At 40.6% G+C, this 107,468-nt stretch carries 94 protein-coding genes, 1 tRNA gene and 4 pseudogenes (1 of these 99 only partly in view); 44 read left to right on the top strand and 55 right to left on the bottom strand.

Annotated elements, in window-relative coordinates:
- Positions 1–1,014: 1,014 nt before the first annotated feature.
- Entirely contained in the window at positions 1,015–2,232 is a 1,218-nt protein-coding gene (locus RMY31_RS10665; protein WP_322661168.1) for a glycosyltransferase, read from the top strand.
- A 28-nt stretch (positions 2,233–2,260) separates the two neighbouring features.
- Entirely contained in the window at positions 2,261–3,520 is a 1,260-nt protein-coding gene (locus tag RMY31_RS10660; protein WP_322661170.1) for a glycosyltransferase family 4 protein, read from the top strand.
- A 15-nt stretch (positions 3,521–3,535) separates the two neighbouring features.
- Here the strand turns inward: RMY31_RS10660 and RMY31_RS10655 are convergent, their stop codons facing one another.
- Entirely contained in the window at positions 3,536–3,844 is a 309-nt protein-coding gene (locus tag RMY31_RS10655; RefSeq protein WP_409877830.1) for a hypothetical protein, read from the bottom strand.
- Positions 3,845–3,905: 61 nt separating this feature from the next.
- On the opposite strand from RMY31_RS10655, the gene RMY31_RS10650 reads away from it, so the two are divergent.
- From RMY31_RS10650 to RMY31_RS10570, 17 genes are all read left to right on the top strand, one after another.
- The gene (locus RMY31_RS10650) at positions 3,906–5,903 is read left to right on the top strand and encodes a GumC family protein (protein ID WP_409877829.1); all 1,998 of its coding nucleotides are present in this window, start codon (positions 3,906–3,908) and stop codon (positions 5,901–5,903) included.
- A gap of 2 nt (positions 5,904–5,905) precedes the next feature.
- The gene (locus RMY31_RS10645; protein WP_322661174.1) at positions 5,906–7,291 is read left to right on the top strand and encodes an O-antigen ligase family protein; all 1,386 of its coding nucleotides are present in this window, start codon (positions 5,906–5,908) and stop codon (positions 7,289–7,291) included.
- A 73-nt stretch (positions 7,292–7,364) separates the two neighbouring features.
- Positions 7,365–7,946: a serine O-acetyltransferase gene (locus RMY31_RS10640; protein ID WP_322661176.1), complete on the top strand. Its 582-nt coding sequence runs from the start codon at positions 7,365–7,367 to the stop codon at positions 7,944–7,946.
- Between the two features lie 123 nt (positions 7,947–8,069).
- Positions 8,070–8,837 (top strand): hypothetical protein, encoded by a 768-nt coding sequence (locus RMY31_RS10635; protein ID WP_322661179.1) that lies wholly within the window; start codon positions 8,070–8,072, stop codon positions 8,835–8,837.
- Entirely contained in the window at positions 8,788–9,042 is a 255-nt protein-coding gene (locus RMY31_RS10630; protein WP_409877828.1) for a hypothetical protein, read from the top strand. The genes RMY31_RS10635 and RMY31_RS10630 overlap by 50 nt, the downstream gene beginning before the upstream one ends.
- 298 nt (positions 9,043–9,340) lie before the next feature.
- Positions 9,341–10,150, top strand: a complete 810-nt coding sequence (locus RMY31_RS10625; protein WP_322661287.1) for an ABC transporter permease — start codon at positions 9,341–9,343, stop codon at positions 10,148–10,150.
- A gap of 2 nt (positions 10,151–10,152) precedes the next feature.
- The gene (locus RMY31_RS10620; protein WP_322661181.1) at positions 10,153–11,439 is read left to right on the top strand and encodes a polysaccharide ABC transporter ATP-binding protein; all 1,287 of its coding nucleotides are present in this window, start codon (positions 10,153–10,155) and stop codon (positions 11,437–11,439) included.
- 21 nt (positions 11,440–11,460) lie between these two features.
- Entirely contained in the window at positions 11,461–12,690 is a 1,230-nt protein-coding gene (locus RMY31_RS10615) for a polysaccharide pyruvyl transferase family protein (RefSeq protein ID WP_322661183.1), read from the top strand.
- A gap of 51 nt (positions 12,691–12,741) precedes the next feature.
- Complete coding sequence (locus tag RMY31_RS10610; RefSeq protein WP_322661185.1) at positions 12,742–14,097, top strand: glycosyltransferase family 4 protein; 1,356 nt, start codon at positions 12,742–12,744, stop codon at positions 14,095–14,097.
- Between the two features lie 234 nt (positions 14,098–14,331).
- Positions 14,332–15,534, top strand: a complete 1,203-nt coding sequence (locus tag RMY31_RS10605) for a glycosyltransferase family 4 protein (protein WP_322661187.1) — start codon at positions 14,332–14,334, stop codon at positions 15,532–15,534.
- Positions 15,535–15,554: 20 nt separating this feature from the next.
- Positions 15,555–16,676, top strand: coding sequence for a glycosyltransferase family 2 protein (locus RMY31_RS10600; protein WP_322661189.1), 1,122 nt, complete (start codon positions 15,555–15,557; stop codon positions 16,674–16,676).
- 14 nt (positions 16,677–16,690) lie between these two features.
- Complete coding sequence (locus RMY31_RS10595; protein ID WP_322661192.1) at positions 16,691–17,551, top strand: beta-1,6-N-acetylglucosaminyltransferase; 861 nt, start codon at positions 16,691–16,693, stop codon at positions 17,549–17,551.
- A 7-nt stretch (positions 17,552–17,558) separates the two neighbouring features.
- Complete coding sequence (locus RMY31_RS10590; protein WP_322661194.1) at positions 17,559–19,241, top strand: glycosyltransferase; 1,683 nt, start codon at positions 17,559–17,561, stop codon at positions 19,239–19,241.
- On the top strand, positions 19,238–19,966 hold the full coding sequence (locus tag RMY31_RS10585) for a methyltransferase domain-containing protein (RefSeq protein WP_322661196.1): 729 nt from the start codon (positions 19,238–19,240) through the stop codon (positions 19,964–19,966). The genes RMY31_RS10590 and RMY31_RS10585 overlap by 4 nt, the downstream gene beginning before the upstream one ends.
- 4 nt (positions 19,967–19,970) lie before the next feature.
- The gene (locus RMY31_RS10580; RefSeq protein ID WP_322661198.1) at positions 19,971–20,966 is read left to right on the top strand and encodes a class I SAM-dependent methyltransferase; all 996 of its coding nucleotides are present in this window, start codon (positions 19,971–19,973) and stop codon (positions 20,964–20,966) included.
- Between the two features lie 49 nt (positions 20,967–21,015).
- Positions 21,016–22,056 carry a polysaccharide deacetylase family protein gene (locus RMY31_RS10575; protein WP_322661200.1) on the top strand — a complete coding sequence of 347 codons (1,041 nt, stop codon included), beginning with the start codon at positions 21,016–21,018 and terminating at the stop codon, positions 22,054–22,056.
- Positions 22,057–22,058: 2 nt separating this feature from the next.
- On the top strand, positions 22,059–23,060 hold the full coding sequence (locus RMY31_RS10570; protein ID WP_322661202.1) for a glycosyltransferase family 2 protein: 1,002 nt from the start codon (positions 22,059–22,061) through the stop codon (positions 23,058–23,060).
- A gap of 311 nt (positions 23,061–23,371) precedes the next feature.
- Here RMY31_RS10570 and RMY31_RS10565 read toward each other — a convergent pair.
- A pseudogene (locus RMY31_RS10565) lies at positions 23,372–23,510 on the bottom strand (IS1 family transposase); the annotation flags it as partial.
- 91 nt (positions 23,511–23,601) lie between these two features.
- Between RMY31_RS10565 and RMY31_RS10560 the strand changes: the two are divergent.
- On the top strand, positions 23,602–24,561 hold the full coding sequence (locus tag RMY31_RS10560; RefSeq protein ID WP_322661204.1) for an NAD-dependent epimerase/dehydratase family protein: 960 nt from the start codon (positions 23,602–23,604) through the stop codon (positions 24,559–24,561).
- 434 nt (positions 24,562–24,995) lie between these two features.
- Here RMY31_RS10560 and RMY31_RS10555 read toward each other — a convergent pair whose 3' ends face one another.
- Complete coding sequence (locus RMY31_RS10555; RefSeq protein WP_322661206.1) at positions 24,996–26,078, bottom strand: IS701 family transposase; 1,083 nt, start codon at positions 26,076–26,078, stop codon at positions 24,996–24,998.
- A gap of 7 nt (positions 26,079–26,085) precedes the next feature.
- On the opposite strand from RMY31_RS10555, the pseudogene RMY31_RS10550 reads away from it, so the two are divergent.
- Positions 26,086–26,313, top strand: a pseudogene (locus RMY31_RS10550) (IS701 family transposase); the annotation flags it as partial.
- Here RMY31_RS10550 and RMY31_RS10545 read toward each other — a convergent pair.
- The 21 genes and pseudogenes from RMY31_RS10545 to RMY31_RS10445 form a co-directional block, all read right to left on the bottom strand.
- On the bottom strand, positions 26,206–26,775 hold the full coding sequence (locus tag RMY31_RS10545) for a hypothetical protein (RefSeq protein ID WP_322661289.1): 570 nt from the start codon (positions 26,773–26,775) through the stop codon (positions 26,206–26,208). The pseudogene RMY31_RS10550 and the gene RMY31_RS10545 overlap by 108 nt on opposite strands.
- On the bottom strand, positions 26,747–27,160 hold the full coding sequence (locus RMY31_RS10540) for a hypothetical protein (RefSeq protein WP_322661208.1): 414 nt from the start codon (positions 27,158–27,160) through the stop codon (positions 26,747–26,749). The genes RMY31_RS10545 and RMY31_RS10540 overlap by 29 nt, the downstream gene beginning before the upstream one ends.
- 328 nt (positions 27,161–27,488) lie before the next feature.
- On the bottom strand, positions 27,489–28,370 hold the full coding sequence (locus tag RMY31_RS10535) for an IS1634 family transposase (protein ID WP_409877832.1): 882 nt from the start codon (positions 28,368–28,370) through the stop codon (positions 27,489–27,491).
- A gap of 269 nt (positions 28,371–28,639) precedes the next feature.
- Positions 28,640–29,734 (bottom strand): annotated as a pseudogene (gene tnpC / locus RMY31_RS10530) (IS66 family transposase); the annotation flags it as partial.
- A 164-nt stretch (positions 29,735–29,898) separates the two neighbouring features.
- Positions 29,899–30,927, bottom strand: a complete 1,029-nt coding sequence (locus RMY31_RS10525; protein WP_322661210.1) for a DUF2817 domain-containing protein — start codon at positions 30,925–30,927, stop codon at positions 29,899–29,901.
- A complete protein-coding gene (locus RMY31_RS10520) occupies positions 30,928–32,028 on the bottom strand; it encodes a hypothetical protein (protein ID WP_322661212.1) in 1,101 nt (366 codons plus the stop codon).
- A gap of 1 nt (position 32,029) precedes the next feature.
- Complete coding sequence (locus RMY31_RS10515) at positions 32,030–33,067, bottom strand: aspartate-semialdehyde dehydrogenase (protein ID WP_322661214.1); 1,038 nt, start codon at positions 33,065–33,067, stop codon at positions 32,030–32,032.
- 68 nt (positions 33,068–33,135) lie between these two features.
- On the bottom strand, positions 33,136–34,035 hold the full coding sequence (locus RMY31_RS10510; protein WP_322661216.1) for a DMT family transporter: 900 nt from the start codon (positions 34,033–34,035) through the stop codon (positions 33,136–33,138).
- Positions 34,036–34,059: 24 nt separating this feature from the next.
- Complete coding sequence (locus RMY31_RS10505) at positions 34,060–34,854, bottom strand: methyltransferase domain-containing protein (RefSeq protein ID WP_322661218.1); 795 nt, start codon at positions 34,852–34,854, stop codon at positions 34,060–34,062.
- Between the two features lie 51 nt (positions 34,855–34,905).
- Positions 34,906–35,394, bottom strand: coding sequence for a GNAT family N-acetyltransferase (locus tag RMY31_RS10500; RefSeq protein WP_322661220.1), 489 nt, complete (start codon positions 35,392–35,394; stop codon positions 34,906–34,908).
- Positions 35,395–35,534: 140 nt separating this feature from the next.
- Positions 35,535–36,977 carry an NAD-dependent succinate-semialdehyde dehydrogenase gene (locus RMY31_RS10495; protein WP_322661221.1) on the bottom strand — a complete coding sequence of 481 codons (1,443 nt, stop codon included), beginning with the start codon at positions 36,975–36,977 and terminating at the stop codon, positions 35,535–35,537.
- A gap of 143 nt (positions 36,978–37,120) precedes the next feature.
- Entirely contained in the window at positions 37,121–38,173 is a 1,053-nt protein-coding gene (locus RMY31_RS10490) for a hypothetical protein (RefSeq protein WP_322661223.1), read from the bottom strand.
- Between the two features lie 1,081 nt (positions 38,174–39,254).
- Positions 39,255–39,692, bottom strand: a complete 438-nt coding sequence (locus tag RMY31_RS10485; protein ID WP_322661225.1) for a hypothetical protein — start codon at positions 39,690–39,692, stop codon at positions 39,255–39,257.
- 42 nt (positions 39,693–39,734) lie between these two features.
- On the bottom strand, positions 39,735–40,490 hold the full coding sequence (locus tag RMY31_RS10480) for an SDR family oxidoreductase (RefSeq protein ID WP_322661227.1): 756 nt from the start codon (positions 40,488–40,490) through the stop codon (positions 39,735–39,737).
- 193 nt (positions 40,491–40,683) lie between these two features.
- Positions 40,684–41,742 (bottom strand): hypothetical protein, encoded by a 1,059-nt coding sequence (locus tag RMY31_RS10475; RefSeq protein ID WP_322661229.1) that lies wholly within the window; start codon positions 41,740–41,742, stop codon positions 40,684–40,686.
- A 26-nt stretch (positions 41,743–41,768) separates the two neighbouring features.
- Positions 41,769–42,527 (bottom strand): hypothetical protein, encoded by a 759-nt coding sequence (locus RMY31_RS10470; protein ID WP_322661234.1) that lies wholly within the window; start codon positions 42,525–42,527, stop codon positions 41,769–41,771.
- A gap of 168 nt (positions 42,528–42,695) precedes the next feature.
- On the bottom strand, positions 42,696–43,463 hold the full coding sequence (locus RMY31_RS10465) for a hypothetical protein (RefSeq protein WP_409877827.1): 768 nt from the start codon (positions 43,461–43,463) through the stop codon (positions 42,696–42,698).
- A gap of 304 nt (positions 43,464–43,767) precedes the next feature.
- The gene (gene modA, locus RMY31_RS10460) at positions 43,768–44,715 is read right to left on the bottom strand and encodes a molybdate ABC transporter substrate-binding protein (protein ID WP_322661240.1); all 948 of its coding nucleotides are present in this window, start codon (positions 44,713–44,715) and stop codon (positions 43,768–43,770) included.
- Between the two features lie 458 nt (positions 44,716–45,173).
- The gene (locus tag RMY31_RS10455) at positions 45,174–45,383 is read right to left on the bottom strand and encodes a molybdopterin-binding protein (RefSeq protein WP_322661242.1); all 210 of its coding nucleotides are present in this window, start codon (positions 45,381–45,383) and stop codon (positions 45,174–45,176) included.
- Between the two features lie 4 nt (positions 45,384–45,387).
- On the bottom strand, positions 45,388–46,146 hold the full coding sequence (locus tag RMY31_RS10450; RefSeq protein ID WP_322661244.1) for a HesA/MoeB/ThiF family protein: 759 nt from the start codon (positions 46,144–46,146) through the stop codon (positions 45,388–45,390).
- Positions 46,147–46,440: 294 nt separating this feature from the next.
- The gene (locus RMY31_RS10445; protein WP_322663666.1) at positions 46,441–47,106 is read right to left on the bottom strand and encodes a hypothetical protein; all 666 of its coding nucleotides are present in this window, start codon (positions 47,104–47,106) and stop codon (positions 46,441–46,443) included.
- Between the two features lie 291 nt (positions 47,107–47,397).
- Here RMY31_RS10445 and RMY31_RS10440 point away from each other — a divergent pair, with 291 nt between their 5' ends.
- Positions 47,398–47,793 (top strand): sensor histidine kinase, encoded by a 396-nt coding sequence (locus RMY31_RS10440; RefSeq protein WP_322663711.1) that lies wholly within the window; start codon positions 47,398–47,400, stop codon positions 47,791–47,793.
- A gap of 174 nt (positions 47,794–47,967) precedes the next feature.
- Here RMY31_RS10440 and RMY31_RS10435 read toward each other — a convergent pair whose 3' ends face one another.
- Positions 47,968–49,023: a hemerythrin domain-containing protein gene (locus RMY31_RS10435; protein WP_322663664.1), complete on the bottom strand. Its 1,056-nt coding sequence runs from the start codon at positions 49,021–49,023 to the stop codon at positions 47,968–47,970.
- Between the two features lie 257 nt (positions 49,024–49,280).
- Between RMY31_RS10435 and RMY31_RS10430 the strand changes: the two genes are divergently transcribed.
- From RMY31_RS10430 to RMY31_RS10415, 4 genes are all read left to right on the top strand, one after another.
- Complete coding sequence (locus tag RMY31_RS10430; RefSeq protein ID WP_322663662.1) at positions 49,281–50,027, top strand: DUF2993 domain-containing protein; 747 nt, start codon at positions 49,281–49,283, stop codon at positions 50,025–50,027.
- A 10-nt stretch (positions 50,028–50,037) separates the two neighbouring features.
- The gene (locus tag RMY31_RS10425; RefSeq protein ID WP_322663660.1) at positions 50,038–50,592 is read left to right on the top strand and encodes a DUF2231 domain-containing protein; all 555 of its coding nucleotides are present in this window, start codon (positions 50,038–50,040) and stop codon (positions 50,590–50,592) included.
- A 239-nt stretch (positions 50,593–50,831) separates the two neighbouring features.
- A complete protein-coding gene (locus tag RMY31_RS10420; RefSeq protein ID WP_322663658.1) occupies positions 50,832–51,242 on the top strand; it encodes a DUF2809 domain-containing protein in 411 nt (136 codons plus the stop codon).
- Positions 51,226–51,447, top strand: a complete 222-nt coding sequence (locus RMY31_RS10415; RefSeq protein WP_322663656.1) for a DUF167 domain-containing protein — start codon at positions 51,226–51,228, stop codon at positions 51,445–51,447. Before RMY31_RS10420 ends, RMY31_RS10415 begins: the two co-directional genes overlap by 17 nt.
- A 138-nt stretch (positions 51,448–51,585) precedes the next feature.
- Here RMY31_RS10415 and RMY31_RS10410 read toward each other — a convergent pair whose 3' ends face one another.
- Positions 51,586–52,227, bottom strand: a complete 642-nt coding sequence (locus RMY31_RS10410) for a glutathione S-transferase family protein (protein WP_322663654.1) — start codon at positions 52,225–52,227, stop codon at positions 51,586–51,588.
- A gap of 207 nt (positions 52,228–52,434) precedes the next feature.
- Here RMY31_RS10410 and RMY31_RS10405 point away from each other — a divergent pair, with 207 nt between their 5' ends.
- From RMY31_RS10405 to RMY31_RS10385, 5 genes are all read left to right on the top strand, one after another.
- On the top strand, positions 52,435–53,112 hold the full coding sequence (locus RMY31_RS10405; RefSeq protein WP_322663652.1) for an SOS response-associated peptidase: 678 nt from the start codon (positions 52,435–52,437) through the stop codon (positions 53,110–53,112).
- Between the two features lie 171 nt (positions 53,113–53,283).
- Positions 53,284–53,805: a photosystem I assembly protein Ycf3 gene (locus RMY31_RS10400; RefSeq protein ID WP_322663650.1), complete on the top strand. Its 522-nt coding sequence runs from the start codon at positions 53,284–53,286 to the stop codon at positions 53,803–53,805.
- Between the two features lie 133 nt (positions 53,806–53,938).
- Positions 53,939–54,229, top strand: a complete 291-nt coding sequence (gene gatC, locus RMY31_RS10395; RefSeq protein WP_322663648.1) for an Asp-tRNA(Asn)/Glu-tRNA(Gln) amidotransferase subunit GatC — start codon at positions 53,939–53,941, stop codon at positions 54,227–54,229.
- Positions 54,230–54,313: 84 nt separating this feature from the next.
- Complete coding sequence (locus tag RMY31_RS10390) at positions 54,314–55,276, top strand: glutathione S-transferase family protein (RefSeq protein ID WP_322663709.1); 963 nt, start codon at positions 54,314–54,316, stop codon at positions 55,274–55,276.
- A gap of 807 nt (positions 55,277–56,083) precedes the next feature.
- On the top strand, positions 56,084–58,036 hold the full coding sequence (locus RMY31_RS10385; RefSeq protein WP_322663646.1) for a N,N-dimethylformamidase beta subunit family domain-containing protein: 1,953 nt from the start codon (positions 56,084–56,086) through the stop codon (positions 58,034–58,036).
- A gap of 148 nt (positions 58,037–58,184) precedes the next feature.
- Here RMY31_RS10385 and aroA read toward each other — a convergent pair whose 3' ends face one another.
- A complete protein-coding gene (gene aroA / locus RMY31_RS10380; RefSeq protein ID WP_322663644.1) occupies positions 58,185–59,534 on the bottom strand; it encodes a 3-phosphoshikimate 1-carboxyvinyltransferase in 1,350 nt (449 codons plus the stop codon).
- A gap of 470 nt (positions 59,535–60,004) precedes the next feature.
- Here aroA and RMY31_RS10375 point away from each other — a divergent pair, with 470 nt between their 5' ends.
- Together RMY31_RS10375 and RMY31_RS10370 are read left to right on the top strand one after the other, a co-directional pair.
- Positions 60,005–60,523: a hypothetical protein gene (locus RMY31_RS10375; protein ID WP_322663642.1), complete on the top strand. Its 519-nt coding sequence runs from the start codon at positions 60,005–60,007 to the stop codon at positions 60,521–60,523.
- Positions 60,524–60,819: 296 nt separating this feature from the next.
- Positions 60,820–61,605: an FHA domain-containing protein gene (locus RMY31_RS10370; RefSeq protein ID WP_322658843.1), complete on the top strand. Its 786-nt coding sequence runs from the start codon at positions 60,820–60,822 to the stop codon at positions 61,603–61,605.
- A gap of 455 nt (positions 61,606–62,060) precedes the next feature.
- Here the strand turns inward: RMY31_RS10370 and egtD are convergent, their stop codons facing one another.
- From egtD to egtC, 3 genes are all read right to left on the bottom strand, one after another.
- A complete protein-coding gene (gene egtD, locus RMY31_RS10365) occupies positions 62,061–63,095 on the bottom strand; it encodes an L-histidine N(alpha)-methyltransferase (protein ID WP_322658842.1) in 1,035 nt (344 codons plus the stop codon).
- Between the two features lie 256 nt (positions 63,096–63,351).
- Positions 63,352–64,695: an ergothioneine biosynthesis protein EgtB gene (locus RMY31_RS10360; protein WP_322658841.1), complete on the bottom strand. Its 1,344-nt coding sequence runs from the start codon at positions 64,693–64,695 to the stop codon at positions 63,352–63,354.
- Positions 64,670–65,458: an ergothioneine biosynthesis protein EgtC gene (gene egtC / locus RMY31_RS10355; RefSeq protein ID WP_322658840.1), complete on the bottom strand. Its 789-nt coding sequence runs from the start codon at positions 65,456–65,458 to the stop codon at positions 64,670–64,672. The genes RMY31_RS10360 and egtC overlap by 26 nt, the downstream gene beginning before the upstream one ends.
- A gap of 224 nt (positions 65,459–65,682) precedes the next feature.
- Between egtC and RMY31_RS10350 the strand changes: the two genes are divergently transcribed.
- Entirely contained in the window at positions 65,683–66,030 is a 348-nt protein-coding gene (locus RMY31_RS10350) for a DUF6717 family protein (RefSeq protein WP_322658839.1), read from the top strand.
- 43 nt (positions 66,031–66,073) lie between these two features.
- Positions 66,074–66,829 (top strand): DNA polymerase beta superfamily protein, encoded by a 756-nt coding sequence (locus tag RMY31_RS10345; RefSeq protein ID WP_322658838.1) that lies wholly within the window; start codon positions 66,074–66,076, stop codon positions 66,827–66,829.
- Positions 66,830–66,912: 83 nt separating this feature from the next.
- Here RMY31_RS10345 and RMY31_RS10340 read toward each other — a convergent pair whose 3' ends face one another.
- Both RMY31_RS10340 and RMY31_RS10335 read right to left on the bottom strand, forming a co-directional pair.
- Positions 66,913–67,293: a DUF423 domain-containing protein gene (locus tag RMY31_RS10340; protein WP_322658846.1), complete on the bottom strand. Its 381-nt coding sequence runs from the start codon at positions 67,291–67,293 to the stop codon at positions 66,913–66,915.
- A 22-nt stretch (positions 67,294–67,315) separates the two neighbouring features.
- Complete coding sequence (locus tag RMY31_RS10335) at positions 67,316–67,444, bottom strand: hypothetical protein (RefSeq protein ID WP_409877826.1); 129 nt, start codon at positions 67,442–67,444, stop codon at positions 67,316–67,318.
- 155 nt (positions 67,445–67,599) lie between these two features.
- Here RMY31_RS10335 and RMY31_RS10330 point away from each other — a divergent pair.
- Positions 67,600–68,421: pseudogene (locus RMY31_RS10330) on the top strand (ATPase); the annotation flags it as partial.
- Positions 68,422–68,444: 23 nt separating this feature from the next.
- Here the strand turns inward: RMY31_RS10330 and RMY31_RS10325 are convergent.
- The 10 genes from RMY31_RS10325 to RMY31_RS10280 all read right to left on the bottom strand — a co-directional run bounded on the left by RMY31_RS10325 (position 68,445) and on the right by RMY31_RS10280 (position 85,300).
- Positions 68,445–69,569 carry an ABC transporter permease gene (locus RMY31_RS10325; RefSeq protein ID WP_322658835.1) on the bottom strand — a complete coding sequence of 375 codons (1,125 nt, stop codon included), beginning with the start codon at positions 69,567–69,569 and terminating at the stop codon, positions 68,445–68,447.
- Between the two features lie 34 nt (positions 69,570–69,603).
- The gene (locus RMY31_RS10320) at positions 69,604–70,731 is read right to left on the bottom strand and encodes an ABC transporter permease (protein WP_322658834.1); all 1,128 of its coding nucleotides are present in this window, start codon (positions 70,729–70,731) and stop codon (positions 69,604–69,606) included.
- Complete coding sequence (locus tag RMY31_RS10315) at positions 70,728–72,746, bottom strand: ATP-binding cassette domain-containing protein (RefSeq protein WP_322658833.1); 2,019 nt, start codon at positions 72,744–72,746, stop codon at positions 70,728–70,730. The genes RMY31_RS10320 and RMY31_RS10315 overlap by 4 nt, the downstream gene beginning before the upstream one ends.
- 48 nt (positions 72,747–72,794) lie before the next feature.
- Positions 72,795–74,111, bottom strand: coding sequence for an HlyD family secretion protein (locus RMY31_RS10310; protein ID WP_322658832.1), 1,317 nt, complete (start codon positions 74,109–74,111; stop codon positions 72,795–72,797).
- A 46-nt stretch (positions 74,112–74,157) separates the two neighbouring features.
- Entirely contained in the window at positions 74,158–74,670 is a 513-nt protein-coding gene (locus RMY31_RS10305) for a thioesterase family protein (protein WP_322658831.1), read from the bottom strand.
- Between the two features lie 124 nt (positions 74,671–74,794).
- Positions 74,795–75,640: a hypothetical protein gene (locus RMY31_RS10300; RefSeq protein WP_322658830.1), complete on the bottom strand. Its 846-nt coding sequence runs from the start codon at positions 75,638–75,640 to the stop codon at positions 74,795–74,797.
- 135 nt (positions 75,641–75,775) lie between these two features.
- Positions 75,776–76,795, bottom strand: a complete 1,020-nt coding sequence (locus tag RMY31_RS10295) for a Rieske 2Fe-2S domain-containing protein (protein ID WP_322658829.1) — start codon at positions 76,793–76,795, stop codon at positions 75,776–75,778.
- A 212-nt stretch (positions 76,796–77,007) separates the two neighbouring features.
- A complete protein-coding gene (locus RMY31_RS10290) occupies positions 77,008–82,944 on the bottom strand; it encodes an aminotransferase class III-fold pyridoxal phosphate-dependent enzyme (protein WP_322658828.1) in 5,937 nt (1,978 codons plus the stop codon).
- A 141-nt stretch (positions 82,945–83,085) separates the two neighbouring features.
- Entirely contained in the window at positions 83,086–83,412 is a 327-nt protein-coding gene (locus tag RMY31_RS10285) for an acyl carrier protein (protein WP_322658827.1), read from the bottom strand.
- Between the two features lie 67 nt (positions 83,413–83,479).
- Positions 83,480–85,300: a fatty acyl-AMP ligase gene (locus RMY31_RS10280; protein ID WP_322658826.1), complete on the bottom strand. Its 1,821-nt coding sequence runs from the start codon at positions 85,298–85,300 to the stop codon at positions 83,480–83,482.
- A 774-nt stretch (positions 85,301–86,074) separates the two neighbouring features.
- Here RMY31_RS10280 and RMY31_RS10275 point away from each other — a divergent pair.
- Positions 86,075–87,055, top strand: coding sequence for an aldo/keto reductase (locus RMY31_RS10275; RefSeq protein ID WP_322658825.1), 981 nt, complete (start codon positions 86,075–86,077; stop codon positions 87,053–87,055).
- Between the two features lie 186 nt (positions 87,056–87,241).
- On the opposite strand, the gene RMY31_RS10270 is transcribed toward RMY31_RS10275, so the two are convergent.
- Positions 87,242–87,406, bottom strand: a complete 165-nt coding sequence (locus RMY31_RS10270) for a hypothetical protein (RefSeq protein WP_409877825.1) — start codon at positions 87,404–87,406, stop codon at positions 87,242–87,244.
- A gap of 924 nt (positions 87,407–88,330) precedes the next feature.
- On the bottom strand, positions 88,331–89,176 hold the full coding sequence (locus RMY31_RS10265; protein WP_322658824.1) for a fasciclin domain-containing protein: 846 nt from the start codon (positions 89,174–89,176) through the stop codon (positions 88,331–88,333).
- A gap of 737 nt (positions 89,177–89,913) precedes the next feature.
- Between RMY31_RS10265 and RMY31_RS10260 the strand changes: the two genes are divergently transcribed.
- The 3 genes from RMY31_RS10260 (at position 89,914) to RMY31_RS10250 (ending at position 94,023) form a co-directional block, all read left to right on the top strand.
- Complete coding sequence (locus tag RMY31_RS10260) at positions 89,914–90,702, top strand: glutathione S-transferase family protein (RefSeq protein ID WP_322658823.1); 789 nt, start codon at positions 89,914–89,916, stop codon at positions 90,700–90,702.
- A 100-nt stretch (positions 90,703–90,802) separates the two neighbouring features.
- Positions 90,803–92,536, top strand: coding sequence for a helicase HerA domain-containing protein (locus RMY31_RS10255; RefSeq protein ID WP_322658822.1), 1,734 nt, complete (start codon positions 90,803–90,805; stop codon positions 92,534–92,536).
- A 503-nt stretch (positions 92,537–93,039) separates the two neighbouring features.
- The gene (locus RMY31_RS10250; protein ID WP_322658821.1) at positions 93,040–94,023 is read left to right on the top strand and encodes an RNA polymerase sigma factor, RpoD/SigA family; all 984 of its coding nucleotides are present in this window, start codon (positions 93,040–93,042) and stop codon (positions 94,021–94,023) included.
- Positions 94,024–94,165: 142 nt separating this feature from the next.
- On the opposite strand, the gene RMY31_RS10245 is transcribed toward RMY31_RS10250, so the two are convergent.
- Positions 94,166–94,238 (bottom strand) — tRNA-Ala (locus RMY31_RS10245).
- A 69-nt stretch (positions 94,239–94,307) separates the two neighbouring features.
- Between RMY31_RS10245 and RMY31_RS10240 the strand changes: the two genes are divergently transcribed.
- Complete coding sequence (locus RMY31_RS10240) at positions 94,308–95,207, top strand: rhodanese-related sulfurtransferase (protein WP_322658820.1); 900 nt, start codon at positions 94,308–94,310, stop codon at positions 95,205–95,207.
- Between the two features lie 19 nt (positions 95,208–95,226).
- Here RMY31_RS10240 and RMY31_RS10235 read toward each other — a convergent pair whose 3' ends face one another.
- Together RMY31_RS10235 and RMY31_RS10230 are read right to left on the bottom strand one after the other, a co-directional pair.
- On the bottom strand, positions 95,227–95,889 hold the full coding sequence (locus RMY31_RS10235) for a class I SAM-dependent methyltransferase (RefSeq protein WP_322658819.1): 663 nt from the start codon (positions 95,887–95,889) through the stop codon (positions 95,227–95,229).
- A gap of 135 nt (positions 95,890–96,024) precedes the next feature.
- On the bottom strand, positions 96,025–99,705 hold the full coding sequence (locus RMY31_RS10230) for a response regulator (RefSeq protein ID WP_322658818.1): 3,681 nt from the start codon (positions 99,703–99,705) through the stop codon (positions 96,025–96,027).
- 599 nt (positions 99,706–100,304) lie between these two features.
- On the opposite strand from RMY31_RS10230, the gene RMY31_RS10225 reads away from it, so the two are divergent.
- Positions 100,305–101,009, top strand: coding sequence for a CAP domain-containing protein (locus tag RMY31_RS10225; protein ID WP_322658817.1), 705 nt, complete (start codon positions 100,305–100,307; stop codon positions 101,007–101,009).
- Positions 101,010–101,021: 12 nt separating this feature from the next.
- Here the strand turns inward: RMY31_RS10225 and RMY31_RS10220 are convergent, their stop codons facing one another.
- The 3 genes from RMY31_RS10220 to RMY31_RS10210 all read right to left on the bottom strand — a co-directional run bounded on the left by RMY31_RS10220 (position 101,022) and on the right by RMY31_RS10210 (position 103,551).
- Positions 101,022–102,467: an ATP-binding protein gene (locus RMY31_RS10220; protein WP_322658816.1), complete on the bottom strand. Its 1,446-nt coding sequence runs from the start codon at positions 102,465–102,467 to the stop codon at positions 101,022–101,024.
- Between the two features lie 16 nt (positions 102,468–102,483).
- Positions 102,484–102,753 carry a hypothetical protein gene (locus tag RMY31_RS10215; protein ID WP_409877824.1) on the bottom strand — a complete coding sequence of 90 codons (270 nt, stop codon included), beginning with the start codon at positions 102,751–102,753 and terminating at the stop codon, positions 102,484–102,486.
- A 120-nt stretch (positions 102,754–102,873) separates the two neighbouring features.
- Entirely contained in the window at positions 102,874–103,551 is a 678-nt protein-coding gene (locus RMY31_RS10210) for a response regulator transcription factor (protein ID WP_322658815.1), read from the bottom strand.
- Positions 103,552–103,708: 157 nt separating this feature from the next.
- Between RMY31_RS10210 and RMY31_RS10205 the strand changes: the two genes are divergently transcribed.
- Positions 103,709–104,332 carry a hypothetical protein gene (locus tag RMY31_RS10205; RefSeq protein WP_322658814.1) on the top strand — a complete coding sequence of 208 codons (624 nt, stop codon included), beginning with the start codon at positions 103,709–103,711 and terminating at the stop codon, positions 104,330–104,332.
- A gap of 433 nt (positions 104,333–104,765) precedes the next feature.
- Here RMY31_RS10205 and RMY31_RS10200 read toward each other — a convergent pair whose 3' ends face one another.
- The 4 genes from RMY31_RS10200 to RMY31_RS10185 all read right to left on the bottom strand — a co-directional run bounded on the left by RMY31_RS10200 (position 104,766) and on the right by RMY31_RS10185 (position 106,750).
- Complete coding sequence (locus RMY31_RS10200; protein WP_322658813.1) at positions 104,766–105,236, bottom strand: hypothetical protein; 471 nt, start codon at positions 105,234–105,236, stop codon at positions 104,766–104,768.
- Positions 105,237–105,626: 390 nt separating this feature from the next.
- The gene (locus RMY31_RS10195) at positions 105,627–105,977 is read right to left on the bottom strand and encodes a 4a-hydroxytetrahydrobiopterin dehydratase (RefSeq protein WP_409877831.1); all 351 of its coding nucleotides are present in this window, start codon (positions 105,975–105,977) and stop codon (positions 105,627–105,629) included.
- A gap of 161 nt (positions 105,978–106,138) precedes the next feature.
- Positions 106,139–106,300, bottom strand: coding sequence for a hypothetical protein (locus RMY31_RS10190; RefSeq protein ID WP_322658811.1), 162 nt, complete (start codon positions 106,298–106,300; stop codon positions 106,139–106,141).
- 282 nt (positions 106,301–106,582) lie between these two features.
- Positions 106,583–106,750 (bottom strand): metallothionein, encoded by a 168-nt coding sequence (locus tag RMY31_RS10185; RefSeq protein ID WP_322658810.1) that lies wholly within the window; start codon positions 106,748–106,750, stop codon positions 106,583–106,585.
- 318 nt (positions 106,751–107,068) lie between these two features.
- Between RMY31_RS10185 and RMY31_RS10180 the strand changes: the two genes are divergently transcribed.
- Complete coding sequence (locus tag RMY31_RS10180) at positions 107,069–107,203, top strand: hypothetical protein (protein WP_409877823.1); 135 nt, start codon at positions 107,069–107,071, stop codon at positions 107,201–107,203.
- Here the strand turns inward: RMY31_RS10180 and RMY31_RS10175 are convergent.
- Positions 107,200–107,468, bottom strand: the final stretch of a protein-coding gene (locus tag RMY31_RS10175) for a trehalase family glycosidase (RefSeq protein ID WP_322658809.1). 1,264 nt of this gene lie beyond the right edge of the window; 269 of the gene's 1,533 nt are visible here — the last part of the coding sequence; the start codon falls outside the window, past its right edge; it ends in the stop codon at positions 107,200–107,202. The two genes, RMY31_RS10180 and RMY31_RS10175, sit on opposite strands and share 4 nt — an antisense overlap.

The following is a 107,468-nucleotide window of genomic DNA, read 5'->3' as shown; positions in this document are numbered from 1 at the left end:
TAGATATTTTGAGTCTCGGCGTTTTTTTGTACCTTTTTTGCCGATTTTCAATTCATCTTAGCGAGCCCAATACCTACCTAGTTTCTCATGGTTCATATCTAGCAAGGTTTTTGGCTTTTTTTAACCGTCGAACTCACGTTACATTTAGAGCGAAAAGTCGAACGGGCATTCTTTGAGGCGGGGAAGGCATTGGCAGAATTACGTGATCGCAGGCTGTACCGTTCCACACATCGTACATTTGAGGAGTATTGCCGGGATAGATTTGGTCACAGTCGCCGCTAGTCTTATCTTTTAAAAAGCTGAAGTGCTTGTGTTTTAAGCGCTCTGTAATTGTTTGCGTAATTCGTGCCGGGGTTTAGTCATAAAGGGGTAAGCTTTGGGGCGACGTTTAGTGACTCGTGGTTCGCTGCGTGCGGGACGGTGACTTTTCACGAAAAGTCCTCAAGACCCGAAAAAGTGTGGCTTTTTCCACAGGCTAATTTTCAATAATTCTGAATTAATGAAAATAGCCAATGAAGAAATCAGAGCTTAGGAAACCATCAAAATGAGCTTTTCCACATACCGTGAAAAGTCAGGTTATATTCCTATCTAATGCATTTGGGTAATAATTCTCAGAGCATCTGTTTTTTCTTTAACCAAAATTTATTAAGTGCGATCGCAGTTTCTTTTTTGGAGTATTACCTATAAAAATCCAGCGTAACTCGTTGGTTAGAAAGCACTGTAAGTTATCAAACAAATCTTTGCCAAAATGGCGTGACTTTATAAATCAAAAATTGGTATAAAACTAAGAGACAAATTACTGACAACTATAAAACACTAATTCACTAATCCCCAAAAATGTATGTATTGTCATTAATGGGCATTAGATAATTTGTTATAACTCCTACCTCGTAACTTTCACGAGTAATATAACTCAAGCTTTAACTGTGAAGTAAAACATACAGCTAACAGATGAGAATCAAGGGAACTATCGAGGAATATTTAGCTTTGTCATATTTAGTTAGGATTCACTAGATGCATAAACCTGTGCTAACTATTTTTTACCAATTCAATCCTTGGCATACTACTATCGGAGGAATTCAAACCCTAGTTAGCCTGTTTATCAAGTATGCGCCTAGTGAATTCGCTCTGCGCTTTGTAGGAACGGGAAATGATAAATATCAGCCAAATCTGAAGTGGCAAAAAGCAGAATTTGCAGCTAGAGAAATTGATTTTCTGCCTCTATTTACTTTAGAAAATGATAATGTCCGGAGTTTAATACCAACTACGGTGAAGTATACAAATGCTCTTTTGGGGTGTTGTTTTGCTTCAGATTTTATGCATTTTCATAGGTTGGAACCAACTTTAGCTGCCTTGAATTGGCAGGGAGAAAAAACCCTGTTTATTCACAACGATATTCATACACAGATGCAAAGTGCAGGTGATAAAAAAGCGATTCTGTGGCGTAGGTTTCCGGCGGCATATTTTGCCTTAGAAAGTTTGTTAGTTCGTCAGTTTAGCCAAATTTTATCGTGCAATAGTGATTCGGTTGAATTGTATCGCCAGCGTTATCCCAGTATGGGCGATCGCATTGCCTATATTAAAAATTCATTTGACGACGAAATTTTCTATCCGTTGAGTCAGCAAGAACGGGAAACAAAAAGGCGCGAACTGGCTTTAATATTGGGTTTGGTTCCAGAAACGCGTTTTATTTTGTTTGCTGGTCGGCTGCATCCCCAGAAAGATCCGCTTTTGTTAGTACGTGCATTTGCAGCTTTAAATGAATCTTATACTCATCTACTCATCGCTGGAAATGGAGAATTAGCAACAAATATTCGTGCTGAAATTAATCGCCTTAGTTTAACTCAACGAGTAACAATGCTAGGAGCTATTAACCAAATAGAACTATCAAAGTTGCATCGTATCTGCAATGTCTTTGTCCTCAGTAGCGCCTACGAAGGTTTGCCTTTAGTCGTTCTAGAGGCACTTGCTAGCGGGACTCCGGTAGTCACAACTCGAACCGGTGAAACCCCAAAATTACTAACAGATGATAGTGGAGTAGTGTGTTCTCAACGTACTCCAGAATCGATCGCAGATAGTATACGCCGCGTGCTACTACATCCAGAAAATTATCCGAGTGTTTCTTGTGTGCGAACCGCACGTCCTTATGCTGCCCGCACTGTAATCGGCGATATCTACACAGAAATGCTCAATCGTTGGGAATTGCGAACCTTCTCAGTTGTGAGTTCTTAGTAGAACTAATTGTTTTTGGAAGGAATTTATGAAGATTGCTGTAATTGGTGTCAAAGGTCTACCGCCCAAACAGGGAGGCATTGAACATTACTGTGCAGAAGTCTATCCCCGAGTAGTAGCGCAGGGTCATAGTGTTGATTTATTCGCTCGCTCTTCCTACACTGACTGTCGTTGGTTTGAGAATTATGACTTTGGGGGTGTCCGAGTTATTTCCTTACCGACTTTCGATTTTAGAGGCATAGACGCTTTTATTAGCTCTGCTTTCGGAGCGATCGCTTGTTCTGCAAATCAGTACGATATCATTCATTTTCATGCCCTTGGCCCATCTCTATTTACTTGGTTGCCGAGACTAACACTCAAGCAGGCAAAAATTGTCGTTACCTGTCAGGGTTTAGACTGGCAACGTGCCAAGTGGGGGAATTTTTCGAGTCGTCTGATTCTCGCGGGAGAGAAAGCGGCAGTGCGCTTTGCCCATGGGCTAATTGTCGTCTCAAAAGATTTGCAATCCTATTTTTTGCAAACCTACGGTAGACAGACAGTCTATATTCCTAACGCTGCTGCTCACTATCCTGAGTCAGACCCTAATTTTTCCTATGGTACTTCTCTAAATTTAATGCAGGGACGCTATATGTTATTTTTGGGCAGACTTGTACCAGAAAAGCGTCCCGACTTACTCATTGAAGCTTTTTGTAAACTCAAACCACCAGGATGGAAACTTGTTCTGGCTGGTGGCATCAGCGATACAAAATCCTATGTATCCCAGTTATTAAATAGTATTGCCAATAATCGAGAAATCGTATTTGCAGGCGAACTGCGAGGAGAACGCCTAGCAGAAATTGTCAGAGGAGCAGGGTTATTTGTCTTACCTTCTGATGTGGAAGGACTACCTTTGGCGATGCTAGAGGCAATGCGTGAAGGTATTTCGGTAATGGGGAGTGACATTCCACCCCATCAGCAATTGTTAAGTGAGGGACGTGGCATACTCTTTCAAGCAGGAAATCTAGACTCGTGTATTAGTTGCCTTGATTGGGCTGTGAATCATCCGCAGGAATTAGCAACCATGGCTAGCAATGCTCAAAGGTATGTAGAACTCAACTATAGTTGGGAGCATATTACTGCTGAGAATTTGAAATTATATAGAACGCTGTTGAATTCCTCTGCAATTATCAAGACACCTGAACCTCATTCCATGAGAATGGCTGAATTGAGCAAACTCCAGCCAACTTCAAATACAATCGTTGTGCAGAAAACAGTAATTTCCGAACGCGCCACAGTATCAGAAAAATAAATCCCGTGCTTATTTTCAAGCAAGTCCCCACAGGTAATTGCATACAACGAGAATATGCAGATATCTGTTTCTAGTCCCCAGTCCCCCATCCCCAGTCCCCAGTCCCCAGTCCCTCATCCCCAATTCCCAGTCCCCAGTCCCCAATCCCCAGTCCCCAGTCCCCAGTCCCTCATCCCCAATTCCCAGTCCCCAGTCCCCAGTCCCCAGTCCCAATCCCCAACAGTAATTGAAGTGGAGAAAGCTAATGGGAAAAGAGATTTCATCTTTACTAGAGGTTTTTAAACGGCGTAGTCTACCTGCCATAGTTACATTTACTTCAGTCATTGCTGGTTCAGTTATATATTTGGCTGTCACCCCACGATTGTATAAAACATCAGGGCGGCTAATGCTAAACGAAAAACAAGTGAGTGTTTCTCAATTGGGCCGCGAACTCAGCCAAGTACCTTTAACTGCGCCAGGAGGTTCTAACCCACTGGCTACTCAAGCAGAATTAGTAAAGTCACAACAGGTTTTGCAAAAAGCGATCGCTCGGCTTTCTCCCCCAGAAAAAATCACAACCGGCAAAATCAATCAGTATTTGAAAGTAAAAGTTATTCCAGCTACAAACATTCTAGAACTGAGCTATGAATCGCCGAATCCTATTTTGGCTGCTAAGGTTCTGAATGCTGTGTCAGAAACAATGGTGCAGGAAAGTGCGGATGCAATTAGTTCAGAAGCTCGTTCTGTGAGGAAATTTTTAGAAGTTGAAGTTCCCAAACAGCGATCGCGGTTGAAAAAAGCTGAAGCAGCGGAAAGCATTTACAGACGAAACAGTGGCATAGTCGCAATTGAAGATCAAACCAGAACTCTAGTAGACAGTTTAGCAACATTGGAAAGTCAAGAGCGGACTCTTTTAAGCCAACTGCAAGAAATTCAGTCTCGCACTAATTACTTAGAGCAAATTACTAGAGCTGGCAATCTCAACAGTGCTTATTCAGCAGTGCGTGGTGGTGAGGATGATGAACTCAAAAAACTACGGGCTAAATTTGTGGACTTAGAGGCACAAATAGTTGAAGCTCGCGTGCGTTTTACAGATGATAATCCGACTTTGCTTAACTTGATAGAACGACGGAACGTTCTGCTTCAGTTGTATACACAAAAACTCGCTTTAGTGTCACCTCACAACAGTGCGATCGCTCCGGAAACAGTCGCCAACGATGAGCTTTCCCAGAATTTGACATCTCAACTGATTACTCAAAAAATCGAGCGATCGGCAGTGGAAAATAAGCTCAAGACTGTCCAAGCCCAACGCACTAAACTCCAAGCTAGTCTGGTAGAACTACCAATTAAACAAGAAATTCTCAACGCTCTGGTTCGCCAACGCATAGAAGCAGCAGATTCTCTCAAATTCCTACAAAGCAAATTTGAAGAAGCACGAATCGCAGAGGCTCAAATAGTCAGCAATATCCGCATTATTGCTAAAGCGACAGTACCCGATGAACCCGCATCGCCCAAGCAGTTAGTAGTCCTAGTAATTGCAAGTTTCTTCGGTGTGATTTTTGCCGTTGGGGTTGTGCTGTTACTGGAGGTGTTGGACAACACCTTGAGAGATGCGTCAGAGGCAGAGAAATTGCTCAAGTTGCCATTGCTAGGAACTTTACCACGTCTCACAGCTACAACTCTGAAGCTAGATTCAGCAGAAGATTTTCTAGATGATTTGGGTTTGGTTGAACCGTATCGAATGCTTCTCAAGACCCTAGAATTTCGCAGTCGTGGGAACTTGCAGTTGATTGTTGTCAGTAGCGCTCTCTCTGGTGAAGGTAAATCAATTGTAGTTTCACATCTAGCTACTGTCTGTGCCATGTTGTCGCGTCGGACATTGATTATTGATGCAGACTTGCATAGACCCGTACAACATCAATTGTTTAATTTAGCTGCAACGCCAGGAATTAGCGAGGTGCTGGAAAAAAATCAATCTCTAATGGACGCGATCCGCCCAACAGCAATTGAAAATCTTTCAGTCTTAACTTGTGGCGAACTACACCAACGTCCTTCTCAGGTACTAGAGTCTACAACGCTGAAATCTCTGATGACAGAAGCAGCAGCAAATTTTGATTTAGTAATTATAGATACTCCACCTCTGTGCGCGAGTATTGATGCTGCTACATTAACTCAACAAAGTCATGGAGTTGTGTTAGTTACTCGTCCCGGCTGGACTCACAAGGAGGTTTTGCAAAAGACAGTATCAGAATTAACTGAAAATGGCATACCTATACTGGGGGGTGTGGTGAATGATATGGCTACTGACTTGGAAAAGTATTACCGCAATTCTGTAAATGGATACAAATCAAACAGGCGTTTGACTGCTCAAGGATTGTCTAACACTTCTAGCGGTGAGGTCTGAAGATGTTAACCAATCAACGCTCAAGTCGCTCCTTAGCTTTGACAATTTTGCTTGGGTTGGCAGGTGTGGGAGCTGGTATAGTTGCAGGATTCTTGGCAGGGGCTAGCCCCAAGTTACTGGGTTTAGCTGTAGTTGCAGTAGGAATAGTTTGCTACTTCTTTACCAATTTTGAGCAATCAGTATTGGGGTTATTGATATTGCGTAGTTCTTTGGATATCTTCTCAGACCTACAGATACCAGCGGCCTTTGCTGTTGGGCTAGATGCTCTGGCTTTGCTGTATGTAATAGTCTCGTTGTTGACAGGTCACATTGTCCGCACCGATAGATTTTGGTGGTTTTTAGCTAGCTGGGTTTTGCTACAAGGCTTATGGCTCATCCTTCTACATTTAGGAGCATTAGGGGTAGACGCTTCATATTTGCCAGCTAGTATACGTGAGTGGGTACGTCTATTTTCTTGGGTCATGGTCTATTTACTAGTAATGCAGCTCAAGGATCGACTTCCTCCCCAAAAAGTAATTTCTTGGCTATTTTTAGCTCTCCCCTTACCGATCGCGATCGGGTTATTGCAAATACCTCAAGGAAGCGATCGCATCGTAGGCACTTTCGGTACAGCAAACACTTTTGCGACTTTTTTATTACTGTTTATCAGTCTCGTGTTGTGGAAGTTGAACTGGACACAGCAACACTGGTTTTGGTTGATGTTGTTGGGGTTACTGTGTTTTTTCTTTGTTAGTACCAAGAGCCTGTTTAGCTTAATGATGATTGCGGTTTTTGTTCTAGTTTTAATTACTCCTAGATTGAATATAGCCAAGCTAATTAGTGGAGTGTTGTTGTTGGGGTTAGTCATCGCCCTCTTTGCTAGTACGGAGTTTGGGCAACAACGTCTAGCCTCCATAGCTCAAACACCACTACTTAATCCAGACATCGATATATCACGAGCAATTCTGTTGTCACAAGGAGACTCTAATAGCTTTAATTGGCGGCTTTCTCAATGGCATTTACTACTTAATGCTTGGAAAAATAGTCCAATTTTTGGTTATGGTTTGGGGCTGAGTATGCCAGCGGCAGGCAATGACTTTCTTCCTCACAATGATTACATCCGAGCTTTAGTAGAAGGAGGAATCATTGGTTTAGTAACTTTTTTGGCGTTATTTGCTGCTCAGTTCACACATCTTTTGCGATTAATTCAGCAGACACCATACTGGAGTAAACAACGCAACTTGTGTTTTATTTTGCTAGCTATGCTGACATCCATACCTGTGGGAATGATTACCGAGAATATTTGGAGTCATACTACTTTCTTCTTTTATTGGTGGACTTTACTAGCAGTTGCTGGCTGGAATTGGAATGAACAGCAAATTAGAGAAGATATGACATCAAATAAATAGAATATCATTTCTTTAAATCAATCTTTCTAGTCTATTCAAGAGAAGTTTGGGTGACATTTATTTGGTCAAATAAATGAATAATACAATTAATTACCTACTCCAAGATTGGCGAATTAATCAGGATACAAGCTTCAAGTCTCGGTTGGTTTTATTAATGTTTCGCTTAAATGGAGCATTCATACATTTACCAATTTTCTGCAAATTTTTCTCTAGAATATATTGTATTATTTATCAAATAATAGTAGAGTATATATTAGGTATTGAATTACCTTGGAATACAAAAATTGGCTCTAATTTTAAGCTTCAACACGGTTATGGTTTGGTTGTTAATCATGAAACTGTAATCGGTACAAATTGTACTTTGAGACATTCGACAACTATTGGTAATAAAAAATTACCAGATGGTTCGATTAGTGCTTCACCGCAAATAGGTAACAATGTAGATATCGGCTCGAATGTTGTAATTATTGGCCCAATCAAACTTGGTGATAATGCTGTTATTGGAGCAGGTTCTGTAGTTGTAAAAGATGTTCCTCAAAGTGCTGTAGTCGCAGGCAACCCAGCAAAGATTATTCGTATGATAAACAGTACTTCGACTGACTTATATATACGCAATTTAGAAAACGCTTCAGAACTGCCTACTACTTTAAATTAATCTGGAACCTAATTATTGTCAGGTTGTCTATCAAATAAATGGTCGAACAATATCTTAATATTTCTGTAATTTTAAAATAGTAATTTTGAATTGCCTACTTTTTCGTATTTGGAGGCTGGCGAAATGAAAACAAGTTATTACCAGGCTATTAATTTTTTAGTACTCGATAAAAACCTTCGAGAAATGAGAGCGAGATTACAGACACATTATCATCATACAATCACAAATCCTATATGGACTGTGATATCTATACTGAGTCGATTTGTATTTTTTAGGAATTCAATAAAATCCTTATCTAGAGTTCCTGAATTAAATCACTATGATGTACAAAAATCTTTTTTTCCAAAAATTAATGTAGATCGGGTTGTTAATTCATTAAATAAATATGGTTGCTATTTAGGTATTAAACTACCAGATATTATTTACCAAGAAATAATGATGTTTGCTATGTCTACAGATTGTTATGGCAATTTAGATAGTAAATGCGGCTTTCTTTATTCTCAGAAAAAACAAGCAGAAGAAAAAAATAAAGCTCCTTTTTCTACCGCCACATATTTCAATGTAGATATTCTTTGTCCAGCAATTGAGAGACTAAGTAACGATCCAGCTATCAGAATGATTGCGGCCAAATATATGAAAACAGAGCCAATTTTCACAGATGCCAGGCTTTGGTGGACATTTGCTGTTAACGAAAAAAATTATGATTTTACTAAGACAGCTAGTTTCTTTCATTATGACCCAGATGACTATAGTTGTCTTAGATTTTTCTTTTACTTAACTGATGTAGATCTACAGAGTGGCCCCCACATTTGTATAAGTGGTAGCCATATTAAAAAAAAAGATGACCCAAATTATTTCTCTGACTCAACGAACAGATCGAGAAGTTCTTAACTCTTACAGCCATGAAGATGTTTTAACTATCTGTGGAGAAGCAGGTTCTGGTTTTATTGAAGACCCCTATTGTTTTCATAAAGCAACTCGCCCACTACTTAAGGATCGTTTGATATTGCAATTGAGATTTACGACCAGAGATTACGGCGTTCTCAAGAGTTCCATAAATCCATCTTTACTGAAAAATATTTTTGAATATAATTAATAGTGTTTTGATATACAAATTTACATTTATATGATTACGAATTTTGCAGATAAATATTCCACAACATGATAAAAGAACATCTAAATTTTAGGTTAAATTTTCTATTGATTTAATAAATGCAAAAACTTTCTTACATCTACAAAGCTAGTTATGAAATACAGGAAATTTGGTAATTCAGATTGGAGGTATGTGTCTTAAGATTATGAGTAGATTGAGAACTAAACTACATCAGCAAATACAGCAAGAAGAATTAGGATTAACTAAATCTATTGACATATCTTACACATCTGAGAGTCGGATGCGCCATCCCTTGAAGTTGTTCAAGGAAATGGGACGAGATTTATTAGCCTCCCGAGAATTAGCTTGGAGACTTTTAGTACGAGATATTAGCGCTCAATACCGTCAATCATTTCTAGGAATTTTTTGGGCATTTATTCCACCGATAATTACGGCAGCTGGTTTTACTTTTGCTAAAAGTAATGGCGTTATCAATATTGGTAATACAGAGTTACCATATCCTGCCTATGTCATGTTCAGTATGACACTCTGGCAAACCTTCACAGAGGCACTGAATGGCCCAATCCAAGCAGTAAACGATGCCAAGTCAATGCTGGCAAGAATTAACTTTCCCCATGAAGCACTAATTCTTGCCAAACTAGGAGAAGTATTTTTTAACTTTGGCATCAAGCTCATTTTAATTGTGGGTTTATTTATCTGGTTTCAAATCCCAGCTACTTGGAGCCTAATTTTAGCCCCAGTCGCATTAATTCATTTAGTATTGTTAGGAATATTTATTGGTTTATTGTTAGCACCGATAGGTGCTTTATACCAAGATTTTTCTAGGATATTAACTTTGATTATTGGATTTTGGTTGTTTCTTACGCCAGTAGTTTATCCAGTTCCTAGTAATGGAGTATTTGGCAGTATTTTGAAACTAAATCCGGTTACACCTTTATTAGTAACAACGCGAGAATTAGCAACAACAGGCGTTATATCAGACCCGGAGGGATTTTGGGTAGCAAGTTTAATTGCAATTTTAGGATTGCTGTTAGCTTGGATTATCTATCGTCTAGCAATGCCTTTTGTAATTGAGAGGATTAGTTCATAATTATGACGATTATCGATGAGCAAGAAATAGCAGCAAAGCCGCAGGATAGTAAAAGTGATATTATCCTTTCAGTTAAAGGAGTTTCTAAAAAGTTTTGTCGAGATTTGAAACAGTCTTTGATGTATGGTGTTCAGGATATAACCTCCGAATTATTAGGACTGCGGCAAAAGAGTAATAAACTACGAGAAAAAGAATTTTGGGCGCTAAATAATATCAGTTTTGAATTGCGCCGAGGAGAAGCATTAGGCTTAGTTGGTAAAAATGGTAGTGGAAAATCAACACTACTGCGAATTATTGCTGGTTTGATTAAGCCAGATAGTGGTTGTGTAGAAATTAAGGGTCGAGTAGCACCATTAATTGCCTTGGGAGCAGGATTTAATCCTATTTTGACAGGGCGAGAAAATATTTATGCCAATATGGCAATTTTGGGATTGTCCAAAAAGGAAATTGATGAGAGATTTGATGAAGTTATAGAATTTGCAGAAATTGGGGATGCAATTGATGCACCTGTGCAAACTTATAGTTCGGGAATGGCAGCTAGGTTAGGTTTTGCCAGTGCAATTCATACCGATCCAGATATTCTCTTAATTGATGAAGTATTAGCTGTGGGAGACGCTAAATTTCGAGCCAAATGCCATCGGAGATTAGCTAAACTTCGAGATAAAGGAACATCATTTATACTTGTTTCTCATAATTCTTTATCAATCATAGCTGTTTGTGAGACGGCAATTTATTTGTCAAAAGGTCAAATGCTTCTGAGTGAAAAATCGAGTTTTGTGATTGACAAATACGAAGAAGACTTATTTATAAATGGTAATAATAAAGATAAATTGGTGGCAGAAATTCTGCTGCCAGACCGTGCAGAATCGACAGGTTTACAAATAAAATCTTTATCATTCAGAGATAATGATGGCAACATTCTCGAACATCTTGTCAGTGGTAAACCTGCTTATCTCAACGTTCATGGTTATACATTTGAAAATCTATCTGATGTAAATTTAAGTGTTATTGTCAATTATTTGTCAGAATTAAATGAGGAAGTATTAGTTTTAAAATCTAGTTATGATGGGCAAGCATTCAATTTATCTCCAGGAAAATTTACTATACAACTTTATATGCCTTATTGTGGCTTAAAAGCAGGTGTATATTCAGCAAAAATTAATTTGAGTAATAGCCCATACTTTAATATTCTTGATTTTGTAGAATCATACAAATTTATAGTTAAAAATGATAAAAATATGAACAAATGTTTATATTATCAGCCAAGAAAGTGGAAGCTGATAAATTAATTTATTTTATGAGGAGAAAATATGAAATCACAAAAAATAGTAATTTGTGGAGAAGTATTTAGCAACAATATAGGAGACGCAATTATTGCTGAAACTTTCTCGTATCTAATTAAAACTTCAATGCCATCTATAAAGGTTGACTTTCTAGATTTATCACTTAGAGAAGAGTTAGATAAATATATTCTTCTTGAAGAAGAAATGCCCAGTATTGATGCTTCAAAAACATCGTTAAAACTTTTTATGTGGAAATTAATCATAAAAGTTTTTTCACATAGAGGTGCAACTACTTTATGGTGGTTTTTTAAATGGAGACCGCAGAGATATAGGCTTTATAAGCACAAATTAAAGGGAGCCTCAATGCTAATTATCGGAGGAGGGCAATTACTCGCTGATAACAACTTTGATTTTCCTTTAAAAATATATGGTGTTTCTCAATGTGCTAAAAAATTAGGTTTGCCTTTTTATTTCTATGGTTGTGGTGTTAGCTATCATTGGTCAAGGTTAGCCACCTTTTTATTTAGTCAAGCTTTGAATCATGCCACAAGTATTACTGTTAGAGATATTGAATCTCTGAACAGGTTATCTAAACGTATACCAGGAATCCTAACAAAATTAAATGCTTCTCATGATATAGCAACTTGCTGTGCAGAAGCTTATGGAATTCACAGAAAAGAAAATTCCCAGTACATAGGGTTAGGAGTTGCTGAGCCTGATGTCTTAAAAAGACATTCAAAGGAAGTAGTAAAAGACTTTTTTTCTGAAAATAAGTTATTAACTTTTTGGAGTGGTATTGTTCATGAACTTATTACCAGGAAATTACAATTTAAGTTTTTTACGAATGGTTCTGCTACTGACCAATTATTCGCAGAAGCAATAGTCAATTCCTTAGTTGAATCACGCGATCGCTCTGATGTTCTTCTGCCAAGACCTACAAGTGGTAAGGCACTTGTCGAAACAATCAGTGATTTTCGAGGAATTGTAGCTTTTAGATTACATGCTTGTATAGTAGCCTATTCTTTAGGTATCCCAGTTATTGGTATCAAATGGGATGATAAATTAGAAAGCTTTTTTAAGGAAAGCAAGCAAGAAAATTATTGTTTTGAAGCAAGCAGTATTACTTCTGCAAAATTGGTTGATAGTTTAGTCAGTACTATTTCCCAAGGAGTTGATACAAATACATTGAATTCCATGAAAATGAAAACTATTCAGGAGGTGGAAAAACAGTTATTAGTAGCAACACAATCATCTTAATTGTAGAAATCAAATAATCATAAAAATCGTTTAAATATCTAGCTAATTTTTATGGACTCACATCCAACTCTTCAAGTACTGCTAGTTCCAGATTCAATACATTGGGTTACAGGCACGATTGCTACTGAAATTTCTAATAAAGTTCCAGGAATTGAAGCATATATCTGTTCTGAACCTGTTTTACATGAGTTACTCTCACTCTGTAATGGACGCTTTCCACTGCCATTAGATATTGTCCATTTTCTTACTCCCCATATAGCCACTGCTTTATTTCCTACCTTTTCAGAAACTACAGCTTGTGTTGCAACCATACACCATTTTGAAAATGTATGGAGTATTGAACCTGCACCTTATGTAGACAGTATTATGACTGTTTGCTCCCAATGGCATGATTTTTTAATTGAAAAAGGTATTGCTGAAGATCGGCTAGTGATGGTTCGTAATGGCGTGAACATAAAACTTTTCCATCCTGCTGATGAAGAAGAACGTAAGAATTTGCGTCGTCGGTACGGAATTCCAGACGATGTTTTTGTTATTGGGTTTTCTGCAAAAAGGTCAAGTGATTCGTGTAATCGAAAAGGTATCAATATTCTGGAAAAGCTTATTGATGAAAGTAGTACAAACTTTGCATCTGCTTGGTGGGTTATACGAGGTCCAGGTTGGCAATCGCTCGTTCAACAAAAGAGACAAAATGGAGCCAGAATAACACATTTACCCTTTTTATTAGAAAAAGATGATGTTGCTGAAAGCTATCGGTTAATGGATGCATACATTGTAACGGCACGTATTGAGGGTGGGCCAGTACCGTTAATTGAAGCAATGAGTTCGGGGCTTTGCTGTGTAACTACTGAGGTTGGTTTAGCTCCAGAGTTAATCCAGGATGGCACTAATGGTTTTCTTGCTGGATTTGATGATACTGCAATGTTTTTAAAAAGGCTTACAGCCCTAGAGAAGGATCGAGAAATGCGCCAACGCATTGGCATGGCTGCACGGCAAACTATAGTAGACAATCTCAAATGGGAACAAACATTGAGCAGTGTTCCCGAGCTTTATCAGACAGCTATTTCTGCATTCAGGAGAAGAACATTATCATCTCCCAATTTTAAGGATAATTCTCGATTTCAAACTGTCACAGAATGGTCAAAAAGATGTTTGAAAAACTGGATTACTGATAGAGAGTTGTTAGTCCTTATTGACCTACTACAAGACGAGGGAGAATCCGAAATTACCCGTCAGTTAGCTAATTCAGTACTACTGAAGAAACCTCTTAATCAAGAAGCATTATCTCTATATGGTTCTCACTCTAGTATCTCTAGCCTACTAAAGCTAGCCAAAAAAACAAAAATAGCAATGAGAAGAGTAATATCGAAAGCAATTACTGTTACAAAACCTTCAAGAATATCTTAACTTCCAATTTCCTAAGGCGAATTCAAGCGATCGCCTGGTCTTTATAACTAGAACCTATGGTCTCCGTTAAAGAAAAAGTAGGCAAGCAACTAAAAAGGAGATATATGCATGAAGTTGAGAGAAATTTTTACTTAAAATTCAAAATTTATTTAAAGCATAGCAGTTAAAAAAACTTTTATATAACTATATACTTTCAACAAATAAAATTTATTTAGTGAGGTTGACGATAAAAGTATGCGTATTGGATTTGCGACAACAGAATATGTAACTGAAAAATATTTTAGTGGTGGTTTGGCTAACTATCTACATCGAGTCGCCAAGGCATTGTTGTTTTTAGGGCATGAGGTTCATATTGTAGTTCTCTCAGAAATCGATAGGGCTGAATTTAAATATGAAGGTATTCAAGTTCATCGCCTAACCTTAGGAAAAATACAGCGAATACTAAATAAACTAAGTCAATACAGTATATGCCAAACTTTACAATGTCTGGACTTTAGCTTTCAGGTTTATTGCAAACTTTTAGAGTTACACAAGCAGCAGCCTTTCGATATTGTTCAGTTCCCAGATTGGGATGCGTGTGGTGTTGTTTCAAGCCTTCTTTTACCTATTCCACAGGTAACACGTATTTCTGCATATCGTCCAGCTTGGTATGAAAGCTCTGGGGAACAGCGCGATCGCGATGAGCAAATTATAGAGTGGTTAGAATGGCTACAAATGCGCCTGAGCAAACATATCTATGCGCCAAGTTATACTCTCAAGCGACTACTAGCTGAGGAAGCAAAAATAACTCATGTTCGGGTTATTCGCACACCTTTTTATTTAGAAACATCGGATTGGGATTTATCTGTCTTCAATGAATACTTACAAGGCAAAAAATATTTACTATTCTTCGGTCGTTTTCAAGTCCATAAAGGATTTCATATATTAGCTCAAGCGCTACCTCAAGTCTTTGAGAAGCATCTAGACTGTCATGCTGTCTTTGTAGGACAGGATGTACCATCTTCTCTTGCACCTTCCATGAAGGAATATGCCCTTTCTTTGTGTAGTCAGTATATAGAACGACTCATCTTTATCGATCGGATACGCCATACCCAGCTCTATCCTGTTATCGCAGGGGCTAAACTTGTTGTCTTACCCTCTCTAATTGATAACTTACCAAATGCTTGTTTAGAAGCTATGGCATTGGGTAAACCTATCATTGGGACAGTTGATGCTAGTTTTGAGGAACTGCTGACCGAGGGAGAAACAGGCTTTCTTGTACCTGTGGGTGAAGTAAACGCACTAGCTATCAAAATAAATGAAGTATGGATGCACCCTAATTTAAATGAAATTGGTCAAGCAGCAAAGTTGAAAGTTCAAGAATTTGCCATTGAAAACACAGTAAAAGAACTTCTTCACTACTATGAAAAGGTAATTAAAACTATTAAATATGCTTAAATTTTATAAGGTAATAATAAATGCCTAAAGTTACAGTTTTAATGCCAGTTTATAACGGAGAACGCTATCTTCGAGAAGCGATAGATAGCATTCTTGCTCAGACATTCCCAGATTTTGAGTTCTTAATTATTAATGACGGCTCTACAGATAACACGCGAGAAATCATCTGTTCCTATGACGAACCACGTATCCGGTTAATAGATAACGATTACAACCTCGGCTTAACGCGAAGCCTAAATAAGGGACTGAAATTAGCTGAAGGGGAATTTATTGCTCGTCAAGATGCGGATGACGTTTCAGAACCCGAAAGGTTAGCTAAACAAGTTACTTTTTTGAAAACCCACCCCGAAGTAACACTAGTAGGTACATGGTACAAATATATCGATCCACAAGGAAGCTTAATAGGAGAATGCAATTTACCATGTAAAAGCACACAAATTCGTTGGGAAATTTTGTTTTATTGCCCTTTTGTACATAGTGCTGTGATGTTTCGTAAATACACCATTGTGGAACAGATTGGATTTTACAATGAAGCTTTGTCTTATGCTCAAGATTATGATTTATGGTGGAGAATTGTCCGTCAACTACAAGTTGCAAACCTAAATGAATATCTCATTAAGCTGCGGAGCAATCCTGACTCTATGACAGCTACTTATGGAAATATAGTTGATGATGAGCCACTGCAAATCAACTGTACTAACATAGGATATTTACTGGGGTGGGAAAAAACCAAGACGTGGAATGATGGCGTATTTTTGAGAGCAATGACCTTGTTTTGGATAGGAACTTCAGATGAGCTAAAAGATTTAACTCTTGTAGATTTAAATCAAATCATAGAAGAAATATTCAGAATACACCAAGATTTTTGCAAATACTATAATCTCGATGGTAAAGAATGTAAAAAACATCGTAACCAAGTTTATGCTCAGATTATTGATCGGTTATTTGAGCTAATTTACTACTACTGGAAAAAAGATAAATTCACTGCTTTGCAGCTTTTGAATAGAGCTTGCCGTCTGAATTTTAGTATTTTGTTGACTAAAAAAATTATGAATTTATTTCTTAAGTTTATTATAGGAGCGCAGTTAGTCAGAGAGATTCGACAGGTGACTCAAGAGAATCTGAAACTAGAACAAAACTGAGAATGAGAAATGCCATGGAAATAGCTTATATTATATCAGCATATAAATATCCACAGCAATTAATACGTCTTGTCAATAGATTAAATGTAGACAAAACATCTTTCTTGATTCATGTGGATAAAAAAACAAATAACGAAATATATCAAGAAATGGTTCAAGGATTATCCAAGTATTCAAATGTTTACTTTCTTGAGAGACACAAATGCTATTGGGGTGATTTTGGTCATGTTTTAGCTTCTATCAAAGGAATCAAAAAAATATTTGATAGTCAAATATCTTGCGACTACATTAAGCTTTTAACAGGACAATGTTATCCAATCAAATCTAGTCAACAAATTCGAGATTTTTTAAAACAGATTAATTATTATTCTCTTGTAAATTTTTTTCCTTTACCAAGCGATGTATGGATAAAGGGGGGAGAACACAGAGGGGGAATAGATAGAATTGAATATTTTTATTTCAATCTGTTTAATAAACGCTTCCAAGCATCATTGTTTCAATACCAATTGAAACGCAAATTTCCAAAAGACTTTAAACCATTTGGAGGTTCTTCATATTGGTGTTTTTCACGAGAACTTGCAGAATATGTCAACAATTTCGTTAGTCAAAATCTATGTTTTACCAATTTTTTTAAAAATGTAGCGGTTCCTGATGAAATTTTCTTTCAAACCATTATTATGAATTCACCCTTCAAAGAAAAAATAATAAATAACTGTATGACCTATACACAATGGTTAGATTCTTCGGATAGTCCAGAAATATTGGGTATTAACGATTTCAATAAATTGTCTCAGTCATCTTGTTTGTATGCCCGAAAATTTGATGCCAGTCAAGATTCACAAATATTAGACTTAATCGACAAATATCTTTTGTAATAATGAAATGAACAGCAATTCACTAGTGTCTGTAATTACCATTTTTTTCAATGCCGAGAAATTTATTCAAGAAGCAATAGAAAGCGTATTTGCCCAAACCTACAAGAATTGGGAACTATTATTGGTCGATGATGGTTCTATGGATGGCAGTACTGTAATTGCTCGTGAGTACGCAAACAAATATCCTGAAAAAGTGCGTTATCTAGAACATGAAGACCACCAGAATCGAGGTATGAGCGCAGCGCGCAATCTAGGTATCCGTAATGCTAGAGGTGAGTACATTGCTTTTTTAGATGCTGATGATGTTTGGTTAGCGCAAAACCTGGAACAACAAGTAGCAATACTTCATACTCACCCTGAAGCCGGTATGGTTTATGGTAATACTCAATATTGGTATAGCTGGACAAAAAATCCAGAGGATACTCAAAAAGAATTTTGTGACAAGGTGGCAGAAGTAACTAAAAAACCTAATACTTTGTTCAAACCTCCAACACTACTAACCATCTTTTTACAAAAGAGCGGCGCTGTACCTTGTACCTGTAGCCTCATGGTCAAACGTGAAATACTAGAAGCGATCGCCGGATTTGAAGAGAGCTTTCGCGGACTCTATGAGGATCAAGTTTTTTATGCCAAAGTCTGTCTGAAAGCGCCTGTATTTGTAACGAATGAATGTTGGGCAAAATATCGACAGCATTCAAACTCCTGCTGTTCTAGTACCCATAACACAGAGAAGGAATATGAAGGACGGTTGTTTTTTTTGAAATGGTTAGAGAAGTATTTGACTGAACAGGGAGCCAAAGATACAGAGGTCTGGCAAGCTCTTCAAAAACACTTATGGGCTTATCGCCATCCAATGTTATCAAAACTAACAAAGCCTACTCAACATTTTGTAGAAAAGATGACTTTTAACTTTACAAACCTAATTCTCATGAATAAAAAACAATTGAAGGAAATCGCACAGCAAAAATTACCATCACCTCTCTACCATTTGTTACGTTCTCAAGTACTCGGTGAGAAATATAGTCCACCAACAGGAATGGTGAATTTCGGTTCCTTGCGACGGTTAACTCCCATAAGTCGGGATTTTGGCTACAATCGAGGTCTTCCCATCGATCGCTACTATATAGAAAATTTTCTTGAGCGTCAGGCTAATGATGTCCAAGGACGAGTATTAGAGATTGGCGACGCATCATATACACGCAGATTTGGTGGCGATCGCGTTACTCAAAGTGATGTACTACATGTAATAGAAGGGAACCCAGAGGCGACTATTGTCGGCGATCTGACTAAGGCAGATAATATCCCATCAGACGCTTTTGACTGTGTGATTTTAACGCAGACATTGCACCTTCTCTACAATATGCAAGTGGCTCTAGCAAACCTCTACCGCATCCTAAAGCCCGGTGGTATCTTACTAGTAACCGTTCCTGGTATTAGTCAAGTAGTCAAATGCGAATGGGGTGATGATTGGTGTTGGGCGCTAACGACTCAATCAGCACGGTTGTTATTTGAAGAGAAATTTCCCAAAACCAACGTTCGAGTTGAAACTTATGGGAATGTTTTAGCAGCGATCGCCTTTTTGCAAGGACTTGCTGTCAAAGATTTACGCCAGAAAGAACTCGATTACCAAGATGATGAATACCAAGTATTAATTACTGTTAGGGCAGTAAAACCAGAGGTGGCATCATGAATATCAGCTTGGTTAAGAAATTGCCAACTCCTGTATACCATTGGCTGCGAGATATCCGGTATGGTCGCTTACCAATGGGAAGCATAAATCTTGGTAGCTTAGGACGAATCAAGCCAATTAGACCTAACTTCGGTTTAGATCGGGGTTTAGCGATTGACCGCTACTATATTGAAAATTTTCTAGCTCGTTACTCTGAAGATATTCAAGGAAATGTACTAGAGATTAAGGAACCCCTCTACACAGATAAATTTGGTGGCGATCGCATTACAAAAAGCGACGTACTTCACGTGGAAGCAGGTAATCCCAGAGCAACTATCGTGGCAGATTTAACCAACGCAAATCATCTCCCATCCGACACCTTTGACTGCATCATCCTGACTCAAACACTGCCATTTATCTACGATGTCCGAGCCGCAATTAAAACTCTTCACCGCATTCTCAAGCCAGGAGGTGTTTTACTCGCCACTGTACCAGGTATTACTCAAATCAGTCATGATGATATGACTCGTTGGGGTCAATACTGGAGTTTCACCACTCTCTCCACACAGCAACTATTAGAGGAAGCTTTTGACCGAGACAAAATACAAGTTACAGCCTGTGGAAACGTGTTGAGTGCGATCGCTTTTTTGCACGGCATTGTAACTGAAGAACTAGAGCAATCAAAGCTAGACTATCACGACCCTGAATACCAGGTTTTAATTACAGCTAGAGCTGTAAAGGAATAAGTCAATGGAGTTAAGTACAGAAATAGAACGCCTAGAGCTTAACGATATAAAGAACGCATCCCAATTTTATAACAATCGCTATGAAGGCGATTACATGGATGAATGGCCTACCCGAAAAAAGAGACGCGTGTACGAACTGCTTTTGGAACTAGGCCTTCCTGAAGAAGGAATAGCTCTCGACTTTGGTTGTGGAACAGGTGTTTTTACTTCTGTCATCAAGCAGGCTTTCCCGCGATGGCAAGTATGCGGTACGGATTTAAGTTCTGTCGCATTAGAAAAGGCTAAAGCCAAGAATCCAAATTGTGATTTTTTCAGACTTGATGACCCTACTTTAATTTACTGTAAGTTTGACTTCATTTTCAGTCATCACGTTCTCGAACATGTATCAGACATTGATGAAACCTGGATACTATTATCGCAACTAAGCAAACCGGGAACTAGAATGCTTCACATCTGTCCGTGTGGAAATGAAGGCAGCTTTGAACACAATCTTTGTCGGCTTAAAAAGAATGGATTGAGGCAGCACCCTAAAAATACTTTTTTTTATGAAGATCGAGGGCATCTTAGAAGACTCGATACTCAGCAAATGCGATCGCTTGCTGCCAAATATGGTTTTGATGTCTGCCTAGAGTATTATGCATGGCATCACTATGAAGCAATCGAAGGAATCATAGAGGAAGGGCTTGACTACGTTCGCTATCTAACCGATCCAATTCAGGCAGCCAATGATGCAGCCCAGAATAAATTACACCGTTTAAGAAAACAGTTGCAAACAATCGCCATGCTCCGCACGCTAACAGACATTGTTAATCGGCGACAGCAAAAACCGGAAAAGTCCTGGAAAGACTACGCTGTAATTGCGATCTTAAAACCTTTAACAGCGATTCCATGGCTGACAAGCCGCATCCTAAAATGGTTAGCAGATAATGAGTGGCATCAGAGACGCAAAGATCCTAAAGGTGCGGAGATGTATTTCCTTTTCAAACTCTCTGAATGCTAATCCAATGCTACACCAACAGGTAGTTTTAGAGGCATGAAAGAACGAAACAATGATTCTAGGCACACTCAGCAACAAAGCTCAACACACTGTTGGGCAACTGAAAAATAAAATTTTCCCTGGCGCGCTCATCTTAATGTACCACCGGGTAACTGAGACAGATTCAGACCCTTGGTCATTATGTGTGACACCAAAACACTTCGCCGAACACTTAGAAGTTTTACGACAATATGGCTATCCTCTGCATTTACAGCAATTGACAAAAAGGCTTAGCGATCGCCAATACATAAATCGGTCAATTATAGTTACATTTGATGATGGTTATGCAGATAACTTCTATCATGCCAAACCGTTATTGGAAAAGTACGATATCCCAGCAACAGTTTTTGTTACCACTGGCGGTATTGACCAAAAGCGTGAATTTTGGTGGGACGAACTAGAGCAACTGCTATTGCAACCCGGTACATTACCAGACTTACTCCAATTAAATATTAATGGCAGAACCTACCAATGGAAATTAAGAGAAACAACACATTACAGTGAAGCCGATCTTCAGCGCGATCGCCATTGGCAAAGCGACAGAAAACCAAAACAAGCTCCTACCCTACGCTATAATCTCTATCGCTCACTGTATCTAATCTTGCAGTTTTTATCTGTCAACGAGCGAAGTAAGTTACTAGATGAACTAATTATCTGGGCAAACGCTGAACTTGTAGGGCGATCGACCCATCGCTCTCTTTCCAAAGAGGAGATGCTTGGATTAGAGTCAGGGGGACTGATCGAAATTGGTGCCCACACTGTAACACACCCCTTTCTTTCTCAACTTTCCATAGTCTCGCAACAGGATGAAATTCAGCAAAGTAAAGACTACCTGGAGAAAATCTTAGGGCATGCGATCGCGAGTTTTTCATATCCTCATGGTAGCTACACAACGGAGACTACTTCCATTATCCAAGAAGCTGGATTTACCTGCGCCTGTTCTAGCATCGTTGGTAAAGTTCGGCAGCATAGCAACTTTTTCCTGTTACCTCGTGTTGTGGTTAAAGATTGGGACGGAGAAACCTTTGCTCATTGGTTGTCAAGGTTTTTTTAATTATGATTAACAAACCTCTGATTTCTTGCATCATCATCTTCTTTAATGCTGGTGAGAAGTTTTTTGTGGAAGCAATAGAAAGCGTATTTGCCCAGACTTATGAAAACTGGGAACTATTACTAGTAGATGATGGCTCTACCGATGTTAGTACAAACATTGCTCTAAGCTACACACAAAAATCTCCTGAAAAAGTTCGTTACTTAGAACACAAAGGACATCAAAATCGCGGCATGAGTGCAACTCGCAACTTAGGTATCCGCCACGCCAAAGGCGAATATATTACCTTTTTAGATGCCGATGATATCTGGATACCGCAAACTTTAGAGGAACAAGCCGCTATTTTAGATTCCCATCCTGAAGCTGCTATGGTTTATGGGCCAATTCAGTGGTGGTATAGCTGGACTGGAAATCCTCAAGATATGAAACGTGACTTTTTAGACATCCCTATTGTGACTATGAAGGACTTTAGAGTACAAATTGATACTAAAATCCAGCCACCAATGCTGTTCCTGCTCTCATTAAAAATGAAAATTTGCATATCAGGAATGTTAGTACGCCGTCAGGTAATAGAAAAAGTCGGTGGCTTTGAAGAGACATTCCGGGGTCTATATGAAGATCAAGTTTTTTCCACCAAGGTTTGTCTGCAATTCCCTGTATTCGTAGCCAGTAAGTTTTGGTATAAATATAGACAGCATCCTAATAGTTGTTGCCACACAGCAGCAGAGCAAAAAGGTAAAGAATACGCTGCGCGTCTCAATTTCTTAAACTGGTTAGAACAGTATTTAATTGTACAGGGTATCAAAGACGGCAAACTATGGGGGGCATTCAGAAAGGAAAAACTATTAGTTGTTCATCCAATTTTGTACTTTTTATTTCATAAGACTAGGTATCTCAAGTGGAAAATTAAAAAACTTAGTGAGTTACAAACACTTCTGACAAAGAGAGCCATTAAATTTGTCTATTCCTACAAATTACTCAGTTTGAATAGAAATGAGACGAAATGAGTTCGTTGATTTCCGATAATGTCACCTTCATTAATATTCAAAGAATGTGGAGATTCAAATCCATCACGAAGAATGTTCTGCAATAGTTCTGTAAATACATAGGCTAGGGTAGACCACCAAATTATAGATTTGGTGTGGCATTTCACCATATAGATAAACTTTGCCCGCTCCCATAAGAAACAAGGTAATGCAGAGATGGGCTTACGTTCATCGGCGTTACATAAATACAGGATGAATTAACTAAATATAGGTATTTGTCTATACTTCAAACAATGAAGTAGTAAACGAACTGAGTGTTTAAGCATATCTACGACTTCATCTGGATACCCTTTTGGTGGATTGTAGGCATCTATAAATTGGCGACTACAATCAACACAAATGTGATGAGTGTTTACCTCGACGCTTACCATTCTTTCTAATCCTGCTGGACTCGCAGTATGGACAATGCACAGTAGATGACCTCAATTCATCCCTCTATTATGCAATGCCCGTTCATCTCCAAACCTGATAAAAATATTTGTTTTTAAGGAACTTCAAAATTATGCATTTTATTGTCACTGGTGGAGCCGGCTTTATCGGCTCACATCTGACAGAACAGCTTTTGTCAGATGGTCATCATGTCACTGTAGTTGATAACCTATCGACAGGTAAATTACAAAACTTACTTAATCATCCTCATCTCAAACTACTGATAAAAGATATCTCCAGATGTCAACCCCAGGATTTTACCGAGCAAATTGATGGACTTGCCCATTTGGCAGCTACCCCATCAGTTACTCAATCTTGGCTGCAACCACTAAAGGCTCATCATAATAATCTTTCTGCAATGATCGCTGTAATTCAACTTTGCCAGGCCTTAAATATTCCTAGACTAGTTTTTGCCAGTTCGGCAGCTGTGTATGGCAATCCGACGCAACTACCAATTTCAGAAAATCAACAGACTTACCCCATTTCTCCCTATGGTTTACAAAAACTGGTGTGCGAACAATACGCTAAATTATTCGCCAAACAATTAGGTTTCTCATTTGTAGGATTGCGCTTATTTAATGTATTTGGCCCTAGACAACAACCTAATTCCCAATACTCTGGTGTAATTTCTATTTTTGTGAATGCCATGCAGCAAGGTTTACCTATAACTATTTATGGAGATGGTACTCAAACACGAGATTTTATATATGTTAAAGATGTGGCAAATGGATTTACCAAAGCTTTAACTACTCCCCTCAAATCTGGAGCTTCTATAATTTGTAACTTAGGTAATGGGAAAAATACTTCTTTGATTAAACTAGTTGATATTCTCAAAACTTGTTTTTCTAAGCACCAATCAGCAATTAATTTTATGCCTGCTCGTCCAGGAGATATCCAGCATTCACAAGCTGATATCTCAAACGCATGTTCAATATTAAACTTTAAACCTCAGTGGTCGCTCAAATCAGGTCTAGAATTTTTCATTGAAGTACCTAATATAGCTGCTGTAGTGGGTCATTTGCCACGCTTATAGCCATTGCTAAAAACAGGAAATTCTTATCCAGCAAATCTTTTGTCGATTTTCAAATAGTCTTATTCATGACATTTGACCCAGTAATAGTCCAGGGCAAACGCATCTAAATCAGGACTTACGCAACTGTCACAAGCAATGGCGCGGTGTAACCGCGGCGTGCGCCTAAACAACTACGCGATAAACATGGGAACAGCCGGACGTTTTAGTTGCTGAACTAAATAATTTGATAACAATCCATGCTAATTTGATAGATTGTTTGGCCAGTTTTATAAGCTAAATCTTTGAGTCTAAGCCAGATTAAAATAGCACAGGCAATGTGATTTCTTTGAATACGACCCTTACGGCATTGGCATGATTCAATGCCAGTCAATTGTTTTAATTCAAAGGTGTTATCCCTCTTTTGTTACTTTAGGGAAAGAAAAATAGAGAGAAGATTAACTAGCAATAGAGAAAGGAATCGGAGAAGCTCGAAAACCATTCATCAATTCAATTAACTTAAGGAAACAGCGTCTCATCCCAGGAATGTTGAATACATCTAACCAAGGTAACAGCAAATGGTAGAAGATATAAGGCTGAACAATTAGTCTCAAGTTATTCAGGGAACTTTTCCATGTCATGCCCGCTTCCCACTCCCGATGTTGACTAAATTCAGTAGTTGATGCATTGATGAATGAAGAGGAATCAGTGCTAGAATTTGGAAGATTTTCAGCTACCAGTTTCTCAGCTTCTAATTGGAAATAAGTCGCCGGAATGCTAACTAAAAGATAAGCACTAAAAATTATCTCCCACCAGCGCTCAATGCTTTCATAGTCTGTTAGGCGAAAATCAGCCCAGCCCAGTTCATTCTTGACTTGTTTGAAGCCATATTCAATCCAGTTTCTCAAACTATAAAGTTGAGCAACATTAAGTTGAATATCAACAGATAAATTAGTCATAACGTACCAGCTTTCATCCCCTGTAGGGTCAGGAACATGACTTTTACTGATTTGGTAATATCTCAAGCGACGACGTTGACCAAAGATGATTTCTCTGAGATAGCGAGTTTCTGTTTGACGATGTGAAAGCTTTTGCTCATAGGCTTTCGATCTGTTATAACGCTTCCGACTTCCGGCTGGCATCAACACACCATGATTAGAACGAATTGCCACGATAAATTCTAGGTTTAATTTTTCTAATACTCTGATAACATCTCCACTCTCTCCATAAAGGCTATCTGCCAATACCAACTTGATTTTAAAACCCATCTCTTGTATCTCTTGAATTATTTCCACCGCTATTTGTGGTTTCGTTTTATATTTATCTCCTGATTGCAGTCGATTTTTCGGTTTAAAAATTTGAAAAATTAATGGATAAGTAATCCCATCCACTACACCATAAGCATTAACTGACACTATTCCATTCTCGGTTTTGCCTAAATTCCCTATATACTGACGAGTTACATAGTCTGTAGATTTTCCCTTTTTCTTATCTCCTGTTTCGTCAATACACAAAATTATTTCTCTTTCTCCAATAAACATTTTTGTTAGCCAAATGCGACATTTTATCTTAGTTTTCTGTGCCTACACTTTTATTCTTTGGCATCAGATGACTGGAGGTTTAAGACGAAGGTGGGACTCGAAACCTTTGAACAGTTTTACTGAAGCTTTAGAAGCCTTCCGAACAGCTATGTCTTTCCGCTTTTTTGATTGGCTTACTCTTAATCGTGACGTATTTGCTGCTTACAAAGCCAGTTTGGGCTACATTTGGACCTAATTTTTGTCTAAGTCCCGATAAGAAAAAAAGCGGTTGATCTGAACGAGAATTGGCAATTAATTCGGCTGCAAAGCCAGAGATGATGTTAAAGCCGAGTTTTGCTATGCCTACAGAAAAATATCCCGTTAGCCAAGCTAGCAATGGTTTTGCTCCATAAGGTAGTAACGATCCTCCAACAGCCAATGGGCCAAGATAAGCCGACAGCAGCATTGTCAACTCTATTCCCCATTGATATGCCCCAGAAAGACCCACCAAAATATTGGTGATGTTCTCAGCTACCACCGAACCCACAAATGCGCTGAAGGGCGACAACAGTACCTGAATCGGGTTCGCCCCTGATTGAATTGCTTGTTGTGGAGCGCTGATTATCCTGTCTATCCTGTCTATTAGCCAAGCAAACGGCCCCTTCGCTCCAAAATAAGATGGGTATTGACTAGATAATGTTTGCTTCGCCTGCTCCAAACACTCTACTGTTTCTTGCGGACTTTAAAGAAGATGTGCGACAAGCTTCAATTTCCCTGCCGATCACCGCACGGACTGCTGCTACTCCGATTGCTTTTGAGTATGCTGCTCTTAAATCTACCCCGCCAGCTGTCCTTGTCAGTACGTAGGTATTAACGTTATTTATATAATCTTTGATTGCAACTGTATTTTTTCCTAACAGTTGACCATCGTTAAACAATAAAGCAGAAATCAGTAATGGCCAGATAAACGAACTAAAAGCTCTTTGCTCTTCATTATTCAATACTTGTTTTGTCCACTCTAGGATATAAAACCCCAGAGTTGCGATCGCAAATAGCGTACCGACATCACAAAGAGAGCCGTAAAGTTGCCCTCCAAGCTTCACTACGTAAGAAGAGCTTTATTGGTTCAATATTGCAATTGTTCTCAATTTCTTTTAATTCTCTTTGTCTTAAATAATCATTGCTAAACGAACCAAAATGAATTGTTAAGAACCCACATTCCGCACCAGAACTGTCACAAAAGAAATGAGGCGTAAATTTTGGGGCTAGTTTTTGACTCAAGACCAAACTGTGAAGGATGAAAAGTTAAAAATTAAGCCGGAGTGAGGAGTAAAATAAATCAGGATAAAAAATCGGGCAGAAAAAAGTAGAGGTACTATCACTGAGTAACTCAAAAAAATTGATAAAAATTATGCTCGATTAAAATGAAAATCAAATTAACAAATAGTAGCGACGACAAGCATTAGGAAAGAATTGTAATATCGATAATCTTTCATTAGAGAGGTTTGAGATTTGTGACACCCCATTAATAATTAATAAATGAATACCTTGAAAACATTGAAATATCCATCTGAGAGTGGGGTGGTGTGTGAGTTTACCTAATTGGTTTTTTATTTTTTGATTTTGAGCTAATAAATTTTCACGAAAATACACGAGAGTTTTAGCAAAAGTTTTTGTATCTGATTGATTTCCTGATGCTGCTTTCAAAAATATGGGTATATCCCCATCACTGCTACAAATTAACTCTATAATAAATTGTTTTAAATCTGGTCTATGATCTCGTGAATAACCATAGGTGATGTTTATTGGTTGTGGTGCTACCTCTAAAAGTACAGTTTCATTCTCTGTTGTTGCAATTTTCTCAAACGCTACTTCGGGTAATCCAGTTTTATATTCTCCATGTAGGTGCAGTGAAGAAGAATCTAAGTGTAGCGATGATAAATCCACTCCATATTTTTTTACTGCTGCTAACGCTATCAAAGTGAAGATTCCAGTTAATCCTTTTAAATATAATTGGTCTAATACTCTTCCTAATCTATCGTCATTTAAATATTCTGGTAATACTCCTTCACCTACTAATTGTTCACAGGCATAACTTTCCATATATTTAGGAAACATATATAATGTTCCTGATACAAAACCTAACCCATTTAGTATCATTGCTTTGACCGCCTGACCCGCACTCACCTTTGATTGTGGGTGCTGTCCGAGTATTTTATTTATTTGGTCTACCAGCCCTATTTCATCGATAATTCCTGCTACTATCCCCAGGTGATCTAGATTTTTTACTTCAATCGCAGAGGGCGAATTCATTTTCACACTATATTCCATCAACTATTTTTAGCTTTTCATGATGGAAGCTTATGGAGTGCTAATTTTATTTATTTTTTGACTTCTACCCTGATTCTGGCTACTAACTTTGCTCTTGAAGGTTAATTGTCTCAATTGTTACCAATATTCTGGATTTACTTACTGCTTTCTCTGTGTACCACTTTTGGGTGCGGAATGTGGGATAAATCATAGAGCCAAGCAAGGTCAGTATCCAGTTGAGCGTTTTATGTTTAATTAAGTTGACTTACTTAACTGGCACAGTCAAGAGTCTCAAACCATTGGGCATAATTTCTAAAAGCTTCATCAATTAAATCAACAAATGCTTCACCAATAGCTTGGTTATGAAGGCCTGGAAGTTGAATTAGTTTTTTGAAGTGACGGCGTAGATGAGCCAAACATTTCTGCTGGTCAGCCACCGCATAGCCATTGTAAACACTAAAATCATCACTGCTGATTACCCCTGTATATTCAGCCCCTAAAATGGCTTCCAGTTCGGCTCTGGAACGAGTGTCAGCCGCAATAAACAGGCAAAACTCAGAATTGGCAACTACCCACAACCATTCTTTAACTCCCTTGACAGACCAAGGTGTTTCATCCACATGAATGTTAGGTTGTGTCTGTTTTACCCAATTACTTAACTCACTAATGCTTGGTTGAATCGCTTTTTGAATTCGTTCATTGGTGGTGACTAAAGTTCCCAGTCCAATTTCAATTTGACCCAACTCCCACAACATTTCTTGCTGTTTTTCATAGGGCATATGTGCATAATTATTTGCCCATCCTAAAAATGCCTGTAAACAGATTCCTAAATCTTGTCCTGGGATGATATCTTGTGGCCAAGAGGCTGTTTGTATATTGCCGCAGTACTCACACTGGCACGTCTGGCGTTGATACTCAACTACTTCTATTGGACGTTCCACTAATTGCGCTACACAGTGCTTTTCTACTTTTACTGCTAGGGGTGCAAATGCTTTTTGACCACAACAGACACAATTAAGAGGACGTAAAATTTTATAGCGATCTACTCTGCCAAAGCCCTTACGGGTTTTCCCCTGATGTCCTGGTTGCCCACCTGGTTTGTTTTTTGGCTGATTTGATTCCTCTTGGGGAGGAGCTTTTTGGTTTTCACTTTTTTTGTGAATGTCTCCAGATGGTGGCTTTGATGAAGTTTTACTATCTAAATCTCTACTGACTTTTAGACGCTCTATTTCTTGCTGTAGTTCTAATATTGTTTTCTGTAATTCACGTATTACCTTGCTCTGCTCAATAATTATCTCTACCAGTTTTTCTTTCGGTAACTGGTTCAAGCTTTCCGGGTCTAAATCTTGAGGCAGGGTTTGGTTCATATTTGTGATACTGCCCCTCTAGTGTTCCCTTTGTCAATACTCTGCTACCTGAATCCTTACAAAAAAAACTAGAAAGTTTGACACTTTATAACCAGGAGGTGCAAAGTTATGTCTGAAGAAACTACGATCGCAAAGTATTTAATGGTCTAAGAACCAACATAGTTTCAATCGTTTAACATTACACAGGCTTGTTTATAAACTGTTGTTGCATGTAATAAAACCTGACTACGCCATCTTAGATCGGAGGGCGAAAACACCTCTAGCAATCGCTGCTTGGAGGGAGCAAACAAGTTTCTCTGTCCATAGTGATGCTGTCGATTTTCGTTGCGTAACGCAGCTAAAACACGGAGCATATTATAAGTGCCAAACTCGCACGTAATCCCATCGTAGCGGACACCCCCAAGGCGTTGAGTCAGAGCGCTGGTAAAGCCACCACGAACAAGGTAGCCACCGCGATCGTAACGGCTTTTTAAATTAGAGCCAAACGCACGCTGCGCTCGTGCAACTTGCTCTGGATTAGACTCTCCTTCAAGTAATAAAGATATCTCGCCAAACTTACCGAGACCGCTGTGCAGGTCAATGTGTACAATTCTCTCGCGGTGACTCAGCGTCTTGTCGAGAAATAATAATAGTCGAGACATCGCAGGCTGTAACGATTTACCACCAAAGAATAAACCTTGGGGATATTCATATTGCCCAGTCACCACAGCATTTTTCACGTTTTCGTAGCCATGTTGAAGCACTGCTCCTATGACTTGCAATAAAAAGAAATCCCTTTTCGGTGGCGAAGGTGAATTCAGCAGAGGGTCAAGAATATTATAAGTGGGATGTGCGCCTTGATACTCTTTTTCTTCTGCGAGAAAGTTACGATTCAGGTCTATGTTTGCGCTATCCACGCGTCGTAGATTTGCCATTCCCCAAGGGTTGAGTACATGCAGCCAAAGCGTAGAGATTTCAGGGTTAAGAGACAACAAATAAAGTTGAGCAGCGCTACCAGAAAATCCCTCAATCCCATGGAGTCCGCTGCTAAAGACAAGGACGTGAGGAGACTGGGGATTTCCCGACCAAGCCCAGTCGATAGTCAGACCATCACTGACTTCTATAGCTCCGCGTTCTAATAAATGCGTTGTTTTTTGGAAACGTTCTTGAGCTTGGGCGTAGTCTTGAGAAAACCAAGAGTCTATATCATTCATTTAACTCACATTTGCTTGTGATAGTTTTGCACTTTCACTATGTTTATACAAGCGATCGTGAATTGTTTGGCATAATGCGATCGCCCCACTTGTACTGACAATATGCCTTAGTACTGGGCGATCGCCATTAAATTCACTAATTAGCAAACAATTGCGGCGATGTGCATCAATACCAGACCCAGCTAAGAACTTGACAGCATCAAAAAAACCGCAAGTAACTACAAGCATTGGCACTTTTTGGTCTTCGATTAAAATAACAGGAATATTTGCTAGTTGTAGCTTAAGTTTTGCAATCTCGAAATCTCGTTTTGACGCAAACTCTAAGACAATTGACCGAGGATCGAGTATAGCTGCCTTTGATATCTGACCATTACCGATTACTGTTCCCATGCGATAATCATCCCGATTATGCCGACACACGATTTGCACTCCTTTATCTTTGGCAAGTTGTACTGATTTATAGTGCAAGACTTTTGCCCCGCTGAGTGAAAAGTTAATCGCGGTGTCAAAAGATACAGCTTCAAGAAGTCTGGCGTTTTGGATGAGATTCGGATCGGCGCTGTAAATGCCATTGACATCAGAAAAAATCTCGCAACTTTCAAGTTCAAGTGTTGCCGTTAGAATTACAGCAGTAAAGTCAGAACTGTTTCTACCAAGGAAAGTGGGACGGTTGTGTTCATCGACTGCTTGACCACCAGGAACTACTACAATATCAACTTCTCTAAGTGCTTGTTTTAAAACTGCTCCATCAATTTTTTGGATCGAAGCATGAGAGAAGTTGGAGTCTGTAACAATACCTAGTTGATAGCCAGACAGTACTTTCACAGAAATACCTGTCGCCTCAACTGCTAAACACAGCAGATTTGCCCCGATGGTGTCAGCAAGTGGCAGAAGTGAGTCAAGGGCTTCTGGTGATGGATTTGTGTTGACTTCCAAAGCAAGTTTATGAAACTCATCTGTCAAACCAGCCATCGCACTAACTACTACTACAAGCTTCTGGCTATCTTGTTCAAGTCGAGATTTGAGGAATGCTGCAATGGTATTGAAATCAGCACTACGTTGAAAGGTTGATCCACCGAACTTGAGGACGCGGATTTGCATTTCAAATCACCTGCCTTTGGATCATCTCTTCAGCGATTTGGATGGCGTTCAAAGCTGCACCGATGCGAAGATTGTCGGAAACTAGCCAAAACCATCCAGCTTTGAGATTATTGGGGTCAATTCTGATTCGACCAACATGGATATGGTCGGGATTATCAATAGTTCGCGGTGTTGGATAACCTTGCGTAGCTTCATCGTCGTAAACTGTCACTTCTGGAGCATGACGGAGCAATTCAACGATATGATTGCGATCTAAGTCGCGATCGCATTCAAAATAAACTGCTTCTGAGTGGCAATTAATAACTGGCACTCTGACACAAGTTGCAGAAACGTCTAAGTCAGGACGGTTGAGTATCTTCCGCGACTCCTGAAGCATTTTTTGCTCCTCCAAAGTGAAGTGATTATCAAGAAGCACATCAATGCTAGGAATGAGATTGAAAGCCAAAGCCACAGGAAAGCGCTTTGCTTCTGGTGGTTCCAATGGAGTTTTGATAATTTGTAAAGAACCATTTTTGAGTTCTTCAATACCCGTGACACCTCGACCAGAAGCAGATTGATATGTACTAACAATTACCCGCCTCACGCGATAGCTTTGTTCAATTGGCTCCAAAAGCCGTACTAACGGAATTGTCGAGCAATTTGGATTAGCAATAATCCCGCTCTTAGGTCGCTCTCCTAATAGATGACGATTTACCTGCGGTACAACAAGTGGTGTATCGGGATGCATCCGAAACGCATTGGTGTTGTCAATCACAAGTGCGCCTTGCTCTACTGCCTTGCTGACCCACTCACGACTAATAGGCGTTCCAGCGGCAAAAAAGGCAATATCAACACCTGTAAAGTTAAAGTCCGCCAAATCGCAAACTTCATAATCGCGTCCGTTTACAGTTAAGCAACGACCGACTGAGTGCGATGACGCAACTAAATGTAAATTGGAATACTCAAAAGAGCGCTCCTCAAACAGCGATAAGAAAGTCGTGCCGACGATACCTGTCGCTCCGACAATTGCGACGGTAGGTTTTTTCTGAATAATTGGCATGAGTTTTCTCCACAAAAAATTTGCAGTACATAAGATTTTAGGTTCGGCATCTACAGTTTTTGATTAGTTCACATCTTTGAAATCAAGTTACTTGGAAATAATGACCAGTTTAAATTTACTGCAAGGCTCGCAAGTACGATGAGTGCAACGCCGACTCCTTGTATTGGCTCTAGGATATGCCTATAGATGACATAATCGCTAAACATTGCACTAGCTGGATTTGCAAAGGTGAGAACTGCGATCGCTGGTGTCGCGAGCTTTTGGTAGGATGAATACATCAAAATGTATACAATACCAGTGTGAATTACACCTAACCTCAGTAAGTAGTACCAGTGGTTACCAAAGAGAGGAACTTTTTCAAGAGATGTGAAAGGTAGAAGCAAAAATACTCCCAGGGTCAAATGAATTAGGACGATGAGGTGAGGACGCACGCCCTCAAGACACTTGACAAGGAGTGTAGTTAGAGCATAAAAGATAGCTGCGAGTAGGGCAAATAATATACCGAGAATATAAAAACTGTCGATTGAAACCATCGTCAACCGAAGTTTAGTAACCAGCACTAATCCTAGAAATGCGATCGCAATCCAGCCGATTTTGTTTTTAGAAATAGTAGTTTTAAATATTAAGCTACTTAATATGACCACAAAAAAAGGTTGGGTATGATAAACTGTTGTCCCTAATGCGATTGAGATTAGTGAGAAAGATTTGAAAATCAATGCCCAATTTAAAATCAGTGATATACCACTGAGTAGAGCCAGTGTTAGTAGTCGTAAATTTAAATTGTGTTGCTGAAAATATCCTTTAAAATAGCAGAATAAACTTAAGAAAATCGCTCCGAATATACAGCGGTAAAATACAACATTAAAAACTGTTTGATGCGACTCTTTAAAAAACACACCAACTGTTCCCGACACCAGCATAGCAACGGTCAGTTCAACAGTCCCAGTATAAAAACTTTCCTTGTTCATATTTAAAGAAAGAATATTTTTATTTTACTTGTACCCCCAAACCTGAAATAATCTAGCAAAGACTATAATACTTTGTTGGCTTTCAACAAATTGACTTAGCTCTGCCAACAGAGAATCTATTTCTTTTTGTGAAGCCAGTTTCTCTGAAACAATTGCTTCTTTAATATTAAGTAGTGTTAGTTGAGGAATTATTTTTTCTGAGAGTTTTGTAAATATTGGTTGTACTAAATTAACTCGAACATTTTTAAACCCTGAATCTTTAAGAATTTTAGGAACCTTAGCTCCTAAATCGACGTTTCCACCTCTACGGTCAATCACTTGGCGGTGTAGTTCCAAGTATCTTGTAAAAGCCTGAGATTCTGGATAACAGTAATATCCAGAAAAATCTGTTTCTTCAACTATAGCTACTCCTCCAGGTTTCAAAGCATGATACATTTTTGTAGTTACTATTCCGGGATTCGTTAAATGCGCTAGTAAGAAGCGAGAATAAATCAAATCGTATTGCGAAACTTCATCAATATCAAAAGCATTTAATGCCCTAAATTCAATATTGGGAAACTGCTCTTGAAATTCTTCTTGAACCAACTGGATAATACTACTATCCATATCGATGCCAATGACTTTACCTTTTTCACCTATTAATTTAGCTATCTCTATAGTTACGTCACCACCTCCACATCCCACGTCAAGACAGTGCATTCCTTCGCTGATTCCAATGTCTTTTAAAAGGTTGAGTGTAGTTTTTTGAACAATTTCTGCTAGGATTTTAAGGCGGTCTTTACCCTTTTTCCCTCCAGAAATCACATAATTACTTTTCATGGTATTGTCCTCTATTCTCTGCGTAAAAAAATATCAGATGAATATTAATTTTTAACTTGAAAATGCAAAACCATACATTTGAGTTTTATTAACATCATTCATTTGGCGTGTGTCTAGTTGAGTAAAACCAAACTTCTTATAAAGACTATGACCTTGGGTAAATTGAGTAAAAGACCATAGCTCTATATGATTTTTCCCTTGTTTTTGTGCCCAGTTAACCGCAGTTTTAAGCAATTGGTAGCCGAAACCAAGACCTCGAAAATTACGTTTAAGATAAAGCCTGACAATTTCTGCTTCTGAAGATTCGATTATTTTGACACCTACAGTCCCAATAATTTCTTCTTTAACTAATAAAACAAAGAAAGTAGCAGATTTTTGATTGTATATTCTCTCAAAATCTAAAATATCTGGTATTTCTTGAGAAACTTCAAATATCAGACCATGCTCAATGTAAACCTCGCGCATAATATTGATTATGCTAGGAACATCATTATGAGTGGCTAAACGGATTTGGGAATTAAAAGTTGTTTTTGCTGACATAGGTAGCTATGCTCGTCTTCATTTTTTTGGGGAAACAAGTTTATTAAAGTTAAAATCAGACCTTTTGACTGACAACAGAGCAAGCAGATTTATCCGTAGAATCAATCCAAGTTGCGCTGAAAGCGCACCAAAGGTGCGACCTAAAATCCAAAATCTAAAATTGGATGACTGAGCAACTTGAGGTTAAGAAAAGCTTCGAGTCCTTCAGTTCCACCTTCATATCCATACCCACTATCCTTAACACCTCCCACTGGTGCATTAGGAGGCACTCCACTTAGTTGATTGATACCAACACTACCTACCTCTAAAGCTTTAGCGGCGGCTTCTGCTACTGTAGGCGAACTGCTAAACACATAAGCTGCAAGTCCATAAGGATTACTATTTGCTTGATGAATTACTTCATCAAAGTCAGCAAAAGGTGCGATGGGGATGACTGGGCCGAATGGTTCCTCATTCATAATGGCTGCATCGTCTGGAACTTCAGTAAGTACTGTAGGCAAAAAGAAATATCCTAGTCTTGGCAGCCTTTTTCCTCCAGTCACTACACGTCCGCCTTTAGCTACTACATCAGCAACTAAGCGTTCCATTGCTGCTATCCGACGGGGGTTTGCCAATGGCCCCATGTCAGTATTCTCGTCCATGCCATCACCAACGCGAATATTTCGTACAAGTTCTGTGAACCGTTTGAGGAATGGTTCATAGAGGGTTTCATGCACATAAATTCGGCTAGGTGCATTGCAACTTTGACCGGAGCCTTTAAACTTGTAAGCAGCGATCGCATCGGCGGCAGCATCAACATCTGCATCTGCAAAAATAATCGCTGGTGCATGACCGCCAAGTTCAAGAGTGCAGCGTACTAAATTGTCTGTGGCTAGCTTTGCCAGTTGTTTGCCGACTGCTGTCGAACCAGTAAAAGAAAGCTTCCTGATAATTGGCGAAGCAAGAAGGTGTTGAGAAATCGCTGGCGGATCGCCAAAAACCAAATTGATTACGCCAGGCGGCAACCCGGCATCAATTAATGCCGTTGCGATCGCTACAGCCGAACTTGGTGTTTCTTCCGCAGCTTTGAGAATTATTGTACAACCAGCAGCAAGTGCTGGTGCTATTTTTCGAGCAGAAACAACCGCTGGATAGTTCCACGGTGTAAAGGCAGCCACAACACCAATGGGTTCGGGTACGATAAACCTGCGATAGTCGCTCTCAGGAATACTACGGGACTCTAAAATTCGTTCTGCTTCCTTCGCATTCCATGCAATGGTTTCAGCTGCTCGGATCAATTCTTGGCGAGATTCCCTGAGTGGTTTACCTTGTTCGCAGGTAAGCAAGAGTGCGGCAGCATCAACACGTTCGTAGAGTAATGTTGCTGCTCGCTCTAGTATCTTTACACGAGTACTTACTGGTGTATCACGCCAAGTTAGAAAGCTTTTTTTGGCAGCGGCGAGAGCTAGATCGAGATCGGTTTGACTTGCATAAGCTACCCGTCCTATTACTTGTTCGTTAGCTGGATCGATTAATTCGCCAAAGCAATTATCGCTGCCATTACACCAGTTGCCGTCAATTAATAAACTAAATTCTTGATTCATAGCTGAATTCTATATTCTGAATTCTGCATTCTTCAAATTACGATGTATAGCTATGGTCACATAGATTAGGACATCGTTGATTGCTCAAAGCCTTAAAGTAACTGGGTTTATACTCAGGACTCAGGACTCAGCACTTTGCTATATTACCTTGCTGCTGAAAGTGTTGCTGGCTTACCAACAAGTGCCTCTCCATTGCGACCCAGTACTTGGGTATCTGGGCAAAGCAGGATCAGAGCGTACTGAGTGTAAGGTGTCAAACCGATTCCTAAATGGAACACTCCGTTACTGCTACCATAGGTTTCGTTCATACCAAAATTCCCAGGTAGGAGTTCGTGAGCGGTATTAATGCCAAACCCCATTTCCCAAATAATCCGGTAACGCGAATCTAAGACGAACATATTATTGAGCATATCAACTGCTGGTTGAGCTTCTGGATGAGATGCCCGTAATTCTGTAATCAGACCGTCCTTAACGGTAGCAATGACTGCGCGATCGCGCATACACTCAAGCGCTTTGTAAATTCGCGTTTGGTCTTCAGGTAAAAAGGAAACTGCTCCTGAGTGGACTGTAGGTTGACCTTGCAATGCTATCTCGCCGTTTACTGCTAATCTGAGGTTGGCGTTAAATCGCATGATGTCATCGGGTAATGCGCTGAGTTCTCCTCCTGGGGCAATTTGCTGCTCTCCCCATTCGATAAATCCTGCCTGTTGGTTCCACTCATAGCTCTCATCTAGGTGTTCAAAGATTGCTCTAGTACCTTGAGTTTTATTTACAATTTCCAGGTACTCGCTATTCCTTCCCAAATCGAAGAAGCGATCGGCAAAGGCTTCTAGTTTTTCGGGATCGGTGCGCTCCATGATTCTCAAAAAATGCTGAATCGCTAATAATGGCGTTGGTGTGGAATTGCAAGGCATGACGACTAGCTTGCGCTGTGCCAGCTTTTCGGGTGCAGGAGATTCAAAGAAGTATTGGGGAGAAATGACAAGAATATGGGCTGGCTCAGGAATACTCTCGTCTAATAACTGTTCAAAAGCTCGCTCTGCATCATAATGCACAATCTTTGTAGAAGTATAGTCACTATCTTCTGCAATTTGGAACTGGTTTACTAAAGAAGAGTTGGTAACAAGGCAGAAATGAACATCTTTGCTAGACCCAAATTGACGAAGGCGTTGTGGACGAATGAGTATAGTTTCCATCTTGATAATAACCGTAAAGAGAAAATGTTGATTCTTGACAAAATTTACTCAAAAACAACCTGAAATACTATGTTTCGCAATCGGTATTATATCTGCATTCAAATTGACAAATGTATATAGTCAATTAATTATAATAATTTAATATTAAATCAATATAAATTCCTGACTACAAAAATAATATTTCCTGAATTAATAGGAGGGGTAAATCCCCCCTATTAATTTACTATTGCATTTAAACCGCATACTCTAAATAGAACTCGGATTTACAAAAATCCTGAATTCTTGAGGTTGATTGAAAACCTCTTGTAAATGCAATTAAAATGCTAATTGGCTAATCGAAAATATTAGCCTAACAATGTGCCGAGGTAACGACCATTCTTGTTTACTTTCTTCATGGTTATTTCTCCATTTTGGTTAACGTTTGCTATTGAGGGCTATTTCAAAACCCTAAGATACAACTTGAGCAGTAGTTAGCTAATCGAAAAATATTAGCCTAACAATGTGCCGAGGTAACGACCATTCTTGTTTACTTTCTTCATGGTTATTTCTCCATTTTGGTTAACGTTTGCTATTGAGGGCTATTTCAAAACCCTAAGATTTAACTTGAGCATTAGTTAGCTAATCGAAAAACATTAGCCTAACAATGTGCCAAGATAACGACCATTCTTGTTTACTTTCTTCATGGTTATTTACCAATTTCGGTTAACGTTCATCTGCTTGTACAAGCTAAATAGAACATACAACTATTTTCTTTAAAAAACAAGTGATAAATAAGATATTTTTTAATATTTTAAAATACATAAAAATCTAATTTTTAGACAACAAAAATAGAGCAACTTATCAATAGCAACAACAATGATTAATACGCTATATTGCATTGCCCAAGCAACAAAGAAAATATTTTTTATGTTTTTCAGCAATTAGTTGAAAAGTTCATTGATATCTCCAATTATTTGACAAGCAAAAACAATCTTTCAGCAATTATTTGTTGCTGAAATTTTTGTTTCTTTGAGAATTGAGAAAGTTTTATTGAGTTAATGCAGATATAGAGGAATTAAAATCCGCTAAAGCGTTTGCGAGCCTATCTTAATATCGACACTACTGGTGTCCAAGCTCGTAAACGTCGTTCTTGTCGCGATTGTATAGTCTCATCATCATAGTCCACAGTTACTGAATCTTGAGAGACTAAATGAGCGCACTCTAGGGCGTTGACATTGATAGTGGCAGACTGCTGCGTTTCATGCTGCATAAGAGCAGCAACATAAACGCCGCAGCAACCGCAAATTAGGAAGTCAGCTGTATGCATACCAAAGCGATAACGAATGACTTGCTCGGAATTCATCATTTGAATCTGCAAGTTTCCATTGGGGTCTGAGGTACTACGCGTGCCGTGTTTCCGACAGAAAGAACAAGCGCACGTCCGAACAGCTAATTGGTTTGGAGTTTTTGTGCTGTTAAATATAAGTTTGAGGTTGCCACAGTGACATCCACCTAGAAGTGGAAAGTGTTGACTATCCATCTAACTTTCATCCCTATACTTGCTCTCAGGAGCCTGCAATTCTCAACGAACGTAACTCGCCCCGTTGACATCAATAGTAGCGCCTGTTACATGACGTGCCAAATCTGAGGCCAGAAAAATCACGACGTTAGCAACATCTTCCGGCATTGCCATCTCCCCTAGTGGTGTCTGGGAGATAGCAGCTGACTCACCGTAGCTATCAAAGTACTCGGCGTTGAGTTCTGTACGAACAAATCCGGGAGCGATCGCATAGACTAGGATATTCTTATCGGCAAATCCACGCGCAATTGTCCGAGACAGAGCCAGCATTCCTCCTTTTGATGCCGCATAGTGCGTATAGTCAGGCAAATCACCCCGAAATCCTGCTCTGCTGGCAATATTAATAATCTTTCCACCACCTTGCTGTTTAAAGTGATGGATAGCCTCACGGCACAGGTACGCTGGAGCAACTAAATTAATATTGAGTGTACGTATCCACGAGGTATGCCAGTTCTCAAAATCACCTTCTATGGTGGCTTTTTCATACACTCCTGCATTGTTCACGAGTACGTCAATACCGTCTCGCCAGTCAGTTGCACGCTCCCAAAGATATGGGACAGCCTTAACATCAGCGAGATCGCCAACGACTATATGACAGTGGCCTGAGCCTAAATCAGCTTGTAGAGCAGTAAGTTGTTCTGCAAGTACATCATTAGCTACTACATAACCACCCGCAGCCACAACAGCGCGTGCAGATGCTTCGCCGATACCACGAGCTGCACCTGTAATTAGTACTACTTTTCCTTTGAGGTCAATCATAATTACCTTCCCAAAGTCTAGACAACATAGCTTGCAAAATAATTCATAATTCGTAGCGAATTCTCTGCGTGCCTTTGTGTTTACCCACCGAAGTTTGCTTGGAGGGAAACCCTCCTGGCAACTTCTCTCTGCATCCTCTGCGTTTAAACTTCAACCCTCAATTCGCCACGATTTTACGAATCAATAACTTGACTCATCTAGTAGCAGCAGTAGTGAGTTCAGGAGTACCAAGAAGCAGCTTTTTATCCTGTCCATATACCCGAATACCCGGACAAATCAAATCGAGATGGTACTGTGTGTAAGGTGTAAGACCAAGCCCAAAGTGCAACGCTCCTCTAGTACCACCGTAGACTTCGTTCATCGCATAATTACCCCACAATAAGTCGAGTGAGGTATTGATAGCAAAACCTAACTCCCAAATAGTCAAATACCGGGAATCAATAGCACCCATCACTTTGAGCATCTCTGCTGCTGGTTCTACATCCGGGTGAGTGGGATGCAAATCTGTTACAACGCCTTGTTCTACCTTGGCAATCAGCGCGTGATGCTTCATATGTCGTAACTGACTGAAAATGCGTGCTTGATCCTCGCGTAAAAAAGACGGCTCACCACTATGTAGAATCGGTAGTCCTCGAAATGCAATATCGCCATTGATTGCTAGGTAAAGATTGGGATTAAATTCCCAAATATCGGCAGGTAAAACACTGATTTCTCCTGATGGTGCAATCTGTTGTTCGCCCCACTCTAGAGGCCCAGCTTGCAAATTCCATTCGTATTTTTCATCAAGATGGTCAAAGATGGCGCGAGTGCCGTACTCTTCATCTACAATTTCCAAGCGATCGCTTTTTTGTCCTAACTCAAAAAAACGCTCGGCAAACTCTGCTTGAGCATAGGGATCGGTTCGCTCGATGACACCAAGAAAGTGTTTGATAGCTTCTAGTGATATTGGTGTGGAATTGCAAGCCATCGCCATCAACTTGCGCTTATCCCCCAATACCTCTGGATTTGGAGAACGGAAGAAACGATTTGGTGAAACTACAAAAACATGGGAGTTTTCCGGGATTTCATTTTGTAGTATTGTTTCAAATGACCCTTCCTGGTCATAGGTGACAGTTAGATAATCTGTATAAGAACCACTTTTCTCAATGGTGAAGCGATCGATAATATCTGTGTTAGTCACCAAGCAAAAAGTACAACCTTCTGACGGGCCAAACTGACGGTAAGAACCAGGTCTAATGCTAATAGGCTCCATAAATTACCTCTGTTTTTAAACAATGGCTATAGTTTCTTGCACAACGCTTGTAGTATGCGATGTTTTGCTAAATCTGTTGATATGTTAAGAATGCAAAGTAGCCGATCTGCTGGAGTCAGATTGTTTTGGAAATAGTGTCCTACGTCAGCTTTCTTTGTTGTCGGTAGGGAAGGGTAAAAATCTGTCGGTACGCTAGCATTTTTGATCGCGCCAGTATGCAAACAAAATTCCAGACTGGGACAGATACTCTCTGCAATCAGACAAGCTATCTCGTTCATTTTTGAGTCTGGCATTTCACCATCAATCCGAGGATACATTTGAACGCCGTCAAAACGTGAGAACACCCGCATTGCTGAGAAAACAGCAGGATGACAGGTCTTTAGAGCAACGACTGATGGGAATCCCAAATTTCCTTGACTCACCTTGTAAAGGTGAAATCCCCACATATGTTTGAGCAGATGTGTTTTCTGGTAACGGTCTGCAATCATCTGGATTTTGATGTGCAGAAAGGGCAATGAGTCTGTTTGTACCCAACTAGATGCCAAGAAGGCAATTAAGTCATTCGATACAGCCTCGACTGCAACAATTAAGTAATCGCATTCTTCAAACCAGTTTGGCTTCGCCTCAAAATACTGTGCAATCTTCAAGGTTGGCATTGCTTGGATCAATCCCTGCACAATCCATTCCTTGATTGCTGGTTGAATGAGTTGTTTGGGAGTGGCGTAGTGAAGAATATAGCGATCGAATAACCACGAATCAAGCCAGTTTTTTTGCAAAAGTTGCATATTTGCAAGATAATTGAATGAGCTTTGTCTGTGCCTCCCCCATCCCTGCGTCAGTCCGAATGATAAGTATTCAATCAGACTTGATAATTAGAGGTAGAGGGAGCAGATATTTGCCCCACACTACACAAGAATTATTCTTAAATCTTGTGCAACACTTTGTTGCATAGCTCATGACACCTGTGCCAGCAGACTCATATCAAGAGATTTACCCAAGGTTAAATCCTCAGTTTGACCTACGATCAACTCCTGATGGAGTTCCATAAAGTATGCAACGTAAAGCCGACCGACATTATGTATATGTTCGAGGATTTTCTCATCATCTTCAGGAGTCTTGATTAGAGATACAAGGACATCCCACACAAAATCGTCATGGTCATCTTTGAGATCGAGGTTCACATGTCCTCTAGCTCCAATAATTTTGTCTTTGCCCAGAATCTTCGCTAAATTGTCCAACCATTGCGGTTGGGTCTTTACAGTTGTGTATTCTACGAAGTAAACGCTTGAAATCAGAGCTAGTGGACTATCTTTGTATTCAATGTCAAAGAGCAAATATCCCATAAGCAGCTTTGTTGAGAGCATTGGCTCTTGCGAGTAAATCGCATCCTTCGATACACCTACGGCTTCAAGATCCCTGACGAAGAACTCAGTGTCATGAAGCATCTCTTCCTCGGTGTATTTCGCCCATGCTTTGGCTTGAACTGGGTCATGCTTAGTGAAGTATCGGATAGCTAGTGCATCTACTGTACGTTTTAGCCGCAACCGAAGAATAGTTTCAATGTTGTGCCGCTTGTAGTAATCCATATTGATTTGCGATCCGTTCAACATATGTTGAGAAAACGGAACTTCGTTATAGAACCTCGCAATCATTGAGTCTAGGAGTGCGTCTACACGCGATCTGAGTTCCGGTCTTTTAGGCTGACCAATAGGCTTTTTCATTTTTGGCAGAATTGTTTATTTTCAATGGTTTGAGAACTTCGGGAAGAGGCGGAATTAGAAGCTAGCAATCGAGAATACTGGTTCAGAATAGTTTTTCTCGCTGCATCTAAGATTACCTATTCTTCTAATCCCTCACTATCTATGAATTGGTCTTAAGTTAGTGCATTTAGCTCTCACTTAAGTTGCGTTAAGTAGAATATCTCGTTGTTGATGTTATACCAACTTATCTGGTATTAAATCCTATACTAATCTCATGGGGTAAAAAGTAATGCAAGATACACTTTTGATTGATGTTCTGGAATTCCTATTGAATTGATGGGTTTTTTGAGTCTAATCGCTGTTTTTTAGTGGATGCTAATTTTTTCTGTATAGCAAAAGCTACACCTATTGCCAGAACAATTCCAACTACACCTTGACTTTCTGGTATTGAGGTAGTTCTGGCGGCGGTAAAACCGTAGTTTGTTAGTATCTTTTGTCCAATTGGTGAAAGGATATAGTCAGCTAATTTTGTTCCTTCTGGACTAGCATCTTTAAGCACAGTCAGTCCATAATCAACTTTCACTGCTAGGTTTTCAGGTAGTTCTACAACTTGCAGATTAGACGACTGTTTGAGGGCTGAAAGAGCAATAGTGTAGTAGGACAGATAAATATCTACCTGTTGCGTGTCTTCAAGAAAGTAAACTAAGTTAACTCTTCCAGCTGGAACCAACGGAGAATTAGCACCGCCGGACAAACGTAGGGCTTTCTGATTCAGCTGTTGAAAGCTACCTGGGTTGATTTGGTCGGCTTTGCGAAATACCTGTTGTGTGTAATCTCCTAAAGGATCTGCTAAAGGTGTTGAAGTACCTACTCTAATCTGTGGGTCTAGCAGTTTGCTCAATAGGTTATCCGATCTTAGTGACAAACGCGATCGCGCAACGACGACCAAACGATTGCTGGCAAATGTTTCTACTGGTTCACTTAAACCTTGTTGAAATAGTGTGAGTGGGTTGTTTATATCCGCACTAGCAAAAACATCTGCGGATTTTCCTGTCTGTGATAACTCTTGTTCTATGAGTTCTCGTGTTAAACCAGATGGCCCAAATCGCGTTGTTACTGAGATTTTATACTCTTGGGTAAAAGAGTTAGCGACTTCTGTCAGACTATTGCGCAAACTACCGGCACCGTAAAGGGTAACAGCGAAGGCTGGATGAGACAAAATGAGACTGAAAGTACTAGTAGTCAGCAATATAGCAATTAAATACTTTTTCATGCTTGTTGACTCAGTAATATTTGAGGACTTAAGTCTACGAGAAAACAATGTTCGCCACTGGTTCACTCAAGCCTTGCTGATACACTTCGAGTAGTTTAGGGTTTTCCAAGAAATAAATTATCCAATATTTTTTTATTTGGAAGTCCCTTATCAATATCAGACGAAGATATGTGGTCTTTTCTCTGGGATGCGATCGCGCTTGGTTTTGTATGTGATTTTTCAGTTAAAAGTATATTACCAATAAAGTTGGAAAAATCGATTTAAATACTTCTGGTTTGAAATTTCCGATAATATTTTATGCAATAAGAGCTTTCCTAGAACAATTCACACGTAACAGTTTCAAAGACAAAAATGCTGTTTCCATACTCGGAATTTAGTTATTCACAGTGTCAGAAAAATTTGACAATTTTTTAGCTAAATAGGCGTGCAGCCCCGCATCATTCTGAAAATAAAAATTTTTAATCAATCGCAACTATGACATCTGATGCCTTAACTACAGCATAAGCTTCCTTACCAACTGCAAGTTGAAGTTTTTGGGCTGATGACTTTGTAATAATCGCAGTCACTTCTACCCCAGGCACAATTTCTAGTATTACTTCAGTATTAACCGAACCAGGTAAAATGTTTTTAACAATACCTTTGAGACAGTTACGAGCGCTAATGTCCATAGACTCAACTTCCTATCCTAGTAGGAATACTAGCACATACAGGACACGAGGAATCATGATATGAACGGCGCTTGGCAAATTCCATTCGGCTCAGGTCGATTGTCAACAGTTGTGACAACAGGGGCTGACTAAAACCAGTAATTAGCTTTATAGCCTCTAATGCTGTCAGACAAGCTAGTGTTCCAGAAACAGCACCCAGAACAGCAAAGCCACGTTTATCCCAATCCGGCTTTTCTGGAAACAAGCATGATAAACAAGGAGTTACACCAGGAATAATCGTTGTTAGATAAGCCTCCATTCCATTCATTGCTGCTTCCACCATTGGTTTTTGCCAACGCACGCAAGCTTCATTCAATAAGTCACGTTCGACAAAATTGTGGGCGCAGTCAAGAGCTATATCGACTCTTTGCACTAAAGAATCTACATTTTCTCTTGTAATATAATTATCAATTGCTTCTATCTGAATATTAGGATTGATAGCTTGCAAAGTTTCTCTAGCTTTGAATACTCTTGGTTTACCTACCCAATCATCTGTCATCAGAACTTGACGGTTGAGATCGTCCAACCGCAGATTCCCACCCCTAACCAGAAGTAGCCGTCCAACACCTGCTATTGCAAGGTAAAGTGCTGCTGTACCGCCTAACCCTCCTACACCTGTAACCAGAACTGTTGCTGACTTCAGGCGTTTTTGAGCTAGTTCACCAAAATCAGGGAGCATCATTTGGCGGTGATAGCGTTCTAACTCGGTAGGCGTTAAGTCCATTGTTTTTTACTTCTTCATCAGTAGTAAAAGCTATCACCTATTAGATGACGACAATTGTAACCGCATACACATTTTGTCATTTTTTGCCAATTTAGTAGGTAAAAATAGAACACAGGTTGGTATTATCAATAGTATTTATTAATCAATCATCAAGCCCCGTTGGGGCGGGTGTAGGGGTGTAGGGGTGTAGGGGTGTAGAGTAATCACGCGCTATATAGTGGTACTAAGTAGGTGAATGCACCTCTGTCCTTACGCGTCTGCTTTAGGATAAGGATTCTCCTTCCCCTTACACCCTTACCCCCCTAGTTTTTGTAGTTTTTTGATTTCTGCTTGCACATCAAGGGCAATTTGCAAAGATTGATTTAAAAGTTGACTATATTCACTGGCTTGACTGCTAACTTGTAAAGCTTGCAGATTGGCTAAATTATTGACAAATAACTCTTGGTTATTAGCAAGTAGTTTTTTATTATCTCGCAAAATTCGTTCGCTTTTCAGAGCCAGTACTAAATTTTCTCTAATAAGTTGTAGGGCAGCAATTACTTGCTCTCGGTCATTTATACTGCTTTGATTTGCAGATGTTGCCAATTGATCGTTAACATCTATTGCTTGAACAACGCCATGATATTTATCGACCTCATCTAAAAGCATTGTCAGTGCTTTGGGACAGGTCATACGTCGCCATAGCGATCGCCCAATTAGGACTGCGATCGGAACTAGAATCAGTAAGAGAATTCCCAGTTTAATTGAAGAACCGATTATTGGCAGAATCAGAAATGCATAAACAAACCCAACAATTATTGGGGTTAGCGCCAAAGCTACTAGCATTTCATCGATCAAAAACCCTAGTCGCTTCTCGCGGTCTTTCATAATAGAAGGTCGAAATACATCGTCTGGATCGAACCCAGTCAAACGTCTCAATTCCCCTTTGCTAATTTCCAAGCCTATTAAGTCCGGCTGCACGGCTGGATACTCCTATGGAAGTGCGAGTTGCTTATTTATGATGGCATTTTAATTAGGATCTGAAGCAGGGTAGTAGGACGTTTCCAAAGCCAGTTACCTCGCCGAAATTTGATTGGAGTGAAACCAACCCGCTAACCTGTGGGTTCTGCTTTAAGCTTTATCGAATATTTTGCTGTCCTTAACATGAAATTAATAATAAATCCTACATATTAAGGACTTTAGGGAATTTTAAGTACAGGGAGACTTGGAAGTAAATACTCCCATACTAATTAATATCACGGTCAACTACCTCTGGTCGAGTGTTACGCTGGACAGTTAAATCAAGTTTTTATGAATATTATTAACAATGCGATCGATGCTTTAGATGAATTCAATCAACAGCGCTCAAGTGAAGAAATTCAGGCAAATCCCAGCACAATCGGAATTCGTACTGAGTTTATTCATGCAGAATGGGTAGCGATCGCAATTGCAGACAATGGGACAGGAATCACTGAGAAAATAAGCTCTAAGCTGTTTGACCCTTTCTTTAAAACAAAACCTATAGGCAAAGGTACAGGGTTAGGATTATCGATTAGTTATCAAATTGTCACAGACAAACACTATGGAAAAATCTGGTGTAATTCTGCGCCAGGGAAGGGTACTGAATTTATAGTTAAGATTCCAATTCAGCAACATATTTACCGCTGAATTTCAGAGTTCATCTAATGTTATTAATGATTCCGTAGAGTAGGATTATTGCAGCATCAATATGTTTCATTATGGAATGGGCAATCGCCCATTTTTTTGATTTGGCGATCGCCCACAAACAATTAGTTATTTTTGATGCTAACTCTAACAGCTTTTCTCAAGCCAGGTCTAAATCTATCTGGCAGAACCTTGGGTTTCCTTAGCCAATCTCTCTTGAATTCTGAGCTTAGCTGCTTTAAATTCTGTAGCGAGTTGCTCGCTTTGTTCAGTACTCAAGTTATTGCGAATAGCAGCAAACATTGTGCTTTCTTCTTGACGAACGTGATCGGTGACGATGTCTGCTAGATTTTTGACTCTTTCTTTAAATTGGGGTGAAGAGGGGTCAATACGCTTAATTTCGTCTAACAGCCGCTTCATTTCGGCTTGTTCGTTGTACAGTTCTTGAGTATCTGTTTCACCGTAGAAAGCACGTACTCTTGGATAGACTACTTCCTCTTCGGCTTCAGCATGGGCAGTCAGATCCTTGTAGAGTTGACCAAAGTACTCTTGAATCTTTTGTGGATCGTTGCTTTGCGCTATTTCGGCGAACAGGACATTTACTTTGTTGTGATCCAAGCGGATGACATCTTGGATATTCATATCCCGTTTGTCAGTGCCTTGGGTAACAGCACTACCTACTACACCGCTAAATGCTGCGATCGCATCTTGGACTCGTGCCCAAATGCCTTGATCTGCATCTTGTCCGGTGAGTTCGCGAACACCCAAGACTTCCACAATACCTTTGAGTTGCTCTTGGTGAGCGCGGTTCTCAAAGTTAACAGTATTTAAAGGCCCAATTGCCGCTATCACGTCAGCACCAACTTTTTGTGCAGCCTTGTGAACTAACAAGCCACTCATTACTTGTTGATGCTTTAGCAATTCGTGCTTAAATACTTTTTCAAAGAAACTTAATTCAGAACCCTGCATGAGTTCGCCAACCTTGTTAACTTCTTCTTGTACTGTTCTTTTTGGTTCTGCGGGGTTGCCGTACTGAACAATTACAGTTTCTATAATACCTAGGTTTTTTTGATCGTCTTCGAGCATCTTCCGGAAGCGATCTGAAATTTCGCTATCGGTAGATTCTCTCAAAAATAGTTGCTCATTTTCAACTAGCAACTGTTGGAGTAATTTAATATCTGCTAATTTTGTAGCAATAGCTTTACGCTTTGTATCATCTAAAGTGGATACCATCTTTAGTTCTCCTCGGAAAAGTGTTCTTAATTAATACTTGTTTTAGATTGACATAGTCTTTATAATTCTTTCCTCCTTCTTTTGAGCGATTACTTCACTACTAGGGATAGAAAACTCACAATTTTGAGCGCAAGCTTTGATAACTATTCTGTTTGACAGATAAGTTTTGAAAATTTACTCCACCGCCAGATAGATATATTTTTTATCCTATTTTTCTAAATTGGCTCAAGGATACTTAAATAGGAGATTGGGTGATAATGCCAGATAATCCTGGAATAGGAGAGCAAGCGCTGAATAAAGCTGCAGAAATAGGTTTATCTAGCCAGTTAGATGAAGTAGAAAGTTTAGAAGTAAATGTCAAAACTGACCCGCTCAAAGTTGTTCAAGGACAAGTGGATGCAGTCACTATTGATGGCGAAGGTTTGGTGATGCAAAAAGACCTCCGGATGGAGGAAATAGAAATGCAAATTGATAATGTTGCGCTCGATCCTCTGAGTGTAGCTTTTGGTAAAATCGAACTCACCAAACCTGCTGCTGGCCGAGCGCAAGTAGTTTTAAGTGAAACTGATATTAATCGTGCTTTTAACTCTGAATTTGTCCGCTCAAAACTCCAAAGTCAAAAAATAAATTTCAATGGGCAACCAAGGACAATATCACCTCAACATATAGACTTCTCTCTACCTGGTGAAGAAAAAATTGTGCTAAATGCCGAGATCCTATTACGAGAAACTGATGAAAACAAGCAAGTTGCTTTTTCAGCAGTACCTCGTGTTAGTGCTAACGGACAAAGTGTCTCTCTAGAAAATGTTGAGTATAGTGAACGAGAAGAAATATCGCCAGAATTGACAAAAGCTTTGATAGAGCAAACCAGCGAAATTTTGAATTTGAATAACTTCGATTTAGAAGGAATGAGCCTGCGAGTTAAGCAACTAGTAGTAGAAACAGGCAAACTAACGCTGCAAGCTGAAGCTTACGTTGAGCAAATTCCCTCCACTGAAAAATAGGATACTAAAAATGGAAACTACAGAAACTACACAACAAACAACTTCTACACCTTACCCAAATATTCCACCAATTATTGAAAGTGACGACAAAGAATATCGCGATTCTGGCGTACCCAGCACAGTGGCGATCGCCGGACATCCCCTACACCCTCTGAGTGTGATTTTTCCCATAGCCTTTTTAGCAGCCGCCTTAGGAAGCGACTTCGGCTATTGGTTAACCCGCGATCCCTTCTGGGCTAGGGCTTCGCTATGGTTAATCGGACTGGGATTAGGTGGAGGTTTATTAGCAGCTGCGATCGGCTTGAGTGACTTTTTGAAAATTGAACGAGTCCGTAAGCGTAGTGCTGGCTGGGCACATCTGATTCTCAATGTTTCTCTACTAGTCTTGACACTCGTTAACTTTCTGCTGCGGTTGGGCGACGCAGAAGCACGCATATTACCTTGGGGACTATTACTCTCACTCATTGTAGGTACGCTAACTAGCGCTTCTGGCTGGTTTGGTGCAGAACTCTCCTATCGCCACAAAATTGGCGTAGTAGGCGCTGGTAGCAGAAGGTATCCGTAGAAGCTAGGAGGCAGAGGGGCTGGGGAAGTAAATTCTTCCTTGTCCCTCCGTTCGCGTAGCGTCTGCGATAGGAGAAGTTAGCCCGGAGGGAAACCACGCCACTTGCTACCCTGCGGGAAGCCCTTTGGGTGAAGTTCCTAACGTCGCTACCGCTGTGCTAACACCAATGCAGTGGCTCCTCCTCACTCCCATTTCCTTTTTCAAGGCTAAAATTTTGCTTAGTCTTTAGCCTTGAGAACATGCTCAAAAACCGTAATCAAGCAATATTTATCATCCTGTCTCTGCTAATCGTGGTAGTGATGGGCTTTTTCTTTAAGTACTACATTGGGCCCGGCCATCAATGGTTTAATAACTACGGAGCGGCTGTATTTTACGAAATATTTTGGTGTCTACTTGCATTTTGGTTTTTAAGGAGTCAACTAGCCGTGAAGCAAATTCCTGTATGGGTTTTGATCGTTACCTGTATATTGGAGTTTTTGCAACTTTGGCATCCACCACTATTACAAGAGGTACGCGCTACATTGATAGGTAAATGGTTGCTTGGTTCTACCTTTAGTTGGTGGGATTTTCCTCACTATGTATTGGGTTGTGTTTTAGGTTGGTTGTGGCTGCGACAGTTACAGAGAATAAGTTATGCAAAAAAAAGTTAAAGTTAAACCCAATTCAAAACTTCAAAAGATTGAAGAACAAACGGATGGTAGCCTGACTGTACATTTGAAATCTCCACCAGTAGATGGTAAAGCCAATGAAGAGTTACTTAAAATACTAGCTGAAAAATTTGATGTGCCGAAATCACATATCAGAATTAAATCAGGTTTATCCTCTCGACAAAAGCTGATTGAAATTGATACATAAATTTAGTGCAAAAAGGAATTAGGTACTGGAAATTGGGGAATGAGGACTATTATTTTTACTCAGCGAGAAGTTGTAAAGAGGTTTCCCTCCGGCTAAACTTCTCCCAAGGGGAGACACCAAGGACGAAAGGTGACTCAGCTATCCCAAGTTGTAATGGTAGTTCATGGATGTTTCTTGGGTAATGCTTATATATCTGGGCTGAGATTGGACTCGTTCTAACCAAGCTTGAATAGCCGGAAATTTCGTTAAATCAAAGCCGCCTTCATCGGCGACATGAGTATAAGCAAATAAGGCAATATCAGCGATAGTGTAACGCTCACCCACAAAAAATGTGTGATAACTCAAATGGTTCTCCATGACTGTTAATGCTGCGTAACCCGGTTCACGTTTTTGCTCTATCGCTACGCGATATTCCTCCGCTTTACCTAAAATAGAAATCCAAAATCTTGATGTAGCAATATAAGGTTCATGACTGTATTGTTCAAAAAACAACCATTGCAAAACTTGCGCTCTTAAAAAGCGATCGTATGGTAAAAATTCTGTGTATTCACTCAAATATACCAATATGGCATTTGATTCTGCCAAATATTTTCTAGGTTCAATTTCCAAAACTGGTATCTTACCGTTGGGATTTTTACTTAAAAATTCCGGTGTTCGGCTCTCTCCTTTTAAGATGTTAATCTCTACTCTTTCAAAAGGCATACCCATTTGTGTCAATAAAAGCCGTATCTTATAACCATTGCCAGAGGGTAAAAAATCGTACAATTTTAGCGTTTCCATGCTCAAAAATATGAGGTTGAATGTGTTTAGATATGAGGGTCTAAAATACAATATCTTACAAAATGATTATCGTAAAACAGGATATTTTTACTATTTTCTGTATCTATGTTCAAAACATAATTAATTATTTGAGAGAATAAAAAACCAAAGTATTATTTATTCCTAGTATTCAAGGGTTTATTGTATTCAGTATTTACTAATAAAATTATGTGTGGAAGATTCACTTTAAACCAGTCAGCAGCAGCGTTAGCCGAAATTTTTGAGGTGCAGTCAGTTCCAGATTTAGCGGCTCAATATAACATTGCACCTACGCAAATGGTGGGCACAGTGCTACATAACCCGCAAAGCGATAAGCGTGAATTTCAATATTTACGTTGGGGATTAATTCCCTCATGGGCGAAAGATCCAGAAATGGGGGCAAAGCTAATCAACGCTAGGGCAGAAACTGTAGCTGAAAAACCTGCCTTCCGTTCAGCTTTCAAGCACCGACGCTGTTTAGTGGTGGCTGATGGCTTCTATGAATGGCAACGACAGCAGGGTAAGAAGCAGCCATTTTATTTTCGTCTCCAAGATGGACAACCTTTCGGTTTTGCGGGATTGTGGGAAAGATGGCGATCGCCACAAGGAGAAGAAATAGTCTCTTGTACAATTTTGACAACGGCAGCTAACGAATTACTGCAACCAATCCACGATCGCATGCCAGTCATCATTGCTCCACAAGATTACAATTTGTGGTTGGATACCCAAGTGCAAACGCCTGAAGCATTACAGCAGCTATTGTCTCCCTATGCTGCCGAAGCAATGACTGCTTACCCAGTTAGTACCTTAGTAAATAAATCTCAACATAACAGTCCAGAATGTATCATCCCCCTTAGTGAGGGTTAGAGACTGGGAAAGAGGACACGGAGATGCAAAGATTGGAGACTGGGGACTAGGGAATAAGGAATAGAGATTGGGCACTAGGGACTATAAGACTGTGTACTATGGACTAGAGAAGAGTTTTCCCAATACCTAATCCCCAATACCCAATCCCCAATCCCTAACGTAGAGGCAAATATGCCAAGAACACAAAAAAACGATAACTTTATTGACAAATCCTTTACAGTGATGGCAGATATCATCCTGAAGATATTGCCAGCTAACAGAAAAGCTAAAGAAGCATTTGTTTATTACCGAGATGGGATGTCAGCCCAGGCAGAAGGGGAATATGCCGAAGCACTAGAGTACTACGAAGAAGCCCTAACACTAGAAGAAGATTCCAACGATCGCGGTTATATTCTCTACAATATGGGGCTAATCTACGCCAGCAATGGCGACCACAGCAAAGCTTTGGAATTGTATCACCAAGCAATCGAGTTGAACCCACGTCTACCCCAGGCATTGAACAACATCGCCGTAATTTACCACTATCAAGGCGAAAAAGCTAAAGAAGCTGGAGATGAGGACGGCGGAGAAGCGCTGTTTGACCAAGCAGCAGATTATTGGATTAGAGCGATTCGTATGGCTCCCAATAACTATATTGAAGCCCAAAACTGGTTAAAGACCACTGGGCGATCGCAAGTTGACGTATTCTTTTAGTCAATGGTCAGTGGTCAGTTGTTAATTGGCCATTGACAACTAACTACTGGCAACTGACCCTTCGGATTCGCCAGTTGTTCATGGGGGAAACCCCCAAGACCACACTGGCTCACCACTAACTACTGACAAAATCATGATCGACCGCGAACAAGTTCGTAAAGTGGCTCTTCTGGCTCGTTTAGAATTAACGCCAGAAGAAGAGGAGCAATTCACCACCCAGCTAGGAGGTATTTTGGATTATGTCCAACAGCTGAGTGAACTGGATGTTAGCGATGTGCCGCCAACAGCAAGAGCAATTGATGTTAGCAATGTGACACGAGAAGACGAGTTGCAACCCTATTCTGAACGCGAAGCAATCCTTAACAGTGCGCCTGAACAAGAAGGCGAATTTTTCAAAGTGCCAAAAATTCTCAATGCTGAATAGTCAATAGTCAGTAGTCAGTGGTCAGTGGTCAGTAACAAAACACAACTAACAACTAACAACTGGCAACTGACAAAGGAGATAAATATGGGTTTGGGAATCCTTAAAGATGGTCAGTGGGTATCTCGACGCGAGCAAGAAGACTCACAAGGCAGATTTATTCGTCCATCAACAACTTTTCGCCATCAAATTACAGCCGATGGTTCTAGTGGGTTTAAAGCTGAACCGGGGCGCTATCATTTGTATATTTCTTGGGCTTGCCCTTGGGCTTGTCGTACCGCAATTCTCCGCCAGTTAAAGGGGCTAGAAAATGTCATTGGTTTATCAGTAGTTAGTGCGGAAATCGATCAAAACAGTTGGGAATTTACCGATGAACCAGGAGCTATTCCCGATACGGTCAATGGTACTCAATATCTCTGGCAACTTTATCTCAAGGCTGACCCCAACTACAGCGGACGCGTTACCGTACCAGTTTTATGGGATATCGAAAAAGGGACTATAGTCAATAATGAATCCCGCGAAATCATCAGAATGTTTGATACACAATTCGATGCTTTCGCTCAACAAAATATCAACTTTTATCCAGAGCATTTGCAAAAGGTGGTTGATGAAACGATTGATGCGATTTATCAGCCTATAAATAATGGTGTATACCGTGCGGGATTTGCTACTTCTCAGTCTGCTTATGACGAAGCAGTAACAGAATTATTCGCTGCTCTCGACTACTGGGAAAAAGTGTTAGAAAATCAACGCTATCTTTGTGGGAATCAAATTACTGAGGCGGACTGGTGTATGTTCACTACCCTGTTTCGTTTCGACGCAGTTTATTATGTGCATTTCAAATGCAATATCCGGCGTATTGTAGAGTATCCCAATCTGTGGAATTATCTCAAAGAACTCTACCAATTTCCGGGAGTTAAAGAAACTTGCAATCTTGACCACATCAAACGGCATTATTACAGGAGCCATCCACAGGTTAACCCAACCCGGATTGTACCAAAAGGCCCTGTGATTGATTTTGATGCACCTCATAACCGCGATCGCATTTGATTTTTGACCAATTCTTACTCTAAAAGCACATTGAAATCATGCAATACAGAATCTGAGAAACAATAGACTTTTTGCATGAATTTTTGTTCTCAACCTAAATCCCTCTCCAAGCGTTGGAGAGGGATTTTTAGTTTGGCTACTCGTCTCCCAAAATTAGAAAAAGGGGTTGGAGAATGTAGGTAGAACGCTTTCTTACAGAATGTGCAGGTTTTGTCTCAACTTTAAAAAACTGTAATTGAAACAGGTCGAAGAATAATTCAAGGAGCATCTTCACTAAATAACCCACTACTACACGGTATTGGATCTTACAAAATTCAAAACGGTATTAGCATTACATGATTATCATTTTTACATGCCGATATTTGAGTATATTAGCTTATTGACAAAATCTCCACTCTCTTAAAGTTTTACGGTTGAGTAGGTATTGAATAAACAGAAATCTGATTACTTTCAAATAGTGAATATTATACAGAGCGAAAATAAAGCAATTTCAGCTTCATAAATTTTTTACATATCTTCATGCAAATCCTAATTATTTTTAATATTTTTTTAATAATATCTATATAATAGTTGTAGTTTAGGTGGTAAAACTCTATCTAAAGACCATAGTTTAGATAGTAAAACTATATCTAGTAGTCGTGATTTAGGTAGTAAAACTCTATCTAATAGTCGTGGTTTAGGTAGTAAAACTCTATCTAATAGTCCTATTTTAGGTAGTAAAACTACACTAAATTAAGTGAATCTTGGTGCTAACAACTGAATTATTGCTAATGCGTCAGTTTTGATATAACTGGAGAGTCACTCATCATGCCCTTACCAACCGAGCAGAATTTTGTCGATTATGCAACTGCTGAAAGTCTTAAATCGAAAAATCCGGAATTAGAATTTAATGATACTAATAGTGAGGGTAGCTCATCATTAACTACTATTTTTTCTGAAAGAGACTATTTAGAATTTGATGATACTAATAGTGAGAGCAGTTCATCATTAACTACTATTTTCTCTGAAAGAGACTATGAATATCTTTACTATTTTAAGGACATTTCGACTGAAAGAAAAATTAAGCGGATAAAATTTGGCGATGGTGTTAGGAAACATGTTGTTAATCACCCAATTTTTTTAGAGAATTTAAAACGAGGAACTAAAAATTGGATAAAAACTAACTATGCGACAAGTCTAGAGATTGCCGCTTTTATGAGCGCCGAATCTATTAACAAAGGTGAATCGATTGACATAATTGCAAGTGTTCTGACTCCAGGGAACATCAAAGTCGAAGTTTATAGATTGGGGTATTACGGAGGTATAGGTGCAAGATTGATCGGCACAGTTGATAATATTGCAGCAATCAATCAACCTGTATCTAACGAGAAAGTTGACGACAAAACCAAGCTTGTTCGTTATGACTGGGCGAAAACTTACACCATCACAACTGATGATACTTGGGTCACTGGTTGTTATATGGTGAAACTCACCGATAAAGGAACAGCTAAACAATGTTTAGCATTCTTTATTCTGCGAGATGATAATCTAAAATCTGATATCATTTATAAATTTGGGTTTGCAACTCACCTTGCTTACAACAGTTTTGCCTACGATAAAGCCAACAGAAAATCAACTTATTCTAGCAGCGAAAGGGCACTACAAATTACCCACGATAGCCCGTGGGAAGGTAACTGTTATAATCCCAAAATGGTAAATAGCAATCCCCTGCGCTGGGAAGCCAACACTATTCGTTGGTTAGAAAAGAATTGCTATCGCGTTTCTTACTGTTCTGGTCAAGATATCGATAAAAAAGGCTCGGCTTTTGTTAAAAAATATCGCGTCTTTATGAATAGTGGTCATGATGAATACTGGAGCTTTAAAGAGTATAAAGCAATTAAAGAAGCAGTAGAAGCTGGCGTACATATCCTTTCATTGTCAGCGAATACATGTTACTGGAATATCAAATGGCATGATGACTATAGAACCGCCGATCTTTATAAACTGAACGATCCAATGGCAGGTGGTGTGGTCTCTAATTATGTAGAAGATACAGTTAATTTTCCCCCTACTTACCGTTTTCGTGACCCAGATTTACTTGGCAAGACATTCGATGGATGCAAAGTTTCGGGTGAGTGCGGTTTATTTGGTGTGGGGTATATCGGCGATATTGGAAATGCTTTTGGAGGCTACGATCTCACAGTTAAAAAAGACCATAATGTTTTTCGAGGAACTGGCTTAACGGCAGGTTCTAAACTGACTCAATTACTTGGTTATGAATGGGATCATATCGATCCAGATCCTCGCGCACAGCCTCTCACCAAATCGGGCACGCCCAAATTTTTAGACTGTATTATTTTTGAATCAACTATCCCCAATCCTATTCCAGCGACTTCTAATGTTTCTCAGTCGTTTGTCGGTACTCTACCCATGAACGCAGTGCAAACATCCCATGGTGTGTATTTTACGGCTCCTAGTGGTGCTAGAGTTTTCGCTGTCGGTTCAATTCAATCAGTTTGGGGGTTAGATTCATGGAATGTATTACCTGCCAGGGAATCGAAAGCCTACCAGCGAGTGATCTACAACGTACTTGAAGATATGGGAGTATGGGGAGGATATCAGCCTGTATCAGTTCGTGTAACACAGAGTGATGTGTTGAAATCAGGCTGGAATCATTTGGTCTATTTGAGTAATTCGGTGAATACTTCCAGCAAGGCATTTGGCTACCGTCTTTTAAATTATTTAATAAGACACATCCAACCTCAAAAAGTCAGAATTTAGGAGTTAGGGGCCAGAATCCAGGCAACTTCTAACTCCTATTTAGGTTTTCATAACCAGGTGGGTGTATAGCAGAAAATTCGGTATTAAGCAATTACTCCCTTCCCAATAGAACAAGGAAAGGGAGTAATGTAATTCTCCATGACCAAATTTAGCCGATCGCTTGTTGCAGTGTAGCAGTGAAGTTGGGATAGGAAATGGCTGCTGCTTCTGCGCGGTGAATTGTGGTGATTCCCCTGGCGACTAAAGCAGCGATCGCTAAACTCATAGCGATGCGATGATCTGTATGGCTATCAACATCAGTACCCGCTAAAGGAGTACCGCCAATAATTTCCATACCATCGGGTAACTCAGTGACTTTTGCTCCCATTTTATTAAGTTGCTGTGCCATTACCGCAATGCGATCGCTTTCTTTGACTCGCAACTCCTCTGCATCCCGAATAATAGTTGTTCCTTCAGCAAACACTGCCGCTACTGCCAAAATAGGAATTTCATCAATTAATCTGGGTATGATTTCCCCAGCAATAGTGCAGCTTTTTAAGCGACTGGAACGCACTCGCAGATCGGCTACTGGTTCGCCAGCAACTTCTCGCTGATTTTCCAATTGGATATCTGCTCCCATCAGATCCAAAGCTTCTAAAATACCTGTACGCGTGGGATTAACGCCGACATTTTCAATTACCAGTTCAGAACCTGGGACAATTGCCCCAGCCACTAACCAAAAGGCCGCTGAACTGATATCTCCTGGCACAATCACCTTTTGTCCATACAGTTGAGCGGGGCCATTAATAGTAACACTTTTGCTTTCTGGATCTGTGCTCAGGTCTGCACCAAACGCCCTGAGCATCCGTTCGCTGTGGTCGCGGGAAATAGCAGGTTCCGTAATTGTGGTTTGTCCCTCGGTCGATAAACCTGCAAGTAATATACAGGATTTAACTTGGGCTGAGGCGATAGGGGAGTGGTAGTGAGTAGGTTTGAGAGCTTGTCCTTGAATTGCTAAGGGTGCTAAAGAATTACCCTTACGTCCCCAAATTTCGGCCCCCATTTGTTGCAAAGGTTTAACAACACGGGACATAGGACGCGATCGCAAAGAGCGATCGCCTGTTACTGTAAAAAAGCGCCCCGAATGAGATGCCAAAATCCCCAACATCAGTCTCAGCGTTGTACCAGAGTTACCAGCATTCAATACATCAACTGGTTCTTGCAAATTTCCTAGACCAATACCTTTAACCCGCACCAATTCTGTATTTAGTTCCGAAATTTCCGCGCCCAAAGCTTGAAAACAGCTAGCAGTGCTGCGGGGGTCTTCTCCTAACAGCAGACCTTGGATCTCAGTTTCCCCTTGGGCTAAAGCACCCAACATCAGAGCGCGGTGAGAGATAGATTTATCGCCTGGTACTCGGATGCTGCCTTGTAAAGATAGCCCAACAGAGGGTTGTTGGATAATTAACTTGTGAGAAAGGTCTTCTTGAGTTTCTACGGTTATAACAGAAGCCGACATTAGGATACACTGGCTTTTGAATACACTAGTTTTTGATATACAGAAGTTCATTAGTGAATTATGCAGCCACTGACGACTTCCTCCCTAGTATGGTATCGCTTTTCATTCTATGAAATTTCATCAAATCTACTAAAAGTGATTCTGATGTTCAGTTATTCTTTCATTAGACACTATTTTAGGTGTCTTATGCTTCTGCAATGACTTCCGCTCTCTCGACGCTATCACCTAAATTATTCACAAAAATTTAAGTATTCACCGACTTTACCTACAGCTTACCTCTCCGTAGAACAAGTATCGTTTTTATTGTTTATTAGCGATATTTTACTTTTCATTTTTATCTATCTAGCTTACCAAATAAGCATATTCAGTTAATATTAAGCATGTTTTACTATTTAATTGCTTACCATAACCTGCTAGAGATACTCGTGTTGAGTTGACTTGTTCATTAGCTTTTAGCCCTTATCGCTCCCATGCTGACCCATCACCGCAAGCCCGTGTGCTTATCACTTATTTCTACCGATCTGCCATTCTGGTCTGTTGTTGAAACGGCCGGGACGCTGTATCAAAAAGACGTTGACCGATTTCATTTACTGTTGACTGCACCCCCCCTAATTACCTGCGAAGTGGGGAGTTCTTTCAATTGCGAGGATGAGGATGCTCTGACTCCAAAAATGAGCAATGCTTATGCCCCTAGCAGTCCCAGAATTTTATGGCTGGAGATTTCTCCTTACCGGGTAATCATGACCATGCAAGGAAACGGTCAAGTAAGTTACCGTCACTTCTGGGAACAAGGCGTTTATGGGGTTAGTCGCTATTGGTTGCCAACTGAGTCGTTGCAACCTAACGATCCCATACGCTTACGCAATTTTACAAGTAATTTGACGCTCAATGGTCATTCATTACCAGAGCATTTGCGGCTGGAATATGAATTGTGGGCAGAAAAAGTCCAACTGGGATGCTATATCCTCAATTTGGAAATTAAGCACTAATAGACAGTGATTTACATTCTCCCCTGTCTATCTAGAGATTATGGTGGGGGAGAATCTTTAATTCTGTTTTTCCTATTCCCCAGTACGAGGTTGCGGTCTTATACCATTTCCCAAAAATAATGATACAGATCCAAACCCAGAAACCTAGACTAAATGGGACTTTCTTAATTACGAATTACGAATTACGAATTGGTATTACGCCTCTATTCACCCCTGATTTTCAAAACAGAAGTCAGAAGGAACAAGCCTGTTTATGAATTTTTAATTTTTAATTTTAATTTTTCAAAACACAAGCTATGCAAAATATTAATACATTCAATACCATAGGGCTAAGTTTAGAGCTGTTTCATGTTCAAACCAACACTTCATTTGATTTCCCACTAAATCTTGCAGTCATTCGCATCGGTAAGCCGAATGACCAAAGTCCACCCGATATTGATATTTCTCACTTGCCAGATAACGAAGTGGTTTCTCGCATTCATACACAGATTCGAGTAGAAGGAAGTAACTACTTTATTGAAGATTTGGGGAGCTCTAACGGAACATTTCTTAATAATGTCAAACTGGAACCGAGAACTTCTTGTCAACTAAATTTTGGAGATAAAATCGACTTTGGTCAAGGCAATAAAGTCACATTTATATTTCAATATCAACAACAATCTCTACAAAACTTTATTTCTACTTCAAATTCCACTAGTATTCAGCCTCAAATTGCCAAGAATAAGGGACAAATTGCTGTAGATCGCACAACCAAGATTATCGGCTTGGCTTTGATGGTTGTAGGTGCTATAACTCTAACTGCCAATATTCGAGTTGGTATTTTTTTTCGGATTCCTGGTATTTTACTATGTTGTGCTGGGGTCTTCATGCTTTTTCAACGGCGAGTCAACCCTAATCTTGGATGGGTTTTGATAGGGCTAGGAATTGCAGTAATCCTGTTTACTGGTAATGTATTCGCGTCAGTCAATCTTTTAGTGTTACTCACATCATTTGTTTTATTCTTAGTCGGTTATCTACTGTTTACCACTGGGAAAATCTTAGATTACGATTTGCGATCGCTCAAGAGATTAATCAAGAAGTAGTCAATAATTAAAGAAGCAACAAAGCATTCATTAATCATTGCAATGTTGTTCACAAAAAGTAACAAAAACGGGGTCATTAATATGACTGACAATACACAAAAGTTTGCAACTTCTGACCACAGTATAGGCAATATCATGATTATCTCTCTACTAGCTTTCTGTGGACTGACTTTCATTATCCTTTTAGGTCTTTTTTAATGGTTGACTATACGTTCAAGAAACTTTCTTTGGAAGCAGATTAACTAGAACTGCTTCCATTTTTAATTTGGACTTATATATAGTTTGCCCAGCCACAAAAGCCTTGCTGAAGACTTAGTTTTATGCAACTTGAATGCTCATTAGCTTAATAAGCTTACATTTGTTAACCAGAACATTAGCGACGAACGCATATATGAAACCTTATAAGCCTTAGGATTATCAGAATGGTTGCACTCATTATCCCAAGGCTGCTATATTTATACGCGCAGTTGACACAACAATAAACCAAACCACTGATTTGAATCAGTCCATGTTTGGATGGGTACTAAATTCCTTGCTGTAAGTTGCTGCTGGATAGTGTTGAGGTCGAATTTGCGGGAAATTTCGGTGAGGATAGTCTCACCTAGTGCAAAATTCACGGTGAGGTTGAGGGCTTTTAACTGGACGATTTGCGATCGCAAACTTCGTAAATGCATCTCTATTTGATGCTCAGTTTCGTTATAAAATGCTTTATGTTCAAATTGGGTCGTGTCAAAATTACCCTCAAACCGTCGATTTAAATGATCCAACATATTGAGATTAAAAGCTGCTGTTACTCCTTGGCGATCGTTATAAGCTGGTTCTAGAATATCTTTTGGCTTGTGTAAGTCTACTCCCAATAAAAAATACTCATTCACTTGCAGGGCATCTGTTACTTGAGAGAAGAAGACATCACATTCTCGAGGTTTGAGATTACCCAAAGTACTACCAATAAAACAAATCATCCTACTGGGTAGTTGCGTTGGCAATAGTTGTGCCAAAGCTAATTCATAGGTTCCAGCCAGTGCATGAACTTGCAGTGAGGGATAATCTACCAATAGCTGCCTAGCACTGCTTTCCAATATCCCTGCACTCACATCAATCGGCAGATAGCGCAGAGGATAGCCTAGTTTTTGGTAAGCATCCAGTAAGATACGGGTTTTGGTAGAACTGCCACTACCAAGTTCTACTAATTCACAAACGCCGGTTATTTTGGCAATTTCACCAGCATACTGCTGTAAAATCGCCGTTTCTGTACGCGTCAGATAATATTCTGGTAATTCACAAATTTGCTCAAATAATTCAGAACCACGGTCATCATAAAAGTAAGCTGGGGGTAAAGATTTGGGCGTTTGCGTTAGTCCCTTAACTACATCACTCCCCGCACTAGACGCAACTATTCGAGTTGCTTCTACCAAACGCTGTATTTGCAAGCGTTCTTCAACATTGTTTTGGAAAGTAACGTTGCTGCTAACAGCTTCAGATATTGACATTCAACCTCCGTCTGCTTGGTGTAGTAAATTGGATTGTTTTTGAGCGCGCACTTCTACCTCTGCCAATGGAACAGCATAGTCGATAAAATCACGTTTGAGCCAGGTTAATGAAGCTTTAAAGCCATATTTACGGATTTTCCCATTAAATTAGCGCACTGTCTTTGAAAAGGGAGTGGGAAGATGAGGGAGCAAAAAGACAATGGAAACAAGGGGAAGAATAATAACTCCTGCCTTCTGCCTTCTGCCTCCTACCTCATCACTCACTAGCAGCACAGCGAAACCCAGCAAAAATTTGCCGCACGCTGGGATAATACCAATTGCGAAAACTAGAACGCAGCGCCCAAGGGCGAGTTGCCCAACTACCACCTTTTAAAACGCGGTGTTTGTGGTCAAAATAAACCTGTGAATAACCTCTATAAGGGTAACTTTGAAAATCTTTGTAGCCATCAAACCAAGAACCTGTCCATTCCCAGACATTTCCCATAGTATCGTACAAGCCATAGGCACTTTGCCCAGTAGGATAGGCATCTACTGCTGTTGTTTTACCAATTAGGCGATCGCAATTACAATTTTGGGATTGGGCTGTTGGTGGTTCATCTCCCCAAGGATAGGTGCGACGACGTTTAGCTTTGGCATCCCAACTAACTGCTTTTTCCCACTCGGCTTCTGTGGGTAGCCGCTTACCAACAAACTGTGCGTATGCTTCTGCCTCGTACCAGCTGACACCGTAAACTGGATGATAATCGTAAGTGCGAGCATCGCACCAATAAAGCGGTTTTGTCACCTGTTCAGTTTGTAGCCATTGCCACCCCGCTTCTGACCACCAACGAGGATTTTGGTAACCTCCCGCCTCCATGAATTGCCGATACTGTTCGCAAGTCACGGGGTAGCGGTCAATCCAGTAAGTGTCTAAGTATACTTTATGTGCGGGGCGTTCGTTATCTAGAGCATCAATTGAGTCATTCCCCTGCTTAAATTCCCCTGCCGGGATTTGAATCATCTCGGTAAAAGTAGGAGGGCGGAGGGGCAGAGGGGCAGAGGGGCAGAGGGGCAGAGGGGAAAAGACTATACACAAATTACTCTTTATTTCCCTATCTCCTCCGCCTCCTATGCCCCCATCTTCTTGTTGACTCCTGCCTCCTGCCTTTTGCCTCCTGACTAATTCCAAAACAAAACTGATGATTTCGCAGTGTTGGCTTTCGTGCTGAATCAAAAAACGCCAAAGACTTTCATGTTGCTCGATATCAGCTACTTTTAGGTGTTCCAAGACTTTTTCTCTAACTGTGTTCAGGTAATCATGGATTTCACCTAGGTTTGGTAATTGAACCCGTTCTGATTTGGGTAAACCATCAGCTGCAAACAGCTTGCGGTATTGTGGGAACAAACAGGGCAAACTTGCACTGTACTCTAACAGCCACAAAGACTCGGTGTAGGCAATATGTCCTAAGTGCCAGCCAACGGGGCTAAAGTCAGGATGAGGCTGACTGCGAAATGTAGCTTCATCCATATCCTCAAACAGCTTCAGAGTTTTAGGACGAACTTCATATAAGGCATAAATAATAGCCTCTTTCACGCTAGATTTGCTCAATTTGGATATCACAGTCTTCTCTCACACTGATAATGCTATTTTCTGGGCAAGTATTCCAATTACCGATAAATAGTGGTTCAGAGGCAATAATTACAGAGTTTGGGAAAGTAGGATCGTCCCGTAACCAGTACAGCGATGGAGCTGGTGAAGTAGTGGCAAAGCGGGAGGCTATCAGGCGATTTCCATCGCTAAAAATTATGTTTGCTGAAGCTTCTATTTGATTGCGTTTTGCCATTTCTGATAGGGCTATTAATGTATTGCGTAAAGCATATTCTGGAGGTCGATGTTTGTTGTTCTGACCTTGAGAAAGTAGTAAGGCAAAGATATGTTCGGAATCAGTATTACCATTGATTTTTTCGTAAAAATCGGGAGTTAAAATACTACGGATTTTTCTGTGTAATGTTTTGCGGAAATTCTCAATGCGTCCATTGTGAATAAATAGCTGTTGTTGATAGTTAAATGGTTGGCAATTAGCAAAATCTATGGCTTGGCCTGGTGTCGCACTACGAACATAAGCCAGTACACATTTGGATTCAACATAACGACTGAGACTAGGCAGATTTATGTCATTCCAAATAGGTAGCGTATTTTTGTAGATAAAGGGTTCAGTATCTTTTTGACTGTGATACCAACCCACACCAAAGCCATCGGCATTTACTACCCCGGAACTCATTTCGCGAGGTTGGTAACTCTGAACTATCAAAGAATGTTCTGGTTTAAACAGAAGATGTTCTAGAGAAACAGGGGAACCGAGGTAGGCGAGTAAACGGCACATGATATAAAGTATTTGCTCCCAATAGTTGTATAGAATAAACTTTATTGGTGAGAATTCGCTGAATATTGCATAAATTTGCGCTATGCTCGCCTTAGCGAGAGCTGCATCAAGTAGCCTTTTTACCCTCCTCACCAGATTTTAGATAAATTTATATTATTTCGCCGTAATCCTCAAATATAACGGTTAAATAGGATGAGCGAGCAACTACCAATCAATAATTACCGATGACTAACTCAATGATGGTGATTTTCCCATACAGACATAATCAAATATGGGTATTTGATGATGAACGAATGGGACTAGTCCAAGAACCATTCGTTAGCGGTGTACCTGAAATGATTGATATTCTAATTCAAGACATTGCTAATGTTGATGAAGGTTTTAAACTTTTGTTTTCTGCAAATCCCTTTCCCAGTTACCAAGTCGAGTTGATTTTGTTAAAAGAAGAGTATAACGGTCATTGGTATCGCTGGAATCAAAAAAATCTAGAAGGATGGCTATGTCCTGCATTATTTAAATACTTTAGCGAACCACCAAATAAAATTTATTGCAAAGCTGAAAGTCTTTATTAATCACCTTTTTTACAGTCTGATTTGCCTCTTTACGTGAATTTAGATGAATCTTCCAACTTTTATTAGCGCAATAATTGAGCAACAACCTTACCCGCTTTTATTTGCCACAATTAGCGGTTCTCATTTATATGGTTTTCCGTCACCAGATTCTGATTACGATTTGCGCGGCGTACATATTTTACCAATGAAAGAAGTGGTGGGATTAGATACTGGGGCTGAAACTATTGAAATTTCAAAGGTTAGTGATTCTTTAGAAATTGATTTAGTAACTCACGATATCAAAAAATTCTTTTTACTGCTTCTGAAAAAGAATGGCTATGTGTTAGAGCAACTTTATTCGCCTTTAATATTAAAAACTACACCAGAACATGAAGAGTTAAAAGTTATTAGTCAAGACTGCATTACTCGTCACCATAGCCATCATTACTTTGGTTTTGCTGCAACGCAATGGAAACTTTTTGAAAAAGAACAGCCACATCGAGTCAAGGCATTACTTTATATTTATCGAGTATTTTTGACTGGTATTTATCTGATGCAAACAGGAGTAGTCGAAGCTAATTTAATTAAACTCAATGAAGTTTTTAATTTACCATACATTCCCGATCTAATTGCCCAAAAACTAGCAGATGCAGAAAAGTCTACTTTGTCAAATGTTGATGTAGCTTTTTATCATCGAGAATATGAACGACTGCGCGATCGCTTGCAAGAGGCATATGAAGCCAGTACACTACCTGAAGCACCGACGACGGCGCAGGCCGCTTTACATGATTTGCTACTACGTTTGAGAATTAAAAGTTAGTAGATTTTAACAGACGCGATTAATCGCGTCTGTACTCTTAACTCCTAACAGACGCGATTAATCGCGTCTCTACTCCTGACTTTTTAAAACTTTAAACTCCAAGCACCAAAAGCCAAAGCACCCCAACCAGCAAGAAAGGCTGCGCCACCTAGTGGTGTAATTGCACCCAAGGATTTAATACCAGTTAAGCTCAGAGCGTACAAACTTCCTGAGAAAATAGCAATACCAATGATGAATAGCCATCCACTAGCTACAAGGGTGGATTGAGGTGATTCGTTGCGACTGATGAGTAGCGCCACCAATAACAGTGCTAGAGCGTGGTACATTTGGTAACGAGCGCCAGTTTCAAAAATTTCTAGCGATCGCTCACTGATTTTTTCTCGCAAGGCATGGGAAGCGAAAGCGCCAGCAGCAACCGACAAACCACCTAAAACAGCAGCTACGCTCAAAAAAATCTGCGTCATGAGAACCATAAGATATCTATTCCTATCCTACATATTCTAGAAGCTGTAGCGCTGCGTTTTTTGCTTGATTTTCTTCTGCCAACGTTCCAGGAAGACGGAACAAAGCTCCAATTAAACTAGCTTTTAAGTGTAAGCGATCGCTCTTCATCAAAAGTTTAAACTCAAAAATTAGGAAAATATGAATATTTGTAAATCAATTGTGGGAACACTAAATATGGCTATTTCTGGCAATTTACTCTGAAATTATCAAAATGGTTGTTCGGGGTGAGTAGCAGAAACATTACCTGAAGGGCAAAAATTGAGATTATGCTGACTATGCATAGCATGACTAATACTCAGGATCTGAACCTACGATTGGAGTCAACTTTGCAAGAATTACCACTGTGGGAGGTTCAGGTTGAATTAGACCGTCCAGGAAATGTATTGACTACACTCTTTGAGCAAGAACCTTTACTGCCAGGAGTTATCTTGACTAGAAATCAGTGCTTTGTGGGGATGATTTCGCGGCAGAGATTTTTTGAGCATATGAGCCGCCCCTATAGTTTTGGGCTATATTCTATGCGGCCTATCGACAATCTCTACAATTTTCTTCAACCAGAGGTATTTATACTAGCTGAAGATATGCCTGTTGTGGAGGCGACTCAGGTAGCATTGCAGCGATCGCTTGAGTTTTTCTACGAGCCGATTTTGGTGACAACCAAATCTAGAAGGCATAAACTGGTTGATTTTCATCAATTACTCCTAGCCTATTCCCAAATTTATGCCTTAACACTTACTCAGCTACAGCAGGTAGAGGAACAATCTAAAATTGCCAGAGCTGGCTTTCGTGACCTTAAGCACAACTATACCCGATTACTACAGAATGAAAAAATGGCAGCTTTAGGACAGCTAGTTGCTGGGATTGCACACGAAATTAATAACCCCATCAACTTTATTGCTGGCAACCTTGTTCATGCCATTGACTACACTCAGAATCTACTAAATCTGATCGGCCTGTACCAACAGCAATATCCACATCCGGCCGCAGAAATTCAAACTGCTAGTACTCAAATTGAACTAGATTATCTCATTGATGACCTGCCCAATCTTCTTGCTTCTATGCAAATTGGCTGCGATCGCTCTGAACAATGGGGCATTAGCCAAATTCGAGTTTAGGCACTTAGCTGACTGCGGAATTTTCTAGTGCTAATTACTAAAAGAACAGTTGAAAATAAAAATAGTGCGATCGCATTTGGCCAGACTACATCAATACCAACACCCTTTATGAGCAAGTTACGTACAATTGTGATGTAATGGCGTAGTGGATTTAGCAAAGATAGGTACTGAAATAGTGATGGCATACTCTCAACAGGCGTAATCGCACCAGAGAGTAGCCCCAACGGTACATTAATAGAAAAAGCTATAAGTTGCGTCTGCTGCTGATTTTGTAGCATCGTCCCGATGAGGATGCCCATAGAAATTACGATTAAAATGTAAATACTTGAGAGTAGTAGACAAATAAGAATATTACTTCGCAAGGGAAGCCCAAAGATAAAGCGGGCTAAACAGAGAACCAAAATAACATCACCCAACAACAAAATAGATAAAGGTGAAAGTTTCGCCAATAAGATTTCCCAATTTTCCGCAGGGGTCATCAACAACTGTTCCAGCGTACCAGACTCTTTCTCTCGTACAACCGTAGCTGAGGCAACTATTGAACCCACTAGGGTCATAATTACCCCCATGATCCCAGATACGAAAAACCAACTACTAATCAGTCCGGGATTGTACAAAAATGTGATTTGCGGTTGAGCTTGTGCAGATACCCGATTGGGATTTATTCGCTGGCTGTAATTATTAATCATCTGAGTGATGTAACTTCTGACAATCCCAGCAGTGTTTGCATTGACTGCATCAACTAAAACTTGTACCTGTGCAGTGCGCTCTTGATGCAAACGGCGGTTAAACTCAGGTGGGATAACCAAACCGACAGAGATTTCTCCTGTTTGCAACTGCTGACTCAGGGTTTGCTCGTTATCACTATAGTTAGCGATAAAAACATCATTTGCCGTCAAGGTAGAGATCAGTTCGCGACTATTAGAGGTTTGAGCATAATCAACCAGCCCCATTTTCAGATTGTGTACGTCAGGGCTAATAGCAAAACCATAGCTCAGTAGTTGTATCGTGGGTAAAACAATTAATAAAAACAGCAACCGCTTGTCTCTAAATATCTGATGCATTTCCTTCAGCATCAGTACCCAAAAGCGGCTCTCAAACAAAGAATAAATGAATTTCATATCTAAAGATTACGAGTTGAAGAACGGTAAGCAACTACTCTGGTAGCTGCATTTTACGTAAACCTCGCCAGGAGCCGATAAAGAATAATACACCCAGCAGTGCCAACGCCAAGGGAGCAAACCAAACCCCAGACCATCCCGTTCCTCTCAGAAAAGCATCACGGGTAACATCAATGTAATAGCGGACTGGGACAAGATGAGAAATCAACGAGAGTGGGAAAGGAATATTACTGAGTGGATAGATGAATCCAGATAGTAATAAGCCTGTTAAATACCCAATGCTTAAGACTTTTTGCGTAGCTTCAGCTTGTGTAGTCGAACGCACACCAAAATACAAGCCGAACATGACGCTAGACATTAAAAAAATTAAAGTAGCAATAAATAAGGGTGTCGGATTGCCCACCAAGCGCAGTCCAAAGATGAGTGAGCCTAGAAGCATAATGAATAGAGTTTGACCTATAGCAATTAGTACGTAGGCCAGACCCTTGCCTAACAAAAGTTCAGCAGCACTGATGCTGGCAGCGTAAGCTTGAATGATTGTGCCTTGCTCCTTTTCACGGGTCATGGCCAGTGCTGCTAACAGTGATGGATAAACCCACAAAATTAGGGCATAAGCGCCTGGTACAAGATAAAGAGATTCTTTTCTTCCTGGATTAAACCAAAGACGCACGCGAGCGGCAACTAATTGGTTGCTTGGTTGTAAGCCAACGCTTTGCAAAAAGAAATCTGTTGTAGCCCGGATAGTATTTTCAATTACCCTCGCATTATTCACATCTGTCCCATCGACCAAAACTTGGAACGTGCTAGTCTTGCCAGATTCAATGCGACGGGTAAAATCTGGTGGAATTACCATCACGGCTTTGGCTATGCCACGGTCTATTGCATAGTCGGGTGTGGCGATCGCATTAGGATTAGAAAAGCTGTCGTCCCATGGAACAGCTTGGAATTGATTAGTAGCAAACAACCTTTCAATATAGGTACGGCTGAGTGGACTTCTATCCAGGTCTTGAATCGCTAGGGGAATCGCTTTAATTTCCAGTCGCATGGCAAAGCCATAGATCAGCAAGTATACCAGGGGTAAAAGAAAAGCTAGTGCTACAGTCAAGCGATCGCGTTTAAATTGTGCTAACTCTTTGGTGCATTGTGTCCAAATTTTTTTCATCCTGCACCTTCTTGAGCGCGTTGTACGATACCGATAAAAGCATCTTCCAAAGAAAAGGGAATAACCCGCAGACTGTGGATATTCAAATCAGCAGCTTGCAAAACTGACTGAATCTGCGGAACTTCTCCATCGGGGCGATCGAGAACTACATGCAAGCGATCGCCAAAAATTGATACCCGCCATGCAGCTAAGTGATTTTTCAGTAAATTTGCGGCAATTTGAGTATTATCAATAACTATTTCTAGCAACTGACCGGGTTGAGCAGCTTTAATCTCACTCGGCGAACCCTGAGCCACTACCTCACCTGCTACCATAAATCCCATACGGTTGCATTGTTCTGCTTCCTCTAAGTAATGTGTAGTCACAAGCACCGCCGTACCCGAACGGGCAAACTCATTAATCAACCGCCAAAACTGACGACGCGCTAAGGGGTCTACTCCCGAAGTCGGTTCGTCTAAAAACAAGATTTCTGGCTCATGCATCACCGAAGCACCAAATGCTACCCGTTGCTTCCAGCCTCCCGGCAGTTGACCTGTTAGCAGGTTTTCCTTGCCGACTAAACCACAGGTAGCAAGTACCCAGTCAATCTTGCGGCGGCGTAACCGAGTTGGCACGCTGTAAACGCCGCAATAAAACTCCAGATTCTGGATAATTGTCAAATCATCGTAGAGAGTGAATTTTTGGCTCATGTAGCCAATTCTTTGTCGCACAGCGCTGCTACGCAAGTTCCGCGTTTGTCCTGCTAAAGAAATTTTCCCGGATGTCGGTGCGAGCAAACCACACAGCATTTTTATTGTCGTTGTCTTGCCTGCACCATTTGCTCCGAGCAAACCGTAAATTTCACCATAGCGAATTTCTAAATCTATATTCTTAACCGCCTGAAAGTTGCCAAAAACCTTTCGCAGTTTGTCTGCACCAATAGCGATAGATTGGGTAATAGAGATTGGGTACTGGAGATTGAGAATTTTCTTATCTCCCTTGTCTCCCTTGTCCCCAGTCCCCTTGCGGGGAAAAGGAATAAATTCCGGTTCGTTGCCCGAGGCACGCAGGCGATTGACAAACACATTTTCTAAAGTTGCAGCACCAATTTGAATGCTATTTAATTCCAGGTGCTGCCGATCGCATATTTCCTCGATGGCGGCTATTGCCACTGCTGGATCTTTCACCAACACATCCAGCCGATCTCCGAAAGTTTGGACATCAACTATTGATGTTTGTTTGCGGTTTGTCGCCACTTGCAATGCTGACTCAGTAACTTCTAGCTGATTTGTTCGCAGTTCTAGACGTTGTAAACCCAAACTGGCACGTAACTCAGCCAGTGTGCCGATTTGTTGGATCTGTCCTTCGTACATCAAAGCGATGCGATCGCAGCGTTCGGCTTCATCTAGGTAAGGTGTAGCTACAACTACTGTGACTCCTTGGGAAGCAACAGCAGCCAGGATATCCCAAAATTCTCGTCGGGATACAGGGTCAACTCCTGTAGTCGGTTCATCCAAAAGTAAAATTTCTGGTTGGGAAATCAATGCACAACACAAAGCTAATTTCTGCTTCATGCCACCTGAGAGTCGTCCTGCCAAGCGATCGCTAAATTTCTCCAAATCCATTAACCGCAAGTATTGACTGCGACGTTGCCAAAACAGCTGTTCTGGCATTTCTCGTAAGCCAGCACTGTAACGCAGATTTTCATCAATGCTCAAATCTGGATACAGCGAAAATTGCTGTGTTAAATAGCCAATGGCTAGTCGCGCATCTCGCGGTGCTTTTCCTAATATCTGAATTGTGCCAGCAGATGCTTCCATGACTCCACCCAATATATGGAATGTCGTCGTTTTTCCTGCACCATCAGGGCCAATTAAGCCAAATATTTCACCTCGACGCACAGCAAAATCAATTCCCTTAACGGCAACTAATTTGCCATAACGTTTGCATAAACCTTCTACTTGAATAACTTCTGTACTGTTGTGACTATGAGTGAGTAAATTATTTCCACCAGTTGCTGAGGCGATGGTATTCATAATAGTTAATTGTTTGAACAATTCTGGATTATTCAATCCAAAATTCGGTTATTTTTGCGCTGTTGATAAAATATCAATTTCAGCATCTGCGGGCATTCCTGGTTTAGCCAAACCAGCAGGTTTATCAATACTGATTTTGACACCAAACACTTGTTTAACCCGGTCTTGCTGAAAATAAATATTTTCTGGAGTAAAGGAGGCTTGAGTATCTACCGCTGCGATTTTGGCCTCTAAGGATTGTTTGGGTGCTGAATCCAAAAATACTTTAGCCCGCTGACCAATACTGACTTTGCCAATTTCGCCTTGCGGAATAAAAGCACGCAGATAAATGGTATTGGGGTCAATCACCGTCAATAAAGTTTTACCTGTGGTGACTACTGCCCCTGGTTCTACACTACGACTAATCGCAATGCCATCAATTGGACTGATGACATTCAAGTCGGCAATTTTGGTTTTAATTTCTTGTTGGGCAGCTTTATTATTGACGACATCTGCTTGGGCTGCTGCTAATTTCAAACGCGCTTGTGCCAGTTGTGTGCGTAATCCTGCTAGCTGTGTGTTACGGATTGAGGGATTTAAACCTGTGCTTTGGGCTTGTGTTAATTGACCTTGGGCAGAGTTGACTAATTTACGAAACGAATCTACTGCCGCTTGCTGTGATTTTACAGTGGCGATCGCAGTTTCCCAACTCGTTTGAGCTTGGTCGAATTGTTGTTTGGGGACAGCACCTTCAGCTACTAAAGTGGCAAAGCGATCGCGATTTAGCTGTGCAAGTTTCAACTCGGATTTGGCTTGTTCTAATTGGGCGATCGCTTGATTTAATTGTGCTTGAGTTGAAGCTAACGACGACTCTGCTTGAAAAATTCTGCCTCTAGCATCTCCTAGTGCTTGCTGCACAGATAGCTGAGTTTCCAAAATCTGACTTTCCATCAGATTAATTTGCAACCGTGCTTGCTGTTCTTGCTGCTGGCTAGCATCTACACGGGCGGCTGCACCCAACAGTTGTGCTTGAATCTCTGCGTCATCTAGTTTGACAAGTACCTCCCCTTTGCGAACTGCATCTCCTTCTCTTACCGCTACTGACTCAATTCTTCCCGCTACTTTTGCTCCTATATCAGTTTCATAACCTTCGATGCGGCCACTGATCCGTAATTGTTCTGCTGAAGGATTTGCTAAGAATTTCCAAATTAATAAACCTACACCAGCTACTAACAAGCTGAGCAGCATAAATATTAAAGGATAAAGATTACGCTTTTGTTGAGGAACTTCAGATAAAGGTACATTTTCTGGAGAATCCACAAGCGGCGGGGAAGTCACTGGTAGGGACAAATCTGCTTCTTTGTGATTCGCTGATTGATTAATCATTTATTAGCGCCTGCACTTATTTCAATATCAGCATCCACATGTTTTACTACTTAATTACTAATCGTGTATCTCTATTTTGTGGGTATTTAGTCAATAAATTTGGATCGGGTATAATTAATTGTTGTATTTCTTGAGGAATTGATTTGAGTTTACCAGTTTTGACATCAATACAAACAAGTCTAATTTGGGCTGAAAAAATTGTTTCTGGCAAGGAAAATAATCTTTCTTGAGTCGCTTCTATTTCAACATCAGTTGGTAAATATGTAACTATAGATTGATAAAACTTAATACTAGTTTTCCCGACACCAACAACTCGACCAAGTATAAATAATTCTCTATCAATCAAAGCAGGTTTTAAATAGTTAGCATGAATTTCTGAGACAACAAAAGTGCAATCCAAAGATAGAAGTTTTTCCCAGCTATAACCACATTCTTTGATGCTATGATAACGAGCGCGTTCTAGGTATTTCAGAAAAGTTGGATGATGCACAACTCCATTAACATCTAAATCTTCTAGTTGTACGTGCAACGGAAAGATAAATGTTTGCTGAAACTTCATATAATCACGAATTTTGATTCGATATGTTTTGTGAATGGTTTACCTATCAGCGGTCGGCTTTTAGGTAAACCACTATTATCAAAATCGACAGGTTGCGATCGCCCCGCAGTAAATTAGGCTTTACTTAAGCAGCTTGCGGTTGGTTTTGCAAAAAACGACCTGCTAACAAATCATCCAAGAAAGCAGTCCAAGTATTTAACCAAACATAGATATGATGTTTAACTACATCATAGCGATCGCTGGTCACGGCTTGAGAGAATAAAATCCAAGCATCTTCAGAATGACCATCTTCAATTGAGACACCGGTTTCATCTTCGACGTGAATGCTGTGATAGCCTTTAGTCACATCAATATCGGTCGATTGAGCTACACCAGTTGCCCAAATACCGGCATAATCGTGGAATACAGTTTCCGACACTGCTAACAGCGTAGTCATGAGTAAATGATCGCCGTAACAGCTTTCAAAGGTAGCGCGACAAGCTAAGGACGATGCCATTGGTACATATTGATTAATTTTTTTGGGGTCAACATGCAATTTTGCCAAAGTATCACAGAACTGAGCATAATGCGCTCCATTCGGATTACCTTCATAAGAGCCATCAGAGCCAAAACCGGGTTTAAATCCTAATTCTTCTAGCAAATTAAACTGTAGTAAAAACCGAGCTGAAGGTTTAGCCGCAGGTCCCAAACGAGACTCCAACTGAGAAGCTGTAAACATAGCTTGGATAACTGCATCTGTAAATACTTGAGCAAAAGCATGGAAAAACTCCAGATGCACAACCCGCATTTGTTCAAAACTCAATTGACCTCCATTTAAAGCCTGCATAATTGGATGGCTCATAATTCGGTGGCTGTTAATTTCCTCAATCAAAGCGCGAGAAAATTGCCAGTTTTGTTGCCACTCGGATTCAGGTACAGTGTTAATAATCGCTTGACGACCAAGTTCGCGGGCACTTAATTGACGATCCATAATAAACTCCTGTTGAAATTAAGAACGATGTTTGATGAAGAGGTTTTGCAGTAGAAAAGAAATCTCAAATCTAAAGGTGGACTTCTAGCTTCATCTGTTGCTAAAGTTGAGGATTTCATAAATAAATGATGTAAATTATGAGATTGCCATTGCTTTGGCTACTCCCTGCTCTTGTCCTCGGTAAATCCGTTGAATGCGTTGACGATTTTCGACGATCGCTTGGTCGAGTCGTCCCAAACACATACCGTCTAACTCCACGCGTTTATCTGCAAGCGCCTCTAGAACATGCTTTTCCCGATTGCCTTCGTGGTTCATGATTGCTGTCAAAATTGGCTTTTGCAGTAGATTAAATAAAAATATTCCCCAACGTGGAGCAGTAATGTAGTATAGTGATATCCATTTAGTTTCTCGTTCGTTCACGGGAGTGAAGAAGTAAACTGAGCGTAATTGTTCTTTACGGCGTTGACCAGTTTGCTCGTTTTCCCAATACAGTTGCGAGGTTTTGTGGACAGGGGAGAAGCGAATTTCAATTTGATCGAAGAAGCGATCGCTACCATTAACGCTAAAAAGTTTTTCTAGAATTCCTGGTAAAGGTTTTTGTGGCATTTTTTCTGCTAGACGCGTTACCTCTGGGTCACTAAAATCAAATTTCACTTCTACTTCAGATACTTGAGAAAGTGCGTGACCAAAAAAGGTATGACCTAATGCAGCATGTTCTATCTCGCTATTAGTATCAACTAAAAGTTCTAAAGGCACATGTACGTGATGCTCTAAAGCGCAAACCAGGTGGTAGTCTGGAAAGTCAATATTGGGAAATTGTGCTTGACTTCCTGTCGCTTGCACCCAAATTAAACCGTACTTTTCTACGACATCAAAACTTTTGGCACAGGGTCTAAGATTGGGAGTGCTGCAACTATGTCCGGTACCATCAATTTCGTAATTCCAACCGTGATAAGGACATACCAGCTTATTTCCCTCAACCCATCCATTACTCAATCGCATTCTGCGATGCGGACAAGAATCTTCAATAGCTCCTATCTCTCCATTTTTTGTCCGAAACAGTGCAATTTCTTGCCCACAAAGTTGGATACCTACTGGTTTTTGTTTGAGAAATTTACTGAGTAACACTGGATGCCAATGATGCAGTTCATTCATGAAAATATAACCTTGATTAACTAGTATTAGTCGAAATGAGAGTGGCTACAATCAATACTTTTTCTCTTGAAGATGGCTACAGATGATGACACGGAGATTCATGTTTAACATGGTTTTGGAGAATTGGGATGAAATATTAAGAACTAATTATTCGTAGCCTTTACTTCATAAATAATTAGCAATATTTCGTCACAGGTTGCTGTTAGACTGCATCAACTAGCCAACTTAATAACAAACGAAGCTGGCTTTTTAGAACTGGGGTTTAGCAGTTGTTGAATCATCAACACAAAGTTATCTAATAATGTTTCAGCTTGAGCCTGAATAAAATACATTTCCTGATAATCAAGCTCTATTTGTAAACTGTTTTCACGTTCCCAAATATTCAGCATTAGTGGAAATTCAACATAATTAATTGGTAAAGTTAGCACATCTGCAATTTGAGCGTCCACATCCGAGAAAACTAATTGTGGTTCTAGATTAAAGCTTACTTGTATGGGCTGATATCCTGGTTGATGGAATTTTTCTGTGATAGCTTCTAGCCATTGAATATAACCGAAATTTTGCTGAGCAATAGCTTTTACAAAATTATTTTTTACATTTTGAGTTAGGACTTCCAATTTATCTGACCAAGGTTGCTCGCCACAAATAAGAGGCAATAAATTTACACAGCAACCCACTAAAGATGTACCTTGTTTAAACTGGCGATTAGCTACAGGAACTGCCACGCTAAATCGTTCTTTTTTGTAGGTTTGATGTAGGTAAGATTGAAACAAAGCAAATAAAAGAATAAAGGTCGTACATTTATTACTTTTTGCTAGCTGTTTTAGCTTAGGTTTAATTGATGGCATTGTCACTACACGACGCAGCCTCTTCCCAGCAAAATTGTCGACCTCATGGTTCGCTACAGTCAACAAATTATCAGGAGGATGCTGGATGTATTGGTCTATCCAATATTGCAGCGATCGCTCTGAAAGTCGCTCGGATTCATTAGTAACATAATCTTGATAACTTGGTGGCAAAGCTAAGTTAGGAGTTTGGTTTTTTTCATAGGCTTGATAAAGCGCGAATAGTTCTTCAAACAACACTGCAAATGACCAACCATCACTAACGCTATGATGGGCAACTAAAGATAAATAGGATTGCGAGCGATCGCCTTTGATTAAAATTAACTTCACTAACGTGCTATTAGCTAAATCGAACTCTTGACGCGCTTGTTCTGCTAACAAATCATCTAAACTCGGATTTGGCAGATTTGACAGATTAATCTCGATAAAAGAGTTGGCTGTTGCTCCTGCTGATTTCTGTTTTTCCTGATTAATATCTATAACATTGGTCAAACATTCATGACGAGCTAATAGTTCTTGCCAAGCTTTTTGTAAAAGCTTACTATCAAAGTTTCGCTCAAACTGAATGCAACAGCCAATATTACCAGCTTGTTTTCCTCCCGGCGCTAATTTAGCCAAACGTACAAATCGTTTTTGGGGATCGCTCAGTGGATACCAATCAACGGCTTTACTATTTCGTTCCCGCTCGCTTTTTGGCGCTTGATTCCCACTTGGGGGCAAAAAACCCCCCTGACGCAGTTCTTGGACGCTATCTTTGATTGCCTGGATTAAATACTCAATGTCTGCATCAGTATGTGCCGTAGATAGAAAACAGTTGCGTCCTTCCCAAATATAAACACCTTTTTCTAGCAGATGATAAAACAGCAAATCTAGATTATTCTTGAAGGAAAAACGAAATAGAGAGCCGCAATGCACAATCCGAATAGGTACATCTTCTCGTTCAAAGTAAGCGTTGAGTGTTGCAGCTAACTGCGATGTTCGTTGATTTAATTGCTCGTGCAGAACAGAACCTTGCATCTTCAGTTGCTCAAGTACTGCTTTTGCAGCAGCCATCGCCAGAGGATGCTTGCAAAACGTACCAGCAAAAAATGTTGTTCCTACTTGAGGATAAGACGCGTCCCCATAGTTCCATACCCCGCCATCCATACTATCCATGTACATTGATTTGCCAGCTACCACACCTATGGGCATTCCACCGCCGACGATTTTGCCATAAGTTGCAATATCTGCATTAATCCCAAACCATGCCTGCGCTCCACCGGAATGAAGGCGAAAGCCCGTAATCATTTCGTCAAAAATCAGTGCGATACCTGATTCCTGGGTTAACTTTCTCAGTTGTTGAAGAAATTCTTTAGGCTGTAAATCGGGTCGGCGGCTTTGCACGGGTTCAACTAAAACTGCTGCAAGTTCCTGAGCATGGGCTTGTAAAACTTCTAATGATTCTGGTTTGCCATAATCTAGAACTAAAACATCTGCAACCATACCCTGCATGATACCTGGAGCAATGGGTACTGCGTTGGGGCGTTCTGCTTGGGTAATTCCCAAAGTTCCGTCAAAGTGACCGTGATAAGAACCTGCAAATACAACAATCTTCTGACGACCAGTGACTGTCCGCGCTAGACGCAGTGCTGTCATCACAGCTTCGGTTCCGGAATTACAAAAAGTCACTCGCTCCATACGAGTCAGTTCAGAAATTAACTGAGCAACTTCTCCAGCTAGACTGGTTTGCGGCCCTAATTGTATACCTTGTTCAAGCTGAGTTTTTAGAGCTTCAATCGCAAAAGCAGGCTGATGACCGAAGATATTTACACCAAATCCCATTGTGATGTCTATATATTCGTTGCCATCTATATCCCAGATTCTCGAACCTTGGGAACGTTCTCCGACAATTGGGTAGAGCATTTCCTTGGTAGATAAACGAAAGCCTGCGGAAGCTCTGTTATCGGACAAAGTTGGTCGATAAGTTTGTGCTAAGTGTTTGGATTGGGGAGTCCGCTTGGTATAGCGAACAATCAGTGATTCTAGGTGCTGCTTTTGTTGTGGACTCAGTCCTCTAGCGCGGAGTTCGGCAACTCCCCAAGGAGGTAGCGCTGAAGCTGGTTTAGGCGGTGTTTGAGTCGGCTCAGGTTTACGTTCAGTAGTTTTTGGCTGAGGAACAGAAATTGTGACTGTGGAATGAGCAGATGAATTGGTTGGAGATAGTTCATTACCACGCAAGACCTGCAATTGCTGAGACATCACTTGCAGTTGCTGCATCATTATTGCTTCTAGGACTGTCTCAGGTGTTCTGCTTTCTACTTGCTTGTGGGGTACGATCGCGATCGCTTCTGTTTGTGGCGATCCTTCAGCTGTGACTGTCGGTGGAGTCACTAAATTTTTGTCTATGTATTGAGCTAATACTCTAATAGTTGTTAATTCTTCAAATAATTGGTTAATTGCAATCTTGATTCCATAATTGTTTTCAATTGTGCGTACCGCATCAATCAGAACTATGGAATCGGCACCCATTTCTAGAAAAGGAGCATCAACATCTACTTCCTGCTGCTCTAATTGTAATAATTTTGCTACTACAGAATGCAATTCGGCAAGGATTGTTTGTTGTTGTGTATTAGAGGATGTATTTAGATGAGCCTCAGATGTATTGCCATTTAATTGTGTATTGTTCATAGATAAATCTTTTGCTTCAATCCAATAACGTTTGCGCTGGAATTGATAAGTAGGGAGAGCTAATCGATGGCGTGAGTAATCGCTATCAAATCCTATCCAATTAATATCTGCCCCTCGTAGATACAGGGTAGATAAACTTTCTAGTAGTATTTGCCAATCATCTTTGCCTGGGGCTAGAGAAGATAACCAAATGGCTTTTCTGTCTCCCTGACAAAGCTTGCCTAGATTAGACAAAATGGGTTTCGGGCCGATTTCGATAAATAGCTCATAGCCTTGCTCAAACAAAGTATGCAGCCCTGCCATAAATTTCACGGCTTCGCGTGTATGCCGTCGCCAATAGTTAGCGTCGGGGATATATCCTGATGGCATCATTTCACCCGTCAGGTTAGAAATTAGAGGCAAACGCGGCGCTTGAAATTTAATTTGGCTGGCTTTTTGTTCAAATACATCCAGAATCGGTTCCAATAAGGGAGAGTGGAAGGCATGAGAAACTTTTAATTGTCTAGTCTCAATATTTTCTGTGGTTAGGGAATCAACGATCGCAGCTATTGGCGATCGCTCGCCCGAAATAACAATATTATTAGGAGCGTTAATTGTGGCAATGGAGACTTCTTGAGCGTAGGGTTGAATAACTGCTGTCACCTTATTTATATCAGCAAATACAGCTACCATTGCCCCATCTTGAGGTAATGACTGCATTAAAGAGGCTCGCTCGGCAATCAGCTTTAAACCATCTTCTAGGCTAAAAACTCCAGCTATACAAGCAGCAACATATTCCCCAACACTATGACCGATAACAGCAGTGGGTTCTATACCCCAAGATTTCCAAAGCTCTGCTAGGGCATACTCTATAGCAAATAAAGCTGGTTGAGTGTAAGCTGTCTGGTCTAGTAAGGAAGTTTTTCCAGGTTCGGGGTAAAGTACTTTGAGTAATGACTCTTGCAAGTATGGGCGCAAAATTTCGTCACAGCGGTCTAAAATGCGTCGAAAAGTAGGTTGAGTTTCGTAGAGTTGACGACCCATACCTAGATACTGAGAGCCTTGACTGGTGAATAAAAAGGCTATCTTGGGACGCTTTTTGGTGTTGGCTTTGGTAGGAACAAAAGCGCTGAGAGCTTCTTGCAACTGTACATGCGATCGGGCGATCGCAGCTAGACGATACTCAAAATGCGATCGCCCCGCATTAGCAGTAAAACAGATATCTGCCAGGGATACTTGCGGATGCAAGGCTAAAAAGTCTATGTAACTTTGGGCTATTTCCTCCAAAGCCTGTTCATTTTTAGCTGATAGAGTCAGAAGATGTGAAGAGCGATCGATATCGTTAGCGATCGCAGTAGGTATAGCAGCTTCTTCGAGAATCACATGACAATTAGTCCCGCCAAACCCAAAGCCACTAACCCCAGCCAAACGTGGCTTCTCCCCAGCTGACCAAGACTGGGGCTGTGTCGGGATATTAAAACTTGTGCCTTGCAGAGAAATATATGGATTTAACTCTTTGAGATGTAAATGCGGTGGAATTTCTCCATGTTGTAATGAGAGTACTACCTTGATTAGTCCAGCAATCCCAGCCGCAGCTTCCAAATGACCAATATTGGTTTTTACCGAACCAATCCAACAGTGCTGCTCTGAATTGCGTCCCTGCATCAGTACAGCTTTCAAAGATTTAACTTCTATCGGATCTCCCAAAGAAGTACCAGTACCATGAGCTTCAACATAGCTAATCTGGTCTGGTTGTACCTGTGCGTTTTCTAGAGCTTGCCGAATAACCGCTTGTTGAGCAGGGCCATTCGGTGCAGTAATGCCATTACTCAAACCATCTTGGTTAACTGCTGAACCGCGAATGATTGCCAGAATATTATCTTTATCTTGCAGCGCATCTGATAAGCGCTTCAGAACAACTATGCCGCAACCTTCCCCCCGCACATACCCATCAGCAGTGGCGTCAAAGGTTTTACAACGACCATCAGCAGCCATCATGCCTGCTTGAGAAAAAATGATAGTTGGTTCTGGGGACAGAATGAGGTTCACACCTCCAACTAAACAGAGATTTGACTCTCGATTTTGCAAACTTTGACAGGCAAAGTGTACAGCAACCAGTGAAGAGGAGCAAGCTGTATCTATGACTATACTCGGACCGCGCAAGTCTAGCATATAGGATAAGCGGTTGGCAGCTATGCCAGGAGAAGTACCAGTACCATAGTAAGCATCTATGCTGGAAAAATCTCTATACAGAAGTCTGTGGTAGTCAGCATTACAGACACCCATGAACACACCAGTATGACTGCCAGCAAGCTTTTTTGGGACTATTCCAGCATTTTCCAAGGCTTCCCAAGCCACTTCCAACACGAGCCTTTGCTGAGGATCTATTCGTTCCACCTCGCGGGGAGAAATGCCAAAGAAACTCGGATCGAATCGATCCACATGCTCTAGAAAACCACCCCAACGAGTATTCATCTTTCCTGGTTGAGATAACTCTGGGTCGTAAAAACTATCAATATTCCAACGGTCTGATGGTACTTCAGTAATAGCATCTATCCCGTTATGCAATAGTTGCCAAAAAGCTTCTGGATTACTAGCACCAGGAAAACGACAGCCAATACCAATAATAGCTATAGATTCCGCTTTTGAATTCTGCATTTTCTGTACATTAGTGTGTTTATTCATTTCCTGGTTAATGAATGACCGAGATGATTAATTCAATACAGGTTTGGCAATACTTGTAAATTCAAGATGTAGTGATGAGGTGTTCAATTCAGCTTTAAATGTAGATTAGTTGGATTAATATTCTTCGCTCAAATGTTTAACTATAAGCTCAATTGTAGGGTAGTCGTATAGTAATGTAGGGTCAACTTTATATCCTATCCAATCCTCTAAATCGCCTGTCAAACCTATAGCCGTCGAAGAGTCAAGACCATAGCGATCGAAAGGGATACTTGTATCTATGTCATCCGCGTCAATTTTTAGTAATTCAGACAGATAAGAAACTAACCAAGCTTGAATTTCTGATGCTGTCTGCGGCTTATTTTGGGCATTTATTTGGGTGTAAATAGGATAAATATCTGTTGAAATGTGTATTTGACTAAGTTCAGTGTTTTGGATTTCCATATATTTAGCTCTCAATAGTTTTCTGATAATTTTTGTTATGGCACAATTAACACAAATCAGCCAGTATTTACTGCTTTGAACTGTGCAATTGTTGCAAAAGCGATTCAACTTCGGCATTTAAATGTAGAAACTTTGCTTTACCTTGAGGATGCTCGCTCCAATCTTCTACCACATCTAAAGTGCCATTCAAGAAACCAGTGCGACAAGCATAGCGTTGAACTTTCCCACTAGAAGTTTTCGGAATGCTTCCAGGCTTGACCAACACTACTGCGAAAACTTGTAGATCTTGCTGTTCTGCAATTGCTTGACGAATACTTCCTACTACTTCTTGCACATCTAGCTTCCGTAAGTAATTTCGCTCCACTTCTTGCACAACAATCAGACGTTCTTCATCATTGATTTCCACTGCAAATGCTGCACTACCAGCAGGTTGTAATGCCGGATGGCTGTGGCTAACTGTTTGTTCAATATCTTGGGGATAATAGTTTCGACCTCGAATAATAATTACATCTTTAATTCGCCCTGTAACGAACAACTGACCATCTTGTAAAAATCCCAAATCTCCAGTGCGTAGAAACGGGCCTTGAGTTCCTAAATATGCATGAAAATTCTTTTCTGTTTCTAAAGGGTTGTTCCAATAGCCATTTGCTACGCTCAAACTTGATACCCAAATCTCTCCGACTCGATTGGATGGACACTGAGTTAAAGTTTCGGGATCGACGATCGCTACTTGGTTAGACCATACTTGACCGCAGCTGACAATTGTTCGCACATTTTCTTTACTAGATGCTTCTACGCGATTTTGCTCTAAGGCTACCCCATTCACATGACGAACAATAGGTACTTCTGTCTTTAATCCCCCAGAAACCAATAAAGTTGTTTCAGCCATTCCGTAACAAGGATAAAATGCTTCCCGACGGAAGCCACATGGCTCAAAAGTTGTTGCAAACTTCTCTAGTGTCTCAGCACGGACGGTTTCAGCTCCATTGAAAGCCACATCCCAACTGCTGAGGTCAAGACTTTCTATCTGTTCTGGGGTAATCTTACGAATACATAAGTCGTAAGCAAAATTAGGGCCACCGCTAGTAGTTCCCTTGTAGCGGGAAATAGCTTGTAGCCAACGGAAAGGCTTTTGTAAAAAAGTTACTGGTGCTATCAGTGCAACAGGAAAACCACTATATAGAGGTTGTATGATTCCACCAATCAATCCCATGTCGTGATATGGCGGTAGCCAAATTACACCCTGGCTATGAGTATCGTGTTGAAAACATTGTTTAATTAGAGCCGAATTTTGCAACAAATTACTATGACTTACCATTACACCTTTTGGGTTACCTGTTGAGCCGGAAGTGTATTGGAGAAAAGCTAGTGTATTGCTGGCAATCTGAGGCTGCTGCCATGTCTGGATGATATCGTTGGCGATAGTATCAGTAGCTAGCCAATGCAAAGCTGCCAAATCTTGATTTTGGCTAAACTGTCTTTCTAGGTTAGATAAGATAGATGTTGTTGTGAGTGCAAATTTGGCCTGAGCATCTGCCACAATTGCTTGTAGTCTTGGCATAGGCTTGTTAAATCGAGGCGGATAAGCTGGGACAGCGATAACGCCAGCATACAAGCATCCAAAAAAAGCAATAATATATTCCAAACCTGGCTGGTAAAGAAGTAATGCCCGTTCACCGCTAGCATTGAAAAACTGTAGATGTGCTGCAAGCGATCGCGCTTGTTCATCCAACTGTTGATAAGTAATGCTGACTTCTTCAGTTTCTCCATCTACTAAAAAAGTATAAGCAGTTCGAGCGGGCTGAGAAATGGCTCTGTATTGTAATAACTCAATTAAAGTTGAAAAATTATATGCTGTATCTGTCAATTCATGTTTGCAAGCAATCATCCAAGTCTCCTTTAAGAATATCAACTTTAAATATATAGAGGCAGTAAAAGCTATATATGCATATCCAAGCCAAAAAAAGTTTTTGCAAGAGAAGAACTTAAGTTAGCTACAAATGTTATTTCAACAATTCCACATTATTTTATGCATGACAAAAATATTTTTAGGTTTTGTGTGCGAATCGGTATAAGTGGTTGCGTGTTAAAGTGGCTAACCCTTTTATGTCTGGTTGGGTTGCAAAAACTTACTGAGTGTATGAAAACCTAATGAAGTGTCAAGTTTTATACAGTTTTTTTAAAGATGTGGGCAATAAATTTGTCGTGCCCCTCAATATCAACAGACCTCTTGCAAATCATATGCATTGTTTCATAGCCAATAAGTGTTGTCTGGCAGTATGAAATGATTTAAATCTCATTCCCGGTTTGACCATCCAATTCTCCAATGTCCTTGAATAACAAGAAGAAAGTGTATCGATCGCTTTTAATACTCGTCAAAATCTTGAATAAGAAAGAAATTTGACCTCAAGTGTCAGTTTTAACATTTCAATCAAGCTTTGTCGATGTATACGCGTAAAGTCCTCTCATATTCGGTAGCTCCAGGATCTTGCCATCGCCTCTCAAAGACTTGCAAAGCAGAGGAGGCAGTACATTCAATACTTAACTTAGCCTATGTTGTACTAAAAAGTACCTCTAAGAATAGATGACTTGGCTAGAGGGAGAGGGATAATGCTGAAGAGCTTGTTTTTATCTTCCTCATTACTAATTAGGAGACTGTTAGATGAAAATTGTAAAGTTAGGCAAGCAGGGATTGGAAGTGTCTCAACAAGGACTTGGGTGTATGGGGATGTCTGAGTTTTATAGCGGTCGTGATGAATCTGAAGCGATCGCCACCATCCATCGTGCCTTAGAACTTGGGGTTAACTTCTTTGACACGGCAGATATGTATGGGCCGTTTACCAATGAGCAATTAGTAGGTAGAGCAATTAAGGAACGTCGAGAGCAAGTAGTACTAGCAACCAAGTTTGGCAATGTTCGTAGCGAAGATGGTGGTTGGAAGGGAATTAATGGCAGGCCCGAATATGTTCATCAAGCTTGCGATGCTTCACTCAAACGTTTGGGAGTAGAGGCGATCGATTTGTACTATCAACATCGAGTCGATCCAAACGTGCCAATTGAGGATACCGTAGGAGCAATGAAAGAGTTAGTACAGCTTGGTAAAGTACGCTATTTGGGACTGTCAGAAGCTGCTCCGGCGACAATTCGACGAGCGCAGGCTGTTCACCCTATTAGCGCACTACAAACAGAGTATTCTTTGTGGAGCCGCGACCCAGAAGATGAAATTTTACCTACTGTACGGGAACTAGGAATTGGCTTTGTTGCTTACAGTCCTCTTGGTCGTGGATTTTTATCGGGAGCGATTACTCGTCCTGAAGACCTTGCAGCAGATGATTACCGTAGAAATAACCCGCGTTTTCAGGGTGAGAATTTCTATACAAATCTGCAATTAGTGGAAAAAGTTAAGGAAATAGCTGATGAAAAGGCAGCCACACCTAGTCAACTTGCTTTAGCATGGCTATTGGCTCAAGGTGAAGATATTGTGCCAATTCCTGGTACCAAGCGACGCACCTATTTAGAAGATAACATCGCAGCTACTGGGATTGTTCTAAATACAGATGACCTCAGTCGAATTGAAGCAGTAGCACTAAAGGGTATTACCGCCGGCGATCGCTACCCTGACATGAGTACAGTTAACCGTTGAGCTACCCCACTGCCAAGTCTTCAGATTCATCCGCTAATACACTAAATTTACCTGAGTATTTTAATGCTATTTAAGCAACAAACGCTTGTCGTTTGCACTCGGAGTGTTCTCGATCGCTTTATCAGGGTCAAAGTCACGGTCAAAGCTGGCCCATATAGTTGTTCAATGCTTGAGTGTCCTTGAAAGTCAATCAGCACCAGCATAATCGGGTAATGCTGTAAGTTCTGAATTTACAGCATTGAGATAATTGGGGAGAGTCGAAAACAAGTATTGCTCGGCTATAGCAGTCCATACAGACAAAGGCACTAAAACTTGTATCCCATGACAGCAACAGTGCAAAGCAAATAACATTAGAGCCTAAGTTGAGTTTGATGCTTAGTGATATTTATTTATGTTGGTTTATAATGTTAAATTAGTTTTTTCATCAACTAAATACAATCTGAAAAAGTCTTTAATAGTTAGGATTTTCAAAAATATTCAATATTTTTTGTATTATTTAGCCAGAAAAGGTCATATCAAACTTTTTGTGAATGCTTAAATTTCAGGCACTTCATCCTTGAACTACTTAGCGGTTACTATTGCCAAAAAACACACCGCAAGAGCGATCGCACAGAAATTACTTGGCAAGATGGATGGGGAGCAACACGCTCATAGTGAGATCGTCGTGAATTGACCTGAGGGAGAAAAGAAAATAATTTTTATTCTAAATAAATAAGTAATATCCTTGTTGGATAATAAGTAAGTCGGTGAAAATAAACCTAGCTATGTAACAGAATGTAAAATCAATATAACCCTTGCGATTGCTTCATTCCACTTTGTTCCATTCGCAATGACATAGCGTGAATTATTTCAGCCGTTCTACTTAAATATATGCATTTTGGAGTCTGGTCAAGTTCCCAGTTTTCCAGCCTCCCCAGGTTTATCATCTCACAAAATCGTGTTGCTCCCGTTGCAACATGTTTTTGCAATTTTTTTTGGATTGCTTCGGTGCGGTTATGGTGGAACTTATGTAGAAATACTAATTTATTTAATAATTTTTTTATTTACATGGATAGAATTTAGAAAAATTGACTTTAGAACAATGTCAAACAAAGAATGTATATGAAATAAATATTATTAATAAAATAAATACATTGAAAAAGGCAGAAATAAAAACTCAGAAGGAGATTCACGCTCCTCCTGAATTGAAGCCACTCAATCTTCAATTGAGTGGGGATCTTAAACCCTTACTTCCTTTTTCGCAAAATCCAAAATGGTATTACCTTTACTGTCAAACTACAAGTCAGGAGGTAAAATCACTTGGTCGATTGCATGGATAACACCGTTACTACCTTGGATATCGGCTTGAACAACCTTGGCATCATTTACTGTCACGCCAGTAGTAGGATCGACTTTGACGTTGATTGCACCACCTTCAAGACTTTTCACTTCGCCAGACTTCAAATCTGTAGATAACACCTTACCAGCTACAACATGGTAAGTAAGGAGTTTGACCAGTACTTCTTTATTCTCTGGCTTTAATAAATCTTGTACAGCGTCTTGTGGCAATTTGGCAAATGCAGCATCAGTGGGTGCGAAAACGGTTAAGTTATCTTTGCCTTGGAAAGCGCCTGTCAATCCAGCTGCTTTTAAAGCCTTGGTGAGGGTTGTAAAGGAGCTGTTTGACTCTGCTAATGCTAACAAGGTTTTGCCTTGAGTGTTGCTTGTCCCTTGTGATGGTGTTGGGGTGGGTGTCTCAGTAGACGGTACTTGTGTTGGGGGTGTGGCTTCTGGGGTGGTAGGGGTTGGTGCAGTTTCACTAGGTGTAGTACGACTACCACGATTATAAGGAGGCTCGTTGAAAATACTAGGTCTAGGATTTGTTGCGCCGCTTCCACTGGTCTGCGACAGTTGTTTGTTAGGTTTTTTGCCTTTTTCTCTTTCTAAAGCAACCTCAGCCGGTGTGTATGAAGTGTTTGTTAGAATGCGTTGACTCTGATTATAGGGAGCCTCGTTAAAAATACTGGGGTTAGGATTTGTTGCCTCTTTTGCTCCAGATGGTAAAGTAATTAGGAGACTAGCACCCGCTACCCCCACTACACTTGCCAAATTTGTTAGCAATTTGCTGTAATTAGCCTTCATAAATTTTGTTTGTCTTGATTTTAGACTCGTCACATAAAGACTTATAACATTTAGCTACGCCAAAAATCTAACCATTATAGTAAGATTTTTCCTCTAGAAGTACTATTTACTTGTATGGTTAAGCACTTATATATCTTGAGTAGTAAGGTAATATGAATTGAGTAAATTTGCTTGTTAGATTTGCTTACCTATCATACTCAGCAAAATTTCAATACTCGCTTGTACGAGGCAAACACTATGAAAATTCGAGCCACTAAAAGGAATATTATCAGCAGTAATTTTATAACAACAAGTTTGAAATATTCAGAGTAATTTTAGCTCATTGGTAAATTTATATACAAATTAGCTAAATTGTATACATAGCAAAAAGTGACAATCTCTTGATATCTGAGCTTATCCAGAAGATATCTCTGTCCACAGAGATTAAATACATAAAATCAAGACATCACAAAAACTATATACTAAGAGCCATAGAAACGAAAAAGATTAGTAAAATTAAAGAACTTAAGAAATAAATTTATTTATACCAGTCTATTTCATTAACTAAATCATTTGATATTGAAATCAGTAAAAAATTATGTTTTTGGCAAAATCACTGAATTGCCAAAAATTAGTTAAAAAGATAAACTATTTCGGTAATTAATTTAGCGATAAATTGATTACTTTACCAGGAAAATTACTGGAACTAAAGATACAATTATAAAGTTGATTCACCAATTAAGTACAAGGTATACAACATGCTGGAATTATACCAATGGGAATTATCTCAATACTCAGAAAAAGTCCGCCTGATTTTAGATTATAAAGGGCTGGAGTACCGGAAAATAGAGGTTACACCTGGAATTGGACAAGTAGAACTTTTCCGGCTGACTGGCCAGCGACAAGTGCCAGTATTGAAGGATGGCAATAAATATATTGCGGATTCAACAGAGATAGCTAAGTATTTAGACTTAAAATATCCTGAGCGATCGCTGATACCGCAAGACCCCAAACAACGGGGTTTAACTTTATTAATAGAAGAATGGGCGGATGAATCAATAGGTATCAAAGGCAGGAAGGCTTTGTTTTCTGCCATTAGTCAAGATCAAAATTTCCGCAAGTCCTTATTACCTACATCCACACCGGATATACTGAAAAATTTAGTTGAAGGCGTGCCCAGCGATCTATTGACGGTTTTGGGTTTGGGGGTAGGATATAGCCCAGATGTCATCAAATCCGCGATCGCGGATTTAAAGCAAGACTTAGAAGCGTTGACTCTATTGTTGGCAGATAGTCCCTATTTAACAGGAGATGAGCCTACCTTAGCTGACCTTGCAGTGGCAGGTTTGTCAATATTATTAAAGTTCCCTGAAGGACCTTATCTCGATTTACCAGCATCCATCAGAGGTAAAGGAGTACCTGCTTTGGTAAATAATCCCGATTATGAACCATTTTTCACCTGGCGCGATCGCCTGTATGCCCAATTTCGCAAACCATTAATCGGTACCACAACTGGAAGCGTACCAACTTCAATTCAAATTGAATAGTAATGGTGTGGGAGATGAGGTAAAGAAGGGGACAAGGAAGACAAGGTGAATAACTATTGACAACTGACAACTGACAACTAACTATCTATTGACTAATTAAATGAATTCGGCACAACCACCATTAGGTTCGGTAATTCAAGGTTCTCTGACAGGGGGGTTAGAAGTAAGGTTACACCCGGATATTTCTGTAGAAGATATGCGGGTGGGTAAGTTTTTAGTTGTGCAAGGGATGCGATCGCGATTTTTCTGTATGCTTACAGATGTGGCGTTGGGGGCTGCTAACGCACGAATTATTGCTAATCCTCCGGGTTGGGAAGACACTTTTTTACGAGAAGTTTTAGCCGGAAGTGGTACCTACGGTACTATCAACCTCTCGCCGATGTTGATGTTCACCCCCGAAAATGATGAGTCTTTCTCACCAACAAATGGTAAATCTGTAAATCCTTTCGTTCCATCGACAACAGGTTTGGCATCATTTCAACCCCAAACCAGTACCACGATGGAATTATTGCCAGTTAAAACTATTCCCAGCCACTTTAGCCAAGTTTACGAAGCTAGTGAAGAAGATTTTCGCCGCGTATTTGGTTGGGAAGATGACCCCCAAAGGCGCAATTTCTCCATTGGTAAACCACTGGATATGGATGTACCAGTATGTATCGATTTAAACCGCTTTGTAGAACGTAGCAATGGCGTTTTCGGTAAATCTGGTACTGGTAAATCTTTTCTGACACGCTTACTTTTAGCTGGCGTTATCCGTAAAAATGCTGCTGTAAATCTGATTTTTGACATGCATTCCGAGTATGGCTGGGAAGCGGTGGCGGAAGGCAAGAACGTTAATACTGTTAAAGGTTTAAAACAACTATTTCCTGGTAAAGTCGAAGTTTATACCCTTGACCCCGAATCAACAAAACGTCGAGGTGTGCGCGATTCTCAAGAACTTTACTTGAGTTACGAGCAAATTGAAGTTGAAGATATAAAGTTATGCAGTCGAGATTTAGGACTTTCAGATGCAGCCTTAGATAATGCCAACATTTTATACAGCGAATTCGGCAAGTCTTGGATTGTCCAGTTGCTGAATATGACTAACGAAGAAATCGAGATGTTCTGTGAGGAGAAGCGGGGACATAAAGGTTCGATTATGGCATTGCAGCGCAAACTATTGCGTATGGATAGTTTAAAGTATATGCGAGCGGTTTGCCCCCAAAATTACATTAATAAAATTTTACAATCCCTAGAAGCTGGGAAAAACGTTGTCGTAGAGTTTGGTTCCCAGTCGAATATGCTTTCTTACATGTTGGTCACTAACATGATCACCCGACGCATTCACGAGCATTATGTCAAGAAAGCAGATAAGTTCTTGCAGAGTAAAAATCCCAACGATCGCCCAACGCCATTAATGATTACCATTGAAGAGGCGCACCGTTTTCTTGACCCCGCAATAGTTCAAAGTACAATCTTTGGGACAATCGCCCGCGAACTGCGGAAATATTTCGTAACACTTCTAGTAGTCGATCAACGCCCATCAGGGATAGATAATGAAGTCATGTCCCAGATTGGAACTCGCATCACCGCTTTACTCAATGATGAAAAAGACATTGATGCAATTTTTACAGGTGTGTCTGGTGCAGGCGGGCTGCGATCAGTGTTAGCAAAGTTAGATTCCAAACAACAAGCTTTGATTTTGGGTCATGCCGTTCCCATGCCAGTAGTAGTGCGTACTCGTCCTTATGACTCAGTTTTCTACGCCGAAATTGGCGATCCAGCTTGGGAAGAAAAGCCAGATGAAGAGGTCTTCGCTGCTGCTGAACTAGCCAAAGCAGACCTTGGTTTTTAGAAGGTTAGGAGTTATTAGTAACATCCCTCCATCATTACAGTCAGCTAAGTTCGGTTATCCCGCTACAAGGAGGCAACTGTAGATGGGGTTTTGCCGTCACTATAGATATAGTCAGCGATCGCAAGGAACTTTAAAATAACTTTTGGCAACCAGACAGTTTTGCATTATAATTTATAGCCTTCTAAAAGCTACTTTACTATTTGCCTAATTTGTCTTACTATAAGAAAGTAGAACTCATACCGACTTCGGATTTTCCTCCTACCGCTAGCGACTCAAAAAAAGAATTCTCAAGAATAAACCAGCGTGTGCTTTTAAAAAATTAAAAATCTACGATTTAGGGAGGGTAGGGGAACCTATCCCAGGGAAGCCGCTTCTTGAAAACGGACGTAATAATATAGATTCCTGTGGTAGCGCCCTATGTTCCGTGATATATGTACTACCTTTCTCAATTCGCTTAGTTATTAAATATTCATTGTGTTTACGGAGTAGAGGATAACGCACCAATGCCCACTGTTAACACCCAAAACGAAAACCTCAACACCAAATTCACGGCTGATATGGTGCGAACCTATCTGCGAGAAATTGGTCGCGTACCATTGCTAACCCGCGAGCAAGAAATTGTTTATGGTAAGCAAGTACAACAAATGATGAAGCTTCTAGATGCTAAAGAAGCTTTAGCGAAAAAACTGGATCGCGAACCGAGTTTACCAGAGTGGTCTGACCACGTTCGTCAGCCGGAAACCGAGGTGAAACAGACAGTTGCTCAGGGTAAACGAGCCAAGCAAAAGATGATTGAAGCGAATCTGCGGCTAGTGGTTGCGATCGCCAAGAAGTATCAGAAGCGAAATATGGAATTTCTGGATTTGATCCAGGAAGGAACACTAGGACTAGAGCGGGGTGTAGAGAAATTTGACCCGACACGGGGTTATAAGTTCTCGACCTATGCTTACTGGTGGATTCGCCAAGCAATTACGCGAGCGATCGCCCAGCAAGGTCGTACTATCCGCTTACCTATCCACATTACCGAAAAACTAAATAAAATCAAAAAAGTGCAGCGGGAACTTGCTCAAACATTGGGGCGATCGCCTTCTCCTGCCGAAATTGCCAAAGAACTGGAACTAGAACCAGCTCAGATCCGCGAATATCTGAATATGGCGCGTCAACCAGTTTCTTTGGATGTGCGAGTTGGTGATAACCAGGATACCGAGCTGCAAGAAATGCTGGAAGATGAAGGCCCATCACCAGAGTATTACACTACTCAAGAATTCTTGCGCCAAGACCTGAACACCTTGTTGGCAGAACTAACTCCTCAACAAAGAGAAGTTTTGACCCTGCGCTTTGGTTTAGAAGATGGCAACGAAATGTCCTTGGCGAAAGTAGGCGAGAGATTAAATCTCAGCCGTGAGCGCGTCCGCCAATTGGAACATCAAGCTCTTGCTCACCTACGCCGTCGCCGTGCCAACGTCAAAGAGTATGTTGCAAGCTAAAAGTAGATAACTTTTAGGGGTGACGCGCCTCCTGAATTCAGGGGGCGATTTTTTATGCAGTTAGAAATCTTACAACGAGGATATGAAAATTATTTTCTCCACTCTCTATTTTCAAGAGCAGCGATCGCCATAATATTGGATATGGAGGTTAGCGGACTCGAACCGCTGACATCCTGCTTGCAAAGCAGGCGCTCTACCAACTGAGCTAAACCCCCGTAAAATTAGAAAGGCAGGTAAATACTGCCGTCGTTATTGTAACCGAATATTGTGCCGTTGCCAAAGAAATGAAGCAAGAAAATACCCAAGTTGTTGCAGCATTTTATAAATTTGTGCGGCTGCCAGACTTTGCCGAAAAACAAAACTCCCTGTTATCTTACTGCTTAGTGCAAGGTGTCAAAGGGACTATTCTGCTAGCGGCAGAAGGTATTAACGGTACAATTGCGGGTTCGCGTCAGGCAATTGATTCAGTTATTACCTTTCTGCGTTCTGACCCCCGTTTGGCAGACTTAGAATACAAAGAGTCATATACTGACATCCCGCCGTTTGAGCGGATGAAAGTACGGTTGAAGCAAGAAATTGTTACTCTAGGATTACCTGAAATTGACCCGAACGATCTGGTTGGTACTTATGTCAGTCCTCAAGAATGGAATGACCTGATTTCTGACCCAGAGGTAACTGTTATTGATACCCGCAATGATTATGAGGTGAATATTGGCACTTTCAAAGGAGCGCAAAATCCTCAAACTGAATCATTTCGGGAATTTCCAGAATATATTCGCGACAACCTTGACCCCAATAGACATAAAAAGGTGGCCCTGTTTTGTACTGGCGGCATTCGCTGTGAAAAAGCCTCATCTTTCATGCTTGCCCAAGGTTTTGCAGAAGTCTATCACCTCAAAGGCGGTATTCTCAAATATTTGGAGCAAGTTCCAGATGAAGAGAGTTTATGGCAAGGCGAATGTTTTGTCTTTGATGAACGAGTAGCAGTTCGTCATGGCTTGGAGGAAGGGAGTCATGAGTTATGCTTCTGTTGTGGGCATCCAATTTCTGATGCAGATAAGACATCTCCCAAGTATGAGGAAGGCATTTCCTGTACTTACTGCTTTGATAGCCTCACTGAGGATAAAAGAGTGCGTCAGCAGGAAAAATGGCGACAGTATCAATTAAAAATGAAAAATTGCTAGTCTCTGGCATTTTGAATTTCTAATTTTTCAGTGCTAAGGTCAAACCATCGGCAATCGGCACTAAGCTCAGACTAACTCGCTGGTCTTGATATAGCTTGTGATTAAAGGCACGAATTTTTTTGGTTCTATTGTCCTGCACTTGGGGATCTGCAACCCTTCCCGACCAGAGGACATTATCGATCGCAATTAATCCCCTCGGACGCACTAATTGCAGCGATCGCTCATAATAGTTGTCGTAGTTGCTCTTGTCGGCATCAATGAAGGCGAAATCAAAGGTTTCTGCTTCGCCTGCTGCTAGCAATCGATCTAAAGTCTCTAGTGCTGGAGCGATGTGCAGCTCGATTTTATCTGCCACCCCTGCTTGCTGCCAATAGCGACGAGCGATCGCTGTAAACTCCTCACTGACATCACAGGCTACTACCTTACCTTGTGTTGGTAAAGCCAATGCCACCACCAGAGAACTGTAACCCGTAAATACGCCTACATCTAAAGTTTTCTTTGCTCCCATTAACTGCACCAGCAACGCCATCAGTTGTCCCTGTTCTGGAGCAATCTGCATTCTACCCATTGGATGTTGAGTTGTTTCCTGCCTCAATTGCGTTAAGATTTCTGGTTCTCGCAAACAGACAGATAGTAAGTAGTTATACAGGAGTGGTTCGAGTCCCAGAGTGTGAGTTGTCATGGTGAGGGGAAGGGGAGGCAGGGGGAGATAAAACTTCTGACAACTGTACAGACGCGATTAATGAGCCAGCGCGTTGCGGGGGTTCCCCCCGTTGTAGCGACTGGCGTCGCGTCTCTAATAACTAATCACTCTTGACTAACGATACAGCCAAACCCGGAGTAGTGAAAGCAGTTGTTCGGTATCTACTGGTTTGGTGATGTAGTCAGAAGCTCCAGCTTCGATGCACTTTTCGCGATCGCCTGGCATAGCTTTGGCAGTTAAGGCAATAATTGGTAGCGATCGGAATTGCTGTTGCTGGCGAATCGCACGGGTGGTTTCGTAACCATCCATTTCTGGCATCATTATATCCATTAACACAACATTCGTGTCAGGATTGGCTTGCAACGTTTCAATGCCATCTCTGCCGTTTTCGGCAAACAGCACCTGCATTTGATACCCTTCTAAGAAACTAGTGAGGGCAAAGATATTTCGCAAGTCATCATCGACAATCAAAATTTTCCGATTAGTCAGCACGGGATCGGTTTGGTGGAGTTGCTCTAGCATCTGACGCTTAGGTTTAGGCAACTTAGACTGCACCCGATGTAAAAATAAAGCAGTTTCATCTAATAAACGCTCTGGCGATCGCACATTCTTGATGATGATGCTTTCTGCCAACCGCCTCAGTTGAGTTTCTTCCTGTCGAGTTAAGTCTTTGCCAGTGTAAACTATAATTGGCAGTTTCAAAAAGCTGGATTCTTGCTTAATTAGCTCAATCAATTCCAGCCCGTTCATATCAGGTAGACCTAGATCCAATACGATACAATCAAATCGTTGAGATTTCAAAGTCCGGAGTGCTTCTGCTCCTGTACCAACTGCTGTACTCTGGACATCGCCATTGCCAATCAGTTCAATAATACTTTGGGCTTGCACGGGGTCATCTTCTATTACTAGGAGATTTTTGACCTTACGCTCAATAAAGCCTTTTATTTCAGTGAATACCTCAGTCAGCGCTTCGGGAGATACGGGTTTTTGCAGGTAGGTGACTGCTCCTAGCTGTAATCCTCTTTGCTCTCTGTCGTCAACAGAAAATATGTGTACGGGAATGTGTCTAGTTTCCGGATCGCGCTTGAGACGATCTAGCATTGTCCAACCATCCATCCCAGGCATGTAGATATCTAAAGTAATTGCATCGGGTTTAAACTGTCGTGCTAGTGCCAGACCTTGTTTGCTCTGTAGAGCAACTATCACTTTAAAGCCCTGTTGACGTGCCATATCTAGCAAGATGCGGGCAAATTTATCATCATCATCGACGATAAGTAAGACGCGATCGCCACTTTGAATTGTCTCGCGATCATCTGCAATTTCATTAGGCGATGTGGGTACTGGTGACTGGTGACTGGGGATTGGGGACTGGGGATTGGGGATTGGTGTTAGTTGTCTCCCCGGCTCCCCTGCTCCTCTGCCCTTCTGCCCCTCTGCCCCTCTGCTCTTCTGCTCCTGAGTGTCTTGCTCATTCCCTGCATAAGTCTGGGGTAGGTAGAGGGTGAAGGTACTTCCCTGCCCTGGCTGGCTGATTATTCCAATTCTTCCTCCAAGTCGTTGAGCCAGTTCGCGGCTGATTGATAAACCCAACCCAGTTCCCCCGTATTTACGACTGGTTGTGCCATCTGCCTGCTGAAATGCTTCAAAAATAATCTTTTGTTTTTCGGCTGAAATGCCAATACCAGTATCGCTAACTGCAAAAGCAATTATGGGAGTACTGCTGCCAAAAGTATCGGGTTGGGCTGACTCGGTGGCTATGCCGATTTTTAATTTCACAACCCCCTGTTCGGTGAATTTAAAAGCATTAGCCAGTAGATTTTTCAGTATTTGTTGCAAGCGTTTGGGGTCGTGAGAAATTGTAGGAGGTAAATTATCATCCAGTTCAATTGCAAAACTGAGTCCTTTATTCTGAGCGGTTTGACCGAAAGTCCGCTCCAAAGATTTCTGCAAATCTTCAAAGGTGATTTCCTGAATATTTAGTGACAGAGTTCCCGACTCAATTTTTGCTAAATCTAAAATATCATTGATCAATTCTAGTAGATCCGTTCCAGCACAGTAGATTGTCCGGCTATACTCTACCTGCTTGTCAGTCAAGTTGCCCACCGAATTATCTGCCAGCAGCCTTGCTAAAATTAACAAGCTGTTAAGCGGAGTTCGCAACTCATGGGACATGTTCGCTAGAAATTCTGATTTATATTTGGAAGACAACATTAGTTGTTCTGCTTTGTCTTCTAAAGATTGCCTTGCCAGATCGATTTCTTGATTTTTGCGAGCAACTTCTCGGTTTTGCTGTTCTAGTAATTCTGCTTTTTCTTCTAGTTCCTCATTCAGCTGCTGTAGTTCTTCATTAGACTGCTGCAACTCTTCTTGCTGTTGCCTCTGGAGTAATTGCGCTTCTTCTAAATCGCGTGTTTGCTCTTCTAGGAGTTGATTGCTTTGTTTGAGTTCTTCTTGTTGAAGTTGTAATTCTTCTGTTAAGGCTTGGGACTCTTCCAGCAACTGCTGAGTTTGCAAGTTGGCAGCAATATTATTCAAAAATACACCAATGGTTTTACTGAATTGCTCTAGAAATATCAAATGCAACTCGCTAAAGCGCTGAAAAGAAGCAAGTTCAATTACAGCCTTGACTTCCGTCTCGAAGAGTACGGGCAACACAATAATCTTGAGTGGTAACGCTTCTCCCAAGCCAGAACTGATGCGGATGTAGTCATTGGGAACTTCAGTCAAGAGAATTCTTTGCTTTTCTAGGGCGCATTGCCCTACTAGTCCCTCACCCAAGCGAAATTGGTTTGCTAAGTGTTTGCGTTCTTGGTAAGCATAACTACTAAATAACTTCAGCACAGGCTGGTTATCAAGCTCATCCATCAGATAAAAAACGCCTTGCTGTGCCCCAACCAGTGGTGCTAAATTTGACAGTATCAGACGAGCCACACTTTCTAAATGGCGCTGCCCCTGGAGCATCTGAGTAAACTCAGCCAAATTAGACTTCAGCCAATTTTGTTCGTCATTTTGCTGAGTTGTGTTTCGCAGATTAACAATCATTTCGTTGAAAGTTCGTGTCAGCACGCCAATTTCATCTTGGCGATCGCTCTGTGGTAAACTCACCGATAAATTGCCACCTGCAATACTTTCCGACACATCAGAAAATTGTTTTAGCGGTCTTGATATTTGTCGGGTAAGGATGAATCCGATCAAAGCTAAGATTAACGATGATAGTGGAATACTGTAGGTAATAGTGTCTATAGTTTGTTGGGCAGCTGCGTGTGCTTTATTAGAGCGCTGCTTCAAAAGAGTATTTTCCTCAGCTTCCATAGCCTGGATTACACTCTGGATTTCATCCATTATTTGCTTGCCCTGGTCTGTCAAGACAGCCTTTTGAGCAAATTCTAAGCCTTGACGTTGTCGCAGGTCGATCACTTGTTTCATGACAGCGAGTCTCCTGCTTACCAGTGGCTGCAACTTTTCAATCCGCAACTGTTGTGTGGGGTTATCTGCTGTTAATTTTTGCAGATCTTTAACTTTTCGATCCAGTATTTTAACAGCAACGTTATAAGGTTCTAGATAGCGCTGTTCGCCTGTAATTATGTAACCGCGTTGCCCAGTTTCAGCATTTTTTAATTCAAGATTGAGGTCTTTGAGCTGACTAAGCACTTCGTAGGTATGTTTTTCCCAGTAAGAAGTTTTAATGAGTTCATTAGTGCTTTGGTAGGAGATTAGACCAATCGTGGTTAAAAGTCCCAGACTGATGGCAAAAGCCGATCCAATCTTGGTTCCAATCTTCAAACTTTTTAACATTTAGGGCTTTTCTTTAAAATATTCCTGCTGCTGTTGCGACTCTGATGATTTTTTAGAGGATATGTGAAATATATGCTGTTGATAAAATTTTTTATATATAAATATATACAAGTATGAAAAATATAAATTTGCCTAAATGCTTTTACAAGCATTGTTCTTAAATTTCTATTTTATTCAAAAAATTATAATCTTTTTTTACATCTATTTTAGTTGTTCTATTAGCAAAAGAAGAAAAAAGGCGATCGGTTTACCCATCCAAAGCAACTAAGTGAAGTTTTTTATTTGAATATTGCCAATTTTATTTAAATATTGCCAGGAGTGGAGGTGGGAGATGAGGGGATGAGGAAGATAAGGAGAATAACTACTGCCCCTCCGCCCCACTAGTCACCGTTTGATGATGTAACTTTTTACCTAAAATACTGATAATAAATTACACTTTTTACAAAACAGTCTTTACATTAGCTTGTTAAAAATATTACAATAAAATCTATACTAAATTTAATGCTCATATTTAAAAAGAGCGTTAATTAAGCAACTATCAGCCTGTAGTGCATCAATTAGCCAAACCAATATCTGCGTATAAAATTGTGAGGTAATTAATGCGCCGCAATCAGGCTTGCGTGTTTATATTGAGTATATTGACAAGCTACAGTTCTTATCAATTGTTTCAACCTAGCTCATCTATAGCAGCATCAACTCCGGGTATAGTCCAAACAGCCAGTGCGACTGTGTTAGCCAAGACAAGTTATCTATCACCTTTGGAACAGCAGGTGATCGATGAAATGACCAAGGTGCGGACAAATCCCAAAGCATACATCTCTATTCTGGAAAATTATAAAAAGCGCTTCCAAGGCAACCACGTCAAACTATCTAGTAATACCTATTTGCGAACTCAAGAAGGAGTAAAACCAGTCAATGAGGCGATCGCATTTCTCAAATCAATCCGGTCTGTAGGTGCGTTAAGTGCATCCAAAGGTATGTCTTTGGGCGCAAAAGATCATGTTAGAGACCAGGGGGCAAAAGGTGCAACAGGTCACTATGGTAGTGATGGCAGCGACCCCTTTAATCGCATCAGCCGCTACGGTAAATGGCAAACCACAGCTGGCGAAAACATCAGTTATGGGCCAAACACAGCCCAAGATATTGTTATGCAATTGATTATTGATGATGGAGTACCATCACGAGGTCATCGAAAAAATATCTTTAACAGTGCATTCAAAGTTGCTGGTGTTGCTTATGGCACTCACAAAGTTTACAAAACAATGTGTGTAATTACTTACGCAGGAGGGTATCAAGAAAAATAGCTTTCAAAGGGACTAAGCACTCCCTAGTAAGCTGAGAGTGAATGAAGTCTGACCTGACACTGCTCGATCGAGGGTGAGGTTGCCACCGTGGGCAATGGCGATTTCCCTTGCCAAACTAAGTCCTAATCCTGTCCCCTCTATCTTTCGGGTTCGGGCTGGATCTCCACGATAAAAGCGCTCAAAAATGCGTTCTCGTTCGCTAGCGGCAATGTCTGGGGAAGAATTACTGATGGTTACTAACACAGTTTTTCCTTGATGTCGGGCATCAATCAGCATCCAGCCTTCTGAGAGGTTGTATTTTATCGCATTGCTCAACAGGTTTTGCAAGACTTGAGCGAGCAAATCGCGATCGCCCTGCACCCGCAATCCACTGGCAATTTTGGTTTGCACCTCCAGATGTGGTGCTAGTAGTTCCATATCCTCTAGCATCTCAGCTAGCATCTGGGATAAATCTACTTCGATCCGATATAAACTCATTTGTCCAGCATCTGCTAGAGACAGCAACAACAGTTTTCGCACAATTCCACTGAGGCGACACACTTCATCCAGCAGATTACTCAAGCTTTGTTGCACTTCTGACCCTGGTTCAGCTTGTTGTATGGTGCGTTCCAATTCGCCTTGCAAAATCGCCAGCGGTGTCTTCAGTTCGTGGGCAGCATCACCACTGAAGCGTGAAGACTGCTTGAAACTGCGTTCTAGGCGTTCCAGCATCTTGTTAAACACCTGAATTAGTTCCAAAAATTCCACATCCGTTGCCCCAATGGGAACTCTTTGATCCAATCCTTTGACTGTGACTTGCTGAATGGCAACAATCAACTGCCGGATGGGACGCAAAGCACTACCAGATAGCCCCCAAGCACCACCAGCCACTATCAGGAGTACCACAGGTATCGAAATCAGGAACACGTCGCGGATCGTGACCATTTCTCGATCGATTGTATGTAAGCTGACAGCGATCGCTAATTGGGCCTGGGGAAAAGTTGCCGCGCTAACGCGCCAAATTCCCGTTTTCGTGCGCTGAGTGACCAATTGAGGACGAGGCGGCGGCATATTCGGCATACGACCAAGAGGGAATGGCGGTCTTTGTGGAGGTTGTTCTGTTGCCCGCCGATCCGGGGGTGGTAATAGCTGGGGGAGTGAAGGCCACAAACCGTTCAAGTTGAGATCGGCAGGCCAGCTAGCCGATTGATAAAGCGTCTTACCATCCCTATCTATTGCCAAAATGGCGATGGGAGTTTCCGCATCTGTCCCCAATTGAGAGGCTAATAAGGTTTCATAAGGCTGCCAAAAATCTTTTAGTGGTGGGCGCATCAATTGCGCTTCCAGTTTTGCATCAAGGCGACTGACTTTAGCCTCGTAAATCAGCCACCAAGATACAATTCCAAACCCTGCTAGAGCGCCACCAGCTAGTATGGCAGACAACAAGGCAATTCGGAGTCGAAAAGAACGGAGTTTCACGGTTATTAGTCGAGAGTTAAACTTGAAGTTTTAAGCTCAAAGGTGCAACTTCCAAGCTCAAAGGTGCAACTTTCGAGTTCAAAGGTTCAAACTTCAGGCTTAAAGGTGCAACTTCCAAGCTCAAAGGTGCAACTTTCGAGTTCAAAGGTTCAAACTTCAGGTTTAAAGGTGCAACTTCCAAGTTCAAAGGTGCAACTTTCGAGTTTAAAGGTTCAAGCTTTAGGCTTAAAGGTTCAACTTCCGCCCTCAAAGCCTGAAAGTTCACTATTAAAAGCTCAACAATCATTAGCTTCTCTAATATCGATTAATCAAATACTGCTAGAAATCACTTCCTCTGTTCCCTCATCTCTTTCGCCCCTCTGCCCCTCTGCTCCCCTGCTCCCCATCCTCTTAAATAATCCCCCAATTAGGAATGAGAATTGCGAAAACGATACCCAACTCCTCGCACACTTTCAATCCAACTCAACCCACCAATTGAGTCAATTTTTTTGCGAATTCGTTGAATACACACATCAACCACATTAGTATTGGGGTTGAAATCATAGCCCCAGACGTGTTCTAGGATTTGTGTGCGGGTAAAAACTCGTCCGGGAGAGCGCATTAGGTATTCCAGGAGATTGAACTCGCGGCTGGTAAGTTCCACAACTTGACCATCGCAGGTAACTTCCCGTGCAATCCGATCCAGCTTCAGGGGACCAACACAGAGCAGATTTTGGCGATCGCCAAAACTCCGACGTACTACCGCATGAATGCGGGCGACTAGTTCTTCCACAAAAAATGGTTTAGCAATATAGTCGTCTGCCCCAAGATTCAAACCTTCGAGGCGATCGTCCAATTCGTTGCGAGCGGTCAATAAAATCACCGGCACATTTCGTCCTGCCTGTCGCAAGCTCTTAAGAATAGCTAGACCATCCTTTCCCGGTATCATGATGTCTAGTACGATCGCATCATACTCATTGTCCATTGCCTGGATGTATCCCTCATTACCGTTGTCACAGTAATCAACCACAAATCCTTGCTCTTTTAACCCAGCTTGGACGAAGTTGGCAATTTTCGATTCGTCTTCCACAAACAGGACGTGCATGATTATCTAAATAATTCATGATATTAATTTTCCCACCTAACCAGACTCGTATAAAATTACAAAACTGTAATTAATACAATAGGCAAACTGTAATTTTTAGTTGGCTTAATCGAAGCATAGACAACACTACACCCTCAACTTAAGGAATTTGATTGTCATGAAGATGAAGCGACTATTAATTCTGGCTACTGTTCCTGTTGCGATCGGGGCTTTTAGTTTTGTAGTTTCAAGCAAGACGATAGCCAATCCATCCAATTCAATCGCCCAGAACTCATCACCACCCAACGAGCAACAACAGCAACCAAGAAGACCACAAAAGCCACCCCGCATTGATTTTGCTGCTGCTGCTCAGAAACTAGGAGTTACGGAAGCTCAATTGAAAGCAGCCTTGGGAGTGCCTGCTAACCCGCCTACAGAGCGTCCATCCGGCCCTCCCCCTCGTCCTGATTTTCAAGCTGCCGCAGCGAAACTGGGCGTGAGTGAAGAAAAGTTGATTGAAGCTTTAGGAGTTCCGCCACATCCTCCAGGCGATCGCTCTGGCAATAAACCACCCCGTATTGATTTTGCTGCTGCTGCTCAGAAAATAGGGGTTACAGAAGCCCAATTGAAAGCAGCCTTGGGAGTACCCGCTAATCCGCCTACAGAGCGTCCATCGGGTTCTCCTCCTCGTCCTAATTTTCAAGCTGCCGCAGCGAAACTGGGCGTGAGTGAAGAAAAGTTGATTGAAGCTTTAGGGATTCCGCCACATCCTCCAGGCGATCGCCCTGCAACAGAAAAATAGTACTAAGTGCTTGTAGACGCGCAGAGCGCGTCTACAAGTCTGGCGACCGAACGGATTGCCTGCCCGTTGCAAGTGGCGTTGCTGAGTTATGAGTTAGAAGTTAGCAGTTATATCATGTTCGCTAAATTACTTGTGATATGTCATTGCGTTGGTCGAACGCCTTCTCGTAGGGTACGTAACGAAGTAAAGTGGAGCAATCGCAAGGGTTTTGGGATTGCTACGCTTCGCTCGCAATGACGAGTGTTTCAACGGACATGATATTACATCAGACTCGGATCATGATTTATGGTGTTGCATATTTGCGGGATGATTTAGCTACTAACGCTCATCTCTCCCCCTGCCTAAATTCATCCCCCTGTTATGCAACGCCTGATTTATTATTCAAAACTCTCTGTGTCCTCGCATCCCCGTGTCTTTCTCATCTCCCTACTTTCTAATAGCAAGCTTGACGGTAATTCCTGTACCGATGGTCATAGTATCTGAGGTAGTGACAGTACAGGGGATCGTAAACTCTTTGGTGACTATTCCTATATTGATTGTGATACCGTCTACGGTAATGAATATTTTGGCGATAGTAAAGCCTACGACGGTGATAATTTCTGTACCTTTGATGATACCGCCTATGATGACGATAATATCGACGATGTCTTTTGTAATGGCGGTATCTTCTATGTTTTACTTTTTCAGTATCAGCTTCCCAATCTTCCTGATTTGAGGAATATTCTCTAACTGAATTTGGTAAGGAATTCACTACATCTTGATTTGCCTTCGTCTGTAAAGTAAGTGTACTTGATTCCTCAGAAGTTGGTAGCATCTGTAACCCATTTTTTTGAGATGCGGTGGCTATCTCCAATCCAAGGCAACTGGGCAATAATAAAACACCGATTACGAATTTCCAAAACACGGTTTCATGCTCCTAATTTTTTGTTCCCTGGCTGAGCTAGGGAATGCCTACTGATGTGAGGCTGTGGCAAAAATAGGACTTACGCAGTGAAACAAAAAATCAAGGCTTGTTTTTATTGAAGCAGAAATAGAGCCTATATATAATTATCTATCATGTAGATGGTAATAAATATAGTTCTTGGCGATCGCTCATTGATTGTTTTCAAAAATATTATTTGTTAATAGTCAAAAAAGTACAGACAAAATGAGTAAAATTTATCTAAAATTAGCAGTATTCGGCAATTAGATTTAATTTATTTTTTTCTACACCTACTTCTAAAATACAAAGGTGCGTTAACGAAGTAACGCACCCTATAAATTAAGATTGGATGATTTATTTTTTGATAGATCCCTATTTGGCAAACTGAGTAGCGATCGCATCAGTCTTAGCTGCCATAATGAAATCGTTGCGATGCAATCCTTGAATTGCGTGTGTCCACCAAGTAACTGTAACCTTGCCCCATTCAGTCAGTAAAGCGGGGTGATGTCCTTGTTTATCGGCTTCTTCACCCACTCGTTGAGTAAAGACCAGTGCTGTCTGAAAATTGGGAAACTTATAGACACGCTGTAAGCGTAACTCACCATTTTCCTCAATAGTCTTCCAATCAGGTATCTGATGCTCAAGTTCGGCAATTTCTGCCTCAGTTACTGGCGGCGAATCACCACTACAGGGAACACAAGTTTGTGGTAATAACGCTTCCATTGTTCCTACTCCTTCACGAGTAACGGTTTCAATCGAGCCTCCAGCTAGATTAGTACTGGGTAGAAGATGTTTGAGAGTCAAAAATCATGCTAGTCTTTTGACTATAATACGAATCATCGCTATTAGATACATCTAGCGGTTGGGGGAGGGCAAAGCAGAGCTTAAATCCTCAATCTAAAACCCCCAAAAGTTACATCTACAATATTACTACTTAGACGATCGAATTGAATTCCTCCACTAACTGCCTTTAAATCTGCCTCGGATGGTTTTAGTTCTTCAACTTCACGTTCGGGCTGCAAGTCTATAATTTTGATGCTAGACATATTTTTCTCAATATTTTTTTTCAAGTTCCAGCAATAATTTTCGTTCAATTGGCTGTTAGGCTCATCATCCAAAAGTTATAAAATATAATAAATATAAATATTTGAAACAGACATTAATGTGATTAATTTTTCTAACATTAATAAATTTGCTTATAGTGGCATTATCAACACAATACTACTTAAATACATATCATCTTATTACGCCAGTTTTGGGACACCAGAGCGCTCCCTTTTCTCAGTGTCCCTGCGTAAGCGTATCTTCTTGTTCAGACCAAAAAATAACTATGCATGACAATCACAGCCTGTGTGACCACAGCCCTGCCCGTTGGGATGATTATTTGCACATGCTTCTCCACAGTAAGCTTTGCCATCTTTGATTACAGCATCAGTTAAAGAAACGACACATAAGCAAGATTCACAAGCACATTTCATTTGAGTAACAGTTGTCATAGATAGCACCAAATTTGTTTTGAAGTCATATTATTGAATCACTGAACAAATAATCATCTGTCTCAGGTAATTGCGAGGACGTTCTAAAAGTTAAAATTTATACAAAATATTTGTTTTCAACAGGTTTTCGTAACACAACTGCTTAATCCTGTAGTGCTTTGAGACTTCCGTCATAGAGTCACCCAAAAATCAATAGATAGGGATTTTCTTTTTATAAGAAGCTCTTAGTGTTTCCTTAACTCAAATCATTGCAATCCTCTTCATAATGACAATCGATTAATATGCTGTGGTTATAATTGCAAAATCGAGGAGGATAGAGTGAACTTATCAAGGCGTAAATTTTTCACCTTAGCAGGCACGGGAACAGCTGGTGCTAGACTGCGATCTCCATTGCAAGCTTTCTACACTAAGAGAACTTTAGCAGCCAGCCCCTCCGCTCCCTCTGCCCCTTAAACTTCGTACAGGTTTAATGCTGCTAGGAGTTCCAAAACAACTCCATTTGTCCACCCAAAGCCGACTTCGTTGGAGCTGTATCCAAAGCAGATTTCGTCAGAAACCTTGGCAGAACAGCGTTCAACATCGTATTTTTCGACCAGAGTGCCGTGACGCTGGAATTCCTCAATGACCATAGTAAGGAAGTTGCGGGCAATACGATCGCCCTCGTCATGATACCCATAGCGGTAAAGGCCCTGGACGGCAACCATCGTCAGCGGTGCCC

The sequence above is a fragment of the Dendronalium sp. ChiSLP03b genome, from assembly GCF_034531165.2.
GTDB lineage: Bacteria > Cyanobacteriota > Cyanobacteriia > Cyanobacteriales > Nostocaceae > Dendronalium > Dendronalium minutum.
Note: the sequence above shows the minus strand (reverse complement) of the source record. Positions and strands in the feature narration are given on the sequence as shown.

Excerpts from the sequence above, each read along its gene's own strand:
- RMY31_RS10665 (WP_322661168.1), top strand. The coding sequence starts at position 1,015 with ATGCATAAACCTGTGCTAACTATTTTTTACCAATTCAATCCTTGGCAT.
- RMY31_RS10660 (WP_322661170.1), top strand. The coding sequence starts at position 2,261 with ATGAAGATTGCTGTAATTGGTGTCAAAGGTCTACCGCCCAAACAGGGA.
- RMY31_RS10655 (WP_409877830.1), bottom strand. The coding sequence starts at position 3,844 with ATGACTGAAGTAAATGTAACTATGGCAGGTAGACTACGCCGTTTAAAA.
- RMY31_RS10650 (WP_409877829.1), top strand. The coding sequence starts at position 3,906 with ATGCTAAACGAAAAACAAGTGAGTGTTTCTCAATTGGGCCGCGAACTC.
- RMY31_RS10645 (WP_322661174.1), top strand. The coding sequence starts at position 5,906 with ATGTTAACCAATCAACGCTCAAGTCGCTCCTTAGCTTTGACAATTTTG.
- RMY31_RS10640 (WP_322661176.1), top strand. The coding sequence starts at position 7,365 with ATGAATAATACAATTAATTACCTACTCCAAGATTGGCGAATTAATCAG.
- RMY31_RS10635 (WP_322661179.1), top strand. The coding sequence starts at position 8,070 with ATGAAAACAAGTTATTACCAGGCTATTAATTTTTTAGTACTCGATAAA.
- RMY31_RS10630 (WP_409877828.1), top strand. The coding sequence starts at position 8,788 with ATGACCCAAATTATTTCTCTGACTCAACGAACAGATCGAGAAGTTCTT.
- RMY31_RS10625 (WP_322661287.1), top strand. The coding sequence starts at position 9,341 with ATGCGCCATCCCTTGAAGTTGTTCAAGGAAATGGGACGAGATTTATTA.
- RMY31_RS10620 (WP_322661181.1), top strand. The coding sequence starts at position 10,153 with ATGACGATTATCGATGAGCAAGAAATAGCAGCAAAGCCGCAGGATAGT.
- RMY31_RS10615 (WP_322661183.1), top strand. The coding sequence starts at position 11,461 with ATGAAATCACAAAAAATAGTAATTTGTGGAGAAGTATTTAGCAACAAT.
- RMY31_RS10610 (WP_322661185.1), top strand. The coding sequence starts at position 12,742 with ATGGACTCACATCCAACTCTTCAAGTACTGCTAGTTCCAGATTCAATA.
- RMY31_RS10605 (WP_322661187.1), top strand. The coding sequence starts at position 14,332 with ATGCGTATTGGATTTGCGACAACAGAATATGTAACTGAAAAATATTTT.
- RMY31_RS10600 (WP_322661189.1), top strand. The coding sequence starts at position 15,555 with ATGCCTAAAGTTACAGTTTTAATGCCAGTTTATAACGGAGAACGCTAT.
- RMY31_RS10595 (WP_322661192.1), top strand. The coding sequence starts at position 16,691 with ATGGAAATAGCTTATATTATATCAGCATATAAATATCCACAGCAATTA.
- RMY31_RS10590 (WP_322661194.1), top strand. The coding sequence starts at position 17,559 with ATGAACAGCAATTCACTAGTGTCTGTAATTACCATTTTTTTCAATGCC.
- RMY31_RS10585 (WP_322661196.1), top strand. The coding sequence starts at position 19,238 with ATGAATATCAGCTTGGTTAAGAAATTGCCAACTCCTGTATACCATTGG.
- RMY31_RS10580 (WP_322661198.1), top strand. The coding sequence starts at position 19,971 with ATGGAGTTAAGTACAGAAATAGAACGCCTAGAGCTTAACGATATAAAG.
- RMY31_RS10575 (WP_322661200.1), top strand. The coding sequence starts at position 21,016 with ATGATTCTAGGCACACTCAGCAACAAAGCTCAACACACTGTTGGGCAA.
- RMY31_RS10570 (WP_322661202.1), top strand. The coding sequence starts at position 22,059 with ATGATTAACAAACCTCTGATTTCTTGCATCATCATCTTCTTTAATGCT.
- RMY31_RS10560 (WP_322661204.1), top strand. The coding sequence starts at position 23,602 with ATGCATTTTATTGTCACTGGTGGAGCCGGCTTTATCGGCTCACATCTG.
- RMY31_RS10555 (WP_322661206.1), bottom strand. The coding sequence starts at position 26,078 with ATGTTTATTGGAGAAAGAGAAATAATTTTGTGTATTGACGAAACAGGA.
- RMY31_RS10535 (WP_409877832.1), bottom strand. The coding sequence starts at position 28,370 with ATGAATTCGCCCTCTGCGATTGAAGTAAAAAATCTAGATCACCTGGGG.
- RMY31_RS10525 (WP_322661210.1), bottom strand. The coding sequence starts at position 30,927 with ATGAATGATATAGACTCTTGGTTTTCTCAAGACTACGCCCAAGCTCAA.
- RMY31_RS10520 (WP_322661212.1), bottom strand. The coding sequence starts at position 32,028 with ATGCAAATCCGCGTCCTCAAGTTCGGTGGATCAACCTTTCAACGTAGT.
- RMY31_RS10515 (WP_322661214.1), bottom strand. The coding sequence starts at position 33,067 with ATGCCAATTATTCAGAAAAAACCTACCGTCGCAATTGTCGGAGCGACA.
- RMY31_RS10510 (WP_322661216.1), bottom strand. The coding sequence starts at position 34,035 with ATGAACAAGGAAAGTTTTTATACTGGGACTGTTGAACTGACCGTTGCT.
- RMY31_RS10505 (WP_322661218.1), bottom strand. The coding sequence starts at position 34,854 with ATGAAAAGTAATTATGTGATTTCTGGAGGGAAAAAGGGTAAAGACCGC.
- RMY31_RS10500 (WP_322661220.1), bottom strand. The coding sequence starts at position 35,394 with ATGTCAGCAAAAACAACTTTTAATTCCCAAATCCGTTTAGCCACTCAT.
- RMY31_RS10495 (WP_322661221.1), bottom strand. The coding sequence starts at position 36,977 with ATGAATCAAGAATTTAGTTTATTAATTGACGGCAACTGGTGTAATGGC.
- RMY31_RS10490 (WP_322661223.1), bottom strand. The coding sequence starts at position 38,173 with ATGGAAACTATACTCATTCGTCCACAACGCCTTCGTCAATTTGGGTCT.
- RMY31_RS10485 (WP_322661225.1), bottom strand. The coding sequence starts at position 39,692 with ATGGATAGTCAACACTTTCCACTTCTAGGTGGATGTCACTGTGGCAAC.
- RMY31_RS10480 (WP_322661227.1), bottom strand. The coding sequence starts at position 40,490 with ATGATTGACCTCAAAGGAAAAGTAGTACTAATTACAGGTGCAGCTCGT.
- RMY31_RS10475 (WP_322661229.1), bottom strand. The coding sequence starts at position 41,742 with ATGGAGCCTATTAGCATTAGACCTGGTTCTTACCGTCAGTTTGGCCCG.
- RMY31_RS10470 (WP_322661234.1), bottom strand. The coding sequence starts at position 42,527 with ATGCAACTTTTGCAAAAAAACTGGCTTGATTCGTGGTTATTCGATCGC.
- RMY31_RS10465 (WP_409877827.1), bottom strand. The coding sequence starts at position 43,463 with ATGAAAAAGCCTATTGGTCAGCCTAAAAGACCGGAACTCAGATCGCGT.
- modA (WP_322661240.1), bottom strand. The coding sequence starts at position 44,715 with ATGAAAAAGTATTTAATTGCTATATTGCTGACTACTAGTACTTTCAGT.
- RMY31_RS10455 (WP_322661242.1), bottom strand. The coding sequence starts at position 45,383 with ATGGACATTAGCGCTCGTAACTGTCTCAAAGGTATTGTTAAAAACATT.
- RMY31_RS10450 (WP_322661244.1), bottom strand. The coding sequence starts at position 46,146 with ATGGACTTAACGCCTACCGAGTTAGAACGCTATCACCGCCAAATGATG.
- RMY31_RS10435 (WP_322663664.1), bottom strand. The coding sequence starts at position 49,023 with ATGGTATCCACTTTAGATGATACAAAGCGTAAAGCTATTGCTACAAAA.
- RMY31_RS10430 (WP_322663662.1), top strand. The coding sequence starts at position 49,281 with ATGCCAGATAATCCTGGAATAGGAGAGCAAGCGCTGAATAAAGCTGCA.
- RMY31_RS10425 (WP_322663660.1), top strand. The coding sequence starts at position 50,038 with ATGGAAACTACAGAAACTACACAACAAACAACTTCTACACCTTACCCA.
- RMY31_RS10420 (WP_322663658.1), top strand. The coding sequence starts at position 50,832 with ATGCTCAAAAACCGTAATCAAGCAATATTTATCATCCTGTCTCTGCTA.
- RMY31_RS10415 (WP_322663656.1), top strand. The coding sequence starts at position 51,226 with ATGCAAAAAAAAGTTAAAGTTAAACCCAATTCAAAACTTCAAAAGATT.
- RMY31_RS10410 (WP_322663654.1), bottom strand. The coding sequence starts at position 52,227 with ATGGAAACGCTAAAATTGTACGATTTTTTACCCTCTGGCAATGGTTAT.
- RMY31_RS10405 (WP_322663652.1), top strand. The coding sequence starts at position 52,435 with ATGTGTGGAAGATTCACTTTAAACCAGTCAGCAGCAGCGTTAGCCGAA.
- RMY31_RS10400 (WP_322663650.1), top strand. The coding sequence starts at position 53,284 with ATGCCAAGAACACAAAAAAACGATAACTTTATTGACAAATCCTTTACA.
- gatC (WP_322663648.1), top strand. The coding sequence starts at position 53,939 with ATGATCGACCGCGAACAAGTTCGTAAAGTGGCTCTTCTGGCTCGTTTA.
- RMY31_RS10390 (WP_322663709.1), top strand. The coding sequence starts at position 54,314 with ATGGGTTTGGGAATCCTTAAAGATGGTCAGTGGGTATCTCGACGCGAG.
- RMY31_RS10385 (WP_322663646.1), top strand. The coding sequence starts at position 56,084 with ATGCCCTTACCAACCGAGCAGAATTTTGTCGATTATGCAACTGCTGAA.
- aroA (WP_322663644.1), bottom strand. The coding sequence starts at position 59,534 with ATGTCGGCTTCTGTTATAACCGTAGAAACTCAAGAAGACCTTTCTCAC.
- RMY31_RS10375 (WP_322663642.1), top strand. The coding sequence starts at position 60,005 with ATGCTGACCCATCACCGCAAGCCCGTGTGCTTATCACTTATTTCTACC.
- RMY31_RS10370 (WP_322658843.1), top strand. The coding sequence starts at position 60,820 with ATGCAAAATATTAATACATTCAATACCATAGGGCTAAGTTTAGAGCTG.
- egtD (WP_322658842.1), bottom strand. The coding sequence starts at position 63,095 with ATGTCAATATCTGAAGCTGTTAGCAGCAACGTTACTTTCCAAAACAAT.
- egtC (WP_322658840.1), bottom strand. The coding sequence starts at position 65,458 with ATGTGCCGTTTACTCGCCTACCTCGGTTCCCCTGTTTCTCTAGAACAT.
- RMY31_RS10350 (WP_322658839.1), top strand. The coding sequence starts at position 65,683 with ATGACTAACTCAATGATGGTGATTTTCCCATACAGACATAATCAAATA.
- RMY31_RS10345 (WP_322658838.1), top strand. The coding sequence starts at position 66,074 with ATGAATCTTCCAACTTTTATTAGCGCAATAATTGAGCAACAACCTTAC.
- RMY31_RS10340 (WP_322658846.1), bottom strand. The coding sequence starts at position 67,293 with ATGACGCAGATTTTTTTGAGCGTAGCTGCTGTTTTAGGTGGTTTGTCG.
- RMY31_RS10325 (WP_322658835.1), bottom strand. The coding sequence starts at position 69,569 with ATGAAATTCATTTATTCTTTGTTTGAGAGCCGCTTTTGGGTACTGATG.
- RMY31_RS10320 (WP_322658834.1), bottom strand. The coding sequence starts at position 70,731 with ATGAAAAAAATTTGGACACAATGCACCAAAGAGTTAGCACAATTTAAA.
- RMY31_RS10315 (WP_322658833.1), bottom strand. The coding sequence starts at position 72,746 with ATGAATACCATCGCCTCAGCAACTGGTGGAAATAATTTACTCACTCAT.
- RMY31_RS10310 (WP_322658832.1), bottom strand. The coding sequence starts at position 74,111 with ATGATTAATCAATCAGCGAATCACAAAGAAGCAGATTTGTCCCTACCA.
- RMY31_RS10305 (WP_322658831.1), bottom strand. The coding sequence starts at position 74,670 with ATGAAGTTTCAGCAAACATTTATCTTTCCGTTGCACGTACAACTAGAA.
- RMY31_RS10300 (WP_322658830.1), bottom strand. The coding sequence starts at position 75,640 with ATGGATCGTCAATTAAGTGCCCGCGAACTTGGTCGTCAAGCGATTATT.
- RMY31_RS10295 (WP_322658829.1), bottom strand. The coding sequence starts at position 76,795 with ATGAATGAACTGCATCATTGGCATCCAGTGTTACTCAGTAAATTTCTC.
- RMY31_RS10290 (WP_322658828.1), bottom strand. The coding sequence starts at position 82,944 with ATGCAGAATTCAAAAGCGGAATCTATAGCTATTATTGGTATTGGCTGT.
- RMY31_RS10285 (WP_322658827.1), bottom strand. The coding sequence starts at position 83,412 with ATGGAAATCCAAAACACTGAACTTAGTCAAATACACATTTCAACAGAT.
- RMY31_RS10280 (WP_322658826.1), bottom strand. The coding sequence starts at position 85,300 with ATGATTGCTTGCAAACATGAATTGACAGATACAGCATATAATTTTTCA.
- RMY31_RS10275 (WP_322658825.1), top strand. The coding sequence starts at position 86,075 with ATGAAAATTGTAAAGTTAGGCAAGCAGGGATTGGAAGTGTCTCAACAA.
- RMY31_RS10270 (WP_409877825.1), bottom strand. The coding sequence starts at position 87,406 with ATGTTATTTGCTTTGCACTGTTGCTGTCATGGGATACAAGTTTTAGTG.
- RMY31_RS10265 (WP_322658824.1), bottom strand. The coding sequence starts at position 89,176 with ATGAAGGCTAATTACAGCAAATTGCTAACAAATTTGGCAAGTGTAGTG.
- RMY31_RS10260 (WP_322658823.1), top strand. The coding sequence starts at position 89,914 with ATGCTGGAATTATACCAATGGGAATTATCTCAATACTCAGAAAAAGTC.
- RMY31_RS10255 (WP_322658822.1), top strand. The coding sequence starts at position 90,803 with ATGAATTCGGCACAACCACCATTAGGTTCGGTAATTCAAGGTTCTCTG.
- RMY31_RS10250 (WP_322658821.1), top strand. The coding sequence starts at position 93,040 with ATGCCCACTGTTAACACCCAAAACGAAAACCTCAACACCAAATTCACG.
- RMY31_RS10240 (WP_322658820.1), top strand. The coding sequence starts at position 94,308 with ATGAAGCAAGAAAATACCCAAGTTGTTGCAGCATTTTATAAATTTGTG.
- RMY31_RS10235 (WP_322658819.1), bottom strand. The coding sequence starts at position 95,889 with ATGACAACTCACACTCTGGGACTCGAACCACTCCTGTATAACTACTTA.
- RMY31_RS10230 (WP_322658818.1), bottom strand. The coding sequence starts at position 99,705 with ATGTTAAAAAGTTTGAAGATTGGAACCAAGATTGGATCGGCTTTTGCC.
- RMY31_RS10225 (WP_322658817.1), top strand. The coding sequence starts at position 100,305 with ATGCGCCGCAATCAGGCTTGCGTGTTTATATTGAGTATATTGACAAGC.
- RMY31_RS10215 (WP_409877824.1), bottom strand. The coding sequence starts at position 102,753 with ATGATTGTTGAGCTTTTAATAGTGAACTTTCAGGCTTTGAGGGCGGAA.
- RMY31_RS10210 (WP_322658815.1), bottom strand. The coding sequence starts at position 103,551 with ATGCACGTCCTGTTTGTGGAAGACGAATCGAAAATTGCCAACTTCGTC.
- RMY31_RS10205 (WP_322658814.1), top strand. The coding sequence starts at position 103,709 with ATGAAGATGAAGCGACTATTAATTCTGGCTACTGTTCCTGTTGCGATC.
- RMY31_RS10195 (WP_409877831.1), bottom strand. The coding sequence starts at position 105,977 with ATGGAAGCGTTATTACCACAAACTTGTGTTCCCTGTAGTGGTGATTCG.
- RMY31_RS10190 (WP_322658811.1), bottom strand. The coding sequence starts at position 106,300 with ATGTCTAGCATCAAAATTATAGACTTGCAGCCCGAACGTGAAGTTGAA.
- RMY31_RS10185 (WP_322658810.1), bottom strand. The coding sequence starts at position 106,750 with ATGACAACTGTTACTCAAATGAAATGTGCTTGTGAATCTTGCTTATGT.